This window comes from Siphonobacter curvatus (genome assembly GCF_002943425.1).
In the GTDB taxonomy this organism is placed as follows: Bacteria; Bacteroidota; Bacteroidia; order Cytophagales; family Spirosomataceae; genus Siphonobacter; species Siphonobacter curvatus.
In genome coordinates this window covers 1-115,343 of sequence record NZ_PTRA01000005.1, presented here as the reverse complement: position 1 = coordinate 115,343, position 115,343 = coordinate 1, and the positions used below count along the sequence as shown (strand labels likewise).

At 49.7% G+C, this 115,343-nt stretch carries 86 protein-coding genes and 2 riboswitches (1 of these 88 running past the window's edge); of the genes, 50 read left to right on the top strand and 36 right to left on the bottom strand.

Translation table 11 applies throughout. The features are described from left to right. Window positions 1-933: the 5' portion of a Gfo/Idh/MocA family oxidoreductase gene (locus tag C5O19_RS20605; protein ID WP_104715273.1), read on the bottom strand. 405 nt of this gene lie to the left of the window's left edge; only the first 933 of its 1,338 coding nucleotides appear in the window; it begins with the start codon at window positions 931-933; its stop codon lies beyond the left edge, outside the window. Between the two features lie 255 nt (window positions 934-1,188). Here C5O19_RS20605 and C5O19_RS20600 point away from each other — a divergent pair, with 255 nt between their 5' ends. The 4 genes from C5O19_RS20600 to C5O19_RS20580 all read left to right on the top strand — a co-directional run bounded on the left by C5O19_RS20600 (window position 1,189) and on the right by C5O19_RS20580 (window position 6,082). Further along, on the top strand, window positions 1,189-2,529 hold the full coding sequence (locus tag C5O19_RS20600; RefSeq protein ID WP_104715272.1) for an MATE family efflux transporter: 1,341 nt from the start codon (window positions 1,189-1,191) through the stop codon (window positions 2,527-2,529). 236 nt (window positions 2,530-2,765) lie between these two features. Further along, entirely contained in the window at window positions 2,766-3,665 is a 900-nt protein-coding gene (locus C5O19_RS20595; RefSeq protein ID WP_104715271.1) for a glycerophosphodiester phosphodiesterase family protein, read from the top strand. A 248-nt stretch (window positions 3,666-3,913) separates the two neighbouring features. Then, window positions 3,914-4,135 (top strand): hypothetical protein, encoded by a 222-nt coding sequence (locus C5O19_RS20590; RefSeq protein ID WP_104715270.1) that lies wholly within the window; start codon window positions 3,914-3,916, stop codon window positions 4,133-4,135. Between the two features lie 978 nt (window positions 4,136-5,113). Continuing rightward, window positions 5,114-6,082: a DUF4886 domain-containing protein gene (locus tag C5O19_RS20580; protein ID WP_104715268.1), complete on the top strand. Its 969-nt coding sequence runs from the start codon at window positions 5,114-5,116 to the stop codon at window positions 6,080-6,082. 155 nt (window positions 6,083-6,237) lie between these two features. Here the strand turns inward: C5O19_RS20580 and C5O19_RS20575 are convergent, their stop codons facing one another. Together C5O19_RS20575 and C5O19_RS20570 are read right to left on the bottom strand one after the other, a co-directional pair. Continuing rightward, window positions 6,238-7,212 carry an aldo/keto reductase gene (locus C5O19_RS20575; RefSeq protein ID WP_104715267.1) on the bottom strand — a complete coding sequence of 325 codons (975 nt, stop codon included), beginning with the start codon at window positions 7,210-7,212 and terminating at the stop codon, window positions 6,238-6,240. Between the two features lie 498 nt (window positions 7,213-7,710). Then, window positions 7,711-8,679 carry a glycoside hydrolase family 43 protein gene (locus C5O19_RS20570; protein WP_243406473.1) on the bottom strand — a complete coding sequence of 323 codons (969 nt, stop codon included), beginning with the start codon at window positions 8,677-8,679 and terminating at the stop codon, window positions 7,711-7,713. A gap of 611 nt (window positions 8,680-9,290) precedes the next feature. Between C5O19_RS20570 and C5O19_RS20565 the strand changes: the two genes are divergently transcribed. Continuing rightward, window positions 9,291-10,409 carry a DUF4932 domain-containing protein gene (locus C5O19_RS20565; protein WP_165796081.1) on the top strand — a complete coding sequence of 373 codons (1,119 nt, stop codon included), beginning with the start codon at window positions 9,291-9,293 and terminating at the stop codon, window positions 10,407-10,409. A 748-nt stretch (window positions 10,410-11,157) separates the two neighbouring features. Here C5O19_RS20565 and C5O19_RS20560 read toward each other — a convergent pair. Together C5O19_RS20560 and C5O19_RS20555 are read right to left on the bottom strand one after the other, a co-directional pair. Then, a complete protein-coding gene (locus tag C5O19_RS20560) occupies window positions 11,158-12,330 on the bottom strand; it encodes a low temperature requirement protein A (protein ID WP_104715265.1) in 1,173 nt (390 codons plus the stop codon). A 19-nt stretch (window positions 12,331-12,349) separates the two neighbouring features. After that, window positions 12,350-13,276 carry an NDR1/HIN1-like protein gene (locus tag C5O19_RS20555; RefSeq protein WP_104715264.1) on the bottom strand — a complete coding sequence of 309 codons (927 nt, stop codon included), beginning with the start codon at window positions 13,274-13,276 and terminating at the stop codon, window positions 12,350-12,352. A 352-nt stretch (window positions 13,277-13,628) separates the two neighbouring features. On the opposite strand from C5O19_RS20555, the gene C5O19_RS20550 reads away from it, so the two are divergent. Next, window positions 13,629-14,390, top strand: coding sequence for a LuxR C-terminal-related transcriptional regulator (locus C5O19_RS20550; RefSeq protein ID WP_104715263.1), 762 nt, complete (start codon window positions 13,629-13,631; stop codon window positions 14,388-14,390). 66 nt (window positions 14,391-14,456) lie between these two features. On the opposite strand, the gene pgl is transcribed toward C5O19_RS20550, so the two are convergent. From pgl to tkt, 5 genes are all read right to left on the bottom strand, one after another. Then, window positions 14,457-15,185 (bottom strand): 6-phosphogluconolactonase, encoded by a 729-nt coding sequence (gene pgl / locus C5O19_RS20545; protein ID WP_104715262.1) that lies wholly within the window; start codon window positions 15,183-15,185, stop codon window positions 14,457-14,459. A gap of 63 nt (window positions 15,186-15,248) precedes the next feature. Beyond that, entirely contained in the window at window positions 15,249-16,763 is a 1,515-nt protein-coding gene (gene zwf / locus C5O19_RS20540; protein WP_094815858.1) for a glucose-6-phosphate dehydrogenase, read from the bottom strand. A 69-nt stretch (window positions 16,764-16,832) separates the two neighbouring features. Beyond that, window positions 16,833-18,266, bottom strand: coding sequence for an NADP-dependent phosphogluconate dehydrogenase (gndA, locus tag C5O19_RS20535; RefSeq protein ID WP_104715261.1), 1,434 nt, complete (start codon window positions 18,264-18,266; stop codon window positions 16,833-16,835). Between the two features lie 104 nt (window positions 18,267-18,370). Beyond that, window positions 18,371-19,462: a transaldolase gene (tal, locus tag C5O19_RS20530; protein WP_104715260.1), complete on the bottom strand. Its 1,092-nt coding sequence runs from the start codon at window positions 19,460-19,462 to the stop codon at window positions 18,371-18,373. A gap of 197 nt (window positions 19,463-19,659) precedes the next feature. After that, window positions 19,660-21,672, bottom strand: coding sequence for a transketolase (gene tkt / locus C5O19_RS20525; RefSeq protein WP_104715259.1), 2,013 nt, complete (start codon window positions 21,670-21,672; stop codon window positions 19,660-19,662). A 251-nt stretch (window positions 21,673-21,923) separates the two neighbouring features. On the opposite strand from tkt, the gene C5O19_RS20520 reads away from it, so the two are divergent. Beyond that, window positions 21,924-22,871, top strand: a complete 948-nt coding sequence (locus C5O19_RS20520) for a cation diffusion facilitator family transporter (RefSeq protein WP_104715462.1) — start codon at window positions 21,924-21,926, stop codon at window positions 22,869-22,871. A 115-nt stretch (window positions 22,872-22,986) separates the two neighbouring features. Further along, window positions 22,987-23,856: a serine hydrolase gene (locus C5O19_RS20515; RefSeq protein ID WP_104715258.1), complete on the top strand. Its 870-nt coding sequence runs from the start codon at window positions 22,987-22,989 to the stop codon at window positions 23,854-23,856. 55 nt (window positions 23,857-23,911) lie between these two features. Here C5O19_RS20515 and C5O19_RS20510 read toward each other — a convergent pair whose 3' ends face one another. Both C5O19_RS20510 and C5O19_RS20505 read right to left on the bottom strand, forming a co-directional pair. Continuing rightward, the gene (locus tag C5O19_RS20510; protein WP_104715257.1) at window positions 23,912-24,520 is read right to left on the bottom strand and encodes an HD domain-containing protein; all 609 of its coding nucleotides are present in this window, start codon (window positions 24,518-24,520) and stop codon (window positions 23,912-23,914) included. A 75-nt stretch (window positions 24,521-24,595) separates the two neighbouring features. Further along, window positions 24,596-24,988, bottom strand: coding sequence for an NUDIX hydrolase (locus C5O19_RS20505; RefSeq protein WP_104715256.1), 393 nt, complete (start codon window positions 24,986-24,988; stop codon window positions 24,596-24,598). Window positions 24,989-25,184: 196 nt separating this feature from the next. On the opposite strand from C5O19_RS20505, the gene C5O19_RS20500 reads away from it, so the two are divergent. Further along, window positions 25,185-26,372 carry an ATP-binding protein gene (locus C5O19_RS20500; RefSeq protein WP_104715255.1) on the top strand — a complete coding sequence of 396 codons (1,188 nt, stop codon included), beginning with the start codon at window positions 25,185-25,187 and terminating at the stop codon, window positions 26,370-26,372. A 132-nt stretch (window positions 26,373-26,504) separates the two neighbouring features. Here the strand turns inward: C5O19_RS20500 and C5O19_RS20495 are convergent, their stop codons facing one another. Together C5O19_RS20495 and C5O19_RS20490 are read right to left on the bottom strand one after the other, a co-directional pair. Next, window positions 26,505-26,762 carry a hypothetical protein gene (locus C5O19_RS20495; RefSeq protein WP_104715254.1) on the bottom strand — a complete coding sequence of 86 codons (258 nt, stop codon included), beginning with the start codon at window positions 26,760-26,762 and terminating at the stop codon, window positions 26,505-26,507. A gap of 59 nt (window positions 26,763-26,821) precedes the next feature. After that, the gene (locus C5O19_RS20490) at window positions 26,822-27,115 is read right to left on the bottom strand and encodes a hypothetical protein (protein WP_104715253.1); all 294 of its coding nucleotides are present in this window, start codon (window positions 27,113-27,115) and stop codon (window positions 26,822-26,824) included. 615 nt (window positions 27,116-27,730) lie between these two features. On the opposite strand from C5O19_RS20490, the gene C5O19_RS20485 reads away from it, so the two are divergent. Beyond that, the gene (locus C5O19_RS20485; RefSeq protein WP_104715252.1) at window positions 27,731-30,136 is read left to right on the top strand and encodes an alpha-L-rhamnosidase-related protein; all 2,406 of its coding nucleotides are present in this window, start codon (window positions 27,731-27,733) and stop codon (window positions 30,134-30,136) included. A 68-nt stretch (window positions 30,137-30,204) separates the two neighbouring features. On the opposite strand, the gene C5O19_RS20480 is transcribed toward C5O19_RS20485, so the two are convergent. Then, the gene (locus tag C5O19_RS20480; protein ID WP_104715251.1) at window positions 30,205-31,059 is read right to left on the bottom strand and encodes a sugar phosphate isomerase/epimerase family protein; all 855 of its coding nucleotides are present in this window, start codon (window positions 31,057-31,059) and stop codon (window positions 30,205-30,207) included. Between the two features lie 278 nt (window positions 31,060-31,337). Then, entirely contained in the window at window positions 31,338-31,781 is a 444-nt protein-coding gene (locus C5O19_RS20475) for an Hsp20/alpha crystallin family protein (RefSeq protein WP_233207982.1), read from the bottom strand. Between the two features lie 260 nt (window positions 31,782-32,041). Next, window positions 32,042-32,310: riboswitch (cobalamin riboswitch) on the top strand. A gap of 106 nt (window positions 32,311-32,416) precedes the next feature. Here C5O19_RS20475 and C5O19_RS20470 point away from each other — a divergent pair. Both C5O19_RS20470 and cobN read left to right on the top strand, forming a co-directional pair. Beyond that, the gene (locus C5O19_RS20470) at window positions 32,417-33,751 is read left to right on the top strand and encodes a cobyrinate a,c-diamide synthase (RefSeq protein ID WP_104715250.1); all 1,335 of its coding nucleotides are present in this window, start codon (window positions 32,417-32,419) and stop codon (window positions 33,749-33,751) included. Next, a complete protein-coding gene (gene cobN, locus C5O19_RS20465) occupies window positions 33,744-38,000 on the top strand; it encodes a cobaltochelatase subunit CobN (protein WP_104715249.1) in 4,257 nt (1,418 codons plus the stop codon). Before C5O19_RS20470 ends, cobN begins: the two co-directional genes overlap by 8 nt. A 228-nt stretch (window positions 38,001-38,228) precedes the next feature. Here cobN and C5O19_RS20460 read toward each other — a convergent pair whose 3' ends face one another. Beyond that, window positions 38,229-38,615: a winged helix-turn-helix transcriptional regulator gene (locus C5O19_RS20460; protein WP_104715248.1), complete on the bottom strand. Its 387-nt coding sequence runs from the start codon at window positions 38,613-38,615 to the stop codon at window positions 38,229-38,231. Window positions 38,616-38,755: 140 nt separating this feature from the next. Here C5O19_RS20460 and C5O19_RS20455 point away from each other — a divergent pair, with 140 nt between their 5' ends. Together C5O19_RS20455 and C5O19_RS20450 are read left to right on the top strand one after the other, a co-directional pair. Then, on the top strand, window positions 38,756-39,547 hold the full coding sequence (locus C5O19_RS20455) for an SDR family oxidoreductase (protein ID WP_104715247.1): 792 nt from the start codon (window positions 38,756-38,758) through the stop codon (window positions 39,545-39,547). A gap of 12 nt (window positions 39,548-39,559) precedes the next feature. Next, on the top strand, window positions 39,560-39,883 hold the full coding sequence (locus tag C5O19_RS20450) for a nuclear transport factor 2 family protein (RefSeq protein ID WP_104715246.1): 324 nt from the start codon (window positions 39,560-39,562) through the stop codon (window positions 39,881-39,883). 167 nt (window positions 39,884-40,050) lie between these two features. Here the strand turns inward: C5O19_RS20450 and C5O19_RS20445 are convergent, their stop codons facing one another. The 6 genes from C5O19_RS20445 to C5O19_RS20420 all read right to left on the bottom strand — a co-directional run bounded on the left by C5O19_RS20445 (window position 40,051) and on the right by C5O19_RS20420 (window position 50,431). Continuing rightward, window positions 40,051-41,700 (bottom strand): FAD-dependent oxidoreductase, encoded by a 1,650-nt coding sequence (locus C5O19_RS20445; RefSeq protein WP_104715461.1) that lies wholly within the window; start codon window positions 41,698-41,700, stop codon window positions 40,051-40,053. Window positions 41,701-41,736: 36 nt separating this feature from the next. Beyond that, complete coding sequence (locus tag C5O19_RS20440; protein WP_104715460.1) at window positions 41,737-43,719, bottom strand: FAD-dependent oxidoreductase; 1,983 nt, start codon at window positions 43,717-43,719, stop codon at window positions 41,737-41,739. A 56-nt stretch (window positions 43,720-43,775) separates the two neighbouring features. Continuing rightward, a complete protein-coding gene (locus C5O19_RS20435; RefSeq protein ID WP_104715245.1) occupies window positions 43,776-45,239 on the bottom strand; it encodes a RagB/SusD family nutrient uptake outer membrane protein in 1,464 nt (487 codons plus the stop codon). Window positions 45,240-45,256: 17 nt separating this feature from the next. Then, complete coding sequence (locus C5O19_RS20430) at window positions 45,257-48,565, bottom strand: SusC/RagA family TonB-linked outer membrane protein (RefSeq protein ID WP_104715244.1); 3,309 nt, start codon at window positions 48,563-48,565, stop codon at window positions 45,257-45,259. 170 nt (window positions 48,566-48,735) lie between these two features. Next, the gene (locus tag C5O19_RS20425; protein ID WP_104715243.1) at window positions 48,736-49,707 is read right to left on the bottom strand and encodes a FecR family protein; all 972 of its coding nucleotides are present in this window, start codon (window positions 49,705-49,707) and stop codon (window positions 48,736-48,738) included. A gap of 139 nt (window positions 49,708-49,846) precedes the next feature. Further along, window positions 49,847-50,431, bottom strand: coding sequence for an RNA polymerase sigma factor (locus tag C5O19_RS20420; protein ID WP_104715242.1), 585 nt, complete (start codon window positions 50,429-50,431; stop codon window positions 49,847-49,849). A 243-nt stretch (window positions 50,432-50,674) separates the two neighbouring features. On the opposite strand from C5O19_RS20420, the gene C5O19_RS20415 reads away from it, so the two are divergent. From C5O19_RS20415 to C5O19_RS20405, 3 genes are all read left to right on the top strand, one after another. Continuing rightward, a complete protein-coding gene (locus C5O19_RS20415; protein ID WP_104715241.1) occupies window positions 50,675-52,243 on the top strand; it encodes a serine hydrolase domain-containing protein in 1,569 nt (522 codons plus the stop codon). Window positions 52,244-52,307: 64 nt separating this feature from the next. Next, window positions 52,308-53,396 (top strand): Gfo/Idh/MocA family protein, encoded by a 1,089-nt coding sequence (locus C5O19_RS20410; protein ID WP_104715240.1) that lies wholly within the window; start codon window positions 52,308-52,310, stop codon window positions 53,394-53,396. A gap of 144 nt (window positions 53,397-53,540) precedes the next feature. Continuing rightward, complete coding sequence (locus tag C5O19_RS20405) at window positions 53,541-54,887, top strand: peptide MFS transporter (RefSeq protein ID WP_104715239.1); 1,347 nt, start codon at window positions 53,541-53,543, stop codon at window positions 54,885-54,887. Between the two features lie 89 nt (window positions 54,888-54,976). On the opposite strand, the gene C5O19_RS20400 is transcribed toward C5O19_RS20405, so the two are convergent. The 3 genes from C5O19_RS20400 to C5O19_RS20390 form a co-directional block, all read right to left on the bottom strand. Continuing rightward, a complete protein-coding gene (locus C5O19_RS20400) occupies window positions 54,977-55,273 on the bottom strand; it encodes a transcriptional repressor (RefSeq protein WP_104715238.1) in 297 nt (98 codons plus the stop codon). Further along, window positions 55,242-57,689, bottom strand: a complete 2,448-nt coding sequence (locus tag C5O19_RS20395; protein WP_104715237.1) for an outer membrane beta-barrel protein — start codon at window positions 57,687-57,689, stop codon at window positions 55,242-55,244. Before C5O19_RS20395 ends, C5O19_RS20400 begins: the two co-directional genes overlap by 32 nt. Before the next feature lie 86 nt (window positions 57,690-57,775). Then, complete coding sequence (locus tag C5O19_RS20390) at window positions 57,776-59,035, bottom strand: PepSY-associated TM helix domain-containing protein (RefSeq protein ID WP_104715459.1); 1,260 nt, start codon at window positions 59,033-59,035, stop codon at window positions 57,776-57,778. Between the two features lie 435 nt (window positions 59,036-59,470). On the opposite strand from C5O19_RS20390, the gene C5O19_RS20385 reads away from it, so the two are divergent. From C5O19_RS20385 to cbiB, 6 genes are read left to right on the top strand one after another with little or no spacing between them, the layout of a single operon-like run. Next, a complete protein-coding gene (locus C5O19_RS20385; protein WP_104715236.1) occupies window positions 59,471-59,947 on the top strand; it encodes an acetyltransferase in 477 nt (158 codons plus the stop codon). Then, a complete protein-coding gene (locus C5O19_RS20380) occupies window positions 59,925-60,578 on the top strand; it encodes a class I SAM-dependent methyltransferase (RefSeq protein WP_104715235.1) in 654 nt (217 codons plus the stop codon). The genes C5O19_RS20385 and C5O19_RS20380 overlap by 23 nt, the downstream gene beginning before the upstream one ends. 9 nt (window positions 60,579-60,587) lie before the next feature. Continuing rightward, complete coding sequence (locus C5O19_RS20375; RefSeq protein WP_104715234.1) at window positions 60,588-62,426, top strand: magnesium chelatase subunit D family protein; 1,839 nt, start codon at window positions 60,588-60,590, stop codon at window positions 62,424-62,426. Between the two features lie 7 nt (window positions 62,427-62,433). Further along, window positions 62,434-63,903 (top strand): cobyric acid synthase, encoded by a 1,470-nt coding sequence (locus C5O19_RS20370; RefSeq protein ID WP_104715233.1) that lies wholly within the window; start codon window positions 62,434-62,436, stop codon window positions 63,901-63,903. Between the two features lie 3 nt (window positions 63,904-63,906). Continuing rightward, on the top strand, window positions 63,907-64,914 hold the full coding sequence (locus C5O19_RS20365; protein ID WP_104715232.1) for a threonine-phosphate decarboxylase: 1,008 nt from the start codon (window positions 63,907-63,909) through the stop codon (window positions 64,912-64,914). Continuing rightward, on the top strand, window positions 64,902-65,843 hold the full coding sequence (cbiB, locus tag C5O19_RS20360; RefSeq protein WP_104715231.1) for an adenosylcobinamide-phosphate synthase CbiB: 942 nt from the start codon (window positions 64,902-64,904) through the stop codon (window positions 65,841-65,843). The genes C5O19_RS20365 and cbiB overlap by 13 nt, the downstream gene beginning before the upstream one ends. Before the next feature lie 371 nt (window positions 65,844-66,214). Here cbiB and C5O19_RS20355 read toward each other — a convergent pair whose 3' ends face one another. Beyond that, window positions 66,215-67,279, bottom strand: coding sequence for an RICIN domain-containing protein (locus C5O19_RS20355; RefSeq protein ID WP_104715230.1), 1,065 nt, complete (start codon window positions 67,277-67,279; stop codon window positions 66,215-66,217). Between the two features lie 579 nt (window positions 67,280-67,858). On the opposite strand from C5O19_RS20355, the gene C5O19_RS20350 reads away from it, so the two are divergent. The 6 genes from C5O19_RS20350 to C5O19_RS20325 all read left to right on the top strand — a co-directional run bounded on the left by C5O19_RS20350 (window position 67,859) and on the right by C5O19_RS20325 (window position 73,082). Beyond that, window positions 67,859-68,467: an AAA family ATPase gene (locus C5O19_RS20350; protein ID WP_104715229.1), complete on the top strand. Its 609-nt coding sequence runs from the start codon at window positions 67,859-67,861 to the stop codon at window positions 68,465-68,467. Continuing rightward, window positions 68,467-68,738: riboswitch (cobalamin riboswitch) on the top strand. Its footprint overlaps the gene before it by 1 nt. A gap of 31 nt (window positions 68,739-68,769) precedes the next feature. Continuing rightward, window positions 68,770-69,981: an ABC transporter substrate-binding protein gene (locus tag C5O19_RS20345; RefSeq protein ID WP_243406463.1), complete on the top strand. Its 1,212-nt coding sequence runs from the start codon at window positions 68,770-68,772 to the stop codon at window positions 69,979-69,981. Then, complete coding sequence (locus tag C5O19_RS20340; RefSeq protein ID WP_104715228.1) at window positions 69,978-71,015, top strand: iron ABC transporter permease; 1,038 nt, start codon at window positions 69,978-69,980, stop codon at window positions 71,013-71,015. Before C5O19_RS20345 ends, C5O19_RS20340 begins: the two co-directional genes overlap by 4 nt. Next, entirely contained in the window at window positions 71,012-71,995 is a 984-nt protein-coding gene (locus tag C5O19_RS20335; RefSeq protein ID WP_104715227.1) for an ABC transporter ATP-binding protein, read from the top strand. Before C5O19_RS20340 ends, C5O19_RS20335 begins: the two co-directional genes overlap by 4 nt. An 8-nt stretch (window positions 71,996-72,003) precedes the next feature. Continuing rightward, the gene (locus C5O19_RS20330) at window positions 72,004-72,582 is read left to right on the top strand and encodes a cob(I)yrinic acid a,c-diamide adenosyltransferase (protein WP_104715226.1); all 579 of its coding nucleotides are present in this window, start codon (window positions 72,004-72,006) and stop codon (window positions 72,580-72,582) included. Beyond that, entirely contained in the window at window positions 72,579-73,082 is a 504-nt protein-coding gene (locus tag C5O19_RS20325; RefSeq protein ID WP_104715225.1) for a bifunctional adenosylcobinamide kinase/adenosylcobinamide-phosphate guanylyltransferase, read from the top strand. The genes C5O19_RS20330 and C5O19_RS20325 overlap by 4 nt, the downstream gene beginning before the upstream one ends. A gap of 40 nt (window positions 73,083-73,122) precedes the next feature. Here C5O19_RS20325 and C5O19_RS20320 read toward each other — a convergent pair whose 3' ends face one another. Then, a complete protein-coding gene (locus C5O19_RS20320; RefSeq protein WP_104715224.1) occupies window positions 73,123-74,265 on the bottom strand; it encodes a TlpA disulfide reductase family protein in 1,143 nt (380 codons plus the stop codon). Between the two features lie 53 nt (window positions 74,266-74,318). Beyond that, on the bottom strand, window positions 74,319-74,897 hold the full coding sequence (locus C5O19_RS20315) for a nitroreductase family protein (protein ID WP_104715457.1): 579 nt from the start codon (window positions 74,895-74,897) through the stop codon (window positions 74,319-74,321). Window positions 74,898-75,163: 266 nt separating this feature from the next. On the opposite strand from C5O19_RS20315, the gene C5O19_RS20310 reads away from it, so the two are divergent. After that, window positions 75,164-77,509 carry a response regulator gene (locus C5O19_RS20310; RefSeq protein ID WP_133163409.1) on the top strand — a complete coding sequence of 782 codons (2,346 nt, stop codon included), beginning with the start codon at window positions 75,164-75,166 and terminating at the stop codon, window positions 77,507-77,509. On the opposite strand, the gene C5O19_RS20305 is transcribed toward C5O19_RS20310, so the two are convergent. Then, on the bottom strand, window positions 77,475-78,722 hold the full coding sequence (locus tag C5O19_RS20305) for a TCR/Tet family MFS transporter (protein WP_104715456.1): 1,248 nt from the start codon (window positions 78,720-78,722) through the stop codon (window positions 77,475-77,477). The two genes, C5O19_RS20310 and C5O19_RS20305, sit on opposite strands and share 35 nt — an antisense overlap. Window positions 78,723-78,874: 152 nt before the next feature. On the opposite strand from C5O19_RS20305, the gene C5O19_RS20300 reads away from it, so the two are divergent. From C5O19_RS20300 to C5O19_RS20285, 4 genes are all read left to right on the top strand, one after another. Beyond that, window positions 78,875-80,314, top strand: a complete 1,440-nt coding sequence (locus C5O19_RS20300) for a PAS domain-containing sensor histidine kinase (RefSeq protein WP_104715222.1) — start codon at window positions 78,875-78,877, stop codon at window positions 80,312-80,314. Between the two features lie 23 nt (window positions 80,315-80,337). Then, entirely contained in the window at window positions 80,338-81,042 is a 705-nt protein-coding gene (locus C5O19_RS20295; RefSeq protein ID WP_104715221.1) for a DUF421 domain-containing protein, read from the top strand. A gap of 102 nt (window positions 81,043-81,144) precedes the next feature. Then, the gene (locus C5O19_RS20290) at window positions 81,145-82,470 is read left to right on the top strand and encodes a cytochrome ubiquinol oxidase subunit I (protein ID WP_104715220.1); all 1,326 of its coding nucleotides are present in this window, start codon (window positions 81,145-81,147) and stop codon (window positions 82,468-82,470) included. 14 nt (window positions 82,471-82,484) lie between these two features. Then, the gene (locus tag C5O19_RS20285; protein ID WP_104715219.1) at window positions 82,485-83,507 is read left to right on the top strand and encodes a cytochrome d ubiquinol oxidase subunit II; all 1,023 of its coding nucleotides are present in this window, start codon (window positions 82,485-82,487) and stop codon (window positions 83,505-83,507) included. 26 nt (window positions 83,508-83,533) lie between these two features. On the opposite strand, the gene C5O19_RS20280 is transcribed toward C5O19_RS20285, so the two are convergent. Next, window positions 83,534-84,418, bottom strand: a complete 885-nt coding sequence (locus tag C5O19_RS20280) for a diacylglycerol/lipid kinase family protein (protein WP_104715218.1) — start codon at window positions 84,416-84,418, stop codon at window positions 83,534-83,536. 181 nt (window positions 84,419-84,599) lie between these two features. Between C5O19_RS20280 and surE the strand changes: the two genes are divergently transcribed. The 6 genes from surE (at window position 84,600) to C5O19_RS20250 (ending at window position 93,417) form a co-directional block, all read left to right on the top strand. Further along, window positions 84,600-85,331, top strand: coding sequence for a 5'/3'-nucleotidase SurE (gene surE, locus C5O19_RS20275; protein WP_104715217.1), 732 nt, complete (start codon window positions 84,600-84,602; stop codon window positions 85,329-85,331). A gap of 143 nt (window positions 85,332-85,474) precedes the next feature. Beyond that, window positions 85,475-86,419 (top strand): ParA family protein, encoded by a 945-nt coding sequence (locus tag C5O19_RS20270; protein WP_102203024.1) that lies wholly within the window; start codon window positions 85,475-85,477, stop codon window positions 86,417-86,419. A 28-nt stretch (window positions 86,420-86,447) separates the two neighbouring features. After that, entirely contained in the window at window positions 86,448-87,278 is an 831-nt protein-coding gene (locus tag C5O19_RS20265; RefSeq protein WP_243406462.1) for a ParB N-terminal domain-containing protein, read from the top strand. 1,459 nt (window positions 87,279-88,737) lie between these two features. Then, on the top strand, window positions 88,738-90,195 hold the full coding sequence (locus C5O19_RS20260; protein WP_165796080.1) for a replication initiation protein: 1,458 nt from the start codon (window positions 88,738-88,740) through the stop codon (window positions 90,193-90,195). A 131-nt stretch (window positions 90,196-90,326) separates the two neighbouring features. Then, entirely contained in the window at window positions 90,327-91,586 is a 1,260-nt protein-coding gene (locus C5O19_RS20255; protein WP_104715214.1) for a Gfo/Idh/MocA family oxidoreductase, read from the top strand. A gap of 31 nt (window positions 91,587-91,617) precedes the next feature. Further along, window positions 91,618-93,417 (top strand): DUF1080 domain-containing protein, encoded by a 1,800-nt coding sequence (locus C5O19_RS20250; RefSeq protein WP_165796079.1) that lies wholly within the window; start codon window positions 91,618-91,620, stop codon window positions 93,415-93,417. 57 nt (window positions 93,418-93,474) lie between these two features. On the opposite strand, the gene C5O19_RS20245 is transcribed toward C5O19_RS20250, so the two are convergent. Continuing rightward, window positions 93,475-93,978, bottom strand: coding sequence for a hypothetical protein (locus tag C5O19_RS20245; protein WP_133163408.1), 504 nt, complete (start codon window positions 93,976-93,978; stop codon window positions 93,475-93,477). Between the two features lie 513 nt (window positions 93,979-94,491). Between C5O19_RS20245 and C5O19_RS20240 the strand changes: the two genes are divergently transcribed. The 9 genes from C5O19_RS20240 to C5O19_RS20200 all read left to right on the top strand — a co-directional run bounded on the left by C5O19_RS20240 (window position 94,492) and on the right by C5O19_RS20200 (window position 109,145). Next, window positions 94,492-97,569, top strand: coding sequence for a SusC/RagA family TonB-linked outer membrane protein (locus C5O19_RS20240; protein ID WP_243406461.1), 3,078 nt, complete (start codon window positions 94,492-94,494; stop codon window positions 97,567-97,569). Between the two features lie 12 nt (window positions 97,570-97,581). Beyond that, a complete protein-coding gene (locus C5O19_RS20235; protein ID WP_104715211.1) occupies window positions 97,582-98,919 on the top strand; it encodes a RagB/SusD family nutrient uptake outer membrane protein in 1,338 nt (445 codons plus the stop codon). Window positions 98,920-98,924: 5 nt separating this feature from the next. Further along, window positions 98,925-100,283 (top strand): DoxX family protein, encoded by a 1,359-nt coding sequence (locus C5O19_RS20230; protein ID WP_317046515.1) that lies wholly within the window; start codon window positions 98,925-98,927, stop codon window positions 100,281-100,283. A gap of 6 nt (window positions 100,284-100,289) precedes the next feature. Continuing rightward, window positions 100,290-101,963 carry a hypothetical protein gene (locus C5O19_RS20225; RefSeq protein WP_243406460.1) on the top strand — a complete coding sequence of 558 codons (1,674 nt, stop codon included), beginning with the start codon at window positions 100,290-100,292 and terminating at the stop codon, window positions 101,961-101,963. 4 nt (window positions 101,964-101,967) lie between these two features. Then, on the top strand, window positions 101,968-102,540 hold the full coding sequence (locus C5O19_RS20220; protein WP_104715210.1) for a c-type cytochrome: 573 nt from the start codon (window positions 101,968-101,970) through the stop codon (window positions 102,538-102,540). Window positions 102,541-102,559: 19 nt separating this feature from the next. After that, the gene (gene soxC, locus C5O19_RS20215) at window positions 102,560-103,798 is read left to right on the top strand and encodes a sulfite dehydrogenase (protein ID WP_104715209.1); all 1,239 of its coding nucleotides are present in this window, start codon (window positions 102,560-102,562) and stop codon (window positions 103,796-103,798) included. A gap of 20 nt (window positions 103,799-103,818) precedes the next feature. Then, a complete protein-coding gene (locus C5O19_RS20210) occupies window positions 103,819-105,270 on the top strand; it encodes a phytoene desaturase family protein (RefSeq protein ID WP_104715208.1) in 1,452 nt (483 codons plus the stop codon). A 92-nt stretch (window positions 105,271-105,362) separates the two neighbouring features. Further along, window positions 105,363-106,256 carry a cyanophycinase gene (locus C5O19_RS20205; RefSeq protein ID WP_104715207.1) on the top strand — a complete coding sequence of 298 codons (894 nt, stop codon included), beginning with the start codon at window positions 105,363-105,365 and terminating at the stop codon, window positions 106,254-106,256. A gap of 480 nt (window positions 106,257-106,736) precedes the next feature. Continuing rightward, on the top strand, window positions 106,737-109,145 hold the full coding sequence (locus C5O19_RS20200) for a TonB-dependent receptor domain-containing protein (RefSeq protein ID WP_104715206.1): 2,409 nt from the start codon (window positions 106,737-106,739) through the stop codon (window positions 109,143-109,145). Here C5O19_RS20200 and C5O19_RS20195 read toward each other — a convergent pair. Together C5O19_RS20195 and C5O19_RS20185 are read right to left on the bottom strand one after the other, a co-directional pair. After that, the gene (locus C5O19_RS20195) at window positions 109,092-109,514 is read right to left on the bottom strand and encodes a YegP family protein (RefSeq protein WP_104715205.1); all 423 of its coding nucleotides are present in this window, start codon (window positions 109,512-109,514) and stop codon (window positions 109,092-109,094) included. The genes C5O19_RS20200 and C5O19_RS20195 overlap by 54 nt on opposite strands. A gap of 306 nt (window positions 109,515-109,820) precedes the next feature. Next, window positions 109,821-110,420 (bottom strand): cysteine hydrolase family protein, encoded by a 600-nt coding sequence (locus tag C5O19_RS20185; protein WP_104715203.1) that lies wholly within the window; start codon window positions 110,418-110,420, stop codon window positions 109,821-109,823. Window positions 110,421-110,917: 497 nt separating this feature from the next. Between C5O19_RS20185 and C5O19_RS20180 the strand changes: the two genes are divergently transcribed. Further along, window positions 110,918-111,841 carry an SGNH/GDSL hydrolase family protein gene (locus C5O19_RS20180; RefSeq protein ID WP_104715202.1) on the top strand — a complete coding sequence of 308 codons (924 nt, stop codon included), beginning with the start codon at window positions 110,918-110,920 and terminating at the stop codon, window positions 111,839-111,841. A gap of 103 nt (window positions 111,842-111,944) precedes the next feature. Here the strand turns inward: C5O19_RS20180 and C5O19_RS20175 are convergent, their stop codons facing one another. Both C5O19_RS20175 and C5O19_RS20170 read right to left on the bottom strand, forming a co-directional pair. Next, the gene (locus C5O19_RS20175; RefSeq protein ID WP_104715201.1) at window positions 111,945-112,262 is read right to left on the bottom strand and encodes a putative quinol monooxygenase; all 318 of its coding nucleotides are present in this window, start codon (window positions 112,260-112,262) and stop codon (window positions 111,945-111,947) included. Between the two features lie 306 nt (window positions 112,263-112,568). Then, window positions 112,569-114,452, bottom strand: coding sequence for a glycosyltransferase (locus C5O19_RS20170; RefSeq protein WP_104715200.1), 1,884 nt, complete (start codon window positions 114,450-114,452; stop codon window positions 112,569-112,571). Between the last annotated feature and the right edge of the window lie 891 nt (window positions 114,453-115,343).

Here is a 115,343-nt window from a genome sequence, read left to right as displayed (position 1 = left end):
GCTTTTCCCGTCCCATTGGATGATTTTGTTGCCCGGAAAACGGAACGACGCTTCCATGGTATCGTACATCTCCCAGCCGTCGTTAGCAAAATGGCGTTTCGCCGCTTCCACGTTCACGTGTTCGGGATAATCCACCTGCAAGGCCCAACGGGCGACGTCCAGCTCGTGCGTGGCATTGTTGCCGCTTTCGGCCGTTCCGTAATTCCAGCCGTACCAGTGCCAGTTGTAATCCCAGGTATCGTGGGTGTATTCGCGACGGGGAGCAGGACCCTGAAACAAATCCCAGTCCAGCCCCGTAGGTACAGGAGCTTTTTTCGGCACTGGTACTTCTCCCCGAGTAGCCACGTAAAAAGCCACGGCTTTGTAGGGCGTACCAATGACTCCATTGTGAATCTGATGGATAATATCGATGGTTTCCGGCGACGAACGCTGTTGATTCCCCATCTGAATCACCTTGCCGTATTTCTTCTGAATGGCCACCAGAATTTCGCCTTCCCGGGGGTTGTGGCTACAGGGTTTCTCCACATACACGTGCTTGCCCGCCTGTACCGCCAGCCAGGTACCCGGAGCATGCCAATGATCGGGTGTAGCGTTGATGAGCACATCGACATCCTTATCGGCAATGACCTTCCGAATGTCATTTTCAAGCTTAGGCTGATAATCGATGTGTTTGGCAAACTGCTTGAGAGCCGACTCCCGCTGCTTCTGCATTACGTCGCAGAGGTATACTAACTCGACGTTACTGTCTTTCTTCCCAATGGGTTCAAAATAGGCTCCCAACCGCCGACCTAATCCGGCAATGGCTACCTGTAGCCGTTCGTTGGAGCCGATGATTTTAGCGTAACTTTTAGCGGACATCCCGACCCCGCCGAGGGTCAGTCCGGCCGTCGTAAGAGCCGTTTTTTTAAGAAACGATCGTCTGGATTTTTCCATAAGGAATTAGAGGCTTTGATACGCCCGTGCCCCATCCGAAGCGGACCTGAGCAGACGGGTAGTTGAATCGCTGAAATTACAGGAATTTGTTAAAAATGACATAGTCTTGCGACAAATCCGGCGATTCTGAAGGTTCAAGTGGCCTAAAATGGTCTTTCTGCGGGAATTGCGTCAGCTAGTTTCGGATTTTTTGCCGACCTGCTCGGGAAGCTTTCGTACCTTTGCGGCTTTCTTAAGTTGCGATACTATTGAGTCATGAAAACGGAAGCCTTCAAAACTATTCGATTAGCTTTACCCATCATTATTGGTGAACTCGCTCAAATGGCCCTGCACATCATTGATACAGCCATGGTGGGGTCCATTAATTACAAACAACTGGCCGCTGTTTCACTGGTATTCAATGCCATGAATATTCCCTTTGTGATCGGTATCGGCATGACCATTTCCGTTTCCCAGATGGTATCCATGGCCCACGGTCAGAACGACGCCCGTCAGGTTTCCCATTACCTGTACAATGGCTTTTGCATCTGTGCCCTAACGGCCCTGCTAATTTCATTTACACTGTTTTTCGGGAAGGACATCCTCTTTCACTTGGGTCAGGACCCGGAAGTAGCCACGCTGGCCGTACCCTTTATGCAGTTGATGGGGATTTCCATTATTCCCATGCTGCTGTTCATGACACTCAAGCAATTCACGGATGGCCTCGAACAAACCCGCACAGCCATGCTGTTTTCGCTGGCGGCCATGCCCATTAACATTTTCATTAACTGGCTGTTGATTTATGGCAACTGGGGCTTTCCGCGACTCGAACTACTGGGAGCCGCCTGGGGTACGCTCATCACCCGTACAGTGATTACCCTAGCATTGGGAGCGGTTATTCTGACCCACCATTCGTATAAAAAGTACATTCAGCTACGGAAAGAGGAATGGTACCTGCGTCGCTCGACGATTCAGGAATTGCTGCACATTGGGGTACCCAGTAGCCTGCAGGTCGGCATGGAGGCGGGAGCCTTCGCCGTTTCGGGCATCATCATCGGTACGATTGGTGCCGTCGCTCAGGCGTCCCACCAGATTGCCCTGAGTTGTGCGTCGGCTACGTTTATGGTCTCGATGGGACTGGCTCAGGCGGGTTCCATCCGGGTCAGCAATGCGTTTGGTCGTTCGGACTGGCCGTTGATAGCTACCATTGGCAAGAGTACGTTACTAACGGCCCTAGCTTACGGCGTTTGCTGTGCCCTGGGTTTTGTACTACTCAAAGACCATTTACCCCATTTCTTCAACAGCAATGCGGAAGTCGTTTCGCTGGCGAGTATGCTACTGCTGTTTGCGGCCATTTTCCAGATTTCTGACGCGACGCAAGCCATTGGAGCGGGCCTCTTACGCGGGATCAAGGACGTTCGAACGCCTACCCTGCTCATTGCCGTGGCGTACTGGGTAGTGGGTATTCCGATGGGCTACTGGTTTGCCTTTCACGGCGGCATGGGAGCTTCGGGCATGTGGCTGGGCTTCATCAGTGGTCTGACGTTTGCCTCCATTTTCCTGATTGCTCGTTTTCTGCGAATGTCCAAACGAAACGCCCCGGTACTGGTCAGCTAGTTTTTTCGGGACACCTTTTTGCACCGTTTGTTTTTTCTGTCTGGAAAAGCAAACGGTGCTTTTTTTTTAACGACGCTTGGTACATGAAGCAATCGTTACGCAAAGCCTTTTTGATTTAATCTAGCCGTAACAGGCTCCCTTGGGAAAGTCTTTACTTTTGGGCCCAATTTTAGCCGCCAACGGACCTTGCCGTTCCCAGGCTCTTTCTTCTCCATTCACTCTATTATTTCCTGACGATGAAACGTCTTTGGTACGCGTTGCTTTTCAGTGGACTGGTACTTCCGCGTGTACAAGCCCAACAAACCCTCGATGTACAGGCCCACCGGGGCGGTATGGGCCTAGTTCCGGAAAACACGGTTACATCCATGATTCATGCGGTACGGCTAGGCTGTCGGACGCTGGAGCTAGATTGCGTTATTTCGGCCGACCAGAAAGTGGTGGTTTCCCACGATCCGTATATGTCGTCTGTTTTCATGAGGAAACCTGATGGTAGCGACATCACAAAAGAAGAAGAAAAGTCCTACGCTCTCTATCAAATGAAGTATGACAGCATCCGGACCTTCGATGCCGGAAGTAAACCCCACCCGAACTTTCCGCTGCAACGGAAGATGAAAACGTATAAGCCACTGCTCTCGGAAGTGATTGATAGCGTGGAAACTTACGTTCGCAAACATCATTTGAAACCGGTTGCGTATAACATTGAAACCAAATGTTCGCCGCAAGGCGACGGAAAGTACAATCCTTCACCGGATGTATTCGTACAACTGCTCATGCAGGTCATCCAGCAAAAAGGCATCGCTACCCGCGTCACCATTCAGTCTTTCGACGTGCGTACCCTTCAGGAACTCCACAAAAAGTACCCTAATCAAAGCTTGTCGTTGCTACTTTATAACCAAGACAGCGTAGCCGATAACCTGGCAAAACTGGGATTCAAGCCACAGTACTACAGTCCGCATTACACCCTGGTCACTCCCGAAAGTGTGAAAGAAGTACACGAAAAGAAGATGCGAATGTTACCCTGGACGGTCGATGATCAAAAAGATATGCAACGTATGGCGTCCTACGGCGTCGACGGCATTATCTCAAACCATCCCGAACGGTTGATCGCGTTATATGGGAGTTATCAGAAGAAATAAGATCCTTTGTTTGGGTCCGTTTTCTGTACCGCCAACCCGGCTGACGAGTAACTCCTACCTATTTTCTTGTAAACCTTCTACACTACGAGTTTTGCTATCGATACGAAGAAGGTACGCCGTCGAATGGGAACAGGCTAGTGATCAGCCGGGCGAGTAGGACAAAAAATGGTTCTACTAATTGAATAAAATAAACCATCGAACGCTTAGCTTAGTGCTACGCCAGGGCTAGCACTAAGCTAAACTCGTTCATGCAGGAATTTATTCATTTTGCTACCATTGCAGACCTGCTCCGGTTTTTTGGGACGGGACCGCATCAGCATCTTTTGGTAGCGGTACTGGATTTTAGTCAGGTACCGCAGCAGCAAAACGTCAAACTTTCGGCTGATTTCTATTCGATAATGTTTAAAACGTACCCCAGTAACCAGATTCGGCATGGCCGCAACCCATTGATTGTCAGGACGTCTACCTGATCAGCATGGGGCCAAATCAGGTTATCGAAATGGATGCGCCGGAGGAGATGTCCGATGATTTTGGGAGGCTGGGGTTTGTACGTACTTCCCTGCATGCACGGACTCCGGTGGAGTTCAGAAATCTGAATTAGACCGCCTGGGTACGACCGGGTTGCCACAATTTTGCAATGATAAGATTGGTATTACTAGCACTATTTTTCCTTTTACACCTGAAGAGTTCCGGGCAGGATAAAGATGTAACGATTTCCTTCGAAACGCCTATTCAGGCAAGGCTTTACCCCTACGAGGGACAAAAATCGGTATCCGCCTTCATTATGAAGGGTATTTTCAGTACAGAAGAAACTTCGGCTCAGTGTGAAACGATGTATGGGGAGTTCAAATTCAGGGTAAATCAAAAGGGGCAAGTTGATAGCTTACTCGTGCTTGGCAATCTTAGGCCTTATACCATTAACAAAATCAGCAGAAATATACGCGAAACCTCAGGTCGTTGGAAGGGATGGGATCCGCATACTTTCCAGGCTTATCGATGGTTTACCTTTCCTTTCTATTCGTTTACAATAACGAGCGAAGCGGCTTGCGAAAAAGCTCGGCCCTCTCACGAAAATTTCAAACGTAGTTTAAGTTTACTTCAGCAATTACCGTATACCGATCAGGGTTTGTTAAAGATAACGGACGGCTATTTAATCCAACCGGGCTACACCTATCCATTGGATAGAAGATAAGGATCATCTATCTTCTTTGTAACCTCGGCCTGCTGCGATTACTTGATTGTTATTGGGATTCCCTTAGAAGTACAGCTAGTCTGAACAGTCTATTTTCAAACGGCGAAAAGCGTCGTGTACAAATAATCTGCTTTTTTAGAATAGTATCTATGCGGCTTAGCTGTCTTATCTTCGCAGCTGGGCATGGGTTAGGGAGTTCCTTTGGGGAATCAAAGACGCCTTAGCCATCCATTCGTAAACCTATTCTTGAAACAAAATGCGTGCACGTAAACATCCGCTTGATTACTCCTTCCCCAGAGCTAGTTATCTGGTTCTGCTATTCCTACTCGTACACATTGCTTCTGGCCAATCCAGCTCTAAAAAGGCAGATCGCCACGCCTTACGGTTGTTTATGATTGGGAACAGCTTCTCCCAGAATGCTTCTAAATACTTACCTGAACTCAGTCAGGAAGCCGGACATACGTTGATTATTGGACGAGCCGAACTCGGTGGCTGCTCACTGGAACGGCACTGGGATCACGCCCAGGCGGCCGAACGAAACCCGGAAGATCCCAAAGGTAAACCCTACCACGGCAAATCCCTGAAAATGTTACTTGCCGAAGGCACGTGGGACGTGATTACGCTGCAACAGGCCTCCATTCTCTCGGGAAACCTGGAAACGTACCAGCCCTATGCCCGGCAACTCTACGAATACGTGAAAAAGTTACAGCCCCAGGCCAAAATTGTCCTTCACCAGACCTGGGCTTACCGCGTAGATTCCAAAGACTTTACGCAGATTGGCAAGGAGCATTCCGCCCGCACTGCTCAAGAGATGTGGGAAAAATCCAGAGCCGCCTACCACGCCACAGCCAAAGAGTTAGGCATTTCCCTAATTCCCAATGGCGATGCCTTTTGGGCCATTAGCTCCGATCCGCAATGGGGATACCAGAAAGATACCGAATTCAATTTCGATCATCCCAAGCCCCCCGCCCTACCTAAACAAAATCATTCCCTGCACGTTGGCTACTTCTGGAAGCAGAACGAGTTAGGCTTTGATTCCCACCACGCCAACGCCGCGGGCTGTTATTTAGGCTCCTTAGTCTGGTACAGCTTTCTTTTTCAGGAATCACCGCTAAAGCTTTCCTTCCACCCTCAGGAGGTCGATACGGATTTTGCTGAGCAGTTAAAAAAGACGGCCTGGAAAACTGTTTCCAGCCCAAAGAAAAAGCAGCCTGTTTTGAAATAAAATCAATTTCTGCAAAACCAGTACTTGAATAAGCTGTCCTACAGACACTCCCACGAAAAAAGTCTGGTTACCTGCGTACTAATCTTACTAGGGCAAGGATTCCAGGCCTGCGACTTCACGCGATCGCGAAGCCAGGATCCTTGCCTTTTTAGTAGTTAATGACCCTTGATGGAATGGGGCTGGTAGTCTTCTTCCAACCGCTGAATTTCCTCGGCAGTCAACTGCACCGAGACCGCAGCCACCGCGTCTTCCAGATGACCCGGTTTACTGGCTCCCACAATCGGAGCGGTAATGACAGGTTTGCTAAGCATCCAGGCCAGCGCTATCTGGGCATTGGGCAGGCCCCGTTGCTGGGCTACTTCAGTAACCCGATCAGCAATGCTAAAGTCCGCTTCGGTGTAAAGGCTCTTGCCAAAGGCATCGGTACGGACTCGTTCGGTTTCGTTACGCTCCTTGCTGCGTCCGCCCGACAACAGACCGCGTGCCAGGGGAGACCAGGGAATTACGCCGATTTGCTGATCGGCACAAAAGGGTAACATTTCCCGTTCTTCTTCCCGGTACACCAGGTTGTAATGCGGCTGCATGGATACAAACCGGGTCCAGCCGTGCAGATCGGCCGTATACTGGGCTTTGGCAAATTGCCAGGCATACATCGAAGAGGCTCCGATGTATAGGGCTTTACCGGCTTTAACGACGTCGTGCAGGGCTTCCATCGTTTCTTCAATAGGGGTTTGATCATCCCAACGATGAATCTGGTACAGATCCACGTAGTCCGTGCCCAGACGCTGTAAACTGGCGTCAATGGCGGCTATGATGTGTTTACGCGACAGGCCACGCTCATTGTGTCCGGGGCCCATGGGGTTGTATACTTTGGTAGCCAAGACAATTTCTTCGCGGCGGGCCAATGCTTTCAGTGCCCGGCCCACCACTTCTTCACTTTTGCCGTTGGAGTAGACATCAGCGGTGTCAAAAAAGTTGATCCCCAGCTCCAGAGCTTTTTGGATAAAAGGGCGACTTTGCTCTTCGTTTAAGGCCCAGGGCCAGCGTTCCGTGGGCGTACCGTAGGTCATGGTTCCCAAACAGATCCGGGAAACCACCAAACCCGATTTACCTAAGCGAATGTATTCCATACGTGTGTAACGTTAGTTTGAATACGTCACTTCTCAAAAAAGAATGGCCAGTTGGGAATAAAGAAAACGGTTTCTTGGATCAATAGGGCGAACGGTTCTCAGGGCTTGCTACAAATACCCTTTAGGCTCCTGTACGCAAGGAAAAGTTAGTAGTTATGGAAGACGCTCCTGCTCTACTGCATTTCATTGCTTTTCCTAAACTGAACTACCTCCTGAAAGTAGGGCATGGTGTAAACATTAAACTCCAGGTAACTTTCATGACCAGCCCCTTACACTCATATAGAACTTGGGGTTATAGGTACGGTTGGTAAAAAGTAAAGTGGCCTTTGGGAGCTACATAGTCCCGCATTCAGCCTGAAAATGACCTGTGGTGAAAAGCGACGATTGTTCCATGCACATACTTTTGCCATTTCCGAATCCAAGTACCAACGGATAAATAGAATCGGTATAAGAGCTTTCCACTAGCGTATGTAGCTTCCAGCTCCTCAACAACACACCTTATTTTTCGGCCATTACTGGGACAATGACTGCATCTCCTTTTACGCTAAACTGGTAAATACCAGCTTTTTTATCCCATTGTTTGACGACGGGTACGATCCGCGTCCGGCGGGGGCCCACTTTCTCGGATGAGTTGTGAATGTGGTACACGTAATATAATTGCTTGTCGATTCCTTCAAACAGGTCACCATGGCCGGAGCCATTTTCGCCAACGATCGAACGATGAATGATCGGGTTGTTTTTATACTTTATCCAAGGCCCGTAAGGCGAATCGGCCACCGCATAGCCAATCGCATAGTCGATATTCTGAAAATGGTTAGCTGAATAAAACAGGTAATATTTATTGCTCAATTTTATCACCGTAGGTCCTTCCATGATGGGTGCTGATTGATAATTAGGCGTTGCCTCCCAGGGCTCGGTCTGGTTAAAACATCGTTTCAGGGTTTCGGCCTTTATGGTTCCGGTTTTCAGGTCAAACTCGGCGACATACAGATAATTGCCTTTATCAAAGCGTACACTGTAGAGGTAGTATTTCCCATCGGTATCCTTGAAAATATAGGAATCGATATTTTTCTCAGAGCCATCGATCGGCCTCACTTCTTTTTGTCGGTAAGGACCCAATAACGATTTTGACTGGGCCAATACGGTTTGTTCATCAGCGGTATAAGTCAGATAATACGTGCCCTTCTCGCTGAATATTTGGGGTGCCCAAAAGCCTTTCGTGCCGAACGTGTGGTCGCCTTTGGTCAGGATCATACCCAGCGAATCGGTTGCCATTGCTGGCACCGCCCATGTTTTCAGGTCCTTTGACTCCAAAAAAGCAAACCCCTGCGGCCCCCTACCGCCTGCTTGTGAACCCGTTAGGTAATACTTGCCTTTCTCAACATATATCGTTACATCGGCAAAAAAAATCTCCTTTCTTGCCTGTGCATAGGACTGCAGGGCGGCCAACGAAAGGATCCAATACATTAGAATTACTTTCATTTTTTGGATTACAGCTTCGTATAAATCATTGCTACTCAATTCGCTCTCGGAAAAAGTACACATTTACGTGCTTACACTGGAGTGCCGAGCTATAGCGTATCGGTAGGAAAAGGCAAATGAACTGATTATTGAGAGGATGTGCAACGACCTTATAAAGGCCGACCGTTCTCAAGAAGCTTCTCTACCTAAGCGAACCAACTGCGAGAATGGGCAGATTTCTTCAAGTTATTTTTTAAAATGTTCTATACAGACAAAATGTTTATGTGCGTAACCCGCATTGACTAATGATCTATTGATCGCTTCATTTTCAAGTTGAATGCCCTCTAAACGGACCCACCGTTAATATAAAAATAGTATTAGATTTCATTGCTCAAAACAAAAATATCAACACTATCAAGCCATGTTCATTTGATGTAATTCCATTGTTTTTGCGAGTGTTTTTTGTAAATTAGCAGGATCAAAAGGTCTTACACTATGCCTATTAAACTGAACAGTTTTTCTTCGGTTTTCATTCGTTAGCTATGCTTCTTACTGCATCCTTCGCTATCTTGGCAAAGACTTTCATACTTAAGAAAACAATAAATTTCATTAAAATAATGAAAAAAATCTTCTTATTAACAGTATTGCTATTAACTTCTATTTTTTCAAAAGCACAATACAAAGTTGATTTTACAGAAAAGTTTAAAAAAGAAAATCAGGGAAAATATAAAATCGAAATTAATGAAGTAAAGGAGCTGGTTCATATCATGATTGCCATTACCCCATCAGGTATAGAAAATGACGATATGATTGAACAGAAAGGAAAATACTATCAAGATGTTATTGCTCATTTTAAGCCTTATAAAAATGAACCGATCATCAAAACCTTTGATTCCCTTATGGTCGCTTCGGCTTACAATTATATTTTTCTTACCGGCAACGGCATTTCCTACGATTTTAAAGGAAATAAATTAGTTAAAAACAAAATTTTCGATTTCCCGGCGACTGCTGTTTCAAAGAGTAAAATCACCGAAAACCCGATCACTACTTACAAAACGTCAATTGAAGACTTCGCCAGGAAATCGAAGTTCAGAGAATTTTATAAGAGCCACAAGCCCTATTACGCAGAGATTGTTTCCAATTATGAAAAAAATGCAAATCTTGGTAAACAATGGAAGTGGTTGGAAAAAAATTTTAAAACAGTACAGAACAGTTACGCCATTTTTTGCTCACCGCTAATCAACAGCTTGAATTATACGGGTGATTTTGTAAACAACAATTTCAAGCTCATTTATATGGTTTTGCCGCCGCTCGATAAGTTGGAAAAACTTTCGGAACGTGAAAATGAATTGTTTAACACCAGAGTAATGTTTACCGAAATTGATCACAATTATGTTAAGAAACCAACGATCGCAAACCAGGAAACGATCAATCAGTATTTTAAAGACCGGAAAGCGTGGACAAATGAAGGCATAGAAGGTATTTCGGCGTATCCGAATCCTATAAAAGTCTTTGATGAATACATGACCTTTGGTGTTTTTGTATTGTATTGCAAAGACAATTACGATACTAAAGATTTTCTTTCAGCGAAAGAAAATGTTATTCTTTTGATGAAAGAAAGAGGTTTTCCTAAGATGCAGGAATTCACTGAAAAATTATTGAAAGTTCGTTCTGAAAATCCTGATAAAAAAATTGATGATATTTATCCTGAATTTTTGAAACTGTTTCAAAATTAAAACTGGATATAATATTGTACTGTTGCGTTTAAAATGAAAATTTATAACCGATACATACCTCGTCGCCAAATCAAAAAGATGGAAAAGCAGGACATCATTGAAGCTAACATTGACGTAGTTGATTAGGCTTTGGTAAGTCAGTGAGCAGATTCACTTCATTGATGCTGCGAAGAAGCCTTTTTATTCAGCCCTTGCCGTTCAGTAGTACTAGTAGGTGGATAATGGCGAAACTACTTTTATTTTAATTGTTCAGTCAGTAGCAGGAAGGGCTAAGAATGATACTTGTGCTGCAACTACTCGTTGAAACACTCTTTCATTCTTGCCATTCGGGTGCTTCGTTCTAACAACCCTCCCTCCTTTCTTTCCCGGATTGCCTCCTGCGTTCTAGTGACCCAATACTTGGTTACATTCTCTTTAGCCTCGGCCTACACTTCTTCTATAAACAACCGTAATCCTTGATTATAAGCATCAAAGGCAGCCTTGTAATCGCCATTATTTTTCTCCAGGACATCCGCCAGAGCTCCGCCGCCGATCATGGCTAGCGATCCCCCTTTTCCCGCCGCTGGCGAAGCACAATACGTCGCATTTTTGACCGTGAATCGTTCAGTAACCTCTCACAACCTAATTCATGGGCCATTGGAGTTACAGGAATAGCGGTTGATTTTCTCGGCATGGCTAAAAATTTGATCTTATTTCTTTGACAAAAAGCCGGCTCTAATCACCGGCTTTTTTGTTAAACGCTGTCTGTTTACCCAATTTGCAAGGGCTGCTTCGAATCATCTTCCGTATCACTCAGATCATCGGGTACTGGTTCGCCCTGATCTTTAATGATACGATACGCTAACAACAAATACAGACCATAAATCCCGGTTATTGCTACCAACGTTTCCCAACCCAGCTGAATCAGGTAGGCTGTACTCCACATGATGGCCACCGTAATCCCGGTCAGCCATACATACGGACGGCGACGAGCGGCGTTTATCTTTTTCAGGCTCATCCAGCTCATAGCGGCCAGATACAGCGTCATTCCCCAAACCAGCATCCACCAGGATGTATCGTTATCATCAATAGCGGCCGTCACCCCGATCGCCATCGTACCCGTACCCAAATAGAGCGGCAGATGCCCGAAAGAATACCGTAACCCATTGCCTTTAAGACGACCATTAAGAAATTCTTCCTGATGGAAGAAATACCACCACCAGAGCAAAATCACCAGTACTAATCCGCAGCCCGCCGCAATGAGTCGGTACGGATGCCAAAGTCCCTCGCTTAGTGAAGTGGATAACCCCATCACATTCTGCTCGACTACGATGAGCGTAAACATGCCCAGTCGTTGGGGGAAATGTTGTTCGGTAGGGGCAATCTTCTCCAGCGATTTCCGGGCTAACCAGGGCGTGGCCAATTCAATAGCTATACTGATCACCTGCCAGACGTGATTTTGGGTAGTCCCCCCGACAATCCAGAAAACCAGACCCAAACTATAGCCTATCAGCAAGTAACGGGCGGGCTTTCGGGCCTCTTCATCTACCCAAATGGTATATACGTACAACCCCAGCAAGAGGATACGGGCTGCCGCGTAAAACCAGGTAAATCCCGCCACGTCTCCCTCTAGCGTATCGGGAGCCTTCACGGAAAGTAAAATGATAGGAATCAGACTCAGTAAAAGCAGAGCCTGCTGGAAGCGGGCATTTCGATCAAACCGATCAAAGTACAACGAAAAACCCGTCCATAGCCACCAGGCCGGAATGAAGAGACTGCAAAAATGCAGGTACTCCTTCGCGTAGACGGCTCCCGTAAATACATCGGCCAGTTGACCAATGACGGTACCGATCACTAAGTCATAAAAAGGTTCAATCCAGCGATCAGCAATGGTTTGCCCCCGTTCGTCATTCCCTCGGGCTAAGTCGTTCTTTTGCTTCAAACGTGTGGGTCATGAAAGGTTAATCTTTCTTTGGTTTTACTTCAACCGTCTTTTTAAGGCCTTCGATATCTTCCAGATTGCCACGTATAACGGTTTTCATTTGGCTATTCTTTAACATATCGTTAGTGGATGCCATTTTACAGTCCAGGTGCAGGGCATACGGAAAATCCTTACCTTTGAACAACATTTGCACGCTGGCTTTCAACATCTTTCCTACCGTCAGTTGTACCGGAATCGTATATACTTTGTTACTTCGGGCGGGTACTATAGTAACCCCCGACGATTGCCCCCGAATCGTGTTGCCTTCCTTACCGAGATCAACGGAATAAGTCATGTCTTTGAAGCTAATGTCAAAGTCATTTTTATTGATGAATCGAATCTGAAGATCAAGATCCGTGTTTTTCAAACGAAATTTTTCCACATCATAACCCACCAACTGAATTTCCGGGAGGTGAAATAAGGGCAACCGTTTCTCGGCTTCCAGCCGCAATGTATCCTTACCTAGGAAGGGTTTAGCCAGATGAAATAGTGCAGCAATTTGATAGGTTGCACTATCCTGCCCGCGGGCTTCTCCTTTTTTGGCGATGGATGAAAACGCATCCAGCTTAATTTGTGTGGGGACGGTTACGACACTACTATCCTGAGCTTTAAGCTCAATGGGCTTGGCATAGTCACTTTCCGCGATTTTTACACCATCTACGCGTACCGTATAGGCAAAATCCTGAATGCTGAGTCCAAGCGGAAGTGGATTGTCGATTAGCACTTTCAGGTTTACATCCATTTTCGAATCCGTAATGGAATGAATTTCGGCAATACTTACCCCCACCCGGGGTTTAAGACCCGACACGGGATTTGCATTTTTTTCTGCGTACCGTTGATAGAAAAACCAACCAGCCAGTCCAACTAAGGCTAGCAACAGAATCCAGAGGAACGCTTTATTTTTCATGGCTTAAATGGGCAATTCTCCGCAGAGATAGAAGGCTATAGGCTAAATAAAACTGTGCCCGCTCTAGACAATCCATTCTTACTATCTTCTCCTGGCTCGGCTAAGCCTACCTAACCCAACCTAAGCATAAATTTTTCAAAAATTTAATTTTATGCTTAGCCGTCAGTTATCTGATTACTTCCACTCAAAAAGTACGTAATTCTTCTTGAGAAGAACTTCTTAAAAAGAACCGTTTTCTCTAAAACAATTTGCAAGAAAGGCTGGTAAGGGGCCAGAGCTTAAGCAATAAGTAATAGTTAATCCACTGATATTAATATATTTACTTAGCCTTCTCAGCTAACACCTACACCCTATGCAAACGCCAACGTACCACGAAGCCCGGAAAATCTGGGATCGTATCAATCGGAATGTACCGACCGACCGCCTGGAGGTCATGGACTCCATTGAAAACTTCAAATCCATTCTGGACTTATTCCATTTAGGCCCTTATTACTACTACCTTTTCAATTGTCGTACGGGTCAAATTGAGTACACCAGTGATTCCGTTAATGAAGTACTCGGTTGTTCATCCGAGGAATTTACCCTGCCCTACGTCCTTGATCACCTGCACCCCGATGATGTTTCTGTCTTTTTGAATCACGAGAACAGTGTGGTGGAGTTCTTTAATCAGATTGCACCGGAAAAAGTCTACAAGTACAAAGTGAGTTACGATTACCGCTTACGGAAAAAAAACGGTCAGTATGCCCGAATTTTACAACAAATTGTAGTCATTCAGTATGGTGAAAATGTACGTACGCTTGGTGTACATACTGACATTTCACATTTGAAAGCAACGGGCTCTTCGGTGCTTTCTTTCGTGGGAATCGATGGGGAGCCTTCGTATTTGAACATGCCGATTGAGCATGTATTTATCACTCGGAAAGAAATCTTGAGTCACCGGGAAAAAGAAGTACTACGAGCCATCGTATCCGGGTACGCCAGCAAACAAATCGCTGACTTACTGTGCATTACCAAGGAAACGGTAGATCGGCACCGGAAGAATATGTTGGGTAAGGCAGAGGTACGCAGCTCAGCTGAATTGGTCGCCAAAGCCGTCCGCGAAGGCTGGATTTAACAAAAAACGTTCGACCCAAGGGGCCGAACGCTAGCAGAAAACCGGAGAAAGCTCCGCCAGGCTTTCTTAGTAATGCATCGACAACTCCGCCGCCGCCGCCCGATCCAGAAACCAGTCCAGATAGCCATTAACGGGTATAATAAGTTGAGCAGGGAATTGCTCAATATCGATTGGATCTTCAATTACGTGGCGAACCGCCTCCGCCTTTCCAGCTCCATAAACCAGAAAAGCCGTACGATCTGCCTGATTAATCAGGGGAGCCGTAAACGAGATGCGGTACACGCCCTGATCATTGAGAAATACTTCTTTCACGGATTGTGAATCATCCGCCAGAATGCTGGTGTAAGGAAACAGGGAAGCCGTATGCGAATTATCTCCCAATCCGAGCAGGATGAGATCAAAGCTTAGCTTCTCACCATTAAAGAACTTTAGAATGGTCTCCGTATACGCTTCAGCCGCCTGCTTGGGTTCCAGGCTGGTATCGACCGCATATACTTGCAGAGGATTAATAAAAAGCGGATCAAACAGCGTTTGCTTCGCCATCAGGTAGTTACTGTCCGGATCCGTATGGGGTACGTACCGCTCATCACCGAAAAAGAAATGTACTTTTTTCCAGTCCAGATCATGGGCGTGATGGGCTACTAGTAACTCATACAACTTCTTGGGCGAACTTCCCCCCGACAGAGCTACTGAAAAGCGGCCTTTTTCCTGGATATTCCGCTGGGCCGTTTCTACAAAAAATACCGCTAGATTTCGCAGCGTTTCATCGACAGTATCCGCAATTGTAATTTTCATAATCGTTTCATAATCAAGTGAGCAAAGGGAGGCAGCAATCCGCCCCCCTTTTTATTGGAATGCCTAGTGCTTCACATTACTCTTTAGCGGTAATGAAAACCAGTGGAAGCCATCGCGGGCAATCAGGGCCTCGGCCGACTCCGGTCCCCAGGAATCTGCGGCGTAGTTGGGGAAGCTCAGACTGGGTTTCGCCGCCCAGGTATCCAGTACAGGCATGAGTAAATCCCAGGCTGCTTCGACCTGATCACCCCGCATGAACAGGGTCTGATCGCCCAGCATCGTATCCAGTAATAGCGTCTCGTATGCTTCGGGAGCCTGATTGGTATACGTGCCTTTGTAATCGAAAACCATATCGACCGTGTTGAGAATCATATCCAGTCCCGGACGTTTCGCCTGTACTTGCAGGCGAATGCTCATTTCGGGCTGAATACTGATAATCAGACGATTTTGGGGCAGACTGTCTTTCGTACCGGAAGGGAAAATATCGTGAGGAACCTCCCGGAACTGAATGGAGATTACCGAAGCCGACTGGTGCATCCGCTTACCCGTCCGTACGTAGAAGGGCACGCCCTGCCAACGCCAGTTGTCCACGAAAAACTTCACGGCTGCAAAAGTTTCCGTGTTGGATTGTGGGTCTACTTTGGCCTCTTCGCGGTAGCCAGGTACCTGTTTGCCTTCCATCCAGCCACTACCATACTGACCGCGTACGGCCGACAGCCGTACATCTTCGGCCGTAAAACGACGCATGGCTTTGAGGACGTCCACCTTGCGATTGCGTACTTCGTCGGCACTGAAGCTAACGGGGGGTTCCATCGCCACCAGACACAGTAATTGCAGCAGGTGGTTCTGAATCATATCTCGCAGGGCACCGGCTCCGTCGTAGTAGTCGCCGCGTTCGCCCATGCCCAGTTGTTCGGTTACCGAAATCTGCACATGTTCAATGTAGTTGCGATTCCACAGAGGTTCCAGAATAGCATTGGCAAAACGGAACGCCATGATATTCTGTACCGTTTCTTTGCCCAGGTAGTGGTCAATGCGGTAAATCTGGCGTTCGTCGAAGATATGAGCCAGCAGTGAGTTCAGCTTCTTGGCCGATTCCAGGTCGTGGCCGATCGGTTTTTCGATCACGATTCGTACGCGTTCGGTATCCGAAGCCAGTCCAGCTTTAGAAATATTTTCGGCAATAATTGGGAAGAAATTAGGGGAAACCGCCAGGTAATACACGACGTTGGCCTTCTCACCCCACTCCTGCGTGTATTGATCGATACGGTTACCAAACTCTTTGTAGGTTTCCGCATCTTTCAAATCCGAAGGTTGGTAGGCAACGTGCTTGGCAAACGTTTCCCATTTGTCGGATTCTGCCTTCCCGCGACGAGAAAACGAGTTGATTCCTTCGAGTAAACGTTCTGCAAAAACCTCGTCCGTCAGCTCCGTACGTCCCGTGCCAATGATGGCAAATTTTTCGGGCAGGTAGCCGTCCAGAAACAAATTATATAAGGCGGGTGCCAGTTTACGGGAATTCAAATCGCCCGTACCGCCGAAAATGATAAATATAGTTGGCGTTGTTGTTGAATTCATGGGGAATGTTGTTGAAGTTGATTAGTAACAAGTCCCTGTTTCTTCAGGTAAGGAAGCCGCTAAGCGGTCTTACTCTAAATCAACTTCTTCTTTGGGTACCCATTCGGTATGGAAAACGCCTTCTTTACCAATAATTTCGTACAAGTGGGCTCCGAAATAATCCCGCTGAGCCTGGATCAGGTTCAGAGCGGAACGACCCGTACGGAAGGCATCGAAGTAACTCAGAGAGGTAGCATACGCCGGAGCCGCAATACCCGATTGAACGGCACTCGTCACCACCGTACGCAGGCCCGGCAAGGCCGCAGTCAACTGCGTTTTTACTCCTTCATCCAGCAACAGGTGCTCGAGTTGAGGATTCTTCTCGTAAGCCTGGTAAATACTATTGAGGAACTTCGAACGAATGATACAGCCACCCCGCCAGATTTTAGCGATTTCGGTGAGCTGGAGTTCGTAGCCATATTCCCGCGAAGCCTTCAATAGCATGTGCATGCCTTGGGCATACGTGATAATCATGCTGGCGAAGAACGCTTCTTCCAGAGCCGTTAAGTATTCCTGTTTTACGGCATCAATTCCCCGACCTTCGCCACTGTATAATTCAGCGGCCTGTTCGCGAAGCTTTTTGTACTTGGACAAATCCCGTTGCGAAACGGCAATATCAATCGTTGGAATGGGCGTTTCCAGATCCATGGCTGCTTGTGAGGTCCACTTGCCCGTACCTTTGGCTTTCGCTTCATCTTTGATGTCGTCGAGTAACTCGTGGTCGGCTCCGGGTTCACGGTAGCGGAAAATATCTTTGGTGATGTTAATCAGGAAAGATTGCAAACGGCCCTGGTCCCACTGGTCAAATACATCACCAATGGCGGCATTGTCCATTTTCAGACCATTTTTCAACAAAGAATACGTCTCGGCAATCAATTGCATCAGACCGTATTCAATGCCATTGTGTACCATTTTCACAAAGTGCCCTGAAGCTCCGGGGCCGATGTAGGTTACACAGGGATCGCCATCTACTTTCGCCGCGATGGCTTCGAAGACGGGTTTCATTACTTCGTAGGCGTGCTTATCACCGCCGGGCATCATACTCGGTCCGCGACGAGCTCCCGCTTCACCGCCCGAAATCCCCATTCCGAAGAAGTGGATGCCTTTGCTTTGCAGTTCGGCTACGCGGCGATTGGTGTCCGTAAAGTGTGAGTTTCCAGAATCAATCAGAATATCGCCCTGATTTAACAGGGGTTCCAGATTGGCAATGACGCTATCTACTACTTTACCCGCCGGTACCAGCATGATGATGGTACGGGGACTAGTCAGGCTTTCAATGAAATCGGGTAAAGAGACAAAACCCTTTACGCGTTTGCCCTGCCCTTCCGTTTCGAGTAATTCAGCTTTGGAGGCGTCCGTATCGTACCCAGCTACGGCTACGTCGTGATCGGCCATATTCAGCAGGAGGTTTCGGCCCATGGTTCCCAGGCCGATCATTCCTATGGTGTACTGTTGAGCACTCATTAGGGATAGGATGGTTTATTTGAAGGTGGGGCGGTTGAAGCCCGTAGACCCCAACCGCCGAACCGAAGAATACAAGTAGCTAGACGTAACGTCCGCTAAAAAGATTAAAGACCTGCCGTTTTTTCGTGAATGGCTTTCAGCAGTTTTTGGTAAGGCTGGATGAATTTCTCGATCCCTTCTTCTTCGAGTTTCGTCGTTACCTCATCCAGGTTAATGCCTAATTCTTTAAGTGTCTCCAGCGTTTGGGTGGCCTCATCCATCCCTTCTTCCAGACGATTAGCAGCATTCCCGTGATCACGGAACGCTACCAGCGTTTCCATCGGAACGGTATCTACCGTATCCGGACCGATGAGTGCTTCTACGTAGTACGTATCCGCAATGGCGGGATCTTTGCTACTCGTACTGGCCCACAGTAAACGTTGGGGTTTGGCACCTTCCGCTTCCAGCTTTTTGAAACGTTCGCTGCTGAATACTCGCTTGTAGATTTCGTACGCTTTCTTTGCTGAGGCAACGGCTACCTTCGCTTTCAGGTCCGTGTTACCGGCTTTTTCCAGCAAGGGATCCACGGCCACGTCGATACGGCTCAGGAAGAAACTGGCTACGGAAGAAATCCGATTGATGGGCTGACCAGCGGCCAGACGATCTTCCAGACCCGAAAGGTATGCATCCGTTACGGCTTCGTAGCGATCCAGGCTAAACAGCAAGGTTACATTGATGTTCAGACCTTCGCTGATGGCCTTACGAATCGCGGGCAAACCTTCCGCCGTACCCGGGATTTTGATCATTACGTTTTTACGATCTACTCGCTCCCACAAATCCAGGGCCTGATCAATTGTTCCCTGCGTATCGCGGGCCAGTTCAGGAGATACTTCCAGACTTACATAGCCATCGGCTCCTTCTACTTCTTCGTTGTAGACCTTTTCGAATAAATCAGCGGCATCTTGGATGTCGGTGATTGCCAAATTATAAAATACATCCTCGTCAGACTGGCTGACCAGGTCTTTCAATTGCTCGTCGTATTCAGTACTGCCACTGATCGCTTTTTCGAAAATAGCTGGATTGGAAGTAATACCCCGAACGCCATCTTCATCGATCAGTTTTTGTAATTCGCCTGACCGAATGAATTTACGCTCGATGAAATCCAGCCAGATACTCTGACCATGCTCATGAATTGCCTTTACGCGATTGGTTGCCATAACTGAAGTAATTTGAGGTTGTTTCTACAGAGTGAACTTTTTGAAGATTAGGATAGTGCCTGTGAACCGGAGAAATTTGAAATTTCAAGTCAGGTTACCCTTAGAGGATTGACCCTATTCCGTCCATACGGCCCCCAAACTTAGTATTTATTTTGTGGAATGAGCGGATTTAGAAATGATCCGCTCGGATTAAGTCCTCATTTCTGGAGTAATGCTTTCGCCCGACTGACTACGTTTTCTACCGTAAAGCCAAATTCCTTAAATAAGTCCTTGGCCGGAGCGGATTCGCCAAAGGTGGTCATGCCAATAACATCCCCTTCGTCGGTCACGTATTTATGCCAGCCGAAAACGGAAGCAGCCTCTACGGCCAGGCGTTTTTTGATCCGTTTAGGCAGTACGCTTTCCTTGTACGCTTCATCCTGTACTTCGAAAAACTCCCAGCAGGGCATACTCACCACACGGGCCTGAATGGATTCTTCGGCAAGCTTTTGCTGAGCTTCCAAAATGAGGGGCACTTCCGAACCCGTCGCAATCAAGATAACGTCTGGCTCACCCTCACTATCGGAAAGGATATAGGCTCCCTTGTGCAAATTCGTCGCCGGGGCGTATTTTTCCTGGTCCAGAATGGGCAAATCCTGACGGGTCAGTACCAGCAATACCGGACCGGTCGTATGCTGCAAAGCCGCTTTCCAGGCCTGAGCGGTTTCGTTAGCATCCGCTGGTCGGATCACTACGATATTGGGCATGGCCCGTAAGGCCATCAATTGTTCAACGGGTTGGTGCGTAGTACCATCTTCACCCAGTCCAATGCTGTCGTGCGTGAACACCAGTACCACCCGAATTTTCATAATAGCTGCCATCCGAATCGGTGGCCGCATGTATTCGGAGAAGATCAGGAAAGTCGCACCATAAGGAATAATTCCCTTCGTCAGGGCCATGCCATTGAGGGCCGCTCCCATTGCGTGCTCGCGAATACCGAAGTGGAAGTTCCGGCCCAGGCGATCTTCCGCCGTGAATGATCCGTAATCTTTCAGCAGCGTATCCGTTGACGGAGCTAAATCCGCCGCTCCACCCATCAGACTCGGCAGTACGGAAGCTAAAGCGTTCAAAACCTTACCTGAAGCCTTCCGCGTAGCCATTTTGCCCTCTTCCGCCTTGAATACGGGCAGATTTTCCTCCCAGCCTTCGGGCAGTTTCAGGCTGCGTTCCTGTTCATACTGAGCGGCTAATTCGGGGTATTCTTTGCTATAAGCTTCGAATAATTCGTCCCACTCCTGCTCTAGTTGTGTTCCTTTTTCACCGATTCTCCGGTAATAATTCAGTACTTCTTCGGGTACGACAAAGGATTGTTCGGGATCAAATCCAAAGTTCTTTTTCACCAGTTTCACTTCTTCTTCCCCCAGGGGCGAGCCGTGTGAACCTGCCGTATTAACCTTGTTTGGACTACCGTAGGCAATTTGCGTTCGTACCTTAATCAGCGAAGGGCGAGTCGTTTCCTGCTTGGCCTTTTCCACCGCCGTCGAAATGGCTTCGATGTCGTTGCCATCTTCCACCACCTGTACGTGCCAGCCATAGGCATCAAAGCGTTTGGCCACATCTTCATCGAAGGCTAGGTTCGTGTTTCCTTCAATAGAAATGTGATTATCATCGTAGAGGTAAATCAGGTTACCCAGCTTGAGATGGCCTGCCAGAGAGGCGGCCTCGGAGGTAACCCCCTCCATCATATCGCCATCACTGCAAATGGCGTAAATCTTGTAATTGAAAAGATCAAAGCCGGGCTTGTTATAGCGGGCCGCCAGATGCTGCTGGGCAATGGCAAAACCAATGCCGTTGGCAAAGCCCTGTCCCAGTGGTCCCGTGGTAATATCTATACCGTCGAGCATACCGTATTCGGGGTGGCCCGCCGTTTTGCTGTGCAACTGACGGAATTGTTTGATATCCTCAATCGTCAGATTATAGCCCGTCAAATACAGAAAACTATACTGCAACATACTCCCATGGCCCGCCGACAGCAGGAAGCGGTCGCGGTTGGGCCATTCGGGATTTTTCGGATTATAGTGCATGTGGTGAGCCCACAGTACGTGCCCCATCGGAGCGGCCCCCATGGGCATGCCGGGGTGGCCGGAGTTTGCTTTCTGTACGGCATCAATGGACAACACCCGTACGGTGTTGATGCCTAACTGTTCAAGGTCGGAATTTGTAGAAGCCATTGGTCACGTTTGAAAAGAAAGGAAGCGATCCTTTCGGGTTTCACACTTCAGAATAAAAGGGTGTAGTTATTAGAAACTATCGTGAAGCTGGTGAGTGAGGCAAAAAAATTATTCCTTTCCGGGTGTTTTTCAGACACTTCCGATAAATACTTTCTGGCACGTACTTTTTTGCTTGCCCTCCGATTTCTTTAAACGTCCCCTTACCTTTAGTGGCCTAGACCTTATTTTTGATTCAACTGTTTCGTGTTTTTATGCCTTCTACCAAACTTGCCATCTACACGGCTTTAGGAGCTAATTTGCTGATTGCCGTGACGAAATTTGTTGCGGCCGGGATTAGCGGGAGTTCCGCGATGGTTTCCGAGGGAATCCACTCGCTGGTCGATACGCTCAATGAAGTTCTGTTGCTGGTGGGTTTACGGAAAAGTCAGCAACCCGCCGACCAGCGAAGGCCTTTTGGATACGGCAAGGAAATTTACTTCTATTCCTACCTGGTTTCCATTCTGATTTTTGCCGTGGGGGGTGGTGTATCCTTTTACGAAGGCGTCACGCACATTCTTGATCCGCACGTTATTGAAGACCCGTTTTGGAATTACATTGTACTGGGTATTGCTTTTGCTCTGGATGGCTTTTCTTTAATCACGGCAACCAAGGCCTTCAATGCCCAGCGTGGTGAGCAGGCCTTCTGGGCGGCCGTCCGTGACAGCAAAGACCCCTCTTCCTTTGTCGTGCTTTTTGAAGACGCAGCCGATGTACTGGGGCTGATGATTGCTTTTCTGGGCGTTTTTCTGGGGCACACGCTGCAAAACCCTTACTTCGATGGAGCCGCCTCGATTTTGATTGGCCTGATCCTCACGGCTGTTTCACTGGTACTGGCTCGGGAAAGCCGGAGCTTGCTGATGGGTGAAGGTGCCGGAGCCGCCATTGAGGCCCAGATTACGGAGGTTACGCAGGCTCATCCATCCGTCGAAACCGTCGTTCAAACCTTAACGTTTCAGGTAGGTCCTGAGCAGATTGTGTTGGTACAGCGGGTGCGGTTTTTGTCCCATTTAACCGCCATTCAGCTTACCCAGAGTATTGAACAGATTCATCAGCAACTACAGGCGGCCATTCCAATGCTGACGCACGTTTTCATTGAGCCGCAGTCCGGTAACAGTTTATTCCAGCAATCCCCCCCTGCTCATTCTACCGGGCACGCCTAATCAGAAATCGGCTTACGTATGATGTTGAGAGTGTTGTAAACGTTAAGGTTAGAGCTAATCTGCCGGATTTTAGCATTTTGGCTGTATCTTACCGACTCACGCTTCCTTGCTTCCTATGAAATGGTTATTCCTGCTGTTGCTTCCCGGACTGGTTCAGGCCCAGTCGACCTCCCTCAAAGAACAAATTCAGCATTATTTATCCGGTAGAAAAGGCACTTACGCCGTCGCTTACAAGAATCTGGCCACGGGCGATCATGTCTACATCAATGAAAACGATTCCTTTCATGCGGCCAGTACCATGAAAACGCCCGTTATGCTGGAAGTATACCGGCAGGCGTACAAAGGAAAATTTTCGGTTCTGGATTCGATTGTGGTAAAGAATGAATTCAAAAGTATTGTGGATGGAAGCCCGTACTCGCTGGTAGCGACGGACGATAGTGAGCCGAAACTTTACGAGAAAGTGGGCCAGAAACGGACTATCTACGATCTGATGTACGAAATGATCATTTACAGCAGTAATCTGGCGACGAACATCATCATTGATCTGGTAGATGCTCGGAATGTCACCAAAACACTCTGTAAAATGGGAGCGAAACATACGCAGGTACTCCGAGGCGTTGAAGACAAAAAAGCGTTCGCTCAGGGACTGAATAATAAAGTTTCCGCGTATGATTTAGCCCTACTGTTTGAGAAAATTGCGAAAGGAAAAGCCGTTAGTCCAGAGGCTTCGCAGGCGATGATCAGTATCCTCTTGGATCAGAAATTCAATTCTGTCATTCCGGCCAAACTACCGAAAAGCGTCAAAGTCGCTCATAAAACTGGCTCGATCGTAAGTATTATGCACGATTCGGGCATTGTGTATTTGCCCGACGGCCGGAAATACGTACTGGTTTTGCTTTCCAAAAACTGGCAAGAACCAGATCGCGAAGCGGCCGTTGAAACGATGGCTACGGTTTCAGAAATGATCTACCAGTCGATTCAATAAATCCCGGTTGCTTACGCGTCGAAAACTTCTCGACGCGTAAGCAACCGAGCCCGTGTTATTCCTGCGGAAGTTCCGGTTTCTGGATGTAACCTTTTTCCAGACTATCGTCGATCATCGTTTTGGCGAAGTCCCAGATGTGATTCGAGCCTTTGTCAATCACGCCGACTTTCTTGATGACTTTTTCGTAATCCACGTTGAATTCCTTCCAGCTTCCGCCCTGATTGGACACATTTTGCAGTACCGGCTCAAAGCGGTCGATGGCGTGAGCAAACCGGGATTCGGGCGTTTCGCGGGCTTCAAATTCTTCCCAGATCGTCAGGAATTCTTTGCTTTGTTCTTCGGGAAGCAACCCAAAAATGCGAAGAGCAGCTTTGTGTTCGGCCGTTGCATCATCGTGGTTGAGTAGAGTATCGAACAGAAACACGTCTCCGGAATCAATTTCGACGATGTCGTGAATTAAAAGCATCTTAACGACTTTCGAGACATCGACGGGTTCGTTGGCGTGCTCGGCCAGTACCATCGCCATGAGGGCCAGATGCCAGCTATGTTCGGCGTCGTTTTCGTGCCGATCGCTGTTAAACAAACGGGTTTTCCGTTTGATGTACTTGAGCTTGTCAATTTCCTGAATGAAGGAAAGTTGTTGAAGCAATTTGTCAAATGACATAGTATAGATGATTGAAGGATGGTTAAAACCGCAAAAGTACGCGGATTTTTAAACGAGGCAAAGCCTGTTCTTACCCTATCGTAACAGACCACTTTCGAAAAGAGAATCAAACAGCAACTGAGCCGCCACGGAAACTTTCGCCCGATCTGCGTAAGACAGGTACACCATTTCTTCAATTTCTGAGTCCGGCTGCAGCGTTCCTTCGTAGGCGGCGGTGTAGCAGCTTAGTCGTACCAGTACACCTTCGGCTTGCCCGTGGGCCTGAGCTTCGAAGGTTCCAATCCAAGACAGCGTTTCGAACTGAAGGGTTACGCTCAGTTCTTCCTGAATTTCTCGTAGTATAGCTTCAGCGTCCGTTTCGCCAGCTTCGCGTTTGCCACCGGGAATGTAATACAAGTCTTTGTTACGACTGCGGGCGACCAGAATCCGGTGATTTTCCAGGTGTACCCAGGCCAATTTATCGATCATAGGGAAGTAAACGATGAGATAATAGCTAAAAATGAATAGCGTTGTAAAAGTTCCTAGGTTTACGTTTGTATACCAGGCTTATACGTAAGTAGGCGTTGTTGAAAATGCCAAGTATTCATTTCGTAACGCTTCAGCTCTTCACTTAAGTATGGATTTCGTCCTTGCAAATCGAAAATAAAGTATTAGATTTACAAGGATGATTAATCGAGAAGCACAGGCTGAAATTATTCGTTTGCTGGAAGAATATCCGGCGGTAGGCGTATTAGGCCCACGGCAGGTGGGCAAAACGACGTTGGCGGAAGAAATTGCCGCCATGATCAGTCCCGACCCTATCTACCTGGATCTGGAAAGTCCGAGTGACCTGGCTAAACTTAGTCAGCCGGAAGCCTATTTTCAATTGCACGAGGGTAAACTTATCATTCTGGATGAAATACAGCGGGTTCCCGAGCTTTTCGCCATTCTTCGCGGCGTCATCGATCGGCGGCGGCGGCAAGGCTACAAAACGTCACAGTTTTTGATTCTGGGCTCGGCTTCGCTGGATTTGCTTAAACAGTCCTCCGAATCGCTGGCCGGACGAATTGCCTACGTGGAATTGTCCGGTCTGAATGCCCTCGAAATTTTGCAGGCAAGCCCTGCCCCTCAGGATCAGCTGTGGTTACGGGGCGGTTTTCCCGATAGCTATCTGGCCCGTACGGATACGGCCAGTCTGCGATGGCGAATGAATTTCATCAGTACCTATCTGGAGCGAGACGTACCGCAACTGGGCCCGCGTATTCCCGCCGTTACGCTGCGGCGGCTTTGGACCATGCTGGCTCATCAACAGGGGGCTCAGGTAAATCTGGCTCAGTTGGGGGCCAGTCTGGATTTGACGGCTCCTACCATTAAACGCTACCTAGAGCTACTCGAAGATTTACTATTGATTCGTACGCTTCGGCCCTGGTCGGGTAACGTCGGTAAACGGCTCGTCAAAACGCCCAAAGTGTATATACGTGACAGCGGTCTTACTCACGCCCTTTTACAGCTAACTACCCTGGACGACGTATTAGGACACCCTGTCGTGGGAGCCAGTTGGGAAGGTTTTGTGGTGGAAAATATTCTATCGGTACTGCCCGTGGGCTGGACACCCTGGTTTTACCGCACCTCTGCCGGGGCTGAAATTGATCTGGTGCTGGAACGAAATTCCCGCGAGATCTACGCTATTGAAATCAAGCGTTCGCTTACCCCAACGGTTTCGAAAGGGTTTTACCTGGGTTGTGAAGACGTCAGGGCTACTCGTCGCTTGGTGGTGTACGCGGGCAAGGAACGCTTTCCGCTTTCTAGTGAAGTCACCGCTCTTTCGCTAACGGACCTCATGCAGGAATTGCAGCAATTCAGGGAAGAATAAAGGGGGTAGTCTACAGGAAATAAATCCTTATTATGCCGCAGAAAAGGAGTACGGTACTGCTTCCATCAATAAATTTCTGACCTATCGTACGAAGATAACCTTCTGCCGTAACTCCATTTCTGCCAAACTGGACTAGGTGGCTTTCAACAGCGTACTTTGTTCACAAACGCCATTCATGTAATCGATAGTTAATAAGGCAATGGCTCGTCCTTGACGGCTCTTCATGCTTGGAATGGAAGCATACGAAGTCCGGCCATCTAACAAAATGGACAAAGCTTCCTGTAGTCCTTCCTGTAGGGGCGTTTCCTCCGTGTTTCGGGCTTGTAGAGAAAGTAACTTCTTATCCAGTAGCGTAATCGTACGCTGAATTTGGTTTTCGGATGGTTTCATGCGTGGATAGTAAAAATAAAAATCGTCTCTTGACGGTCAGTAAAGCAGATAGCAAGTGTTTAATCCAACACTTGTATCCAGAGAATCTTGGGATCAAACTTGGTATCGACCTCCTTGATCTCAAAAGAATGCGTTTTTAGCCACTGCATCAGGGTTTGCACGTGACGATCTTGCGTAAAAGATGAATCCTGAAATAGATACGAGCGTTTGTGCCGGATGCCCACCCCCGAGAGCGTATCACCAATTTTAGGAACCGAGCTTACGGCAGTAGTCAACATAACACCTTCTCGCAAAGGCGTCAGTACTGTTAAACGCGTGTTTTCTACGGTAAATTTAACGATCATCGTTTCCATAGGTTCAGTGATAAAATGTGAATACCCACGGACTAAGCAGGTACTATTAACAGAAAAATCATTCTTTCTTGTTAAAGAAAGTACTGGAAAGCTATAGAATGATCGGGGATTGAGAAGTTGCTACTCAGCGAACACAGGGAGGTGGGGAATTCCGAGCGTGTCTATTCCTATCAACGATAGTTCACGTTATTTGTTCAACAAGGTAGCATTATAAATTGAAAAAACCTAGTAATAAGGGGTTTTCCTGATTGAAAGTACGCAGGCGAAAACTAGTAACTTCCTACGTCTTTGCGTAAGCCGAGTAGTAGAGCTTTTAATGAGCGTACACCACGTTTTCTATCGCAGCCGTTTTTCAAATAAAGCTACCGAGGACCAATCCTCTACACTTGTCTCCGAATGAGTCGTTTTAGTTTCTTTCCACTCACGTCTAAAATGCCGTCGTGACCGTTATTGAAAAGTTGAGTTTTGAAGACTTATACCAAAACTTCCCTTTAGCAACTTGTTGAAGTAAGCGTTAGAACGTACGCTGCTTCTAAATTTAAAACATTATAGACGACGCGTTCTTTTCTAACCACTACCTTTAGTGCCTCCTCTACCCTACTTAATTCTTTGCTCATGCGTGGATTTTTTCGAAACGTTATTCTTCCGCTTTCGCTCTACTGCCTCATGATCATTTCCGTATCGGCTCAAATTCGTTTGGCGGGTTACCAGCAGGCCCGCATCAATCCGGAGTTATTCCAACATCATTGGGCCGCCCGCTGGATCTCTGTTCCCGATGCTCCCAACAATGCCTACGGGGTGTATCATTTCCGGAAAAGCTTTGATCTGGCCGCTCGCCCTGAACACTTTTACGTACACGTCTCCGCTGACAATCGTTATAAGCTTTTTGTGAATGGAAAGCTAGTCAGTCTGGGTCCAGCCCGCAGCGATCCGTACAACTGGAATTTTGAAACGGTTGACCTGGCCCAGTACCTGAAAAAAGGCAGTAATCTGCTGGCGGCCGTCGTGTGGAATTTTGCCGAGTACAAACCCGTAGCTCAAATGAGTTTTAATCGGACTGAGTTTTTGCTACAGGGTGATACGGCGGCCGAACAAGTGGTTAACACCGATGCTACCTGGCGATGCGTGAGTAATTCTTCCTACTCACCCTGGCAAAAACCCGTCTACGGCTATTACGTAGCGGGTCCGGGCGAAAGCCTCAATGCTCAGCAGTATCCTTGGGACTGGGAAAAATCCACCTTCGATGATAGCTCCTGGCCGCAAGCCCACATGGGTTTGCCCGCCGCTACGAAAGGCCGCCGCGACTATCCCGGTCGATTGCTGGTGCCGAGTCCGCTCCCACCGATGGAAATGGTACAGGAACGCCTGACGCAGATTCGACTTACTGAAGGCCTCGAAAAACCTTCCTCCGGCTTTTTGAAGGGTAAAAAAAACCTGACGATACCCGCCCATACTAAAGTTCGACTCCTACTAGACAATGAACAGCTGACAACGGGTTATCTCTCCCTTCAATTCAGCCGCGGGAAAGACGCGGAAATTCGAATTTGTTACAGCGAAGCCCTGTACAGTGATTCATTGACGCACGCCAAAGGCCATCGCGATCAGATTGAAGGAAAGTTTTTTGTTGGGTATGAAGATCGGGTTCAGGCCGACGGCGGTTCAAATCGCGACTTTACCTCACTGTGGTGGCGAACGTATCGTTACATTAATCTGCTGATCACCACGGGGGACGAACCTTTGGTCCTGAAAGATTTATTCGGAACGTCTTCGCGGTATCCGCTCCAGCAGGAAACTACTTTTTCGTTACCGGAGCGTAAAGATTTGCAGCAAATGCTCGACATCGGCTGGCGTACGGCCCGACTGTGTGCCAACGAAACGTACATGGATTGTCCCTACTACGAACAGTTGCAGTATTTTGGCGATACCCGCATCCAGGCCTTGATTACCCTCTATAACACCCGCGATCCGTGGCTGGTGAAAAATGCTTTGGAGCAGGGTCGGCAGTCGATGGTAGCCGATGGACTAACCATGAGCCGTTACCCCTCCAATCTGCACCAGTTTATTTCCTCGTTTTCGCTGCTCTGGCTTGGCATGGGTTATGATTACTACCGCTACCGGGACGATGCGGCCTATCTGAAAACGCTGCTTCCCGCTCACCGGCAGATTTTATCCTGGTACGAACAATGGCTCAAGCCCGATTACAGTTTAGGCTATGTTCCGAACTGGTTTTTTGCCGACTGGGCGGGCAGCTTTGATTACGGCGAACCGCCCCGTGAAAAAGACGGCGACTCGGCTTTTCAGGATTTGCTGTATCTGATGTCCCTGCAAATGGCCGCTGAACTCGAACAAAACCTGGGCATGCCCGCTTTGGCACAGCATTACCAAACGCTACAAACGAACCTGAAGAAAGCCATTTATCAGCATTACTGGAACCCGGAAAAAGGGCTACTGGCCGATACGAAAACACAGCGTTCGTACTCCCAGCACGTCAATGCCTTGGCGGTACTCGCGGACGTAGTCGAAGCAGATCAGGCGAAACAGGTGATGCAAACGGTACTTTCGGATCGTAGTCTGACGCAAACCACTATTTACTTTCGCTACTACGTGAATCAGGCTTTGAGTAAAGCCGGACTGGGCGATCTTCTGCTGGATCACCTGCAACTCTGGCAGGAGCAGATGAAGCTGGGCCTGACGACCTGGGCTGAAATGCCTGAACCATCCCGTTCGGACTGCCACGCCTGGGGTTCGAGTCCGAATATTGAATTTTACCGCATCGTACTCGGCATTGATTCCGAGGCGTCAGGTTTTAAGAAAATACGGATTGCTCCGGCCTTGGGTACCTTGAAACAAGCTTCGGGGAGTATGCCGCACCCCGCAGGGACGATCAAAACGCAGTATACCTTAAACGCACAAGGCAAGTTAACCGCCCGCATCACCCTTCCTTCGGCGACGAGCGGAACTCTTCACTGGAAGGGCAAAACGTATCCCCTTCAGGAAGGACCACAGGTACTTGAGTTATAAGGTATTTAGACAAAAAGCCCCCACTTAAAAGCTGATTTTTAAGCGGGGGCTTTTCTATCAAGGCATTTTTATTCTTTTAATCCTTTCAGGTACCCAATGCTTTGGGGCACCTGCTGAGCGATACTCGGACTTTCATCCTCAATAAAGTAATGCCGAATGCCCAGTCGTTTGGCTTCTTTAATAACGCCGGGAATATCGATCTGTCCTGTTCCTAACGCTACGTCGTTTTCCAGCGGGGTTGATCCCGTAAAGTCTCCTTTTACTCCTTTCTTAAGGTCTTTCAGGTGAATTAGCTCAAACCGTTTGCCGTATTTTTTGAGCAAAGCCACGGGGTCGGCCCCGCCGTGTTGGGCCCATAGAACATCCAGCTCAAAGGAAACATCCGACGGATTGGTGTTTTTGACGAGGTAATCAAACAACGTTCCCTGTTCGTAAGGGCTAAACTCGTAGCCGTGGTTGTGGTAACAGAAAGTTAAACCCGCAGCTTTCAGTACTTTGCCCGCTTTGTTAAAATCTTCGACGGCTTTTTTCGCATGATCGATGTTGAATGCTCCCTGATGCGGAATCCAGGCGACCATAACGTACCGGGAGCCCAGGGCTTTTGCCTGTTTGATAACACTCTGAGGGTCACTCACCAGCTCCTCGTACGAAGCTCCTGTGGCGGGTATGGTAAGCTTCCGCTTTTGGAGCATCTGCTTGTACGCTTCGGGAGTCAGGCCTTTCGGCGTATTTCCCTCGATTTCCGTAATACCCAGCGAGGCAATCAGATCCAGCGTTTTCTCTACGTCTTTCGCAAACTCATTGCGATAGGTATACGCCTGAACGCCAATGGGAAAAGTATATAAAGGTTTGTTACTTTGGGCAAAGGTGACTTCCAGCCCTAGCAGAGCCATCAGAAGTGTGCGGACAAAGAATACTTTCATAGAAAGGTTTAGATAAGATTTGTATTCAAAGATACACTCCTTGTTGATCGAGTGGTTTTCGTTCTAGCAGGAAAGTTCGTTGCTGGTTTGTCTGCTTCGGGAGTAATCCTTTTGTATCTAGGAACTGTCGCAAAGCTTTGCCTTGTAGAACGCATTGACAAGCGTCACAGACGCTCGTCAAACCACAATTAAAAAGGCTTCCTACCCCCTCAATAGCCCCTTATACACAAAAGGACTGCTTTAGAAGCAGTCCTTTCAAAAGTGAAGTATCGCAGTAATTACTGAATACTAATCAACCGGGGAGCTTTCTGTTTTACCTCTTCCCGTTTCGGAATCGTCAGATGCAGCAGTCCATTTTCGTAACGGGCCTGGATGCCTTCTTCATTGACCACATCTTTCGGCAGTACAAAGGTCCGCTCGAAAGACTGGTAGCTAAACTCCCGACGGGAGTAGTGTTCTTCTTTTTTGTCTTCCGTTACCGATTGCTTTTGAGAGGAAATCTTCAGCGTATTTCCGTCAAGCTGGATGTGAAAATCCTCTTTTCTCATGCCCGGAGAAGCCATTTCGACTTCAAACGCATCGGCCGTTTCGCGAATATTCACCGCCGGAACGGTCGTACCCGTCGATGAAAAATGCGATTGATTCCAATTGAAAAGGTCGCGACCTAGGAAATCATCAAAAAAGCTGGGGAAGCTGGGAAACAGCTCATCCTTTTTTCTCATGAGTGACATAGTTACCTCCTTTTTAAAAGTTGATCAAACGAATTCGATGAAGACGTTTCTTCATCACTTCCGCTCTTTTAAACGGGCGTGCCAAAATTGTTTTTCTTACCTATTGTCAGCGAAAACTGTCAAATTTTCATTAGGTAATCTTTCCTTTTGACAGTTAAATGAAAGATTACGGAGTCGCTAATCTTACTAGTATCTCAACCATTGGGGACGAATCCCAGGGTTTATACTACTGAAACGCACGCAAAGCAACGTATCTTCGTCCCCGAAAAGGTTCTGCTTAACCGCGGATGAATAGGGAATCGTGCAGACCGCCGATGCGGTTTAAATCACGAGCTGTCGTGCAACTGTATGTTTTAGATGCGTTTTGAGTTGTGAGTTTGGTGTTTTGAGTACCTGCCCTTCCACCACACTAAACTCAAAACTCTACACACTTTCCAACGATCATGCCACTGTACCTCGCGTATGGGAAGGCGTTGGAAAGGAAACGAGCCAGGAGACCTGCCTTTTTGTATCGGTTACACGCTTTCACGGACTAAGGCGGAAATCAGAAGTAGGTTTGCCGGAGGGGTGTACACGTCTCCGATTCTTCTTTTTTGTCTTTTTCAGGAAGGCCAGCTTATTCTTTCATGGCCAGTCATTTTCTCATTGCGGCTCCGCATAGTGGTTCGGGCAAGACGACGCTTACGCTGGGTCTGTTGCGGGCTTTGCGACACCGGGGGGTAACGGTTCAGCCCTTCAAGTGCGGGCCCGACTACATTGATATTCAGCACCATCGCACGGCCGCCGGACGAGCCAGTATCAACCTGGATTTGTTTATGGCCTCCCCCGAACACCTGCAGACGCTGTATCAAACGTACCGTTCCGGGGTAGATGTGGCCGTTACCGAAGGCGTGATGGGCCTGTTCGACGGAGCCGACCGGATGCAGGCCAGTACGGCCTCGCTGGCCGAATGCCTGGGTATACCCATCATCCTGGTGGTACACGCCAAGGCAATGGCGTACTCGGCAGCACCACTCCTGTACGGCTTCAGGCATTTTTACGCGGGCATACAAATCGCCGGCGTCCTTTTCAATGGGGTACAGACGACCTCGCATTTTCGTTTTCTGGAAGAAGCCTGTCAGGATGTAGGGTTGCCCTGTCTGGGCTATTTCCCTACCCATCCCGATTTTACCATTCCTTCCCGGCACCTCGGATTACGCACGTCTTCGGAGATCGACTACGAGCGAATCATCGAAGCCATCGCCCGGAAGATTCCGCAGACCATTGACCTGGATCGACTATTGGCCCTTACTAAAACCGATGAAGAAGCTTCCCTAGCTCAAGCCTTGTCCCATCGTACGGCCTGTAAGGTGACTATCGCCCGGGATGAGGCGTTTTCATTTCAGTATCACCAAAACCTAGCGGTGCTGGAAGCCCTGGCGGAAGTACAGTACGTAAGTCCACTCCGGGACACCGAGCTGCCCGAAACAGATCTCTTGTACCTACCCGGTGGCTACCCTGAATTGCACGCTCAGGCCCTGAGTGCCAATACGACATTTCGGGAAAGCGTGCGAGCGTATTGCCAGAACGGCGGATACGCCTACGCGGAGTGCGGCGGGTTGATGTACCTGGGCCAGCAGTTAACCGATGTGGATGGTCACAGCTATCCGATGGCCGGGGTGTTTCCCTTTTCAACGAGTCTGCAACACGCGAAGCTGACCCTGGGTTATCGACAAATTCACTTTCAAAATACCTTACTGAAAGGTCACGAGTTTCATTATTCTACCTTACAGGAAGCGGAAGAACTATCCTCCCTGGCTCCGGTCCGTAATGCCCGGGGTGTGGAAGTCGGGACTAAAATCTACCGCATACAAAATACCCTGGCTTCGTACGTACACTTATACTGGGGCGATGGCCCACCGTGGCTGACGGATCTGCTACGTACGCTTGCTACTTCCCTTTACACGCATCCACATGGCTGAAATCAAACGGCAACGGGTCATGCGACCCGATGGAAAAGCCATTAATCTGGTCCAGCGGCGGGGACATTTGTCCTACTGCTATAATGCCTGCTGCTGCGGGCGAACCGACCGCGGGTACGCCCCGGTGCTGGTTGACGTCTACAAAAACGAATGGCTCCGCCGAAAAATGCGGAATCAGGTTCACCTGACCAAAGGCGGCTGCCTGGGGCCCTGCACGCTGGCGAACGTGGCAACCCTGCTTTTCGACGGGCATTCGGTCTGGTTTCATTCGGTCAATAGCGAATGGCACATCAAAGCCATTTTCGATTACATCGACCGCATGCTGGCCGCCGACTGCTTCCTGAGTCCACCCGCCGAACTGGCCGAATTTGTCTTTCAGTACTATACCTGGAAAGGCTCGGAAACGGCCACCCTACGCGGGGAAACGCCCTCGCCCACCGATGGAATTGTGTTTCTGACGCACGCCGATACGGATTTGCTGACTCTCAGCCGGATCAGTCTACCCGACGATTTTCCCAAAGTACTGGGACTGAGCCTGCTGGCGATCAAGACCGAAGCCCACATGGCTCAGTTGCTGGAACGGGAGATTGGAGCGGCTCAGGTAATTATTTTGCGGATTCACGGACGGCCCAGTAGCGTACCTGGTTTTCATGAACTGGTGAAGCGGGCCCAGCAGAATCAACAACATTTGATTGTCATCAGCGGTACGGGCGAACTCAACCCGGAATTTGCGGCGGTTTCTACGGTATCTCCGGCCATTCAGCAGGATGCCTTATCCTACGTGCAGGCGGGCGGAGCGGGGAATTTTACGTCGCTGCTGTACTACCTTTCCGATCACTTGTTGCTGACGGGGTACGGAGCCGACCTGCCCCAGACGCTGCCCGAGCACGGCCTTTACCATCCCGACTTACCCGAAAATGCGGAGCTGAGCGACTGGCAAAAGCACTACGATCCCCAACAGCCGACGGTCGGGATTACCCTTTACCGTTCGCACTGGATCAGTGGGAATACGGCGTTCGTGGATGCTCTGATTCGTTCGCTGGAAGATCGCCAGATCAATGCCCTGGCAGTGTATACTTCTTCCTTGAAAGCGATCCATCCCGAAACGGGCCGCCCGCAGGCCTTTCAGTTTTTCGACCGCACGACGGGCGTAGCCATTGATACACTGATCAATACGGTTTCCTACGCCATGACGGATGCCGATCAGCAAGGTTCGTCCGGGGCTTTACGTAAGCTCAACGTACCGATTTTGCAAGCCATCACGAGTGGGATGAGTCGTGTGCCCTGGGAGTTGTCGAGTCGTGGCCTGACACCCCTCGATACTGCCATGAACGTTGCCATTCCCGAATTTGACGGGCGTATCATCACCGTTCCCATTTCTTTCAAGGAAAAAAACGGCGATACCACGGCGTATGAGCCTGTCCCCGACCGCATCGAGCGGGTAACCGGAATCGCTCAGCGACTGGCCCGCCTTCGTCATACGCCGAACGCTCAGAAACGGGTCGCTTTCATTTTTACCAATTCCAACGCCAAAGCTTCCCAGATTGGGAATGCCGTCGGACTCGATGCTCCAGCTTCCCTGCTGGCGATGTTACAGGCCATGCAGGATGAAGGATATACCCTGGAAAATCTGCCGACCACGGGTACGGAACTGATTCACCAGCTCATTGACCGCTGTTCGTACGATGAAACCTACCTGACGCCCGAGCAACTCGCACAAGCAGTGGGACGCGTATCTACTTCGCAATACACGCAGTGGTTGAAAGAGTTACCCGAACCGCTCCAGCAGAAAATGCTCAAGCAATGGGGCCCGCCACCGGGCGAAACCTACGTACACGAAGGAAAGATTTCATTAGCTGGTATCGAGCTGGGAAATGCCATCGTGCTGCTTCAGCCACCCCGGGGGTATGGCATGGACCCCGATGCCATTTATCACCAGCCGGACCTGGCTCCGACACACCATTATTACGCCGTTTACCGCTGGCTCCGGGATGTCTGGAAAGCCGATGCTCTGGTGCACGTGGGTAAGCACGGTACGTTGGAATGGCTGCCGGGTAAAGGGATGGGCTTGTCGGAAAACTGTTTTCCCGACGCGATTCTGGGTGATTTACCCCTGTTTTATCCCTTCATTATCAACGATCCCGGCGAAGGTTCGCAAGCCAAACGCCGGGGGCACGCCGTTGTTGTTGACCACCTGACGCCGCCCATGACTACCGCCGACCAGTACGGCGAACTGGCTCAACTCACGCAACTCGTGGATGAATATTATCAGGTAGAAATGCTGGATCCGTCCAAACTCCCCCTACTCCAGCGGCAGATCTGGGAGCTGATTCAGCGGACGAATCTGGATACGGATTTGTCGGCCCTGCTGAGTCGCGACCATGGCGATCACAAACATGACTGGGACGATGAACTGACGCCCGAAGGCGTACCTGTAACGCTGACGGAGATGGCAGGTAAGGACATTGCCCACTTGATTGAAGACATTGACGGCTACCTCTGCGAACTGGGAGCCGCTCAGATTCGCAATGGCTTGCACACCTTGGGGCAAGTACCCGAAGGCGACGCTCTGGTCGATTTATTACAGGCCATGACTCGCCTGCCCAATCAGGATTTCGCCAGCTTACCCGAGACGATTGCGGACTTGTTCAACCTTGATTTTTCACATTTACAGGAACACAAAGGACAGAAACTGTCGCAGGTTGACCCACATTTTCAGGAATGGGCGGGCCGTCCCATCATTACGGCGGCGGATGCTCTGGAAGTGATCGATGAGATGAGTAATCACTTGTTTCGGGTACTGCTTCAGCATCGGTTTCAGCTGTTGCAACTCGATGCAGTACTTTTTGAAACCTTCCAGCTTCCTCCGGCCCAACTCGATCGGTTGCGACCCGTCTTGCAGTACGTGTGTGAACAGCTAGTACCGAACCTGACCCGAACGGACGAGGAAATTTCTAATTTGCTGCACGGTCTTTCGGGCGGGTATGTTCCCGCCGGTCCGAGTGGGGCTCCTACCCGGGGCATGGCTCATATCCTTCCGACCGGACGCAATTTTTACGCCGTCGACCCCCGGGCTCTACCCTCGCAGGCGGCCTGGGAAGTGGGGCAGCAACTGGCCCGCGAGGTACTCGAACGACATAAGCGGGAATCTGGAACTTACCCCGAAAGCGTAGGCATCAGCATTTGGGGGACGAGTGCCATGCGAACCCACGGCGACGACGTGGCCGAAATTCTGGCTCTGCTTGGTGTACGACCCGTTTGGCAAACCGAGAGCCGCCGGATTACGGGCGTTGAAATCATTCCGCTGGCGGACTTGGGAAGACCCCGAATCGATGTCACGACCCGGATCAGTGGGTTCTTCCGCGATGCCTTTCCGCATTTAATTGATTTACTGGATGAAGCCGTACAGTTGGTCATCGCCTTGGATGAACCGGAGGATCAGAATTTTGTCCGCAAGCATTATCTAAAGGATTTAAACCAACTACAGGATTTGCCGCTGGAAGAGGCGGAAGAACGGGCGGCGTACCGCATTTTCGGAGCGGCACCAGGCAGTTACGGAGCAGGGATTTTGCCCCTGATTAACGAAAAAAACTGGCAGAATGAAGCGGATTTCGCTCAGGCTTATCTAAACTGGGGTGGTTACGCCTACGGCAAACAGGCGGCGGGGGTAGATGCCCGACAGGAATTTCAGCAGCGGCTTTCGGGCGTGGAAGTAGCCCTGCACAATCAGGATAACCGTGAACACGACATTTTCGACAGTGATGACTACCTGCAATTCCACGGCGGCATGATCGCAACCATTCGCAGCCTGACCGGCCAACAGCCCAAGCATTACTTCGGCGACTCGCAAAACCCCGCCCGACCCGTGGTGCGAGATTTGAAGGAAGAAGCCCTGCGGGTATTCCGTTCACGGGTGGTGAACCCGAAATGGCTGGAAAGTATGCAACGCCACGGCTATAAGGGCGGTCTGGAATTGACGGCCACGGTCGATTATCTCTTCGGCTACGACGCCACGGCCCAGGTTCTTGAAGACTGGATGTACGAAAACGTAGCTCAAACCTACGCCCTCGACCCGCAACTCCAGAGTTTTCTGCGGGAAAGTAATCCGTGGGCCTTGCAGGCCATTACTGAACGCCTGCTCGAAGCCGCTCAACGAAATCTGTGGGAGGAACCTTCGCCGGAAACCTTACACGCCTTGCAACAACTGTATGAATTAAGTGAGGGAATGTTGGAAGGTCGGTCAGAATAAAACGTTCCAGGGGTTACATCCATGGCTAAGTATATTGAACTCCTTCGGAATTATGCACTTTTAAAACCTGTAATCTCTACTAAAACCTTTTGCCGTCATTCAGATTCCGTATGCCTGAATTCGTGGCGGTCGTTTCAACCCCGGAGGGGTTCCATATACTTAGCCCCGTATGAAATGCGGGGTACGAACAGTTTTTATCGGGAAGAGACGTCACCGTTGATCAACAGATTAACTTATTAGAGAAACGTCCAAATCAGAACTTATAACTTGCCTCGAAATCACCTCTCGCAATCGCTCTTCGTGTTCATCGCTCCATTGTCCTAATGCAGCAATTACTGGGATTAATGTTTTCCCGAAATCAGTCAGGCTATATTCTACTTTTGGCGGTACAACGGGATAAATTTTTCTCGTAACCAATTCGTGATCTACTAATTCTTTCAACTGAATATTCAAAACCCTGCGTGACGCATCGGGGATTTTGCGTTGCAGTTCGCTTGGGCGTTGATGACCTTCGTTGATAAACCACAGTAAACGGATTTTCCATTTGCCGTAAAGTACTTCCCCGATCAGATCAAGCCCACAATTCAGGTTTGGTGTTGTCTTTCTCTCATACATATTACAAAATTAATGTACGTCTTAGCTAGTGCAATAGGGGATCAATTTATCCCTATATGAATCGTAATTCCGTACTTGTCTAAACTTCATTTACCCTCCAATTTTGTCCTATCATCAATTCTAAGAAAAGGACAAATACCATGGAACAGTCTAATTTCAACAGTGAGTTATCAGGTAAGATTGCCGTAGTAACAGGGGGTACAAAAGGAGCCGGAAGAGCCATTGCAGAACGGCTTTTACAAGCGGGTGCAACCGTTATTATTACCGCAAGAAATGCACCAGAAGACAAAAACGACAAGTTGCATTTCATTTCCGCTGATTTAAGTAAGGCAGAGGGATCACAAAAGGTGGTAAGCGAAGTACTAGCAACGTATGGCAGAGTAGACATCCTAGTCAATAACCTGGGTTCTTCCGAAACACCCGCTGGTGGTTTTGCCGTATTAAGTGATCAGGATTGGGAATCAACCCTACAAGCTAATCTGCTCGCTCCGGTTCGACTGGACAGAGGGTTTTTGCCAAAAATGATCGATCAAAAAAGTGGCGTTATCATTCACATCGCTTCGATCCAAGGCAAGCTGCCACTCTACGAATCCACGTTGCCTTACGCAGCAGCCAAAGCAGGATTAAGAAACTACAGTAAAAGTTTATCGAACGAAGTTACCCCTAAGGGTATTCGGGTGCTGACGGTTTCGCCAGGCTGGATCAACACGACCGCATCGGTAGCCTGGCTGGGTGAACTTGCAAGAAATGCGAATAGTACAGTAGCAGAAGCTCAACAAAGTGTCATGGATGCCTTGGGCGGAATACCCTTCGGAAGACCGGCAGAACCTGAAGAAGTGGCAGAATTGGTTGGTTTTTTGGTTTCACCCAGAGCAAGCTATCTCAGCGGGACAGAATTTGTCATTGACGGTGGAACGGTACCTACTATTTAACAACATAAAAAAATGAACTTACCGAAAGTAGTAGCCGATTTAGTCGAAACGCAAAACAGCTTTGATAGTGTTGCGTATACTCATTGTTTTTCTGAAACTGCCGTCGTTTTTGACGAAGGAAAAACGCACCATGGAAAAAAAGAAATAGAACAGTGGATTGCCGATTCAAATGAGCGATACAGGGCTACAATGAAACCCATCAGCTTTGAAGAAAACGAAACGGAAAGTTTTTTAAAAGCAGAAACATCCGGAAATTTTCCAGGAAGTCCTATTGTATTAACTTACCACTTCGTAATAACCAATGATTTAATACAATCGTTGAAAGTTACAGGATAAAAACGAGCGATTCATTTTAGCCGTTCCTGTGGGAATGGCTAAAATGAATCGCTCGTTTTACACTTCTAGCAACGAAAAAGTAGAAAAGCATGTCTCTACCGTTGTTGGTGTTTGACGTAGCGTTACCAACAACCAGATAATCCACGGGTTGTACCTATTGAACCTTCTTACAACGTCAACCGCTGTCCATTCTTTAGCAAAACCGCTTTCAACTCCCCATACGGTAATCGTTGCGGACTAATATTCTTATCGATCGAAAGCACCGCCGCCGTCGCCGCCGATTCACCCAAAATCATGAATACCGGTTCCATCCGGATGGAACCATAAGCAATGTGCGAACTGGATACGCAGACCGGCACCAGCAAATTCGAACATTCCTTCTCTTTGGGTAAGATCGAGCCGTAGGCAATGGAATAGGGTTGTTTCGGGTGTACCCCAATGTCGCCTTCGTTTTGTACGTACCCTTCGGGCGTGACATACCGCTGGGCGTTGTGGGCATCCAGCGAGTACGAGCCCATACCAATCGGGTTCGGTACGGTCGTTTCCCCCAATGCATCCGCCTCCTTCATCACGTATTCCCCTAACATTCGGCGGGCTTCGCGAACGTAAATCTGATGCGGCCAGTAGTTGTTATCGGTAAACTCATCTTTGGCCAGCCCCCACTGACTCATCTCCTTACGTACGTCTTCCGGCACGCGTGGATCGTTGGCCATAAAGTACAGCAGGCCCTGCTGATACCGTTGATGGTCCTGAATGATCTGTCGCCGCCGCTCGTACGTGGCCTCGGGGTAATCGTAGTTTTTACCAATATAGTCACTGCTGAACGGGCCGTGATTGTTGGTATCCGTTTTACGATTGGGAATGGGATCAAACTTCTGGAACGTCTCCCGCCAGCCGCTGTCAAATACCCGGCCCAGCAGTTCATACCGGGCGGGATCGTAACCTTCGGGTTTGGGAAAGGGTACACGGTTGTCGGGATGGTTACTCATGCACATCCGGAAGCAATACGCCTGAATTTTAGAATCCCCCTCACCCTTCTGCCCCGGCCCTTCGGCAGCAATTTCCGGTAACAAGCCACTCTTCGGATCACCGGGTACTTTGTACGGACTCACCTTCGCTTTGAAGTAATGGCCGTGCTGAAATACGTTGGGCTGCACGCCATTCCAGGTTTCACCGTAGACGCGGTTGGCTTCACGGCCCACGTGATACTTCACGCCCGCCGCCGCCATCAGGTCGCCTTCGTACGTAGCATCGATGAAGCGTTTGCCCTCGTATACCTGTCCACTGAGCGTCCGAAAAGACTGGATTGCTCCGCCTTTTTTCGTAAGACCTTTGGTCGAACGGTCCAGCCACTCTTCGCGATACACCGTAACACGATGTTCCCGAATCAGATCCTCAAAAATTTGTTCGGCGGCGTGGGGTTCGAAAATCCACATGGTCCGGGCGTTGCCATCAATGGCGGGGGTCCCCTGCCCTTTGTTGCCGTAGGCTTCGCGTTTTTGCCATTTCCAGGCGGAATCCTGCTGGTAATGCTGGTAAAGTCGCTGGTAAAACTGCCGTGACAATCCACCAATGACCTCTTTATTTCCCGTATCGGTGAAACCTAGCCCACCCGAGGATAAGCCGCCCAAATGCTTGTCGGGCGAAACGACCAGTACCGTTTTGCCCATTTTCTTTACCTGTACGGCAGCCATGACGGCCGCCGACGTTCCCCCGTAAATAATCACATCGGCCCGGCGTACCGACGATTGAGCGTGGGTTAAAAGGGCGGGCGACAGGCATAAACTGACTAAAAAAGCTCGACGCTTCAGTTGCATACTTCCCATAGTTATAGGTTTAAAAAGAACGGATACTTATCGCTTCCGTTCCGGCACGAGTAATACGTCATCGACAATGACGTTGCCCTTTCCACTGATTTCTACGTAGGCCGTTGTTCCGGCGGGTAAGGGATAGCTGCCCAGCGAGACCCATTCCCCGGATGTCTGGCCGGCCACCTGTACCTCCGCACTACGGATCATTTGCTGCTTTTTCTGCTTTCCGTCAAAGACTTCGATACTCGCTTCGGAGGAGCGGTTTTTTACTTTCGGCACGTAGGTGTAAATCGTATACGTTCCCGCTTTCGGAATCGTAGGTTTGAAGCGGACGGACTTTTCCTGATTCGTAGTATCCATCAAAAACGAAGGACCGAAACCACCGTAGGTCTGTACCATCCAGGAACCCTTACGAGTCGTCTGGGTTTCGTGATCGCTGGTGACGAGGATGTCCGGCTGACTGCCATCGGCGTAGGGATTACTGGCCAGTTGTTTCTGTAACTGCTTGACGTCTATGGCCTGAATGGGTTGTTTGGCATCAATCGCCATTCCTGCGGCCACCGCTGCCGATTGCCCGAGCACCATAAAGACGGGTTCCATCCGGATCGAACCATAAGCAATGTGCGTAGCCGACAAACAAACCGGGACCAGCAAATTGGCCGCTTCTTTTTGCTGGGGAACGATGGCTCGGTACGAAACCGGATAGGGTCCGAAGCCGCCTTCTTCCACGTTGCCTTCATTTTTCACAAACCCGTCAATAATCAAGCGGTCGCAATTGTGCGAGTCCATTGTGTAAGCGGCCATGCCTACCCCGTCCGATACCACTTCCCGCCCCTGGCAGTGGTGCTGGGTCATGACCAGTTCACCCACCATCCGGCGAGCTTCCCGAATGTAGAGCTGATGGCTCCAGTTTTCATTATCCGTGTACTCGTCTTTAGGATAACCCCACTGCTGCATTTCCTGCCGGACACTTGCGGGTACCCGAGGGTCATTTCCCACAAAATACAACAGCCCTTTGGTATAGCTCACGTGGTCATTCCAGATCTTCGTCCGAGTCGCGTAATCACCGTCCGGATAGTCCCAGTTCATCCCGATCATATCCGTCGAAAATCCGTTTCTATTGTTGATGTCGGTTTTACCATTGGGCATCCGGCTCCAGATGAACATATCGTTGAGGGCTTTCCAGGACCGCTTTTCGATGATACGAAGCAGTAATTCGTACCGTTTGGGATCGTAATCAGCGGGTTTGGTAATGGCAATCCGGTTTTCCGGTTGGTTCGTCAAACAAATGCGGAAGTTATAGGCCTGTACTTTTTTGTCCCCCGAGCCGATGGGTGCGAGTTGGGTGGAATTAATCCCCCAAAGCAATCCACTTTTCGGATCGCCGGGAACCACGTAGGGGTCCATTTTCTCGGGCATCTGATGGCCGTTCATCACCTGTACGCCGTTAAACGTTTCGTTGTACCGACTATTAGCTTCCCGTCCGACCACGTACGAAACGCCCGCCTTAGCCATCAGATCGCCTTCGTAGGAACAATCGATGAACATTTTAGCCTGAATCGTCCGGTTGGTCGCCGCCGAGGGCTGATTCGATTTTTCCAGCGTGATTTGATTAATCACGTTGTTTGTCTTTTTGACGCTGGCGAGTCGATGCTCGTATACTACCGGAACGTCGCCCCGTTTACAGTACGCTTTGAATAAATTTTCAGCCACACTGGGTTCGAAAATCCACTGTTCAAATTTTCCGTAGTGCTGACCGATGCGGCGGTAAAAGTCATTCGCCAGTCCCGTAATGGCGTACTTATTGCCAATATCCGTATAGCCCAGGCCGCCCGAGCTCATCCCCCCCAAATGGCGGCCCGGCTCAATGAGCACCACCGTTTTACCCATTTTTTTGGCCGTATACGCCGCAATGACTCCCGCGGAAGTACCCCCGTAAATACAAATGTCATAGGAAGCATTTTGGGCAAGGGCCAGTCGGCTCACCATCAGCAGGAAGAATACCCATCCAATCGTTTTTTTCATCATAGCTTCAAGCAAATTCAAAGACCCGGAGCTTATCTCCGGGTCAGAAGTCTACATTAATACCCAGGATTTTGGTCTTCGGCGTTAATCGCCCCGTTGTTGTCGAGTTCAGCTTTTGGAATGGGCCACAGCACGTGACTATCTTTCATCGTCTTGCCTTTGGCTTTCTGGACGAGGGCCTTCACCTGATCGACGCCCAGCCGTTTCATATCATTCCACCGCTTGCCTTCAATCATAAATTCGTAAGCCCGTTCCTGCAATACAGCTTCACGAAAAGCCTGAGCACTTAGTCCGGCGTAATCTACAGCCGCGTTGGCCGTTGCGATGTCCGCTCCGTAGGCCCGGCGACGTACCTGGTTGACGGCCTGATAGGCCTCGGGTGTGGGACCGCCAGCGGCCTGACTCGCCGCTTCGGCGTAAATCAGTAACGCATCGGCGTACCGGAGCAGGGGTAAATCATTGCCGCTGGCATTGGCCGCTACCGAGGCCGGATCTTTGAACTTCCGGAACTGATAGGGTTCGTTAGCAGGCAAAGTCACGATCTGACCCGTGGTTCGGTTGACGTACTGACCGTAAATATTGAACTCTTTTCGTAAATCTTTCGCGTCCCAGTTGGCAATCAGCGGAAAGGTCTGACGGGCGTAGATGGTGCGGAAGCCCGGTGGTGAGTACTGCGTATTTTCCGCGTGGATGTAGAGCAGGTACTGAAAACCCTGCCCGCCCGTGGAGGAATACTTCAACGAGAAAATATCCTCCGAACTCGTCGTTACTGTTGCTCCGTAGATCTTTTCGAAATCAGCTACCGTCGTCACCGGCACCAGCGAGTACGCCTTGCCGTCCATCACTTCCTTGGCTTTATCCCGGGCCTGCGTCCAGTTCTGACGCGTCAGGTACACATCGGCCAGCAACGTTTTCGCCGCCCAGCTCGTCGCCCGTCCCGCCACGGCGGGCGTCGCGGGCAGGTCGGTTTCAGCAGCGGTTAGATCCTCCAGAATGAGTTTATATACCTCATCGACCGACGAACGGGGTACGTCATTGGAAGCCGTGGTCGAGGTACGAATCGGTACCCCACCCCAGTTCCGAACCAGATCGTAATACACCAGTGCCCGCAGGAACCGGGCTTCGGCGAGCAGACCTTTTTTCTCGGTTTCATCCATGGCAATGGCGGGAATGCGTTCCAGAGCAATGTTGGACCGAAGAATGGCCCGGTACGCCTGCGACCACACCCCTTCTACCCGACCGATGTTAGTACCGTCCAGTCCCTGATACTCACTGATGAAGGCATACGAGCCGCGACCGTTGGCGTAGTCCGTATTGGCTTCCTGTTCTAGCAAATAGATCATTCCGTAATAACCCGTACTCCGCAAGGCATCGTAAATGGAATAGATTGCGGAACGGGCATCCGTTGGCGTTTGGTAAAAATTTTCTTCGGTCAGGCGATCGACCGGTACTTCCTGTAAGGTCTTCTGGCAGGAACTAAGGGCTGTGACCACAGCCATTATGCAAAGTATCTTTTTCATAGCACTTGGGCTTAGCATTAAAAGGCAAGGCTTACGCCGCAGGTATAGGTTTTAGCAACGGGATAACTGGTCTGGTCAATTCCGACCGTAATGGAGGCTGCTCCACCCCGGCTACTCACTTCGGGATCATACCAGGAGTACTTGGTGAAGGTCAGCAGATTTTGGCCACTCACGTAGATCTGAGCGGATTTCAACCAGTTGACGCTCCACTTCGTCAGCGGCAGGGTGTAGGCCAGACGAATGTTTTTCAACCGTAAGAACGACCCATCCTCCACAAAGCGGTTGGATTCCCGGAACGTAGAGCCAATGCTGACTTTCGGGTTTTTCGCCGCCGGATTGGAGTTTTCCGTCGTCCAGCGATCCAGCGAGCTTCGTACCTGATTTTCGCCGAAGTTGAAGGCATTCGCCTGATTTGACAGGTTGAAGTTGAAAATATCCGCTCCCTGAATGCCCTGCAAAAACACGTTCAGCGTGAAGTTTTTGTAGGAAAAATTATTGGTGAAACCGTAAATGAAATCGGGATTGGGATTGCCGATGATGGTCCGGTCCAGGTTATTGAGGGTACCGTTGCCGTCGAGATCCTTGTAGCGAATCGCTCCCGTTTCCGTCAGTCCATCTTCCACGTAGCCAAAGAAAACACCTACGGGTTCGCCCTCGCGGATCAGATTTACCGAAACGTTCAGTGGAATATCGAGTGAATTTCCGAACACATCACTACCCCCAGCCAGTTTGATTACTTTGTTACGATTAGCAGCAAAATTCAGGCTCGCATCCCACTTAAAATTACCCGTCAGGATGTTTCCACCCAGATCCAGTTCCACGCCCTGATTGCGAATGGTGCCCAGGTTTTGTATTTGATTGACGTAACCCGAAGAAGTAGGCAGGGGCACATTTGCCAACAGGTCGTTGGTGTTTTTGCGGTAGTAATCCACGGATAAGCGGAGACGTTCCTGGAAAAACCCGAAGTCCAGACCCAGGTTGGTTTGCATCGTAGTCTCCCATTTCAAATTCGGGTTTGGTTTCGTTGCCCCCGGAGCAAACCCCGTATACAGATCATTGCCGTAAATGACTTGCAGGGATTGAAGTGTATTGAGTGTCTGGTAGGGATTAATAGCCGTACTACCCGTTTGTCCCCAGCTGGCCCGTAGCTTCAGATTGGAAACAAAAGTCAGGGGTTTGATGAATTCCTCTTCACTAATCCGCCAGCCCAGGGCCGCCGAGGGGAAATAGCCCCATTTATTGGAAGCTCCAAACCGGGACGAGCCATCGGCCCGAATACTGGCCGTCAGCAGGTAGCGATCCCGGTAGGAATAGTTGGCCCGGGCTAGTCCCGAAAGCAGTTTCCAGTCTGAAATAGTAGCTCTTGGCGTGGCAATTACACTGCCGGATTGGGGGTTATTGTTCTGTAAGACATCGCTGGTAAAGCCACTCGCCCCAAGTTCATTTTCATTGATCAGTTCGCTCTGATACGTAAAGCCCCCCGTAAAGGATAGAGCGTGAGCTTCCTGAATGGTTTTGCTATAGGTAAGAATGTTTTCGTTGAGAAAGTTAGTTCGCGTATAATAGTTGGTACTACCCGATCCCGAAGGGGATGCCTTAAAAAGGCGGGGTGAGTAATAATCCCGTCGGGAGTTTGCGTAATCGACCCCGGCGGATACGCGAAGGCTTAGTCCCGGGATGAATTCGTAAGTCAAGCCTAGGTTAGTCAGAATCCCACTCCCCGCCGTTTCGTCTTTCCGTTCCAGAGCTAAAGCCACGGCATTTTCAGCGGCGTTCGGACTAAACGAATAGGGTACTACGTTCGAATAATTGCCATTGGCATCGTAGGGAGCAATCATTGGCGGGGCGGTTAACGCGGCGGATACGACTCCATTTCCCCGCGAACGGTTGTCGTTGGAAATGGCCTGCGTTCCCGTCCGGCTGAGTACGCTGGTATAGGTAAGCCGTAATTTATCGTTGATTTTCTGATTCAAATTGGCCCGAACCGAGTACCGCTTGTATCCCGAGCCGATCACAATTCCCTGCTGATCGAATAAGCTGGCTGAAACCGAGTACTGCGTTTTTTCGCTACCACCGGAAAAGGTGACCACGTGGTTTTGAATGGGAGCCGTCCGAAAGATGGCGTCCTGCCAGTCAGTACCCTGACCAAACGAAGCTACCTGATCGGAGGTGAAATACGGTTGCAAGCCATCGTTGCGGGCCCGTTCATTGGCGATTTCCGCAAATTCGCGAGCATTGAGCAGGTCAAGTTTTTTACGTACCGTCTGAAATCCGACGTAGCTATCAATGTTGACCCGGTTACTGCCGCTTTTCCCCGCCCGGGTGGTAATCAGCACCACGCCGTTGGCTCCGCGTGACCCGTAAATGGCCGTAGCCGAGGCATCTTTCAGGATTTCCATCGACTCAATATCGGCGGGGTTCAGTGTAGTCGGGCTTCCGGACAAGGCAAAACCGTCCACCACATACAGCGGTTCGTTATTACCGAGAAGCGAGTTACCACCCCGTACCCGAATGCTGATGTTGGCTCCCGGTGCTCCCGAGTTTTGTACCACCTGAACGCCCGCCGCCCGGCCCGCTAGACCCTGTACGGCATTGACCACGGGCAGTTCATTCAACTCTTTGGAACTAACCGACGCCAGGGAGCCCGTCACGTCACTCCGCTTCTGCGTACCGTAGCCAATGACCACGACTTCGGAAAGCGATTTTGTATCGGTTTCCAGTTTGACATCAATCGCACTTCGTCCGCCGATGGCCACTTCCTGCGTTACGTAACCCACATACGAGAAAACCAGCGTGGCGGCATCGTCGGGTACATTCAGGGTATACCGCCCATTGGCGTCGGTAGCCGAGCCCGTCGTGGTGCCTTTCAGGACTACGCTTACACCAGTCAAGGTTTGTCCCTGATTATCGGTAACAGTCCCTGTTACTGTTAACTTCGGGGCGGTCAGCAGCATCGTTTCCTGACTTTTGGAAAGCACAATGCGTCCCGACACGAGTCGATACTGGATGGCTAAAGGGCCTAGTAAGGCTTTCAGTACTTCTTCCAGTTTGGTATGCATGGCCTTAACCGATACCTGTTGATCAGACTGAATGACTTTGCGACTGTACACAAACTTGACGGAAGCCTGGTTCTCAATCTGACTTAAGGCCTCCTCCAGACTCACTTTCCCGGCGGGTAAAGTTACGGTACGCTCCAGCACATCCTGAACCGTATGGATGGGTTCAGCGTAACTGAAGAGCGGTACGGTTAGTAATAGCGGCAGAAAAGAACGGTGGAGCAACCAGCCCGCCAGAGCATAAGGTTTGAAGTAACGTGTTTTTTTCATAGGTCTTATTCATTTTAATAGGCACAAAACGTCCCCGCACGCCTTCCGAACGAAGGTGCGTAAGGGTTTTACTAGTGGTAGTACTGGACCACCAGAATGAGGAAATTAGATTACGTCTTTGGAGTTAATCATGGCAATCAGTTTTAGAGGAGGTAAGTAGGATAAGTCATTTATCGGCAGCCCGCACCCTGTAGCAGGATTTGAGTACCGTCGGATTGGTAGGTAGCATTCAGAGCCTGGCAAATCATACCCAGCTGCTCATAGAGGCCCAGTCCCGTGAGATCTCCGGTGAAGGGACACTGACGCAAGGCCGATTGCTTAATAAGCAGGCTAATCCCATAGCGTTTTTCGAGGCGTTCAACCACGCGAAGCAGCGGTACGTCTTTGAATCGCATCGAAACGGAGGCATCCACCACCAGGGGATTTTGAACGAGGCCCGTTTGCAGCCAGGGTTTCTCCCGCGAATACGTAACGAGCTGATTCGGTACCAGGATTACCTGATTTTGATCCTGCTGTACGGAAACTTTACCCGTAACGACCTGCACCTGTACGTAGCTTTGTTTAGGCTGATGCCTCACCCAGAAGCTCGTCCCTAACACCTTCGTCTCCAGCGAACCGGTGTGCACCAGAAAAGGCTTTTCAGGATTTTTGGTAATTTGAAAGAAGGCGGTTCCCTGTAGGTCTACTTCCCGAAGCTTTCCAGTGAAGGTTGACGAATATCGCAGGCTACTTCCTTGCAGCAGCGTTACCTGACTCTGGTCGGAAAGGGTGAGCGTTTGCGGTCCACGAGCGGTAATTAGCGGAGCCGCCGTATGAAACGCCAGTTGTCCCGAATTCACGGACGACTGCGTCCAGAACCAAAGGCCAATGGATAGTACTAGTAGTATCGATGCGGCCACCCCCACGTACCATCCGGCTTTTCGGAGGGGCCGGATCTGAATCTCCGGCTCAGGTTCATCGATACGCTCACGAATCGTCGACCACAGCTTGGCTTGCAAAGGCGGGCGTTCCGCCGCGGGAAGTTCTTCCTGCGAATCGGCTGCCAGGCGGTCGTACCAGGCGTGGATACGCTGCTGTTCTTCGGCGGTGGCTTCGTTACGCTGGTAGCGTAGCAAAAGCTCCTGAAATTCTTCCGGGGTCATACAAGCAGTAGAGAGCCTTGAGTGCCGCTCCTATCTAACAAGTCGGATGTGCGAGGATTTGACCTAAATCGTTTTAAAATTTCTACGAAAGTTTATATAAAAAGGCTTGATACCCACTGAAATTCTTGCCTTCGTTCAATTACCGGTTGGTGAGAATGAGATAAAGCAGCGTGCCCAGTAAATGATCCTGGTAGTGCGTACGGAGAAATTTGACGGCTTTAGTAAGATGATACTCTACGGCTTTTTCAGAAAGCTGAATGTGGTGGGCAATTTGGGTGACGGACCAGTTCTCAAAATAACTCAGGGTAAACACCTGGCGGGACTTTTCGGGCAGGGTTTGCAGTGAATCTTCCAGAGCCGAACGTAAATCATTCAGGATAATGGCCTCTTCCGTGGACGAATCCTCCGTTGATAAGAAGGACTGGTAATAGCTTAGATACTGTTCCCGCGTGACCCGAGCTCTGATCTGATCGATAACGGCGTACCGAACCGCCGAAAACAGGTAATAACTCAGCCGATTGATGGAGACACTCGCCTTTCGTTCCCAGAGTTTTACGAAAATATCCTGCACCATTTCTTCGGCCACTTCACGATCGTTCAGTTTACGGTACGCCACCAGAAACATCGGATACCAGTACTGGGAATAGATGGCCTCAAAAGCCATCAAACTCCCCTGCTGGAGTTCGGAAATCAACTTTTGTTCATCGATCATTCCTGTTTGCATGGCGTGAGTAGTAAATTAACCAATCGTCCGAAACCCCGATCAGAGCGTTTTGAATGGTTAAAATTATATATAATGTTCGTATGTTTATACGTAAAAAGAGTATTAAATGTATCAACCCTACACGGGTTACGGTTTCGTTTCTATTTTTAGACGGATCTGCGTACCGGCTCGTCTTTCTGCGGACGTATGCAATCCTTTGAAGTTATATCTTACCTTTAAGACCTTCTTTACCTCAAACCAACGATGACACTATCTCGACGTACCTTTTTGCAGCAGTTGGGCATGCACTCGGCTCAACTGGGTTTGCTTTCTACGCTTCCAGCCTGGCTGCCAGCCCCTGGAAACGCCCTTTCCCGTAGTACGCCCGAAGCTCAGGGCGTTGCTTCACAGGGCATCCTGGATTTCATTGCAACCGTTGAAAAGGAAAAACTCAACGTACATAGCCTGATGGTGCTGCGACACGGGCAGGTTATCGCCGAAGGCTGGTGGGCTCCGTACGCGGCTGATCTCAAGCACACGCTCTATTCGCTCAGTAAGAGCTTTACTTCTACGGCCGTTGGATTAGCAGTAGCCGAAAACCGGCTTCGGGTAGAAGATCCGGTCATCAAGTTTTTCCCCGAAGATCTTCCCGCAACGGTCAGTCCAAATCTGGCCGCCATGCGAATCAAGGATTTGCTGACCATGTCTACCGGACACGCGAAAGATACGACGGGTCCCATGGCCGAAAGTCCGAATTGGGTGAAGGGTTTTCTGGCCCAGCCCGTTGAACATCAGCCGGGTACGCACTTCGTCTACAACAGCGGAGCTACGTACATGCTTTCGGCCGTTGTGCAGAAGCTGACCGGACAAACTTTACTTGATTACCTCACACCCCGGCTCTTCAAACCCTTAGCCATTGAAGGGGCCGACTGGGAAGTAAGTCCGCAGGGCATCAACACGGGTGGCTGGGGCTTACGGGTTAAGACGGAAGACATTGCCAAATTTGGTCAGTTGTACCTGCAAAAAGGCGTCTGGAAAGGCAAGCGGCTGATTACCGAAGCCTGGATTGATGAGGCTACGCGTTTTCAGGTACAATCCTCGGGAGGTAGTCGTCCCAAAGAAACCAACGACTGGCTACAGGGTTACGGCTATCAATTCTGGCGGTGCCGCCACGAGGGGTACCGGGGAGACGGGGCCTTTGGTCAGTACTGTCTGGTATTGCCCAAGCTCGACCTCGTCATTGCCATGACCAGCGAAACCAGTAATATGCAGGGCATTATGGATGCCGCCTGGAACCACATTCTGCCATCCGTGGGCAAGTCTAGTCCGGCCTCCGCCCAATCGGCTTTAAAAAAACGGCTGGCTTCTCTACGACTACCGCTGGCTGAGGGGACGTTTAGCTCCCCCTTGAGTGAACAAATCAACGGGAAAACCTTTCAGATTCAGGAAAATTCGCTGGGTATTCAATCCGTGCGAATGGACGTGAAGAAGGATTCCGTTCAATTGACGCTCAAGGATACCCAGGGCGAAGACCGCATCGAAGCGGGTTTAAGTCGTTGGAAATTCGGTCGTACGGATTTATCCACGACTCCGCTCAAACTTACCCAAACGCCCGTTCCCGGTGAAACGGTCACGCCTATTGCCACGAGCGGAGCCTGGCGAAACGAGAATACCTTTGATTTCCTGGTTCGATTCATCGAAACCGCTCATTACGAAATCATTTCCTTGCACTTTGAAACGGGGAAGGTACAGGTCAAATTCCAGCGAAGTCTTTCCATCCTCGATGGTAAACCCGACCGCCGACCTACGTTAGAGGGAACACTCACGGCTTAATTGATCAAACCCGAGGGCAGGCTGCGAAAGCGTTTGCCCTTTTTGCTTCTGACTTCGTTACCGAATGAAAACTATATTCTTCGTTTGCTTTTTTCTGCTGGGTATGCTGAACCTTCAGGCCCAAAAACCCGTCCGACTGGCCGTAGCTGGTATCACCCACGGTCACGTCCCCTGGATTCTGGGTCGAAAACCGCTGGGCGACATCGAACTGGTGGGCATCTCCGAATCCAATATGGACCTTTCGAAACGCTACGCTGAACGATACCACCTGGATTCCAAACTTTTTTACCGCGATCTGGTACAAATGCTGGATGCCGTCAAACCCGAAGCCGTCGTGGCCTTTGGATCCATTTACGAGCACAAAGCCGTCGTGGAGGCCTGTGCTCCCCGGGGCATTCATGTCATGGTGGAAAAACCGCTGTCTACCAACTTAGCGGATGCAGAACAAATGGCCTCTTTAGCCCGGAAGCATCAAACGCTCTTACTAACCAACTACGAAACGTCCTGGTACCCCAGCATTGAAAAAGCTTATCAGCTCGTTACTGATAGCAGTACCGTGGGAACGTTTAAGAAAATGGTGGTACACACGGGACACGAGGGTCCGAAAGAGATTGGTGTCAATGCCGAATTCTTTAACTGGCTGACGGACCCCGTACAAAATGGCGGTGGTGCCCTGATTGATTTCGGCTGCTACGGAGCCAACCTAATGACGTATTTCATGAAGAATGAAACGCCGCTGTCGGTCACGGCGGTTACGCGACAGTTCAAACCCCAGATTTATCCCAAGGTGGACGATGAGGCCACGATTGTGATCGAATACTCCTCGGCTCAGTGCATTGTACAGGCTTCCTGGAACTGGCCTTTCAGCCGAAAAGATATGGAAGTCTACGGCGATGCGGGCTACGTCATTACGGAAAATACCACGGATTATACAGTCCGTTCTCGTTCGCAAAAAGAGCAGAAACGACGCATTACGAAACAGGAATTGCCCGTTTACGACGATCCGTTTGCTTATTTTGCCGATTTGATCCGGGGAAAAATCAAACCTCATCCGCTGTATTCGCTGGAAAACAACGTGCAGGTGGTACGTATTCTCGAAGCCGCCCGGGAGTCGGCCCGTACGGGAAAGACGGTGCAACTCCGAAAAAAATAAGGACGTATTTTCCTGGAAATCCAGCCTGAGGCAAGGAAGTGACTTTTCCCCGGATGGGGCAAGCCCGGTCCTGCTTCGTCGTTTACAGCCCTGCAATCAGGAGCCCTACCCTTTTTATATCGTATTATTTGTGTTTATTAGCTTATGACTTCTTCCCCCGAAAATCAGTGGTTAGGTCACCCGAAAGGCCTGTTTGTGTTGTTTATGACCGAGCTGTGGGAACGCTTTAGTTTCTACGGCATGCGGGCCATTCTGGTACTGTACCTGACGGCTTCCGTGACGGGGCTGAATCCCGGTCTGGGCTGGACCAACGCCGAAGCCCTGACCTTTTATGGCTGGTACGGCTTCAGTGTGTACATGGCCAGCTTGCCCGGTGGTTACCTCGCCGACCGCTTTCTGGGCCAGAAGAAAACCGTACTGATCGGAGCTCTGCTTCTGGCGATTGGCCATTTGATTCTGGCGATTCAGACCATGTGGGCTTTTTACCTGGGTATCTTTCTAATTGTACTCGGCGTGGGACTTTTGAAACCTAACATCTCGACGATGGTGGGGGGACTGTACGCCCAGCACGATCCTCGCCGGGATAAAGGCTTCACCATTTTTTACATCGGGATCAATCTGGGAGCGGCTTTTGCTCCCATCATGGTGGGCTGGGTTGCCTATCAGTACGGCTGGCATTATGGCTTTGCCCTGGCCGGCATCGGCATGCTGTTGAGTTTGATTCTGTACATTCAGGGCCAAAAACACCTGGCAGAAGTCGGTAATTTTCTCGGCAAAAGTTCTGATCTGGAGGATCGCACAAAACTTAACCAACCCCTCACCCGCGTGGAAAAAGACCGGGTCTGGGTACTGATGCTGTCGTTTTTGATTGTGATCACCTTCTGGGGAGCGTACGAGCAGGCCGGCGGTTTGATGAATTTATACGCCGAACAAAAAACCTACCGGCAGTTTATGGGTATGGAGATTCCGGCGTCCTGGTTTCAGTCCCTCTCCGGTATCTTTGTCATTACGCTCGGTACAGCCGTGGCCAATTTCTGGGCCCGTAATGCTCGCAAGGGTCGGGAAAGCTCTTCCCTGGCGAAAATGGCCATTGGTACCATGATCATGGGTTCGGGCTTTTTCTTCATGACGGCCGCTGCTTTGCAGGCTCAGCAAACCGGGCAGGCGGCCATGTACTGGCTGATTCTGGCGTACCTTTTCCACGTCATTGGTGAGCTGTCTTCCTCGCCGGTGGCCCTTTCATTCATTACCAAACTGGCTCCGGCTCAATACGCTTCGATCATCATGGGAGCGTACTGGGCAGCGACCGGACTAGGCGAGAAACTCGCGGGTCAACTCGGAGCCTGGTCGCAAACCTGGGGTGAACTGGAAACCTTCACTGGGATTGCAGTTTTCTGTATTTTGTTCGGAAGCCTGATCTTACTGCTCCTCAAACCGCTGAAACGACTCACGCACGGAGCGGACGATCATTTCGCCGAGACGACTCCCTAGGAAATTGATTCTAAGTTCGATCACCAAAGGAAGCGGGTGTACAATCTTGGTTAATCAAGATTGTACACCCGCTTCCTTTTTATCCCGTTTCAAAGACGTTCGAAAACGGCCTTCCGGTCTTCCCGGATTTTCTTTTGGGCGAGTTGAGCCTTTACCAGCCAGTTCAGCGAAAGGTACACAGCTCCGATACTGATGCGAACGTGTTCCTGCTTCAACTGCAACCAGACTTGCTCAGCGTCCATCGCCCGTGTGGCTTTTTCCAGGACCATCGCTACCGCGTTTCGTTTGGGCGAATGCCGAATGCCGTGCCGGCTTCCATACGCCCGAATGCGTTCGGTTATGGACAACGTATCCTTACTGTCCTTTGACTCGGTTTTGTACATCATCGGCTCCACTTTTACGGGTTGATCCGGTTTTGAGGTTCTGATTACCAAAACGATAGCTGAACGAAAGCGTAATGACGCGACTATCGAACCGGATGTTCGTGTTCAGATCCAGGTTCTCGTACCGGGCCGTTTGTACCCGGCGGCGTCCCTGAAAAATATCATTAGCCATCAGTTTCAGCGTAGCCTGCTTATTGAGAAGCTGCTTTTGTACCCCCGCTGAAATGACGTAGAAAGGCCGGGTTACGAACACGCCGTATACTGATTTGGAATTGTAGACGCCACTGAGTTCCAGGGACGCTCCCCGACCTAGCTGAAAGGAATTCTGAGCGTTGAAGGTAAAACTGGTAATGCTGTTGTCCAGATCGCCGCCCTTTTGATCGCCCTTGTACTCATTTCGAAAGACGTTGAAAAAATTGCTGGTCGTCCACCACGAGGTAGGTGACTGGGACGCCGAAAAACTGATCCCGTAGTTAATCAGACTTTTCAGGTTTTGTGGACTTTGGAAAGTGGTATTGGTCGAATCGATCTGTCCCATCATCCAGTTGATGACGTCCGAGGTGTAACTATAGTTGAGCGTCGTCGTCAGGAAATTATTGAAGGTATGCCCTAACTCCAGTGAATGCGTCAATTGCGGTTTCAGGAAGGGGTTTCCTTCGTAGTACAGAAAGGGATCCCGAAAAAACCGGAAGGGGTTCAGATCTTCATAATCCGGACGCTCGATGCGGCGGCTGTACGAAAGCTGAAGCCGGTGCTTTTCGTTCAAAGTCTGCGTCAGAAACAGGCTGGGAAAGAGTTGAAAATACTTACGAACCACCAGTGAATCGGACGTAATCTGATGCCCTTTCGTATGCGTGTATTCCCCCCGCAAACCCGCCTGTACGCTAAACGAACCAAACTCCCGGTTGAAGTTTACGTACCCCGCATGAATGGTTTCCTGATAGGTAAAATGATTAGAAGCCGAAAAATCCCTGACCCAGTTAATACCCGACAAGGTGTCGTACTTTACTTCGTTGTCGACGGTTACGTAACTGCTTTTCCAGCCCGTTTCCAGTTTCGTTTTCGTTCCCAGTGGATGCGTGTAATCGGCTTTCCCCACGTATACGTAAGTGGTGGAAGGAATATCGCCCCGACGCGTCGAACGACGACTGGTAAAGGCTCCCGTTTCATCCACATAACGCGTATCGAGCAACTGATTGGATTGAAAACCATTGGCTGAATAGTCCCAGTCGGTTGTCAGTTCCCGGCCCTGCTGTTTGAAGCGGTGGGTATAGTTGAGGTTGTAGGAAAGATTCGACCAGCGGCTGTCGTCGGTATTGGTGCTGCGGGCATCCGCCAGAGTATGACGGGTAATGGTTTGCAGGAGGTTACTGGTGTTGCCATTGTTCGCGTAGGTACCCACGTTTCCGTTGACCACCAGCCCGAGGGTATTCCGGGAATCAAGAAAATAATCTATCCCCGCTTTGAAGTTATTCGTGTACAGGGGCTCATCGGTTACGGTGTTCTGGAATGAGATGCGGCTCGGACTGCTTTCACCCGGATCGCGGAAGCGGCGGGTATAGGACAGCAACTCCTTTTCACCCCGATACGCGTGGTCGTAGCTCCCGAATACGTTCAGGCGATTGCTGCGATAATTGAGGTTCAGGCCCGTTCCGTAACGGTTCTTGCGGCTGCGGGCGACATTGGCGTACACATTGCCGTTGAAGCCGATCCTTTCATTTTTCTTCAGTTGAATGTTGATGATGCCCGAATTTCCGGCGGCATCGTACTTGGCGGAAGGGTTGGTGATGATTTCCACTTTCGAAAGAGCACTCGACGACGTTCCCCGTAACAGCGTAGCCAGTTCCTTCTGCGACAAATAAGTCAACTTTCCATTGATCATGATGGTGGCTCCCTGCTTGCCCTTGAGGGTAATGTTGCCTTCGTCGTCAACGGTAACGCCGGGAGCTTTTTCCAGTACTTCCAGAGCCGTATTGCCTTCCGAAAGAATGCTGTTTTCAATATTCATGACCGTTCGATCGATACGCTGTTCGACCAGGGGCTTTTTTGCCGTCACGGTTAAAGTCTGTAAATCCTGTTCGCCCGGTTGCAGTTTCAGCGTGGGAAGCAGCAGTTGCGGTTGCTTTTCACTCAACGTAAAGCGGGCACTTCGCTGGGGCTGGTAGCCCACGAAGCGAGCTTCTACGTAATAGGCCCCCAAGGGCATGCGGGTAAAGCCAAACTGCCCCAGGGAATCGGATACCGTTCCTTTCACCAGGGTAGAGTCGGCGGCCGAGTAGAGAGCTAGCGTGGCAAATTCAATGGCGATACCCGCAGGATCAGTCACCCGTCCCCGTAGGTCGGTCTGGGCGTAAACGGTACTCGTGATCAGCAGTAGGGCCCAGCGGATGTGTTTCAGGTAATGAGTGGGAAAAGGCATTCGATCTAAGACTTAGTAATAAAAAAAGAAAAGGCGTACTGGACCCGACCGATGGTCGGGTGAAACGGATGGGTGGCTCAAGAGCGTTAGGGTTTCGGTTTCGGCACAAACGTGGGTCGAACCCTTTTGCCGTTGATGGCGGGGGCCTCCCCTGCCGCTTGCGTCTCAGTCACTGGCGTTTTTGAGGACCTACCGGGCGTTTTGCCAGCTGGTTTCTTTTTATTCCGGCGGCCCCACCAGATCAGGAAGCCCGTAATGGGTAGACTAGCTCCGATCAGGCTGGCAAAGAAGGCCATGATTTTACCGGGTAAACCCAGAATACTGCCCACGTGAATGTCATAATTCATCCGACGAAGCTTGACGCCAAAATCCGCTTGTGAGTAAGGGCTGTCGTAAACGGTATTCCGGGGCATGGGCTTGAGCGTATGCTGATCGAACGCATAGGCCTGATGGTTATAAAACTGTCCTGCCGTGGGATAAATGGTGATGTGAATGGGCGATTTCAGATCATTCTTTTCAGGATAGTTGTAGTAAAAGCCCTGGGCTTCAGGGTGCTTGGTCAGCACCGTTGCCCAGGCTTTATCCATAGCCTGCGACTGCGTATAGAAGCGATGAGCCTGTAAGGTATCGGATTCATGGTTGGGGTACTCCGGTAAAGTTTGCCCACCCGACGTTGCCCAGTAGAGGCTCCGGCTGTACCACTCAATGCCGTATACCATGCCCGTCATGGCGATAGCTAGCAAAAAGAGTAGCGAGTAGAAGCCCAGTACATTGTGCAAATCGAGGTTGACGCGTTTGAAGGATGCTCCCCATTTGATGGTAAAGCTTTTTTCCACGGTGCTTTTGCTCCATTTTTTGGGATACCACCAAACTAGTCCGGTAATGAGTTCGAGGACAAAGATCAGTGTCGCATAATTCACGATGGGACGACCGATTTCCCAGGGCAACCACAGGAAGCGATGGCCATTTAAGATGATGCGGAAAAAATCTGCTTCGTCTTTCTGATGTACCTGCTGACGAATGATGGTTCCGGTATAGGGGTGCATTTTAAAGGTATAATGCTCGCCCTCCCAGGGCCCCACGCCGACTTCAATGGCTTTGTCCTGCTGGTAGGAAGCGTAGGTGACGTCCTTACCGGGAAGAATCGCGGCAATAACGGTCTGTACCTGCGAAGGCGTGAGAACCGGGTTTTCCTGCTGGGGGACATTGCTTTCCGGCTCCAGCAGAGACGTAATTTCTTCGTTGAACACCCAAATACAGGCCGTGATACAGACGATAAAAACGATGATTCCGGAGCCTAAGCCCAACCATAAATGCAACCAGTTATTAATTTTCCGGAAGGTCATAGCCGAATAGAATAGATTGAATGCGTTTCGGTACCGGGGGCGAGGGTAAGTACTGGGATTTACCGGATCGATAGCCATTCGCAGCAATCCCTGAAGCCTTCCCGCTACCCCATACCTTTGGTACTTTCCTGGGTAGTTGCATAAGTCGGCCTTTTCCACAGTAGAGTTGGGAAAAAAGAATGGTTGAGGTTAACAAGGGGTGGGGTATCTATAATGTATTACTTCATGTTCCGAAGATCAGGGCTGTTGGCCATCGGTTTCATACATGGCTATTCAGATGGAATCCCTCCGGGGTTAGAGATTAATTATCCCTTTTAAAGATTGTTGCAGCTAATTCAGGAAACCTGTAACATTCTTCCAGAAAAATAAAAACTTCAGGCTTCCGGGGTTTTCTATCTTTGAACGCCTGCAACCGTACAGATCAACCGCAATCCAATGGCAATCACTCTAACTACCGTTCTTCCTGCCGACTATTCCGAACTCACGGACGTTTGGGAAGCTTCCGTCCGGGCCACCCATGATTTTCTTTCCGAAGCCGACATTCAAGCATTCAGACCTTTGATTCTGAATGAATTTCTGGCGATGGTCGATCTGACCGCCGCCCGGAACGAAGTGGGCAAAATCCTGGGCTTCGTGGGCGTTGCCGAACAGAAGGTTGAAATGCTTTTTCTGCACCCAGACGCCCGCGGCAAGGGCCTAGGAAAACAATTGTTACGTCACGCGATTACCCATAAGCAGGCTACTACGGTTGACGTCAACGAACAGAATCCCCAGGCACTGGCTTTTTACGAGCACCTGGGCTTCGTCCGCATCGGTCGGTCGGAGGTAGATGGGATGGGAAAGCCTTATCCTCTGCTGCATTTAGCTTTAATAACCGATTCAATCAGCCATGAATCACCACGAGAAAGTTGAACACCTGAAAGAACTCGCCCGCCAGCTGCGTTGCCCGGAAGGGGACGAAGGCATCCAGACGGGCGAACATATGAACGTCAATAACGCTGGAATGACGGCCCGAACGCTCGAAAAGCTACAGGCCGCCGAGCGTGTCCTTGAAATCGGGCCGGGCAATGCCCAGCACGCCGCCCTGGTACTGGAAAAAGTAAAGCACTACTACGCGGTGGATATTTCGGAAACGATGGTGACCGAGGCCCGGCAACGCAACGCGGCCTGGATTGAGCAGGGCCGCATATACGTTGAGCACATCGACGGGCAGCATCTGCCCTTTCCCGATGCCTTTTTTGACGAAATTTTTACGGTAAATACTATCTACTTCTGGCCCGAACCGCTGGCGTATCTAAAAGAGATGTACCGCTGCCTCAAACCCGGTGGACGGCTACTGCTGGCCTTTGCTACTCAGGATTTTATGGAGCATTTGCCCTTTACGCAGTACGGCTTTGCGTTGTATTCCATCGATACGGCCAGCGATTTATTAACGCAGGCTCGGTTTTCCGTTTCGGATGTGCATCAGGAGGACGAAGAAATTCTAAGTAACGCGGGACACGCCGTCGTTCGTACCTTTGTGGTCGTTAGTGCCCAAAAGTAACGTAGCGTCATGTCGTACCCCTTCTCCGCCCTGGTTGGCCAGGATCAACTTACCCTCGCCCTTTTGCTTTGTGGAATCAACCCGGGTATTGGCGGCGTACTCATTCAGGGCGACAAGGGAACCGCCAAAAGTACCGCTGCCCGGGCACTGGCCGAAATTCTGCCGCCCATTCAGCGGATTGCCGGCTCCCGCTTCAATACGGAACCCGGTCAGATTCTAGACTTTGATGCGGTCAGCCAGTCTGGCGAGTACGAAATCGAAGAAGTAGCCGTACCCCTGGTAAACCTGCCTTTAGGTGCCACTGAAGATCGGCTACTGGGTCAGCTTGATCTGGAAAGCGTCCTCAACGAACGCCGCCGGGCCCTCCAGCCGGGTCTGTTGGCTCAGGTTCACCGGGGTATTCTGTACATTGATGAAGTCAATTTATTACCGGACCATTTGGTGGATGTACTGCTCGATGTAGCCGCCTCGGGCATCAATACCGTCCAGCGGGAAGGCTTGTCGGTAAGCCACCCCTCGCGGTTTGTACTCATCGGTACTATGAATCCTGAAGAAGGAGCCTTACGCCCACAGTTTCTGGACCGCTTTGGTCTGATGGTCAACGTACAGGCTCCGGATTCCATTGCCGAGCGTACCGAAGTGGTGCGTCGTCGCATGGCCTATGATCAGGCCCCGCAGGCGTTCATGCACGACTGGCAGCCCGCCCAGGTGGCCCTACGGGCTCGCATTGCTCAGGCCCGCGAGCGACTGCCGCAGGTACAGATGCCCGAGGGATTGCTCACCCTCATCAGTCAGCTCTGTACCCAATTACAGATCAGTAGCTTACGGGCCGATCTCGTTCTCTACAAAACGGCGATTACCCTGGCTGCTTTTGAGGGTCGAATAGAAGTAGAAGCCGCGGACATTAAACGAGCTGCGGAATTAGTCCTCCCCCATCGACGACGCAAAAAGCCCTTCGAATCTCCGTCCTTCCATTCGTCTGAACTGGACGATTTGATGAATACCCCACCCCCGCCGCTACCCCAGCCGGAGCCGGAAACCGAACCAGCCAAAGAAGAAGTACTGGGCGTAGCTCCCGGTGCCGAGCCCCCAGCTTTGACCGTTGAAAACCATTCGATGGAGGCGTTGAACGGACGCCGGAGTGAAATAGCCCGGACGCCCCGTGGCTTCAAAACCCAGACGGTACCGAGCACCTCTCCTACTGACCTGGCTCTGACGGCCAGCGTACAGCAGGCCCTGATCCGGGATCCGGAGACGTTTCAGCTTTCGCGGCAAGACCTTCACCAAACGATACGAACCGGAAAAACCGGACATTTCATTCTTTTCGTGGTAGATGCTTCGGGTTCCATGGCGGCTAGTCGGCGAATGGAAGCGGTGAAAGGCAGTGTACTCCGTCTGCTTACTGACGCTTACCAACGCCGTGATACGGTGGCGGTCATTGCCTTTCGGGGCGTAGAAGCTCAGTTGCTTCTGGAACCTACGCAAAGCGTCGAACGGGCGGAAGTGGCTCTGCGTACCCTGCCTACGGGTGGACGGACGCCCTTACCCCAAGCCTTACAGCTGGCTCTTGACGTATTGAAACAGCAACCCGAAAATCCCTTACTGATTATCCTAAGCGATGGCAAAGCTAACGTACCCCTGCCCGGCGGTGGCGATGCCTGGCAGCAAACGCTGGAACTGGCGACCAACCTGCGTACAATTCCCGCCCTGGTACTCGATACCGACACGGCTTACGTGCGACTGGGACGGGCGAGTGAGCTGGCACAGACCCTAGGAGCCGAATGTGTATCTTTGGAAGATTTTTCTGCCGAAACCCTTACCCGAACGGTCTCCGGACGGATGTTATAAGAGCCAAATGAATGCTTCACTTCGCCCAATTATGTTCGTGGGCACAGCCTCTGATGTGGGCAAAAGTGTGATTACCGCCGGATTCTGCCGGATTTTTAAACAGGATGGCTATTCTCCGGCTCCTTTCAAGGCTCAGAATATGTCGTTGAACAGTTACGCAACGCCCGAAGGACTGGAAATGGGCCGTGCTCAGGCCGTGCAGGCCGAAGCGGCGGGCATTCCCTGCCACACGGACATGAATCCAGTGCTGCTTAAGCCGACTACCGATCAGCGTTCGCAGGTCATTCTGAACGGGAAACCCGTTGGTACGCAGTCCGCGTATGAATATTTCCGCACGCAGGATCGGCAGGAATTATTCGCCGAAGTAACGCGGGCTTTCGACCGACTTTCGGCTCGGCACTCTCCCATCGTACTGGAAGGAGCTGGGAGCATTTCGGAGCTTAACCTGAAACACCGCGACATCACCAACCTACGCATGGCCCGGCACGCCGGAGCGGCCACTTATCTCATTGGTGACATCGACCGGGGTGGTTTGTTCGGGAGTGTCTACGGTACCATTGCTCTGCTAAGCCCCGAAGAACGGGCTTGCATGAAAGGTATCTTGGTGAACAAGTTTCGCGGCGATGCCCGACTGTTTGCCGATGGGAAACAGATGCTGGAAGAGCTGACGGGTCTGCCCGTGGTGGGTATTCTGCCCTATTTCAAAGATATTTTTATTGAAGCTGAAGACTCTCTGGCTCTGGAATACAAAAAACGAGTCGCCCAAACCCAGAAAATCAATGTAGCCGTTGTGCATTTGAATCGACTTTCAAACTTCACGGATTTCGACCGACTGGAGAATGACCCCCGCGTCCATTTGTACTATACTCGCGAAGCTGACGAACTGGCGAAGGCTGACATCGTTATTTTGCCCGGCAGTAAAAATACCATTGATGACTTGCTGATTCTGAAACAAAGTGGGCTCGATCAGAGCATTGTGCGGGCTCATCGGGCGGGCAAAACGGTCATTGGCATTTGCGGTGGCTATCAGATGCTGGGCCAGAGCGTGGAAGATCCGCAGGGCGTGGAAAGTGCTATTCCAAGTATCGCCGGACTGGGGATTTTGCCCATCCAGACGGTACTACAACCCGTCAAAACCACTGTTCAGCGGCAGTTTCGCTATCGCCAGGAATCTTCCTGGTGCACGGGCTACGAAATTCACATGGGGGAAAGTCGCCCGTTAGGACCTGAACAGCCGCTGACGGTTTTCGAAGATGGACAATCGGATGGTTACTTTCTGAATGAGCGATGCTGGGGCACGTACCTGCACGGCATTCTGGATAATGAGGTGGTAATCGAAGAGCTTTTGTCCGCATATACCACCGAGTCGGTAAGCTTCGATTACGCCGCCTACAAACAGGAACAGTATGATCGACTGGCGGATCTCATTCGTCAGCACGTAGATATGGAGCAGATTTACGCTCATTTGAAAAGCTAAGGTATGTTGCAGGGACACGGCGATGATGGGTATCAGTATGGAAAGCCCATTCTCGCGGATTTTAGTACAAACGTTTGGTACGGGGGCGAACCCGCCGGGCTAAAAGCCTATCTGTTTGACCGCTGGTCGAGCATCAATCGCTATCCGGAAGTGCTGGCTGAAAGTTTGATTGAGCGGTTATCGGTTCATCATCAGCAGGCTCCCACGCAGTTTCTGGTGAATAGTGGTACGACCGAAAGTATTTACCTCGTTGCCCAGGCTTTTGCGGGAAGTCGTACCACCATTGTGATTCCCGCATTTGCTGAATACGAAGATGCTACCCGGATGCACGGGCATACCCTGACGTTTTTGCCCTGGGAGCAAACGGAGGCCCTGCCCGAGAGCGATCTCGTTTTTATCTGCAATCCCAATAATCCCACGGGAGCCGTTTTTCAGAAGCTGGACTACTGGCTTCAAACGTACCCGCAAACGGTATTCGTCGTGGATGAGGCCTTTATTGATTTCACCCGAGCCATTGACTCCTGCGAATCGCTGATCGCGTCGTATGGGAATCTGATTATCCTGCGGTCGCTTACGAAAACTTACGCGATACCGGGCCTTCGGTTGGGTTACGTGATGGCTCAGGAAAACGGCATCGAACGATTGAAGCGGTACAAGCAGCCGTGGACCGTCAACGCCCTGGCTCTGGCCGCTGGGCATTTTATTTTCGAACACTTTGATGCCATTCAGCTTCCACTGGATCAGCTTTTAATCGATAAAGAAAAGGTGGTAACTGCCCTGCGAACCCATTCGGGACTTCGGATTCACAACAGCCATACGCACTTTTTTTTGGGGGAGACGCTCGACAATACCGCCGCTGAGTTAAAACGCTATCTGCTCGAATCGCACGGCTTACTCATTCGGGATGCCAGTAATTTTCGGGGCTTAAGTCCTCGTCACTTTCGGATCGCTACGCGTACGCCCGAAGAAAACCAGTGGCTCCTCAACGCCCTTCAGACATGGCCTTGTTAACTTTTTTTCCGCTGATTTTCGGCTACGGGCTGGATTTGGTAATCGGTGATCCGGACCACTGGCCCCACCCCATTCGGCTTTTTGGTACGACGATCTACAAGGGCGAACGTTGGTTGAATCAGGGTCGGTATCGATTCTGGAAAGGAGGTTTGTTTGCTGTAGTATTGATTATCACCGTCTTTTCCTGCTTTTGGGGACTGGAACGGTTACTCTCCGCAGGCCCCTGGTGGATTGCCGGACTGGTTCATGGCGTCTTCATCTGGTATGGGTTAGCCAATCATAACCTGATCCGCGAAGGCCAACAGGTATTTACCGTACTCGATACGCAGGGGCTGGAAGCGGGGCGTAAGCAATTATCCCGCATTGTGGGTCGTGATACGTCCCAGCTCAGTGCTCAGCAAATTCGTATTGCCGTACTGGAAACCATGTCCGAAAACCTAAGTGACGGCGTAATTGCTCCGCTTTTCTATTATGCACTGGCGGGCATTCCGGGTATGATGGCGTACAAAATGGTCAATACGCTCGATTCCATGATTGGTTACCGCAATCCGCGTTATGAGCAATTCGGCAAGGTTGCTGCTCGCATCGACGATGTAGCTAACTTCATTCCCGCCCGACTCACGGCCCTACTGATGGTACTGGTAACGACGAGCGGCCGGGGGCTCCGCTTCATTTTCCGATACGGTCATCAGCACAAAAGCCCCAACGCGGGGTATCCCGAAGCGGCTCTGGCGGGCATTCTTAACTGCCGATTCGGCGGCACTAACGTCTACCACGGCATCCGCGTAGAAAAGCCGTACCTGGGTGAACAGGAGCGAATGATTGAACCGCACGAAATCAAACGCGTAAGCTGGATCAACCACGCCTGCTGTCTGGTGATGGTGCTGGGTTGCTTGGCTTGGAACGCGTGGAAACAGGGTGCGTGGTAGAGAAGAGTAATGGGCAATGTTCACCTGTTTCCTATTTGACAACGTAATTTCTATGCTATTAAATCGTCTTTTTAGATAGTTTGGATATTAGCAATCTTATACTTCTGTAAGCACAGCTTAATATCGTTTGATTCTTCCTTATCATCCACTCGTTGACTTTTGCCGATTTCATTTATTCAGGTAATTCAATCACCGGTTTTTGGGTACTTTCAGGTCGTTCCAACAACGTTGGTGTTTCTACATACGTTTTCATAAATCCACCCTCTAGGGTAACACTCACAACCAAAAAACCTCCCAACGTAGTTTTTCAACTACATCAGGAGGTCCCTTCTATCTACGCTACTACTGGGCGGGTTTACTTTTTAATCGTATCACATCCCATCGGTCCGCATTGCATATACCAGTTTTACGTGACGATAAGCGTTAATCTCCGACCATTCATTATCGTAATTCAGTCCATACGGCCAGAAGTGACTTCCGCCGGTATTGATGACCGCATTCGGACCATCGAAGGTCTTAATAGTGGCGACGGCATTTGCTCCCGTGAAGGGTCCCGTAGACGTGTTGGAATACCAGCCCCCCGAGATGCCTACACCCCAGGTATGTCCGATTTCGTGCATGGCCGTACGCGTGTTTTGATAACTAGGATTACCCCCGAAGCGAATGTTTCCGTTGGTATTACCGTCGGCGGTCTGTACACCAGTGTTATACTCAACGGTCAGGGTTCTGGCGGGCCAATTGGCAAAACGGTTATAGCGGGCACAGGCGTCATTCATGGCACTGGTAATCCGGGCCCGTACATCATCGGGTACGTTAGACGTCGTTAAAACCCAGCCTAACTGCCCTGCTTCCTGGGCTTTAATCAAGGCCCACTGCTGGTTTTCTCCACCCCAATACCCCCATTGTTTGATCTCGGCCAGATCGTCGATCGACTGGTTGAATACATCCAGATCTTTGCCACTGTTCCGATTAATAATGCGATAATAACCATCCCCTAAGGCCAAAAATTGCCATTGTTGCTGGTTGGCTCCGGTGTAGTTGGCGATGCTAATGTCTCCACCATCGGTCGTTGAACTTTGTACCACTTCCAACGCACGTTGACTTTGCACCCCTACAATGGAATAAAATCCACCCGAAAGCTGGGTCAGCGTCCATTCCTGATTACTGGCTCCGGTTCCACCGTACTGGACAATATTAGAACCTGAAGCCGTCTGTAAACCTTCCACATCCAGCATTTTTCCGCTGCGTCGATTCACAATAAAGAACCGGCCATTCGCAGCGGTTTGCAGAGTTTCTGAGGCAGGAACGCGAGCCCCTTTAGAGCTGACTACAACGTTAGATTCAGGTTTGGGTTGGGTTAAGTTTTCTTTTTGGCAACTGGTTACCAAAGCCAGGATCGCCAGAGCGAGTCCTTTTAAACTTACTTGCGTTTTCATAGTAATAGAGTGTTATTGACATGTGGTGTACATACCCATGCTTATGTACAATGTTTGGGGTGAACAAGAGAGCATGAGAAAAGCAGTGGCTAAGCGGCTTTCTCCTGTAGCGTTATTTCCTAACGAGGAATGAAGCAGGAAGGGCGGAAGTAGTGCATCTGAAGTGATTCCATCTAGTTAGTTTTGGCGGTGAACACGATGAACAGATTTGTACTTATTGAAAACCCGCCGTACCTAAAAGCGTAAGCGGGAAGCAATCTGATGAAAAAGTTTTAGTGAAGAAATGGGGTGACTAATTTCTTCAAGGACGCTTTACAACATCAGGCATGCGTTTGATGCTCCTATGCAATTACCCTTGTTGACATACTCCATTAGTTCTAGTTTTTTATAAAAAAATACAAAAAAACATTATCGTAAGGTAAGACAAGGCCTATCCGATTGGAGTAGGAACGGCACAGATCTATAGTTTGCTGATTCGTATGACTTATCCGATTACTGCCTAGTATTGCCAAATCCACTTTTAGCATCCGGTTGGTCTGACCATCAGAATCGGTATTTTTGTGGGTCAAACTTTAGGCAATGCAGCGAATCATCATCTCAGGAGGACCCGGAGCCGGTAAGAGTACCTTACTTGAAGCATTACAGGACCGGGGGTATTCTACTTCAGCCGAAGTATCGCGACTCCTGATTCAGGAACAGGTACAGCTGGATTCCAAGCGGGTTCCCTGGAACGATCTGAGCGGTTTTGCCGGGCTGGCTTTGGAACGAATGCAAAGGGCCTATCAACAAGCTCAGGGACCGCTGACGTTTTTCGACCGGGGCATTCCTGATATTCTGGCGTATCTACGGGTGGGCAACATTCCGGTGGAACCAGAGTGGATACAGGTGGCCCGCCAATACCCTTACGCTCCCTGGGTGCTGATGGCTCCGCCCTGGAAAGAAATTTACGTCAACGACGCCGAACGCTGGCAGACCTTTGCCGAAGCCACACGGCTGTACGAAACTCTATCGGAGGTGTATCAGTCGCTGGGCTATCAGCTGATCGTACTTCCCCAGGTTTCTGTGGCTGAACGCGTGGCTTTTGTGGAAAGTATACTGGAAAAAGGATCGCTACCTGATTTTATCCCGGAGTCCGGTTTTTGTCAATCAGGCAAGCTTCGTGTTAGTGACCCGACAATTTCTTCGTAGTTTTGCGGCCCCATCCAGGTAACCGTCGTGAGGCGACGGTTTGAAAAGGGAATCCGGTGCAATTCCGGAACAGTCTCCGCTGCTGTAAGTTCTGCAAGAGTTTTGAGTGTTGCGTTTAGCGTTCTGAGTTGTTGAGAATACTCCAAACACTAAACTCAAAACCCTAAACTCCCAACATTTCCTAACAAGATACGCCACTGTACCCTCTTGGGTATGGGAAGGGGTTGGGAAGAGAACGAGTCAGAAGACCTGCCTGAGTGGTTAACCCCCGACAGCTTTCGGAAGAAAAGCTCGTACGAATCATGATGCATCCTTTGTTTACTTTTCCGCAGAAATGTATGCGGCAATGGGCTTCACTGTTGGTAGTGGCAGCCTTCACGCTGGGTTTACTGAGCCAGTGTAGTTCCACCTCTTCCGTTGCTGAACAGGGCGAAGCGGCCGTTAAACACGACTACTTTCCCGAGAAAGTCCAGATCAAACACGCCAAAGGTTTTCGGATTACCTACCGCTCGCATTATAAAGTGGTACAGATTATGAGTCCCTTTGAAAAGAGCACGGATACGGCGACCTACGTTCTCCTGCAACGCGGTACGCCCCGCCCGAAAGGGTACGAGAATAGTCAGCTCATTGAGATTCCTCTGCGTTCGCTGGTGGCAATGTCGTCCATGCATATTGGACTGGTTAGTTTTCTTGACGCCGAAGCTATTCTGGTAGGACTGGGCGATCTCAAGTACGTATCTTCCGAAAAAGTCATTGCTCGTATCAACGAAAAGAAAATTACGCAGGTGGGCAAAGATCAGACGCTCAACGAAGAAACGCTGGTCGCCATGCACCCCGATCTGGTAATGGCCGTGGGGCAACCCAATGCCCGCATGGATCGCTACCAGACGCTCAATGCCGCCGGAGTACCTGTACTGATCAACTCCGAGTGGGTCGAAACGACACCGCTGGGCCGGGCCGAATGGGTGAAGCTGCTGGCGGCGTTACTTAATCAGGAAGAACAGGTGAATCAGCGATTTGCCGCCGTAGAAAAGGAATACAATCGACTCAAATCCCTGACCCGTTCGGTCAAAACACGGCCCAGTATCATCACCGGTACCAGCTATAAAGATTCCTGGTTTGTACCCAATGGCAATAGTTACATGGCTCAGTTTTTCCGCGATGCCGGAGCTACTTACCACTGGAATGCCACCCGGGCCACGGGCAGTTTGCCGCTTAACTTCGAGGCCGTGTATCCCATTGGACTACAGGCCGATTACTGGTTGAATGTAGGCATCAGCGGACGAGATACGAAAAAAGACATCCTGGCCCGAGACGCCCGTTACGGAGATTTTAAAGCCTTCAAAACCGGCCAGTTGTATAACTACAGCAAGCGAACCAACGCCCGGGGATCAAACGATTACTGGGAATCGGGAGCTGTTCATCCGGAGCGGGTACTGGGCGATCTGATTAAAATTCTGCATCCCGAACTCCTGCCCGATTACGAACTGTATTATTACAAACAACTCCAATGACACCACGCCTGCGACTCGTGCTGGGTTTACTCCTGGCAGCAACGGTAGTTGGTTTTCTGGTGAACCTTACCCTGGGTTCCGTAGCCATTCCGCTTCGAGAAGTGGTACGTATCGTACTTCACCATGAATCCGAACAGACGGCTTGGCTATTTATCGTTGAAAAAATTCGTATTCCCAAGGCCTGTACCGCCGTGCTGGTCGGCTGGGGATTATCCGTGAGTGGGCTGCAAATGCAAACGCTTTTTCGCAATCCGCTGGCTGGCCCCTCCGAACTGGGTATTACCGCCGGGGCGGGTCTGGGCGTGGCGGCGGTGATGCTGGGTAGTGGGAGCGTTACCAGTCTATACGCCATCCGACAACTGGGGCTTTCCGGGAGCTGGCTAATTGTGGGCATGGCTTCGCTGGGTTCTGCTCTGGTACTGGGACTGGTCCTGCTCATTGCCGGACGACTCCGCGACCATGTGGTTCTGTTGCTGGTCGGGGTAATGGTCGGCACGATTACCTTTTCCGTCATTAGTATCTGGCAGTATTTCAGTCAGCCCGAACAGATTCAGGAATATTTACTCTGGACCTTTGGTTCGCTGGGTGGCGTACTCGGGTCACACCTGTACGTGCTCTCCGGCGTGGTCCTGCTGGGACTGGTTCTAGCCTTTGCCTCTTCCAAAGCACTAAATGCTTTACTGCTGGGAGAGGCCTACGCCCGTAGTATGGGGCTGACCGTTCGGCGGGCCCGCACCCTGATTATTGCCAGTACAAGTCTGCTTACGGGCAGTATCACCGCGTTTTGCGGTCCGATTGGGTTCATTGGCATTGCCGTACCGCACCTGACCCGTTCGTTGCTGGGCACCTCTAATCACCGCATTCTCATTCCGGCGAATGGCCTCATAGGTAGTCTGTTGATGTTATTATGCGACAGCATTGCCCAGCTTCCCGGTACGCAATCGATCTTACCCATCAATGTAGTGACGTCCTTACTGGGGGCTCCGGTGGTGATCTGGATGCTTGTCAGTCGTCATAAATCCGTTTTTGTATGAGCCAGCCGCTACTAACGACCCATGACCTGCGGATTGGTTACCCAACGAAATCCGTTGCTGGGCCTCTCAATCTGAGCTTGCAGCCGGGTCAGTTGGTCGGTTTGCTGGGTCCCAACGGAGCGGGCAAATCGACGTTGATGCGAACCCTTTCGGGTTTACAGGCGGCCTTAAGTGGCGAAATTCACCTGAACGGGCAGGTACTAGCCAGCCTCGCTCCTACTGATCTGGCCCGAAAACTCAGTCTGGTCCTGACCGAACGCGTCGAATCCGGACACCTACGGGTTCGCGAACTGGTAGCTCTGGGCCGCACGCCGTACACCAATTGGTTGGGCAGTCTGACTGCGGAAGATCAGCGTAAGGTGGACTGGGCCTTGGAATTGACGGGAACCACGGCCTTTGCCGATCGACGCATCTCCCAGCTTAGCGATGGCGAACGGCAGAAGGTCATGCTCGCCCGGGCACTGGCTCAGGATACCGATCTGATTTTGCTGGATGAACCCACCGCTCACCTGGATTTACCGAGTCGGGTGGAGTTGATGCGACTGCTACACGAGCTGGCCCGGCAAACGGGAAAGGCCATTCTGCTTTCCACGCACGAACTGGATCTGGCCCTGCAGGCCGCCGACCAGTTATGGCTCATGGGAACCAACGGCCGTTTTGCTCAGGGTGTCCCCGAAGATTTGGTTCTCAACGGTGCGTTTGAGAGGGCCTTTACGGCTACTGGTTTTGTGTTTGATCGTCTTACGGGGACTTTCCAGCTGTACCCCTCCCCTACGGGCCCTGCCGTACAACTGACGGGCGAAGCCGGTTCGTTGTTCTGGACCCGGCGGGCCTTGTGGCGGGAAGGCTACCGCACGGAGCCTGGGGCTGCCCTTTCCGTGGAGGTACAGTCCGATCGCTGGCTGATTGATGGAGCCGTTGCGGTCACTTCCATCCAGGCATTACTTGAAGAACTTTCCAAACGGCTCAAGGGCCGATAACTCATCTTATGAAAATTTACACCAAAAAAGGCGACAAAGGAACGACGGGTTTGTTCGGCGGTAGTCGCGTCGCCAAAGATAACGTCCGCGTGGAGTGCATCGGTACGCTGGATGAGGTTAACTCAACGATTGGACTGTTACGCGTGAAGCTCGGGACTGAGCACGAATGGCAGACCAATCTGCACAAAATTCAGAAGGATCTGATGGACATGATGTCGCACCTGGCCCGTCCTTCCGACGCGAAAAAAATCAACACGAACCCGCTTCCCGAAGACGGAGCCGAGTTTTGCGAAACCTGGATTGATGACCTGGAAGCGGCCATGACCTCCCCTTCCGACTACTTCCTCTTGCCCGGTGGAAACGAGATTTCAGCCCTCTGTCACATGATTCGTACGCAGATGCGGCGGGGTGAGCGGCGACTGGTTTCACTCATCAAAACCGATACCGTCCACGAGGCCATTCCGGCCTACATCAACCGCCTGTCCGATCTGTTTTTTACACTAGCCCGGGCTGAAATGGATAAAGCCGGAGTCGCCGAAGAAAAATGGCAACTCTTTCTGTACAAACGCTTTAAGAAACCCGAATGATCATTTACATCTCGGGTGGAGCCCGGAGCGGCAAAAGTCGCTACGCTCAGGAGCGGGCTCTCGCTCTTTCGGAGTCGCCGGTGTACGTGGCTACGGCGAAAATCTGGGACGAAGATTTCGCCGGACGGGTGAATCGGCACCGGCGGGAACGCGGTCCGGAATGGACGACGTTTGAAGCCGAAAAAGATCTGGCTACCCTTCCCTTACCCGGTCGGGTCGTCGTCATCGACTGCGTCACGCTCTGGCTCACCAACCTATTTATGGCTCACGAAAACGATCTGGACCGGACACTGGCAGCGTTTCAGGCCGAGGTGGATGCTTTGGTAGAGACTCCGGCTACGTTACTGATTATTTCCAACGAAATTGGCATGGGCCTCCACGCCGATACGCCGCTTGGACGGCAGTTCACGGATTTGCAGGGCTGGGCGAATCAATACGTGGCCCGTCAGGCGGAGGAAGCAATTTTTATGGTATCCGGCTTACCCCTGCGGCTGAAGTAATGAGCAATGACCTGACACAAATCCATTCGTTTCTGTCAGGTCATTTATTCGCAAAAATTTGACCCAATTCCCGTTGCAGATCCTCTCCCCGTAGATCCCGGGCAATGATTTTACCCGAAGGATCAATCAGAAAATTAGCGGGAATGGACCTGATCCCGTACTGCTTGGCCGCTGCGTTTTCCCAGCCCTTTAAATCCGAAACCTGGGTCCAGGTAAGCTGATCTTTCTCAATGGCTTTTAGCCAGGCTTTTTTCTGACCCGGAAAATCGAGGGATACGCCCAGGATCGCAAAGCCTTTGGCTTTGTAGGTCTGATAAGCCTTGACAATTTGCGGATTTTCCTGCCGACAGGGACCACACCAACTGGCCCAAAAATCGATTAACACGTATTGATTTTTAAAATCCGATACCTTGACGGCCTTGCCTTCGGGTGTAGGCTGCTCAAAATCGGGGGCCGTACTACCCACCTGGGTGCGTGTGGGGGCTGCCAATTGCATGGGAATATCCCTACCCAGCGGCGTTCGCCTGAGCGTTTCCGGTATTTTCTGATAGACTTTACCCGCCCGTTCCGTCATGCCCGGTTGAGCGGCCACGTGGGATAAGCTAATCAGGCTGAGGTAAGCGTCGGGATGTTTGTCGGCAAAGGCCAGATGAATTTCATAGGATTCCCGCAATAGCTCCTGCTCCCGATTCAGCAGGCTGTCGTAGATGGTTTTATCTTTCAGCTTCTCTGGCGGCAGGGCCTGAGTTTGCCGAACAAAACGCTGAAAGGTTTCATCGTTGGCTTTCAACTGACTTTGCAGCTCCTGGTGTAAGGTATTACTCGGCGAACCCTGAATACGGATATGTTTCAGGGAATCCTTTGCTTGCAATTGCATGGTAACCGGTTCCAAATAAAACCGCAGGTAATCCATTTTTTCCCCCGCTGCCAACTTACTTTGATAGGGATTCTTGTGCAGATACAGTCCTGAAAAAACGGGGTAATCAATCGTTCCTTCGAAGGTAAACCGCCCGTCCTGTACCCGACTGGAATCTACGCTTTGCTGATTCCCCTTATCGTAAATTAAAAAGACTGTATCGCCATTTTTCAACGCGTCTACTTTGCCATTTAGGCGGAACGTAGACTGTGCGTTCAGTAAGAAGGGAGGTATGGCTAGTAACGTGAATAGAAGCGATCGTAGCATAGAGGTTAAGAAAAGCCCTTTGTCCAAGCTCGTCAGACAAAGGGCGGGGTTTGTTAATCTTCAATCCAGGTCAGCTTATCCATAATCGGTTTACGGACGGCTGGTTTGCTCGGGGCGGCATGGTGGCCCAGGTAAAAGAGACCGACGCACTTCTGATTTTCCGGTAGATTCAGGAAGGTTCCCAGGGCGGCCAGATTACCCGGCGTGCTCCAATAGCCGCCTAACCCCATCGCCGTTATGGTTAACCATATATTCTGCACCGCACAGGCTACGGCGGCCAATTCTTCCCACTCGGGTACTTTTTCGGGGTGTACTTCCATCACAATGGCGATGACAGCAGCCGATTTGAGGGCTTTCGAACGCGTACCTTCGTATTTGGCTTCCGAAAAATTTTCGGGGGTTGTTTGCGAACGGTACGTTTCGCCCAGAAAATCAGCGAGTTTGGTTAAACCATTTCCCCGGAAAATCGTAAAACGCCAGGGTTCGGTTAGTCGGTGCGTGGGAGCGAAATTGGCGTTCTCCAGAATCATCTCCAGATCCTTCACCGAAATTTCCTCATCGGTATAGCTGGGCGGGAAAATACTGCGACGCGAACGGATCACTTCGTTCAATACTTCTAGGGAAAGAGTCATAGCTTCAAACGTAAAGATCTGATTTGAAAGTCCCGAAGTTAGGAGGATTCCGCTGAACCCGGACAAAAATCCGTATACACTCGCCTTATCATTTGGTTACATATTCCAGCTTATTAGCCTTTTTTATAGTATATTTACTGTTTATCCCACTCCATCTTATCTTCTACGAATCGGTACGAAAACCCTTTCCGCAGCTGTATTATGAGAAGTCGGAAAAATTCCACCGCACCATCATTGCTATTCCGCCACCCGGCAGATCTTCTGTCATGAAAAAAAAAAGTTACTTGCTGCTATGGATACTGGCCTTTTTCTTGCCTAATGTCTATGCTCAGCCGAAAGCCGTCAAAGGTATACTCGACCTTCGGCATACCCCCCTTGAACAGTCGCAAGTTGCCCTGAACGGTGAATGGAAGTGGACTTGGGCACAACTGCGGAAGCCCGGGCAAGCCGCTTCCCGTACCGAATACACGCCTTTCCCCAGTTTATTCAATCAATCTCACTGGCAGGGCAAACCTTTAACCGGCCAGGGTTACGCTACCTATGAATTGACTGTACTATTGCCTGCCGGGCATCCTCCGTTGGCCTTGTTCATGGGCGATTGTTACAGTTCATTCCGATTGTTCGTCAATGACGAGGAACTTATGAATAGCGGGCAGCCGGGCACGAGCCGGGCGACCACCGTACCGTTCTGGACTTCTCAGTGTCAGCTGCTACCCCGTCAAACCAGCGATACGCTACGACTTTTACTACAAGTAGCGAACTTTCATCATTCCAAGGGCGGAACCTATCAGGAAATTCAAATGGGTGATGCCCAGAAGCTTCTGCCAGAATACCGCCAGGTCAAAGCCATTGATTGGTTATTAACGGGATTTCTGCTCATGGGTGGCTTACTGTTTCTGGGCCTATTCAGGTTTGGTCAACACGATCGGGCCATTTTATACTTTGCTCTGTTTGCGTTTTGTTACAGTTACCGCATTGTCGGTACGGATTTGTACGAAATCCATGATTTATTTCCGAATGGATCCTGGAGCTTTATGCTTCATCTGGAGTACTTGTCGCTGTTTCTGGGTATCGCCTTTTTTACGCAGTACACCCAGGCTCTCTACCCGCTCGATACGCATCGGGTCATTATCCGGGGCATGACCGGGATTTGTTTGTTGTTTGTTCTCATTACCCTGCTGAGTTCACCCCTGATCTTCACCCAACTCATCAATCCCTTTCTGGTTTTGATGTTTCTCTACATTGCCTATGCCTTTTACGTGTATTCACAAGCGGCCCGGCATCGGCGTTTAGGAGCTTATTATGCCCTGATGAGCACTGGCGTATTGATGATCGTATTTACCGTTATCAACCTGCGGTATTTTGGGCTGACTACCCCTGAGAAACAACTGCTGTTTGTAGGCTATCTCTGTTTCTTTTTGCTGCAATCGCTCATTCTTTCCTTTCGCTTCGCCTTTACATTGAAACAAGCTCGGCTTCAGGCGGAGGAAGGCTTACGGGTGAAGAGTGATTTCCTCAGTACCATGAGTCACGAAATCCGGACGCCGCTGAATTCCATCATTGGTATGACGCACCTGCTACTGGGCGAACGTCCCCGCACCGATCAGCAGCAGCATCTGGATGTGATGCTTTTTTCGGCGAATAATCTGCTCAACATCATCAACGATATCCTGGATTTTAATAAAATTGAGGCGGGAAAAATTGTTTTCGAAGCCATCCCCTTTGATCCGGTGCAGATGGCCCGAAACATCGTAGCCAGTTATCGGCCTTATGCGGCAGAAAAGCAGCTGGAATTAAAAGTTGAAGCAGATGCAGCCCTACAAACGCTCGTTGTAGGGGATCCCACCCGTACCTCGCAGGTGCTTACCAATTTGGTGCACAATGCCCTTAAATTTACTGAAAGCGGCTGGGTAGGACTTGGCATTCGCGTACTTGAACAATCGGATACGGAAATCTGGCTGGAATTTTCGATAGAAGATACGGGGATTGGCATAGACACTGAAAAACAGCAGCTCATTTTTGAACGCTTTACCCAGGCCGACTCCTCCATGACGCGTAGCTTTGGCGGTACTGGCTTGGGGCTGGCCATTTGTAAACATCTACTCGAATTGCAGGGCGTGCCCCTGCAATTGAGCAGTACGCCAGGCCATGGCTCCCGTTTTTACTTTCGTCAACGCTTCGCTAAAGCTGACAAACCCCTCGAAACTAGTCCAGTGGCTGTCGTGGACGAACATCCCTTACGAGGGCTAAAAATCCTGCTGGTTGATGATCAGCCCATGAATATTCTTGCGGCTCGTGGCATTTTGAAACGCTGGGGAGCTGAAGTCGTGACGGCGACCCAGGGAGAAGAAGCTTTACAAAAAGTCAAAACGGAGCAACCAATGCTGATTCTCATGGACCTGCAAATGCCCATCATGGATGGTTACGAAGCCAGCCGACAGTTACGGCAAGGCGGCTATACGCTCCCCATTATTGCTCTGACGGCTAACCTGATTCCCGAGATTTCGGAAAAAGTGAAAGCTTCGGGACTGAACGACATCGTCCTGAAACCCTTCAAACCCGAAGAATTACTACGGGTTATTCTTGATCATACGGCTTCGGTGGTACGATAACATCGGTTTTCTGTAACGTTCGTATGGCAAAAATCACGCTGAACAAAGCAAAAATGGCACCCGCGATAAACGGAGCCCCCGGAAAATAGACGGGTGCCGACGCCTGCGTAAAGTACGAAAACAGACTCGTCATAAACGGAGGCCCAATAATGGAAGTGACGCTCACTAGACTTGTCAGAGCCCCTTGGAGTTCACCCTGTTCATTGGCCGGTACCTGACTTGAAATAATTCCCTGTAACGAAGGTCCGGCGATTCCGCCAAGGGCATAGGGAATGGTAAAAACGAACATCATCCATCCTCGCGAAGCAAAGGCAAAGCAGATAAAGCCGATAATGGTACAAAACAGCCCCACGTATACTGAACGGCGGGGGCCAATTCGCGGCGTGATCAGTCGGATCACACCCGCCTGTACAATACCCACGCACAGACCAATACAGGCCAGTGAAAGGCCAACCCATTTTTCCGTCCACTGGAATTTTTCCATGGTAAAGTACGTCCAGGTACTCTGGGTAGCGTGCCCGGCAATGTAGATACATACCAGTGAGGCCGTCAGGCTCAAAATGATCGGGTACCGCCGCAGGTTAAGCAGCGAACTCACCGGATTGGCCCGTTTCCAGTCAAAAACGCGTCGGTTTTCCGGAGCCAAAGATTCGGGTAAAACAAAATAACCGTACAGGCAGTTAATCAGCGACAGTGCTGCGGCGACGAAAAAGGGTACCCGCGACCCCAAACTTCCTAGCAATCCACCCAATGCCGGTCCCAGAATAAATCCGGCACCGAAGGCCGCACCGACTAGCCCAAAGTTCTGAGCCCGTTTTTCGGGCGTACTCACGTCGGCGATGTAGGCACTAGCGGTAGTGAAGCTGGCTCCGGTAACGCCGGCCAGAATACGACCCACAAACAGCCAGCCAATGGAAGGAGCAAAGCCTTGCAGGATGTAGTCAAGTCCAAAACCCAACAAGGACGCTAGTAGTACAGGCCGTCGGCCAAAGTGATCACTCAGCCCTCCGAGTACGGGAGCACAGAGAAATTGCATAATGGCATAGGCAAAGGTCAGCCAGCCACCGTACAGTGAGGCTTGACTGATATTGCCCTGAATGAGCTCTTCAATGAGTTTGGGAAATACCGGAATAATGATTCCCAGTCCGGTAACGTCAATCAAAAGGGTAATGAAGATGAACGTCAGTGCTGCCGAAGGCTTAGTCGTAGCCATGTAGGTAAGGAGTGTCAAAACTCAAAAATACGAAGGTCCATTGAGGTTTGGATGATTTCCTTAAAAAGACTTAACTAGCCGCCTACAAGTAGATTACAGGTTGAATGAGTACGATTTTTTTAGAAAATTTCGAGTAGCATTGTTTGTGACTGATGAAATCACTCCAGATTGATATAACTTCAGAAGCTAATGATTCCCTGGGAATTCCGGTTTCTTCGCCGGGAGTCGCTTTGCTTGAACCGCTATACGCGGCGGAACAGCTCATGGACCTTCGGATCGTTTTTCTTAATGAAACCGGCCGGAATCTGTTACAATCCACTGCAGAAACTTCATTCCGAGCTTACGTACCCGATCCGTTTTTCCTGAATGTTTGTCCGCAGGTCATTCATACCCGACAACCTGTTCAGCAGCGTCTACAAATTCGCCCCGAACTTTGCCTCGACGCCACCCTGGAGATGGTCGGTACGCAAATGCTCTGCACCTTCTGGGAAGTACCCGATGCCATCCAACGACTACAGTCTATTCTGGATGCTTCGCCCAATAGTATCATTTCCATGAAAGCTCTTCGGCAGCAACCAGATACTCCGGAGCTGATTACGGATTTTCTGATGGAAAATGCCAATGCAACGGTGGAACGGGATCTGTATCTGAAACCGCAGGACATCACGGGAAAAACGCTGATGAGCGTTTTTCCGGGAAATAAAGAATCGGGTTTATTCGATATGTATGCCCGGGTGGCCGAAACCGGTCAGCCGGAACATGCTATTCAGTACTACCGGGATAGCAACGGATTGGAAGCGTGGTTTGATGTATCGGCCGTGGCCCAGGGGCCTGATCAGATTACCATTACCTTTACCAACATTACCCAGAGTCAACGTAATCAGCAACAGCTTAAGCAATCGAATGAAGCCCTAGAGCAGTTTGCTTCCATCGCCAGTCATGATTTGCAGGAACCACTGCGAAAAATCAGGCACTTTGGTCATTTACTAGCTACCCAGTACCAAGCTAATTTGGGCAAAGGAACCGAATTAATTGACAAAATGCAGTCGGCTACCGACCGAATGGGTTCACTCATTAATGATCTGCTCACGTTCGCTCAGCTAAGTAACGAATCGACGACTTTCGAGGCCGTTGATTTGAACCAAATTCTGACGGAAGTCTGCTCGGATCTGGAAGTACCCATTCGCCAACAGGAGGCTCTTATCACCATCGATCCCCTGCCCCACATTCAGGCGAATGCCTGGCAAATGCGGCAATTATTTCAGAACCTGCTTTCGAATGCTCTGAAGTACATTGCCCCAGGTGTTCGCCCCGTCATCCACATTCGTTCTCAGGGTCCCCAGATTTACCTGCGGGACCGGGCCGATTCGTTTTACCGGATTGAGGTATCTGATAATGGTATTGGTTTTAATGAGCAGTATCAGGAGAAAATTTTTGAAGCCTTCCAACGCCTCCACTCCCGGAACACGTATACCGGTACGGGTTTGGGCCTGACGATTGTTCGTAACATCGTCGAAAACCACGGAGGCCGGATTCTCGCTCATAGTCAAGAAAATCAGGGATCGACTTTTCAGATTTATTTGAAAGCCTAAGCTTTATCTTTACTCAACGCAGAATGGACGACTACGATATTCAGGATTGGTCCCGCATCCTGCTCGGTGATTTGCCGGGTCAATTTCTGCTGGAGGTAACGCTGCGAACCTTGCTCATGTTTATCGTGATCGTAGTGACAATGCGGCTGACTGGTAAACGGGCCGTACAGCAGCTTTCTATCATCGAACTGGTGCTGGTGATTGGCCTAGGGTCGGCGGCGGGTGATCCCATGTTTTACCATGATATTGGTCTATTACCTCCCCTGGTCGTTTTTGTAGTCATTCTACTGGCATACCGACTCATTACCCGGATGGCGGCGAAATCACGAAAAGTAGAGGAACTCCTGGAGGGTCGACCGATTCTAATTATTGAAAGCGGCCAGTTCTCCATTCAGAATTTTGACAAAGAAGACGTTGGACAGGATGAATTTCTGATGGAATTACGCTTGCACGGTATTGAACACCTGGGCCAAATTCGCCGGGCCTACATCGAACCCAACGGACAGGTAAGCGTATTTTATTACGCCGATGATGAAGTCCGCATGGGTCTTCCCATTTTACCCGGATTGTTTCTTCAGAAAACCGAACGTATTTCTCAATCGGGTACCTACGCCTGTACGTTCTGTGGACAGGTGGAGAAACTCATACCAAAAGACTCTTATCACGTCTGCCCGGTTTGCATGCACAGCGAATGGGTACAGGCTCTGGATACGCCTCGTATCACCTGAATCCCCAAGAGGTACTCCCCATAAATTGAAAAAAAATCATTCATTTCCAGGTAATACCTAAGAGCTTTGCAGCAAGGGTTCACGCATCAACACTGACTACTCATGGATGATTTTCTAGCTGCCCGCTCTCAGATGGCCCTTTCCCTGGGGTTCCACATCGTCTTCTCCTGTATTGGCATGGTTATGCCCTTTTTTATGGCCGTTTCCCACTACCTATGGTTGAAGACGAATGCCATGGTCTACCAGAATGTAACGAAAGCCTGGAGCAAGGGCGTGGCCATTTTCTTTGCGGTTGGAGCCGTATCGGGTACGGTTCTCTCTTTCGAACTGGGCCTACTCTGGCCTACTTTCATGAAACACGCCGGGCCCATTTTCGGCATGCCCTTTTCCCTGGAAGGTACTGCTTTCTTTATCGAAGCCATTGCCCTGGGTTTTTACCTGTACGGCTGGGGTCGGTTTAATCCCTGGTTTCACTGGGTAACGGGCGTTGTGGTAGGAATCAGTGGTTTAACTTCGGGTATTCTGGTCGTAGCAGCCAATGCCTGGATGAACAGTCCGGCGGGATTTGACTTTGTTAACGGTCAATACCTGAATGTTGATCCCATTCAGGCCATGTTCAACAAAGCCTGGTTTTCGCAGGCCCTGCACATGTCTATAGCCGCCTTTGCCGCAACGGGATTTGCCGTAGCGGGCGTTCATGCCTTAATGATTCTGAAGAATAAAAATGTTGATTTTCACCGAAAAGCCTTCAAAATCGCGGCTCTATTTGCTTGCCTGGCAGCGATCCTACAGCCCCTGAGTGGCGACCATTCGGCCAAGGATGTAGCCCAGCGGCAACCCGCCAAGCTCGCTGCGATGGAAGCCCATTTTCGTACGGAGAAAAGGGCCGCACTGGTCATTGGCGGCATTCCGGACGCCGATGCGGAACGGGTGAATTACGCTATTAAAATTCCGGGCGGACTGAGCTTTCTGGCCCACGGCGATTTCGACGCCGAAGTAAAAGGCCTTGATCAGATTCCTAAAGCCTTTCATCCGCCCGTGGCTATTACGCATTATGCTTTTCAGATTATGGTGGGGCTGGGTATGGCTATGCTGTTGCTTTCGCTGCTGTACCTCTGGGCCCTGTGGAAGAAAAAAACGGACCGTTCCTGGCTCCTCAAATTATTCGTAGTAGCCATTCCGCTCGGTTTCATTGCCGTAGAGGCGGGCTGGACCGTTACAGAAGTAGGTCGCCAACCCTGGATTATTTATGGCATTATGCGTACGGCCGACGCCGTAACGCCCATGCCGGGTATTGCGTATTCGTTCTATCTGTTTACGGCGGTATACCTGTCCCTGGCTGGAGTCGTGGTCTTTATGCTGTATCGGCAAATTAAAATGGTCGATCAGCTCTACGATCGTCCTCAGGGGGTTAAGGAATACCATTAACAATTCTCAGGCCTATGCTTACCGTTGTCATCATTTTTCTCTGGGCTTCCCTCCTGCTCTATCTGCTGCTGGGCGGAGCCGATTTTGGAGCGGGGATCATTGAAGTCTTCACCTCGCGGGCCAATAAAACCCAGACCCGCAAAACGCTTTACCGAGCCATCGGTCCGATTTGGGAGGCCAACCATATGTGGCTCATCATTGCCATTGTGATTCTGTTTGTAGGCTTTCCAGCCATCTACGCGACTATGTCCGTGCATTTGCATATTCCGCTGACCATTATGCTGTTAGGCATTATTGCCCGGGGTACTGCTTTTTCGTTCCGGCATTACGACGCAGTAGTGGATGACATGCAACACCTCTACAACCGGATTTTTGGCATTTCCAGCGTCATTACTCCGCTGTTTCTCGGCATCATTGCGGGAAGTACCGTATCGCGTCACATTGATCCGCAGGCCCGAACCTTTCTCGATGCGTATATCTTTTCCTGGTTACACCCCTTTCCGATCGCCGTGGGCTTGTTTACCGTCGCCATTTGTGGCTTTCTGGCAGCCGTTTATCTGGTGGGCGAAACAGATACGCCCAGTGAGCGGCAGCAGTTTGTTGACAAAGTAAAAGGAATGAATATCCTGGCGGTCGTTTGCGGAGGACTCGTTTTCCTGGCGGCGTACTGGGAGGGTATTCCGCTCATGGATTGGGTGTTCGGTCATCCGCTGGGTCTCTTGGGCGTACTGGCAGCCTCGGCTTCATTGGTGTTGCTCTGGTATTTGCTCCTGCATGGAAAAGGAACGGTACTCCGTCTCCTGGCAGGCTTTCAGGTCATGATGATTCTGTTTGTGGCTACCTACCGACATTTTCCCAACCTGGTACTACTCAAAGGCGGTGGGTACCTTTCCCTACTCGAACACCGGGGGCAGGATAAAACCATTCAGGCTTTGGGCCTTGCTTTATTGCTGGGCAGTGTATTGATCCTGCCCGCCCTGATCTATCTGATCTACAGTTTTCAGAAAAAAGAGCCCAAACAGGCTCCTGTATACTGATTATCTTACTTCGAGTAGCCGGGCCGTTAACGTAGTACCTGTAAGCGGCCCGGCTGGATTTGTATCTGCACGGGGCCAGGTGCTTCGATGCGTTCGTCATCACAATGAGCGTTCGTCTGTGCCCATTCAATGCGAATCTCTCGGCCCATGATGCTGGGTAAAGAAAAAACGTCGTGAATGCCGTGGCTTTGGTTGAGCACATGCTGGGCTAGAACCGTTCGGTCTTCCTCTGAAACCAGTACCACTTCAAAAGCTCCGTCCCCCCAGTCTGCTTCTGGAGCCAATGCCAGATTAGGACCGATGGAGCGAATATTCATTACTTCGATGAGAAGATAACTTCCTTCGTAAACCTTTCCATCGATGGTTAGCCGAGCCTGACAGGGCTTCGCTTTTTGAATCAACTCATGAAGTACCTCCAAGGCATAGGTCAATTCATCGGAAGGATTCTCAGGTTTATCGAGCTTTTTCATAGTATCCATCAAATCAGGAAACAACCCAAAGCCGAAGGCTTCCATAAAGAACGCTTCTTCGGGCAAGCCCTCTACCCTGCCGATGTCAAAAGGCTGCGGCTGGCACTGGCTCCAGGATTGGACGATCTGACGGGTTGGAGCCGAAACCCCCAATGATTTGGCGATGTTATTAGCCGTTCCGCAGGGAATAACGGCCAAAGGTAAATGGCTGTCTGCCCATGCTCCCTGTACGAGTGCTTTGGCCACCTGCCGGATGGTACCGTCACCTCCTACCACGGCAATGAGTCCCGTATCGGCGTCGGGTAAAGGCCAGATGTCCTCACTCGCTGAAGTATAGTCGCAGGCGTAGCCTTCTTTTTGTAGTAAAGCAATTAGGTCCTGAGCTTCGTGTTCTTCGTCCCCCGCTGCCGGGTTATGCACGAGTTGTACTTTCTTTTTCATGCGTCATTTTCTACTAAAAGTATACCCGAAGGCAAACCGATGACGTATGAGTCAAATTCATTAACCTTGCTGATCAAAAGCCTTCTTTGAATTCTGTCTAACGGATACCCCAAACTTACTCAATCTCCCTCTGAACGGTTTTCTAGCGGTTATTCCCTATACGCAACCAATCGAATGTATTATGCGAATCTTAGTAACCAACGACGACGGTATTTATAGCCCCGGCATTGCTGCCTTAGCGAAAGTAGCTACTGAATTTGGAGAAGTATACGTGGTTGCTCCGGATGTCGAGCAATCTTCCATGGGCCATGCCGTTACGCACTCCCGCCCATTGAGTTTTAAAAAATCACCCATTACGTTTGGGGACCATATTCAGGCCCACCGGGTCAATGGTACGCCCGCCGACTGCGTAGCTCTGGGTACGCACCTATTTACGGACGTAGATGTAGTACTATCCGGGATTAACATGGGTCCTAATTTAGGTAATGGCATGTGGCACTCGGGTACGCTGGCAGCAGCCAAACAAGCTGTGTTATTAGGCATTAAAGGCATTGCCCTCAGTACACCCGTGGGCAAGACCGAACCCGATTTTGAAGCCCTGGAACCCTTCGTACGACGAACCCTTGAATTATTGCTGGCGGATAAGGAAGTTAATTTAACCAACGTAAACTTTCCTCCCGAACCGACTGATCTTCGCTGGACCCGGCAATCCGTACGCCAGTACGATGGTTACATTGTTCCGGGTCAAGACCCCCTGGGTCGGAAGCATTACTGGTTTACCGTTACCCCGCTGGAGCCCGCGGATGAAGGTACGGACCGCTGGGCCGTTGAAAATGGCTTTGTATCCATGACACCCCTAAGGCTGGATTTAACCGATGAAACAGCTCTGAAGAAGGCTTTACAAACGCCATAATTTTTGCAGCTTAAGAAAATCCCTCGTTCAGCTTGACCCCTGAAGAGGGATTTTTTGTGCCCTTAGGAAGAAAAATCATTTTCTTTTGGGATAAAAAAAGTTCTTTCTATTTTTGACAAAGAGAAAATTTTATCCCTGAGCTTATGCTTACGCCTGAAAAAGCGATTCGATTCCTACGTTCGAAACCTGCTCTTAACCTTTCTCAAATCGAAAAAGAAGCCGGTATTCCTTCTAAAACACTTCATAAAGCTCTTTCTGAACAGAAAGACATTCCGGTTAAACACCTGCAGGCTCTGGATGAAGCCCTGCGTAAGTACGGTTATTCGGAAACCCTGTTCGATAAAGCTCAAATCATTTCCATTGTCAACCACAAAGGTGGCGTAGGCAAAACCACGACGGTCATTAATCTGGGTAAGGCCCTGAGTCTGCTCGGAAACCGGGTGCTACTGATTGATATGGATTCTCAGGGTAATCTTTCGCAGTGTTTTGGAATTCACGAGCCCAAAGAGCAGATCATTGATGCTCTCCTGCACAACTCGCCCCTGCCCATGCTGCAAATTACCGAGACGCTGTACCTGACGCCGTCGGACATTCGGATGGCTTATAAGGAATCTGAACTGGCGAATGCCATTGGTGCTGACCGCCGCTTAGCTCTCAAGCTGGAAGAAGCCCGCGATAAGTTTGACTATATTCTCATTGACTGTCCACCGAGCCTGGGCATTTGTACGACCTGTTCGCTGGTGGCTTCCAATTCCTGCATTGTACCCATTCAACCCGAAGCCAGTGCGTACCATGGGGTAGAAAGTCTTTTCAACCGGATCGCTGAAATCCGTACCTATATCAATCCAACGCTTTCCGTGAAGGGCATTGTTTTCACGATGGTTCACAAAAACCAGAGCGTTCACAAAAGCATGATGGCTCACATTCGGGAGAACTATAAAAATTTCCCAATTTATAATTCCATCATTGAGGTCTCCACGGTTATCAAACAATCGCAGGTAGCCAAAGAAGACTTGTATAGTTACTCCCCAAAGTCGGTTTCGTGGCAGCAGTACAATCAGCTGGCTACCGAACTAATTGAACACTGATATGGCGAAAAAAGACTTCATGAACCTAATGAAGGAAAAGACGACCGATCTGAAACCTTCACTCCTGTCTTCCGAGGAACATATCAAAAGTCAGATTACCGTTCTGCCGGAATTAAAAGATCTTATTCCGCCCCTCACCGCGGACGAATCCCAGCAGCTGGAACAAAATATCACTAAACACGGGATTAAGGATCCGCTGACCATCTGGGAAACCACGGCTGCAACGGCGGGAATAAGTGACCAGCCAACGCCGGTTTTCATTCTTATCGACGGCCATAACCGATACGCCATCGCTCAGCGGTACCACCTGGATTTTCGCATCAATCTGGTACATTTTACTTCACTGGCCGAAGTAAAAGATTACATGATTGATTACCAGTTAGGCCGTCGGAACCTGAGTCCCGAGCAGGCTTCATACCTGCGGGGTTTACGCTATTTACAGCAGAAGAACGCACGGGGTGGGAATCAGTTTGCCGAAAATGAAAACGTATCCGCAGCACTGGGCAAGGAATATGGCGTAAGTAGCCGGACCATTAAACGCGACGGCGACTTTGCGGCCGGACTGGAAAAGTTAACGCCCGATTTGAAAAACGCGGTTCTGACCGGGAAGCAGAAATTACCGAAAGCTTCGATCAATGCGGTTGCTAAAGCAGCAACGACTCACTTACTAAGTACTCCCGAAGAAGTCATGGAAGTTGCGGCTCGCCCCAGTCTCCAGCAAGACGAACGACAACAGCTTCAGCAGTCCATTCGTACCCTGGCAGTAGGTCCGTTAACTAAAGAAACTTGTCAGCAGCTACTCGATCAATTGCACCACTATCAGCAACTGCTCAACCAAAGTGACAGCGTGTCACTTTGATCAGAACAAGTCTCATTGGATGAATTATTAAAAAGCAAAGTGACAGCGTGTCACTTTGCTTTTTTTGTGACACTTCGTTTCGTACCCACTAGTGGAAGCTTTTGCATCTGAATAATCGCTACAGCGTATCATTAACGACCGTAGGTAGGGCAGGGGAATGTTTATTATTCATTGCTCCAATTACGGTTGCTAACCAAAGGGACAGCATGTCCCTTTGGTTAGCAGGACAAGCATAAACTATCACAATTTGTGACACTTTTCGTAAAGAGATCATAGCCTGCACTTCTCGCAACTATCACAAACCTTTAACGTAATCATTTGAAAACCAATAGTATTCGTTCACAAATTGTGATAGTTTTATTTGCAGTTATCGTAATTCGATTACTATAGTGAATAGCTCCTGTATTCAATGAATGTCCTAATTATCAGTTAGTCAGGAACCTTTCGTTGATAAGACCAAAGTGACAGCGTGTCACTTTGGTCTTATGAGCCACCTCTATTAAAAAACTATCACAATTTGCGACACTTTCATCTTTATCATCATCTCGCCAATTAAACGGGTGTATAGACGGCATAAACCTTTTAATTATCTGTCTATCAATGATTTATACAAACAATTTGTGATAGTTATGGTATACCGTATGTATAGCTGTGTTGAAGAAATATTGACCCTTTTCTACCAGTTTGTCCCTATGAATCAAGGCTTTATAAAAACAATTTGTGATAGTTGAATACAACTATAAATCCATTTAAAATCCATGGTAAGAAGAGAAAGCAAATGCAGTAACTAGCTGTTTATCAGAACTATACCCAAACAATCTGTGATAGTTTGTGAGATTGCAAAACGTTCGGCCCATTTAGGAGTTTGATCGAAATGGGGGATTCATAGAGATCCATTTACTATTCACAAATTGTGATAGTTTTTCAAAATGACTTTTCACTAGTAGCCTCCGTGCATGTTTTTAACCTAATAATGAATACATTAACAGCAATTGTACCTCTTTTCATCGCATGAAATCCATTGAATACCGGCAAACTATCACAAAATGCACGTGCCCGCACGCCGGAACTTTTAGCTAATCACTTTAATCTCCTTTGTTTTTAGGTCTTCTCTTAAGTCCATCAGCCTTACTCACAGCTTTTTTCTTTTCATCAAAAAATTACGAAAATCATCATCAATTCCTTGTTTGATGTTTTTATATTATATTTTAATAGTATTTCCGGCAAAAAAAACACTTGTAAGTAATTGATATTCAATGAATTATTTGTGGATAACTTGAGAAACTATCACAGATTCCACGTACAACTATCACAGATTTCACACCAAACTATCACAAAATGCACGTAAAACTATCACAGAAATCACGTTTGTTTCGTACCTTGGAAGCGTGGAATTTGTGATAGTTGGTTAGTGTATGCACAAAATCGTTCAGAAAGCTGCCTTTAAATCGAATGCCTAGTGGAGAAAAAGCTTAATCCTCGTAAGAATACCCGTAAAAAGAAGCGAAATAATACCGTAGTTCTGATCCGGAAGTCAAACGCTCTGGTAGAAGCCCATTATAAATTCACCATTTGGGAAACGCGGGTATTTGCCAAGATGATTTCCATGATTGACTGGGAAGACCGCGACTTCAAAGAGTATAAGATTTTTTTCCGGGATGTCATTCAGGATTTTGGCTTACGCAAGGACGGTCGTACCTACGAAGATCTCAAAGAAGGAGCCCGCGGCCTGATGAGTAAAATCATCAAGCTAAAGGTCAAAACTGATGGCGTCTACGAAACGCTGGAAACGCCCATTATTGGTGGTATTAAAACGCCAGATGACGTACAGCGTAAAATCATTCAGTCGAAACGTCTGGACGACGATCGGGTGTACCTGAAGGTTTCCTTTCATCCCGATCTAAAGCCCTTTCTGATTGAACTCAAGGAGCGGTATCTGGTATACGAGATGGCGAATATTCTCGACCTGTCGAGTCCCTATACCGTACGGATTTACGAATTGCTCAAGCAGTACGAAAAACTGGGGGAGCGGACGATTGAATTACAGGAACTCAAAGCGATGCTCGGCATGGAGGAGGAGTACAAGCTTTATGGGCACTTTCGCGACCGGGTTCTGGAGAAGGCCAAGGAGGATTTGCAGAAGTATACCGACATCCGGTTTGATTACGAAGGCGTACAGGCCAAGAACTATCCCTACGAACTCCCATTCAAGTTAAAGTCAAACGCGGTAGTGGCCATTCGCTTTTACAACATTAGCAAAAACGATACGAGTCAGGGAGCGGTACCGCCGGTATTAAAATTAAAACGGGCTCCGGTTCAGGAACCCGTACCGGAAGAAGAGGGTTCGGCCGTGGAAGTATCACACTTTGATGAAATTTTCCCACTGGTCAGTGCTTACGTTTCCGAGCAAACCGTCTGGCAGTGGCTGGAGAAAGCTCCCATTGAACACATCCGGACCAGTATTCAAACGACTCTAAAACAGGCTCGCAAGAAAAACTCACCCATTCAGAATATTGGGGGGTATCTCAATACGCTGATTCTGTCGCCTTCCCTATTTGCTACGGGCCAACCCGCGGCCCCTGCACCGAAACCGCAGGCTCCAAAAGAAGAAAAGAACTGGCAGGACGAATACAATCAGTGGAAAAATCGCTGGTACGAACGGCAGTACGAAGTCATTCAAGCATTCCTAGCCATACGTCCCGGTTTGCGGATGGAACTCTTTGAGCAGGCCAAGAAAACCGTACCCTTTTCGTTCGATCCCAAGCTGAGCGACGAGCAGAATTACAAAGACAAAATGCTTTTTGCTACGGCCGTCTGGGAGTTAGCCCGCCAGTACTGTCAGGAAGAACTTCACGTTATCGAAAAGCAGTATCTGCCGCAGTTGCAGGAACTCGAACGCCGCATGGGGCGTGCTTAGGTGTTCATAGGGGAGAAAGCAATCCGGAGTTTTGGGTAAACAGGTCAATTTCCGTACCTTACCCAACGCATGATGGCCTGCCTGTTCGCAAGCCGTTACGCAGTCCGCATCACGCATTCCTCTATTCCCGTATGACGCATTCCCGCAGAAAATTTCTTAAGCAAACGGCCGCTGCCGTAGCGGCCTTCAGTATAGTGCCCCGGCACGTACTCGGCAAGGGGTATCTGGCCCCCAGTGATCAGTTGACCAAAGGAATCATTGGTCTAGGAGGGATGGGCCGTGGGCACATTCCTTACGCGGGTACCCGCGTGGTCGCTTTGTGCGACGTGGATCAAACCCATTTACAGAAAGGGCTGGAATTGGCTGGTGGCTCAGGCATCAAAACGTTTAAGGACTACCGCGAACTGCTTCTGTTACCCGAAGTCGATATTGTACACATTGCCACACCGCCCCACTGGCACGGACTCATGGCGGTAGACGCCGCCCGGGCTGGTAAAGACATCTGGTGCGAAAAACCCATGACGCGGACCATCGGCGAGGGAAAACGCGTGAAAGAAGCCGTTGCTCAATACGGACGCATGTTTCGGCTGAATACCTGGTTCCGGTTTCAGGATACCTTTTACGGCATGAAAACGACGGTGCGGCCCATTAAGAAGCTTGTGGAAAGCGGATTGCTGGGCTGGCCCCTGACGGTTACGGTAAGTAAGCATACGGGCTTTGACTGGAAATTTTACTGGGTAGGCAAGACCCACCTAGAAGAAGCCCCCGTACCTACCGAACTGGATTACGAAAGCTGGTTAGGACCGGCTCCGTACAAGCCCTACAACGCCCATCGCGTTCATGGAACGTTTCGGGGGTACTGGGATTACGATGGCGGCGGACTGGGCGACATGGGCCAGCATTACCTCGATCCAATCCAGTACTTTCTGGGCAAAGACAACGAAAGCCCGATTAGCGTAGAAATTGACGCTCCCCAGCAGCATCCAGATGCGGTGGGTACCTGGCGACGCATTACCTACACGTACGCCGATGGTTGTAAAATCGTACTCGACGGTGAAGGTCGTGATGAAGGCGTACCCTACATTCAGGGGCCCAAAGGAAAACTGTATCCCGAATTCCGCTCGGATATTCCTGATTTAGCCCGCAAACTGGCGTCCTTTCCAGATCCGAAACCCCAGGTGACTAACTTTCTGGAATCTGTACGGGAGCGGAAACCCTTTGCCCTGAACGAACAGAACGGCTACCGTTCCTGTACCCTGGTCAACATGGGAATCATTGCTCTGCGACTGGGCCGTTCGCTTCGCTTCGATCCAAAAAATCAAGTCTTCATTGATGATGAAGGAGCCAATCGCCTCATCGATCAACCCATGCGTGCTCCCTGGGTTATGTAATTTGTTTTCAATTGCCTTATTCCTCTATTCTATGAAACCAAGCATACTTCTATTGGGGATTCTCTTCCAGCAGGCCGCATGGGCTCAGTCTGACCGCGTCGCGGGCGTATTAGCTCAATTACCGGCGGGCAATCAAACCCAGCTACAAACGGCAATGGGCGAAGTGGGCAAACTCAACGAAGAAGGACTTCTAGCTCTGGCGGCGGGCCTGAATACACCGGGCGATCATACCCAGACGGAGTACGCCCTGGGAGGGTATACAGCCTACGCCAGCAATCGTTCTGCCGACCGCATGAAAAGTTCAATGGCGTATCAGAAGGCCCTGAAACAGGCCACTACACCCGAAGCCAAAGCCTTTCTGATCGCCCAATTGCAGATGGTGGGAAAAGAAGAAGCAGTGGCTACGCTGGCCTCTTTCCTGGCAGATAATCGACTGGCTGATCCGGCTGCCCGGGCTCTGGTGAAAATCAATACGCCTTCCGCCCGGCAAGCACTGCTCAAAGCGTTGAAAACGGCTCAGGAACCTGCTCAGTTATACCTGATCGAAGCCATTGGTAAAACTCGTACTGGGGAGGCCGTACCCGTTCTGACCCAACTCGCTCAAAACGGTTCTGATCATGCGAAGAAATTAGCTTTATACGCTCTCGCGAATATCGGCAATCCAGGTTCCGGAGCTTTACTGGCTCGTGCAGCGGCAGATCGGCAGTATAGGTTCGAAGCCTCCAACGCTACAGCCTCCTATCTGCTCTGGATAAAGCGGGTAGGGGAGGCGGGGCATACTGCTACGGCCGAAAAGGCAGCTCGGGCCTTGGTCGAGGCGGCCAGTCAGTCTTCCCAACAGGCTACCCGACTAGCCGCCGAGCAACTCATCATCCCGCTTACGAAGGATCTGACGGCCAATCTCCAGCGATTGAACCATCCTTCGTATACGGAAGCCCAGCGACTTGTGTTGCTACAAAAGAGCATGGCCGTAGCCCGTACCCCGCAACAGAGACAAGAAATTCTAAGAGAAGTAGGGAGCCTTCGTCAATACGCGGCTCTTTCGTACGCCGCGAGTTTTCTAAACCATCCCGTATTGCGAAAACCAGCCGCTGAAGCGGTTGCTCAGATTGCGTTAGCCGAACCTCATTTTAATAATTTGGAAGTTCGCGAATGGTTGCAGAAGAGTTTGCCGTATCTCAGTCAGCCCGCTACCTTGGAAAAGCATCTGGCAGGCTTACCCCAGTTGTTTACCCTAACCGAAGCAGAAAAGCAGGAAGGTTTCAAGGTCCTCTTCGATGGTTCCGATCTGGAGCAATGGACGGGTAACAAAGAAGACTACGTAATCAAAGACCAGAATCTGGTGATTGAGCCCACCGGCAAGGGACAGGGAAACTTGTATACCAAAGACGAGTACGCCGATTTTATATTCCGGTTCGATTTCCAGCTTACGCCGGGAGCAAATAACGGACTGGGTATTCGGGCTCCGCTCGAAGGCGATGCCGCTTACACCGGTATGGAATTACAGATTCTGGATAATACGGCAGACCAGTACAAGAACCTGCAACCCTACCAGTATCACGGATCCGTCTATGGCATTATTCCGGCGAAGCGGGAAGGTATGAAACCCGTTGGGGAATGGAATACGGAGGAAGTAACGGTCCGTGGTACACGTGTGAAAGTGGTACTGAATGGCGTAACGATTCTGGACGGTGACGTAGCCGAAGCAAGCCAAAATGGTACCCCCGACCACAAAGAACATCCCGGTTTGAAACGTACCTCCGGGCACATTGGTTTTCTGGGGCACGGTTCGGTGGTTCGCTTCCGAAATATTCGTGTGAAAGCCCTGTAAAAGGTTAGTACTCCAGGAATGATAATCCCGTGGGGCATTCCTGGAGTACTAAGCTAATTATTTTGAAAAGATACACTGGGCCATACTTTGCACGTATAACGTGTCATCTTCATTGATTTCTTTACTAACTTCATGATTGATGATTATTTGCTCAATCAGCTTATTTTCAAGTAGTTCACGTTCCTCAGGAGTCAGATAAACCACGGCCGAATGTTTATATCCCCTTCCATGAGATAACTCACTTTGGGACGTTACCCGTTTGAAAACGTGTCTGGATTGGTCCTTGAAAAGGACTTCAGCATGATTCCGTTCTTCTCCGGCCGTTTGATTGTAGAACGTCAGATTGAGTAAATAGGAGGCGGGTTGTTTCTGCTTCTTTTCCTTTCGGATTTCAATCCATTTCCATCTCCCTAGGGCATCTTTTTGCTGCGGATTGATACTGGAAATTTTTTCTTCAAGTGTGTAGCCATTTTTAACGGAAAAAGCAGACTCACATGGATACGTTTGGGCCAAACTAGGAATAGATGGCGACAGAAAAAGCACGTATAAAAGTAGTTTCACGGTAGGGCGGTGATAGTAATTAGAAACGTGAAAATATGATTTTTTGAATGAAATCGGACTTAACCATCAGAATTATAGCTCATTTTAAAACTAAATGATAAGTATTACTTAACACATGACGTTACTAATACTCAATCTTTTCAGAGGGATCATTTTAAAAGATGGGTGATCGTAGCAAATTGAAATTGTAAAGATGGTAAGCCATTCGTTGAAGATCGGAGATCTTACTTTCAGCCCCGTAAATGTGACATATAATATATCTTTTGTGACAGAACCAAGAATATAATTTATTAGTCTATAAATTCTGTAGATTATATTTGCTAAATACGGAAGCCTCTCTAGTTTTGTCGAGCTTTTCCGTCAGAGAGGACCTCCGCCCCGCCCTCCATCGGTCGCCAAGCATCTCAAACCTTCAATTGAGTGAACCCATTGTGAATCTACGTTTTTAGTTTGTATAGTTAATCTATATGAATTATAGAAAATGTTTTAGTACTCAACCATTACAGTTATTGAATGAAAAATTACGTACACATGCACGGGAATTATTGGAAGGCCTGGATGCTGCCTCTGCTCCTAAGCGTATCATCGGGGCATGCCGCCATTCCTGCTAAAGAGGTTCGATCCTACTGGCGAGCGACGGAAGGACCCATCAAAGGGCAGGTACTTGATGAAACGGGGAAAGGCATTCCGGGGGTGAATATTCAGATTAAGGGTACTATTCAGGGGGTATCCACCAATGCCAATGGTGAGTTTGAAATCAGTCAGGCCCCCGACCGGGCTCGATTGGTGGTTTCCTTCATCGGTTACAAAACGCAGGAGGTAAGCGTTGGTAATCAAACCCAGCTAACGATTCAGCTAGTACCCGATCAGAACCAACTGAGTGAAGTAGTCGTGGTGGGCTATGGCACACAGGAACGCAAAAACCTGATCGGTTCCATTACCAAAATTGACCCTTCCGATACCAAAAATATTCCTACAGGTAGTTTCGACGCTCAGCTTCAGGGTAAAATTCCTGGTGTACAGATTTCCAGCAACACGGGCGTACCGGGCGAAGCCGTAAACATTCGCGTTCGCGGAGCCACATCCATCAATGCCGATAATGATCCGCTGTACGTAGTAGACGGCGTTTTCATCAATAACAATAGTTTGCAATCGGTGAGTACGGGTGGAAAAGCGACCTCACCCATTGCCGACATCAACCCTTCCGACATCGAAAGTATCGAAATTCTGAAGGATGCCGAAGCCACGGCTTTATACGGATCGCGAGGGGCCAATGGCGTTATTCTCATCACGACCAAACGCGGTAACTTCGAACAGAAACCCAAGGTAAGCCTCAATGCTTCCACGGGCTGGTCGAAAGCGGCCCGGCTCTGGGATTTGACGACGGGTCCCGAACACGCCCAACTGGTCAATGAATGGTGGATCAATACGGGCAAGGATACGCCTTCGTTGAATCGTACGGAAGCTAACCGACCCTTCCGCCCCGTATCCGAAGGGGGTAGGGGACTACCGGAAGAACAGCAAACCTACGACCGCCTCGGCGAATTGTTCCGTACCGCCCGCCTGCAGAACTACGACTTGTCACTAGCCGGAGGAACCACCAACACCAAGTATTACATCGGCGGTAGCTATACGCAACAGGAAGCCATCATCAAGCCCATCAACTTCGAACGGGCCAGCTTCAAAATCAATCTCGATCAAAAAGTCAACGACAAGGTCCAAGTAGGGGTGAGTAATATCCTCAGCCGAACCTTCCGTAATCAGGCACGGGCCGGGGACGGTCCACAGGGCGGTTTGTTACAGGCCGCTTTGCACACGCCTACGTATCTTTCGCCCTACGAAAACGGTGTACTGGTCGGCCGGGCGGGTTTTGATAACCTGACGTTACTGCTCAATAATTACGACGTTCACTCCATCAGCCTGCGTTACATCGGGAACGTATATGGGGAAGCGGAAATCGTACCCGGACTGAAATTCCGTACTAGCTTCGGGCTGGATTACAACGGCTACGACGAATCCGAATACTGGAATAATCTACTCATTGCGGGCAGTCCGTCGGGACTGGCGACTTCCAGTCAAACGCAGTTTTCCAGCGTTCTCAACGAACAGACGCTGGCGTACCGCAAGACGTTAGGCAATAAACACACCTTCGGATTGCTGGTGGGAAATACCCTGCAAAGTGATGTACTAAAGCGTACGTATGCCGAAGGCCGTGGTTTTGCCAATAACAACTTTACGCAGATTTCGTCGGCTTCGACAACGGCCGCTTCCCAGAACTGGAGTAAGAGTACGCTGGCCTCGTTTTTCGCCAAAGCCGATTACAACTTTGCGGGTCGGTACCTGATCAATGCCAGTATCCGGGCTGACGGCTCGTCCCGCTTCGGGAATGAACGTAAATGGGGCTACTTTCCGGCGGTCGGGGCAGCCTGGCGAATCAAGCAGGAAGAATTCCTGAAAGACATAACGGTACTGAGTGATTTGAAACTGCGGGCCAGTTACGGCATTACGGGAAACCAGAACGGCATCGGCAATTTCGCCGCCCAGGGTTTGTGGACCGGAGGAGCTTCGTACCAGGGTAGTCCCGGCATTGCTCCCCAGCAACTGGGCAACCCGGATTTGCAGTGGGAAAAAACCCGTCAGCTGAACGTAGGTCTGGACTTGGCGTTCTTCAGCGGACGCCTATCCGCCGAATTCAACGTCTACAAAAAATACACAACCAATGGCCTGCTGCAACTGACCTTACCCGCCACAACGGGATTTAGCACCTACTGGAGCAACGCGGCAGAAATCAGCAACAAAGGCTTTGAATTAGGTATTCAATCGGTCAACCTTCAAACGTCTCAACTCAAATGGACGACGAGCCTGAATCTGGCCCGTAACGTCAACACCATTGAAAAACTTGAAACGCCCTTACGCTACGGCAGCCGCGATCTGATTTTGCAGCAGCAGGGTCATCCGCTGTATTCGTTCTGGGTGTACAAGCAATTGTCCGTTGATCCGCAGACGGGAAACGTGGTGTACGAAGACGTCAACAAAGACGGAAAAATTACTACGGACGACCGGCAGATTCTGGGTAGCATCTGGCCCAAACTCTTCGGCGGTTTGACCAATAACCTGACTTACGGCGGTTTCGATCTGAATGTGTTCTTTTCCTTTTCGTACGGAAACAAAATTTACAATCACAACAAATTCTTCGGAGAGGGTGGCGGAGCCCGCGACGCTGCCCGGATCATCTTCGCCAGCAACCTGGCCCGCTGGCAGAAACCCGGCGACATCACCGACGTACCCCGTCCCGATGGTGTCAACGTCAACAACTATCGCGATGGCGGTAGCCGCTGGCTGGAAGACGGCTCATTCCTCCGCCTTCGTTCCCTGACCCTGGGCTATACCTTACCGAAAACCTGGTCCAAGAAAGTGGGACTGGATAACCTCCGCCTCTACGCCGTGGGTACCAACCTCTGGCTGCTGACCAAATACACGGGTCTGGACCCCGAATCGAGTGCCAGCAGTGACCAGAATCAGCAGGGCATTGACCTGGGTACGCCACCGCAGCCGGTGGGTTTGCAGTTGGGTTTAAACGTGACTTTGTAAGAACAGACCGTAATGAAAGCAACTTTTTCAATTGTATTGAGTATTCTGTTCCTGACTTCCTGCCAGTCGTTTCTGGATGTGAAGCCGAAGGAATCTATTTCGGATGCCGTTACCATTACCGATAAAACTTCCGCTGAAACGGCCGTTCGCGGTGTGTACAGTGCTCTGGCGAGTGGTAATTATTACGGTACTAACTTTCAGGCCATCGGTTACCTGTCGGGTGATAACGTGGAATGGACTGGCTCGCAGTCCATCGTTCAGGAATTCATCAACCACAAAGTCAATGCCGATAATGGCATGGTCAGCGGCGTCTGGATCGCCATTTATCAGACCATCAACCGGGCCAACAACGTGCTGGCGAAGGTCAACGACGTAGCCGACCCAGCTCTGACTACTGCTTTGAAGAACCAGTACCTCGGCGAAGCGTATTTCGTACGAGCATTGGCCTATTTTGATCTAGCCCGCGTCTGGGGCGGAGTACCACTGATTACCAAACCGACTGTGACACCCGCCGACAACCGGGGCATTGCCCGCAGTTCCACCGCTGAGACCTATGCTCAGGTACTTAAAGATCTGGATGCTGCCGAGTCTCTACTACCCGCTACCACCGACCGCTACCGGGCCACGCAAAAGACTGTCTGGGCTTTGAAAGCCCGCTATTACCTCTATCAGAAAGATTGGGTCAAAGCGGAAGAATACGCCAGCAAGCTCATCGGCGATGCGACAAACTATACCCTGCTAAAGCCGTACCGGAACTTCTTTGCCGATAACGCCCGGGGTACGCAGGAATCCATTTTCGAGATTTTCTACAACGGTACCACTGAAATCAACGCTCATCGTGGGCAGTGGCAGCCGCAAACCAACGGCGGTACGCGTCAGTGGGCACCCAATACCGCTCTGGTCACGCTGCTCAACGACGCCAGCGTGGGTGGGAATCGGAGCGTACTCGTCGCCAAAGACAACCAAAACCGCTGGTACGGCAACCTCTACTACCGCAACCCTGGCTCAGACCCTTCGTACGTGCTTCGCATTGCCGAACAATACCTGATTCGCTCCGAAGCCCGGACTCAACAGAACAAATTGACGGCTGCTCTGAGCGATCTGAATGCCGTGCGTGATCGGGCTGGGCTGCCCGCCGTTACGGCGGCTACGTCCGAGGCTGTTTTACTGGCGATTGAAAACGAACGCCGCGTGGAATTTGCCCTGGAACCGCACCGCTGGTTTGACCTCGTACGGACGGGACGGGCGGCTACTGTACTGGGCGTTACGGATCCGAAACGTTACGTATTACCCCTACCCGTAGATCAGCTGCTGGTGGATAAAGCACTGGTTCAAAACGAAGGCTACTAACCTCTATGCAAACGATGGATCAACCAACGCATCTCCCGGAACCGGCCGCGTGGAGTACGGCCGAAAAAGCCATCTTCCGCTTTTTCTTTCTGTACTTTTTCATTCAGGTCGTACCGCTCGATTACAAGTATTACCAGTATCTGTTTTCCATCGACTGGCTACAGTTGAGTTACCGCGAAATTTTTTACCTGTCGCGGTACAGTCCCAAATTCATTGATGGAGCGGACACGTTTCTCAATTGGGCCATCGTGGCGGGTATCGCTTTGGTGGGTTCGGTAGTGTGGAGTGTATTCGATCGCCAGAAGCGGGAATACAACCTGTTGTATTATTGGCTGCGGGTGCTGGTTCGGTATCGGCTGGCCGTGGGTGTGCTGGCGTATGGATTCATCAAGTTCTTTCCCGAACAATCGCCGCTGCCTTCGCTAAGTCATCTGAATACCAACTATGGCGATTTTTCGGCCTGGAAACTCTTCTCCCTAAGTTTAGGTGTCGTACCAACCTACGAATCCTTCCTGGGTCTGATTGAAATTATCGGTGGCTTACTACTCCTGCATCGGAAAACGGCTACGATTGCCACGCTCATCATTCTGCCGTTTACGGGAAATGTTTTTGTTTCGAACCTGGCCTACGAGGGTGGTGAATACGTGTATAGTCTCTACCTGATCAGTCTGGCTTTGTTTCTGTTTTCCTTCGATGCTATTCGACTTTTTACGTTACTATCGCTGGAAAAAGCTACCAAGCCTAATCGCTTTCAGCCCGTGTTCTCCGAGCAGTGGCTGAAAAACGCTAGGCTGGTAGGCAAACTGGCCTTTATCGTTTTCTTCGTCTTTTTCTACGGCTATCAAACCTACGCTGGTCACCGCAAAGGATCGTATCAGTATCCCCAGCAAAAGGGACTTTCGCAGGCGGCGGGGCTGTATAATGTCAGTGAATTCAGCATTAATGGCAAGGACATTCCCTACTCGAAAACCGACCCCGTTCGCTGGAAAGATGTGGTGTTCGAAACCTGGGCTACCCTGAGTATTCGCTCCAACCGTCCGGTGCAAATCGATTCGCTCAATACGGAAGAAATTTTCGCCGCTGATTCCCTGCGAAACTATGAATCAACCGGTTCGATTAGTCGTCACTATTATTCTTACACGATTGATTCGCTGACTCATACGCTGCTGCTGAAAAACAAAAACCGCCATTACAAAGGCGAGCAACTGGTATTGCATTACGAGCGTCCCGAAGCTGGAACCATCCTGCTGAAGGGCCTCAACGAAAACCGCGATTCCATCCGCGTCGTACTCAACCAGGTGGACAAAAAGTATCTGATTTACGAAGCTAAAAAAGTAGGTCGCCGTAAAGGTCTTAAACTCTAAACCGCTATGTCAACGCTCCCTGTCGATACCTTACGTCCGGAAACGGCGGCTTCAGAAACGCAGCTTCGGCCTCCATTCTGGACGGCCTGGCAGAAGATTCTCTTCCGCATTGCTTTCGTGTTTTTTGTGAGTCTTGCTCTGCCCAATGATCCGGGCTGGTACAAAGATCTGTTTTCGTTTGACTGGACGCGACTGCATTACCGCGATTTGTACGACATTGCCCGGTTTGGTTCCGGTCTGAATATTTTCGGAAACAAGATTTTCGGTAGCTCGCTCAATGGCTACGCCACCTGGGTAATCACCTTGATTTTTGCCATCGGGGTAGGGTTGGTCTGGACCTTTATCGATAGTCGCCGCAAACCTCAGCCCCGCGAGTACAACCGACTGTATTACTGGCTTCGGGTGGTAGTACGCTACCGGGCGGGGATTGGTATTATCGGTTTCGGGTATACCAAACTATTCCCTACGCAACTGCCGTATCCTTCGCTGGGCGTTCTCAATACCGATTTTGGTGATTTGACGCTACAAAAAATCTACTGGCTTTCCATTGGCATTGTCCCCTGGTACGAAGTGTTCGCGGGTGTGGTAGAAGTACTGGCTGGAGCCTTACTGTTTTTCCGAGCCACGACCTTCTGGGGTTCCGTATTATTATTTGGAGCTTTGGCTGACATTGTCTTTGTTAACTTCGAGTACGATGGAGGCGTCCACGTATATAGTTCGTACTTCGTGCTTTTATCCGGTTTCTTGCTCATTTACGATATACCAAAAGTATACAATCTGCTCGTTCGCGAACAGTTGACCATTCCCGTTCATTACTATCCTTCGTTTCATAAACCCTGGCAACAATGGAGCCGGGTTTTCCTAAAAACCGGAGTAATTGGGGTGTTTGTGGTGTGGTTTTTCTACCTGCAGGGCGTGAACTTCCTGTATGATCCGTACAAACAGCCCGCCCTTAAAGGCGTGTCGGAATTGCGGGGAAATTATAACGTGACGGAATTTAAAATCAACAACCAGGTCATTCCCTATTCGCCGCTGGATTCCGTACGCTGGCAACAAGCCACCTTCGAAAACTGGACGACGCTCACGTTTAAAGTCAACCGACCCGTGGATCTGGATTTGTCCAATGGCGGAGGTTCGCCCATGCGGGACATTAACCGAACCTTCGAGCTGACGGGCGTCGCGGGCGGGCAACGGGTGTTTTACTACGAGGCCGATACTCTGCATCAGGTATTGTATTTGCAGGATAAAAATCGGGGACGTCAGAACCGCGAAACGCGGGAGATTGAGGGAAAAGCGGCTCGTACAGAAGCCAAAGCAAAACCCGTCGTGGCCAGCTGGATACCCAAGGAAGCTTTGGCGATTATCGGTTCGGAAGATGAAAAAATTCATCCGCTGGCCCGATCTACCCGCCGCACCCGTGGGATGATCAGCGAAGCCGAAAACCCCGGCGGCGAAAGTTCGCAGGTCGTAGGCTGGGATCGTAGCAACAACGGTACCGTGAAAGCACCCACGCCGCTACGCAACCGGATGATTCTGAATTACCAAGCCATTAACGGAGGAAACCGGGTCATCCTGTCAGGGATTAATGAAAACAGAGATTCGATTCACGTAGTACTCGATCGGGTACCCCGCAAATACGCCCTTTCCGAAAGTACCCTGAAAGCGGGTAAATACGATTAGAAGGATGAGTTTAATTGTAAAAAAAGGACTACTCTGGGCCGGATTGGGGCTGGGAGCCTGGGCCAGTCTGAGCTTTTCCCAGCCCCGAACCCCTACGGTCGGAAGGATGTCTGCTGATACCATTTATGGCTTGGGCCGTCCGGCTACGGCTGAGCGAATCAAAGCCTGGGATAGTGCCATTCGTCCCGATGGAAAAGGCTTACCACCGGGTTCGGGGACGGCCGTGAAAGGAGCCGTGCTGTATGCGGAACGTTGTTCGGCCTGTCACGGCAAAACGGGCGTAGAAGGTCCCAATGACCGACTAGTGGTTTCGGATACCAGCAAAACCAAAGGTATTGGTAACTACTGGCCCTACGCTACGACGCTGTTTGATTACATCCGGCGGGCTATGCCGTTTAACGCTCCAGGCAGTCTGACCGACGCTGAAGTGTACAGTCTGACGGCTTTTTTGCTGGAAAAAAACCAGCGGATCCAGCCTGGATTTGTGCTCGATGCTCAGACCTTACCCCGCGTGGCAATGCCCGCTAAAGCCAAATATATTCTGGACGACCGCAGCGGAGGTCCCATAATCCGGTAAAGCCGTTTTGAAAGAACCAATGAAAGTATTACCCGGAGAAAAACCCGTTGTACTCGAACAAAAAGTCAGTCGGCGAAGTCTATTAGGCGGAGCGGCTACCGCCGCGATCGTGCTGGCTCAGGCTCCGTTCGGCAAAGCTGTACAGGCGGCTCTGTCGGAAAAAGAGTGGAAGACCGACCCGACCAAAGTTCCTGGTGTACCACCCGGCACAGTCGGCACGCGGTCGCCGTTTGAGAAGCCCGTCAAGAAACCGTCGGACATTTCTTCCCGAACGCCCTTGCAGAATCTATACGGCACGATTACGCCCTCGGATTTGCATTTTGAACGGAATCACAACGGTGTTCCCGCCATCGATCCGGCTCAGCACGAGCTGTTGATTCATGGCTTGGTGGAAAAACCGCTGGTATTGACGCTAGCTGATCTGAAGCGGTATCCGTCCGTCACGCGGATTTGCTTTCTGGAATGTTCGGGCAACTTTCGTTCGGGTAATCCAAAGCTGAGTCCACAGGATATTTGCGGCCTAACCAGCCAGAGCGAATGGACGGGAGTCATGCTCTCTACCTTATTTCGGGAAGTGGGAGTGAAGCCCCAAGCCCAGTGGTTTCTAGCTGAAGGATCGGATGCGGCGAAGATGACCCGCAGTATTCCATTGGCGAAAGGCTGGTCGGATGCCATGATCGTGTACGCCCAAAACGGCGAGGCCATTCGCCCCGAGCAGGGATATCCGTTTCGGTTGTTTCTGCCGGGTTACGAGGGAAACATGAGTGTCAAATGGCTTCGGCGACTGGAACTTTCCGACGAACCCTTTATGACCCGCGAGGAAACGTCCAAGTATACCGAACCCGTGAAGGACGGCAAAATACGTTATTTCAGTTTCGACATCGACGCCCGTTCCATCATCACTTTCCCGGCGTATCCGGCTCAAGTACAAAAGGGCTGGATCGAAATTCGGGGGATTGCCTGGAGTGGTCGTGGTAAGGTGGATCGGGTGGAAGTGAGTACGGATGGCGGCAGAAGCTGGCAACTGGCCCAGATCCAAGGCCCCATTTTAGATAAGGCCCATACGGGTTTTCGTTACCTTTGGCACTGGGACGGCAATGAAACGGAAATCCAGAGCCGGGTGACCGACGAAACTGGTTATGTCCAACCCACCTATCAGCAGTTAGTAGCCGCCCGTGGTTCCAAAGGCGGCTATCATTTCAATCCCATTACGGGCTGGGTGCTCCAACGCGACGGGCAGGTTTTGCTCCGAACGTAACGGTTCCGGTCGATGAAGGTATGACAAAAAAAGAGTACGATGCCGTAGTGGTAGGTTCCGGTCCGAACGGACTGGCTGCCGCCATCACGCTACAACAAGCGGGACTTTCAGTGCTGGTTGTGGAAGGGAAATCGACCATTGGTGGTGGACTCCGTACCCAGGAAGTCACTCTGCCAGGTTTCAAGCATGATATTTGTTCGGCCATTCATCCCCTGGCGGCAGGCTCGCCCTTCTTTAATACGCTTCCGCTGGCGGATTTTGGTCTGGAATTCATCTATCCCGAGGTCGCGGCGGCCCATCCCTTCGATACAGGGCCAGCAGCGGTACTGTTTCAATCCATTCAAAAAACCGCTCAAACGCTGGGCGTGGATCAGCAGGTCTACGAAAAACTCGCCGGATTTCTAACCAAAACCTGGCCCAACGTGGCGGTCGATACGCTCGGTCCGCTGACGTTTCCTTCACATCCTCTGGATTTCGCGGCCTTCGGCTTGCGGGCCTTACCCCCGGCCAGCTGGTTCAAACACGTTTTCAAAGGAACGCAGGCTCAGGGACTGTTGGGCGGTATGGCCGCCCATGCCATCCAGCCTTTGAGTAACCTCACCACCTCCGCGATTGGACTGGTACTCTTAACGGCTGGCCATTTACGGGGCTGGCCCATACCCAAAGGCGGCTCGGGACAAATTGCTCAAGCATTAGCGATGTACTTTCAGTCGCTGGGCGGAAAAATCGAAACGAACTTCTACGTCGAATCCCTGCAGCAACTGCCTTCCTCGCACGCGGTGCTGTTCGACATTACGCCCCGACAATTGCTTAAAATTGCTGGACATACCTTTTCCCCCCTGTATCGCTGGCAACTGGAACGTTACCGCTACGGGATGGGTATCTTCAAAATTGACTGGGCTCTCGACGCTCCGATTCCGTTTACCGACGAAAATTGCCGGAACGCCGGAACCCTGCATTTAGGGAACACTCTTCAGGAAATCACGGACACCGAAAAGCTTAGTTCACAGGGCGGCTACCCGGAGAAGCCTTTCGTTTTGCTGGCCCAGCAAAGTCAGTACGATCCTTCGCGGGCTCCCGAAGGCAAGCATACGGCCTGGGCGTACTGCCACGTGCCCAACGGCTCCACGCGGGACCGTACCGAAGCCATCGAAAACCAGGTGGAACGCTTTGCTCCGGGTTTCAAAGACCGGATTCTGGCTCGCCACGTCATGAATACGGCTCAGGTACAGGAGCACAACCCCAACTACATCGGTGGCGATATTAACGGCGGAATTCTTGATATTACCCAACTGTTCACCCGACCTGCCTTACGCTTTTCGCCGTACCGGACGTCTACGAAAGGCCTGTACATCTGCTCGTCATCCACGCCTCCGGGCGGGGGCGTGCATGGCATGTGCGGCTATCATGCGGCCCGCAAGGCCTTAGAGGACGTATTCCAGATTCGGGAAAACCGGACGCTAATTCCTTAAGCGTAAGCATTGGTCGCGGTTCTGTTCCGGAAAATCGCTGTTTAAGTCTTTTGTAGCGGAGGGTTTCTACCTTCCGGTTTTCTTCCTGACGTATGCAAAAATTCATTCTACTTTTCTTCTTAATCGTCTGGACGCTTGACCTTTCAGCCCAGACACCGATTGTCATCAATGAAAAAAGTACCACTCGCCACGGCCCCGAAAAGGGTTCGCTACTCATCATTGGTGGTGGTACCGTGGGACCGGAAATCTGGGCCCGGTTTGTGGAACTGGCTGGAGGCAAAGAGAAAGCCCGCATTGTCGTCGTTACCGCCGCAGCGGGTGATTCGGCGGCGTTGAGTCCGACGCATCTGGAGAGTATCCGGAAACAGTCGGGCGTGAGCCGGGTTACGCTTCTCCACACCAAAAACCTGACGGAAGCCAATAGTGACGCGTTTATTGCTCCGCTCAGGGAAGCGACGGGCGTGTACTTCATCGGCGGTCGGCAGTGGCGAATTGCGGATTCCTACCTTAATACCCGTACGCATCAGGCTTTTTTTGAGGTACTGAACCGGGGCGGGGTCATCGCCGGAAGTTCGGCGGGAGCGAGTATTCAGGGTTCGTTTTTGTGGCGGGGCGATACGAAGGGGGCTGACATCCTCGTCGGCGATCATACACAGGGACTGGGTTTTCTGAAAAATTCCGCAATTGATCAGCATTTACTCAAACGCAATCGGCAGTTTGATCTCATTGATTTCATCCGCCAGTCTCCGCAACTGATTGGGATCGGGCTGGACGAATCGACGGCCATTGTTGTACAACAAGATCAGTTGGAAGTGTTGGGCAAATCGTACGTGGCGGTGTATGACTACCAAACCATTGTAGGGAAAAGGGAGCCTCATGTGCAGGGTCAACAAGAGCAGTTTACTGCGTCCAACGGCGGGTTTATTTTGTTGAGTCAGGGGCAGCGGTATGATTTGAGGGAGAGGAAAGTAATGAGAGGTCGTTAGTTTTTTTGATGAATTAGTTTTTTGTGTCGGTGAGACGGCTGGTCTTTTGGTTCGTATGCATTTCCTACTAAAAGCTACTGATGGTAATGTTATTACAAGACTATTTTCGTCCCGCTGACGGAGCTGGTCTTTTAGTCCGTATGCATTCCATGGGGGCCATCCCATGGTGGCCGCCATGGAATGGAAAGCGGCTTGAGCCCCAGAATGCGATTCCCGGAATGGAATTCCGCCATGGAATGTGATAGGACGGGCCTTGGGCTTATGTCGTCCATGAAGAAATTTGCTTGTTCCAAGTAGCTGTTAACAATCAATCAACAACTATTAACTGACAACAACCAACCCATCCGCCCGCCCATAGTACTCCAAATCTTCATCTTTCGCGTTCTTGTCGTATTTATACTCGAATAAATCCAATGTTTGGAATAATTCTGGGAAATAGCTTGTACTTTGAAGGCTTACGACCTCGCTATTTCCTCAGGAATGACCTCTAAACCTCTACTATTCTATTGCTTCTTTTGTTTGCTTAGTTGTGTATCTGTTTTTTCGAATCCGGTCTGGGCTCAGTCGGGCATTCGCGGGCGGGTTCAGGAAAAGCAGACGCCCATGGCTTCGGCTACCGTGCGATTGTTCCGACTGCCGGATAGTTCGTTCGTGGCCGGTACGCTTACCGACGAATCCGGTGCCTTCAGCCTCGCCAGTACGCCGGGAAATTATTTTGCCCGAATCGAATTCATTGGGTATCAGCCCGTAAAAACGGCGGCTTTGCAGGTACGCTCGCAGGCCCTGGATCTGGGCGTTATTCAACTGAGCCCTACCAGCAATTCCCTGAAAGAGGTGGTGGTACAGGCCGAAAAAAGTTCGATGGAGTTGACGCTCGACAAGCGAGTATTTAACGTCGGAAAAGACCTAGCCAACGCGGGCGGTACGGCCTCGGATATTTTGAGTAATGTACCTTCCGTGGCCGTGGATGTGGAAGGAAACGTAAGCTTACGGGGCAGTAGCAACGTCCGGATTCTTATTGATGGCAGACCTTCGGGACTGGTCAGTATCAAGGGTGGGAGTGGACTGCAACAGCTACAGGGCAGTGCCATCGAAAAGATTGAAGTCATTACCAATCCTTCCGCCCGTTACGAAGCCGAGGGGATGGGAGGAGTCATTAATATCATTCTCAAGAAAGAACGGCAGGAAGGGATCAATGGCTCGTTCGATGTAATTACGGGACATCCGACCAATTATGGACTAGCTGCCAACGTCAATTACCGTCGTCGGAATCTGAATTTTTTCGTCAATTATACGCTGGCTTATCGGAATACCCCCGGTCGAAATAACCTGTATCAGGAAGTCTACCGGAATGATTCCACCTTTGTTTCCCGGCAAAACTCCCGAAGCCAGCTTAAGGGTATGAACAATAACGCCCGGGCCGGACTGGATTATTATTTCAGTGAAAAAAGCATCCTAACGGCGGCGTATACCTGGCGGACCAGCAAGGGCAAACGTTTCACTAACCTGGAATACCTCGATTACCAGTATCAAAGTCCCGAATTACTGGCGACCACCAAACGGACGCAGGACGAAACGGAAACCGAGCCGAATTCCGAATACGTGCTTACCTACAAAAAAACCTTCGCCCGTGCGGGCCACGAACTGACGGCGGACATCCGATACCTGGATAACTGGGAAAATTCCGATCAGTACTTCACCCAGCAAACGTTTTACCCAGGTGGCGGAAGTACTCCTTCCATCTTACAGCGGGCCTTGAATGATGAAACCGAAAAGCAGTGGCTCCTGCAGGCTGATTACGTACGGCCCTTTGCCAAGGAAGGAAAGCTGGAAGCAGGAATTCGCAGCAGTTTTCGCGATATGACCAATAATTATTCGGTGACTCAGCGGGCCGAAACGGGCTGGCAACCCCTAGAAGGCCTTACCAATAACTTCCTCTACGAAGAACGCATTCACGCAGCCTACGCCATTCTGGGAAATAAGGCCCACAAGTTCTCGTATCAGCTGGGCTTACGCGGTGAAATTACCGATGTGACGACTACGTTGAAACAAACCAATCAGGTCAATCCCCGGCAGTATGCCAATCTGTTTCCCAGCGTACACGCCACTTACGACCTGCCGCGTCAGCACGCTATCCAAGCCAGTTACAGTCGCCGGGTGCGACGGCCGCAGTACAACGATCTGAGTCCGTTTATGACGTTTAGTGATAGTCGGAATTTCTACAGCGGCAATCCGGATCTGAATCCGGAATTTACGCACGCTTTTGAAGTCGGGCATATCAAGTACGTCGAGAAAGGATCGTTTACTTCCTCGCTGTACTATCGACATACGGACGGAAAAATCATTCGGATTCGCCGGGTGGATGACGGCGGAAATTCAACCACCCGGCCCGAAAACCTGGCAACCGAACATGCGTACGGGGCGGAATTTACCAGTTCTTTTTCACCAAAAACCTGGTGGAAGCTTGACGGTAGCCTTAACTTTTTCCGGGCCATCACCGACGGTGCCAATCTCGACGCCACCTATCAAAGTGATACCTACAGTTGGTTTGCCCGGATGACCAACCGATTTACGTTCTGGAAAAATCTGGATATACAGGCCCGGGCCAATTACGAAGCTCCCCAGCAAACGCCGCAGGGAACGCGTAAAGCACTGGCGACACTAGATTTATCGATGAGTAAGGATATTTTGCGAGGAAATGGAACACTGACGCTGAACGTACTCGACGTCTTCAATTCGCGACGTTTTCGCTCCATTACCGAAGGCAGTAATTTTTATACGGAATCCAACAGTCAGGGGCGGTTGCGACAGATTAACCTGACTTTGAACTATCGCCTACGTCAGGCTAAAAAGAAAACTAAAGGCTTGGATGAAGAGCAAGGCGGCTAATCCTTTCGGCAGTGTCGATAAAATCTGATAACCTTGGGGAGTGTATTCGTAAACCGGAGCTTCCGGAGCTTCTGTTTTCAATGTGTCAATGGCGGTTTCAAGGCCCTGTAACGTTGCATACGAAGCACTACTGCTAGCAATGACCTGTAAGTTATCCGAAAGCATGTCAAAACGGAAGTAACCGTTATTTTCAATACGCTGATACGCATTCCGGAATGAAGCCCGGGCTTTGACCGCCGTGATGGCCTGCAAACAGCCGTTCGGACTCAGAAAACCTTCGCTGGAAAGAATCTGCTGACCCAGATCGGTAACAAGACTGAAATAATATAAAGAGTTAATGTTGCTGCGGAAAATCTCAAACTTTGCCATGGGACGGTAGTATTAAAAGTGATTGGCGGGAAACGTCCAACTGTGTTTTCTGATGTAAATTTTGTACTTATTTAAGCCATATGGCGAAACTTTCGACGTATAGCATTTAACGTAACTTTTCAGGTACCTTTTTCGGGTTTTTCGGGGAGTACTCATTTTTTTGCTACTGATTAAAGGTAGAAAACCACTGAAATAGGCCATAAAGAAACCCCGTCTGGTTTGCCAGACGGGGTTTCTTTATGGTAGGAAGGTATTACCAGGAGTTTGTCTATCAATACGTTCGTTTTAAACGTATAGGGACATACATTACTGACGCAGCTTTCCCAAGTCCAATTCCGTAGAGGGTGTAGTATCCGCATGAACACTACGTCCGAGAAAATCCAGCGTAGTTTTCGTGAATTCTTCATTGCGAGCCGTCGTACAATCCGAAGGAACGTACACTTCATAATCCCGCATATACGCATCCGAAGCAGTAAAGGCAATGCAGGAATCGGTTGAGATACCGGTTAAGATTAAACGTTTGACCTGAAAATATTGCAAAAGCGTAGAAAGCGTAGTGGCGTAAAAAGCGGAATGTTTGGGCTTTAGTACAAAATAATCGTCCTGATCTGGACGCAATAGCTCGGCTAGTCGCTGCCCCCGTACCTGATCGTGGAGCACGTGCTCAATGACCTCGTTAAAGTCTGACCGCCAACGTCCGAAGTTATCATTGGCGTAAATAACGGGAATCCGATGTTGCCGGGCCTGTTCCTTTAATCTTAAAATATTCTGGGCTGCCTGCTCGGATGATTCAACGAATTCTTCTCCTTCGGGAAATTCCAGGTCGTTAATCATATCAATAACCAGCAAGGCAACGGGAGACTGTTCGAGGACATTGCCATGTAAATCGGCATTCTTTTCACTCATAAGGTTGGATGGATTGGTGGTAGAAATTACTCAAAGCCTAAATCAGGCGACTTGCGTGGTGTAAAACCATTTGCTAACACTTTTTTGAACAAAAAGAATACCAGCCTGATTCATTTTCGTAGGTATCGCCGGAAGCATCGAAAAGGGGCTTGGCGGAAGCTGTAACCCATTTTAAGGAGCAGGAGCAGATTGACGCTGGGGAAAATAATCCCTGCTCTTAAATCGGTTATACGCCAGCGAAGCCTTCGGTGAATCCCGATTACGGTTATCTGTATACGACTCTGACTGTGTGCGTTTTGTGTTTAGCCCGGAAAGGCGGATGATAAGCGTACACTGGCGGCTTTAGAAAACAGGTATAGTTTTTTAAAAAATATCATAAATCAAACCTTCTTCAAATCAATCATCCAGTGTCTATACATAATCAACCAGTAAGCGATCAAGCATTACTGAATCGTCGATCCTTTTTACAAAGGGCTAGCCTTTTAGGTTTAGGAAGTATGCTTCTGGATTCATGCCAGGTACTCGATGACGTATTTCCTACCAAATCCTCTACTACGCCCCCGCCACCCCGAATTGCCTGTTGGGGAGATTCGCTGACGTTTGGGAAAGGCGGTACGCCTTATCCAACGGTGCTGGCCAACGAACTGCCTAATTACACGATCAAGAATTTTGGTATCGATGGACAGGTAAGCCGGGCTATTGTAGCTCGCCAGGGCGGGATTCCATTAACACTAAGCGTGGAAGGAAACGCCTTTAATGGAGCAGGAGCTGTAAAGGTAACCAAGCTATCAACACAACTGCTGTCAACGGTTGCTAACAATCTGACCATGACGTTGAAGGGTCGGGTAAACGAAGTGCCCTGTACATTGACCCGTACCGCAAAGGGTGGGGGAGAGGCTCAAGTGGAAAGCTACACCTTAACGCCCACCGAGTCCAGCACTGTAGCCGTTCCGACCGATTCGGTCTTTATTTCGGATGATGCAGTCGCGTATCAGTCGTCTATTCAGGTCCTCTGGTTGGGACGAAACGATGTACCCGATTTTGATGGGATTGTCAATCTGATCGACAACTGCATTAACTATCTGCCGAATCCTAAATTTTATCTGGTATTAGGCATTCTGATGAGTAATCTGGAAACGAAAGGTACAGCAGGTTACAAACAGATTTCGGATTTTAATGCCTTACTCCAGCGACGTTACGGCAGCAACTTTGTGCCCATGACTCCTCCCACGGCCGACGAACTCAAAGCCGTAGGGTATACGCCAACTGCCCAAGATCAGGCTCAACTGGCTCAGGATATATTTCCAGCGGGCGTACGCTCGGATTACCTGCACCTGAACTCACTGGGCTATCAGATCATCGCCCGCCGAATCAAGGACAAGCTAGTAGCTAAAAACTGGTACGTTCAGCAAGCTAAATAGCGGAGCTTTCAAAAGAAGGTTTTGACACGAGCCTCTTCACAAGATCGTAAGGGGCTCGTGATTGTATGGTTATAAGAAGCCAGAAAAAGCATCCGTCCAAGAATTACGCAAGTCCTTTTCCACCTAGTACGTTTACGGTCATGCCGGGTTCGGGGCGTTCGGCCAGCAAAGGCATGGCCCGACCAATGAGTTCTCGTATGGCGGGTGCCTGTAGAGAACGATCATGATCCTCCTGCGTATCCCAGACTTCCGTTACCCAGATCGTATCGGCATCTGTAACATCCGTACTGACCAGATATAACTGACAACCGGAGGCTGTATCCAGCAGCCGAGCCGCTTCTAGTAAAAAATCGGCTAGGGCTTGTCCCTGACCAGGCAGGGCTTTTAACTTTCCAAAAAGACCGTATTTCGTGATTGACATGTATAGTGTAGATAAGTCAGCGGCGTGTGTAGCTCACTTTTGAATGTAAGTCTCTGGAAACAGTTTTTTAATATAGAGGAAGTGCAGAAAAACCGTTTGGAATTGTCCGTGGTATTAGGCTTTTAATTATTAAGATGAAGTGTACTAAACTGGCAGAAATTGAAGGCAATCCAGGCGATCAGTTTAGTACACTTTTCTTTCGAAAGGTAGAAGTGGACGACGAAACTGTTGCATTTGAAAATGTAAAGGGTACTGCTTTTAACGAACAGTAATTACGTCATAATTACTTTTTTGGAATACTATCACTTAGTGAAAGATTTCCCTGTAAAGATCAGGTTTAAATAACTTGTAAAATAGTTTTCGGTACCAGACGGAATAATACTTTCGTTTGTATCGAAGAAAAGCGTGGTGATTTTGTCGATTCGCCCGATATGAATCTAGCAGGCGGGGCAAATCAAGGTGCATTTCACGGTATAAATCAATGTGCTTTTCATAGATATAGTGATAATAAATAATGGATTTAGCGTGAAAATCGATGTTATCCGTTAACGAATTTTTCTCAATACGTTTACGGTAATAATAAAGGGACTTATCAATTTTATAAACGTTTTTATTCTTTGCTAACACCCGAATCCACAGTTCCCAATCTTCAAGGCAAGGTAAATTTTCATCAAATTTCCCCGCCTTTTCGAAGGTTTCTGCACTAATCATGGCAAAAATAGGAATGGAATTCGAGATGAGTAAGTCATCCTTGTTATAATCAATAATATGCCAGGGACCAGTTTTTCCTTCGAAATATTCGGCATTTGAATACACTAAATTAACATTCGGATGCTGAATAAAGGCGTTGAAATATTCTTCAACGAATTCTTCGTGTAACTTATCATCGCCGTCCAGAAAAACAATAAACTGTCCCTTTGACTGATCAAACCCATAGTTGCGGGTAGCGGCTGGTCCGGAATTGGTTTTTGTATAAAGTTTGACGTTTTTGTTTGTACCCTGTATGTATTCAGAAACGGTAGCAAAGGTTTGGTCAGTAGAACCATCGTCTACTACAATGATTTCAACGTTTTTGTAGGTCTGTTTTTCAGCCGATTGGATGGCTTCTATGATGACCCGTTCGTTATTATAACAAGGAATGATGATACTAATCAGGGGTTTGGTTGCCGCGTGGAACTGCCCGTGCGTATAATCGGTAATCGTGGCCAGCCAGTTCGTAAAGGAATATTTCGACCGGATTTTCTCATCAATTTTTACGTAGGGACGAGCCAGAAAATCATCCAGCTCCTCCTTATTCTCTTCCGTTAAAATGAAGAAGTTGTTCGGATGATAAAAATCTTCGTCGACAACTGTAGCATTCGTCGTAATTACTTTTTTCTGCAACTTCAATCCATCAAAAATCCGGAAAGATAAGCCTTGGTGCTCATCAATGCGGAAATCCAAAATGATCTCCGTATTTTTTATCTGGACTAACTGGTCTTCGTATGGATTAACTTTATGTAGACAATGAAAATTTTCTTTAACGTATAAAGGGACTTTATCTTCGTCGTATAAATTATAAACAAAATCGAATTGTACCGGACTTATTTTCTTAATAATGAATTTATGGAAATCAATAATTGCCTGGAGGCGAGAAGGATGAAATGAACTGATATAATAAATTTTATTTTTGGTTTCAATATCCGGCAAATCATCGGGATAATCGAAATAAAAGTTGGGTACGTATTGTACACCGTATTTCTGATATTTAACAACATCAGTTTTGTCAAAGGCGTAAAAACGATCGAACAAATGAACTTTAGGAAGCACTTCTGGATTTCTTGAAATGCCGTCGTAATGAAATGAAACAAACTTGTCGCTTCTTTTTCTGGCTTCCAGTAGTAATTCTAAAGGAAAGAAATCCGCTCTGATTACCAACGTCACATCATAGTGATCGTACGTTTTTACGAGCGACAAACGCGTTTGTTGATTAAAATTATGTCGTAAGAAATTCTTGTAATCTCTATCTTTTAGAAAAGTCTTTCTAAAAAAATTAGTCGTACGTTGACTAATATTTTTGTAAGTAAAAGGGTAAGAATTATTATGAACTACTACAACATCGTACCCTAAGCTGATAAGATTTTTTTCAATCACCGCGTATAATTGATAATCCCACGGTGCTATTAGTAAAAATCTTTTTTTTATGTTCATTTGAATGGGTGATAGTAATCAATGAGGATTTGTATTTTAAATAATACCAGCGTATTATTTAAAAAATGGGTCTAACTCTAAGAAAAGAACTAGTGAATAAAAATATATTACTACACAGAAAAAACGGAGTGGCAAGAGAAGGGATCTATTACGGGATAGGTCTGTTAGTAATGAAATCATTTGTCTGTATAAAGTAAGAAATACTTGCTTAAAATGAATTTTTCCTAAGCGTTCCTCTGACGACACCTCTGCAAAAATGTATAATTTTATTTTTAGCCGCAAAACATTTGCCTAAATAAGGCTTGCTCCCTCAGAGCCCAAGAATAGGTAGAAGAGAGCCGACTTCCGCGTTCCCGCCCCTTAGAGAAGACTAGAAACGGTACTGTTTTTAGCGGTGGTATCCTATTATATATATACAAACCATCCTATCGGGTAAGGCTAATTCAATGCCCACTTGCCATCCGATTACTCGGGTTGGCCAACCCAGACTTGTACATTCCCGCTCATCCTGTTTAACCTGCCATTCATCCCTGAAATCTTAAAAAAACAGCCCTGACTGCAACGCAGCCCTGCTTCTCTGCATCCTTGGTGTGTAAATAAGGTCAGCCGTTTTGGAAAGCAAACCCCATCAATCACCGCTCATCCAGCAACCAAGCCTTACATACTACTTTGCATTGCATAGTACCTGTTTTCAACCCAACTTTGAATCATCAATCAGGCCAGTCGCCTTTGATGAATGTACCCAAGCCATGAATTTTTAACACAACCGATCATCTTTTTTTTGCCTGTCAATCTCAATCGATAAAAGCCATGAAAACTTCCATTCAATCTCTGTTCGCTCTTGCTTTCGCCTTCGTTACCCTGACTAGCTTTGCCGCTCCCACGGAAGAT

Coding starts and splice junctions, on each gene's coding strand:
- C5O19_RS20340 (WP_104715228.1), top strand. CDS start 69,978: ATGACACCACGCCTGCGACTCGTGCTGGGTTTACTCCTGGCAGCAACG.
- C5O19_RS20490 (WP_104715253.1), bottom strand. CDS start 27,115: ATGGAAACGATGATCGTTAAATTTACCGTAGAAAACACGCGTTTAACA.
- C5O19_RS20435 (WP_104715245.1), bottom strand. CDS start 45,239: ATGAAAAAGATACTTTGCATAATGGCTGTGGTCACAGCCCTTAGTTCC.
- C5O19_RS20480 (WP_104715251.1), bottom strand. CDS start 31,059: ATGAAAGTATTCTTTGTCCGCACACTTCTGATGGCTCTGCTAGGGCTG.
- C5O19_RS20425 (WP_104715243.1), bottom strand. CDS start 49,707: ATGACCCCGGAAGAATTTCAGGAGCTTTTGCTACGCTACCAGCGTAAC.
- C5O19_RS20225 (WP_243406460.1), top strand. CDS start 100,290: ATGTCAACGCTCCCTGTCGATACCTTACGTCCGGAAACGGCGGCTTCA.
- gndA (WP_104715261.1), bottom strand. CDS start 18,266: ATGAGTGCTCAACAGTACACCATAGGAATGATCGGCCTGGGAACCATG.
- C5O19_RS20565 (WP_165796081.1), top strand. CDS start 9,291: ATGAAAAAAATCTTCTTATTAACAGTATTGCTATTAACTTCTATTTTT.
- C5O19_RS20290 (WP_104715220.1), top strand. CDS start 81,145: ATGGATGATTTTCTAGCTGCCCGCTCTCAGATGGCCCTTTCCCTGGGG.
- C5O19_RS20550 (WP_104715263.1), top strand. CDS start 13,629: ATGCAAACGCCAACGTACCACGAAGCCCGGAAAATCTGGGATCGTATC.
- C5O19_RS20390 (WP_104715459.1), bottom strand. CDS start 59,035: ATGACCTTCCGGAAAATTAATAACTGGTTGCATTTATGGTTGGGCTTA.
- C5O19_RS20455 (WP_104715247.1), top strand. CDS start 38,756: ATGGAACAGTCTAATTTCAACAGTGAGTTATCAGGTAAGATTGCCGTA.
- C5O19_RS20305 (WP_104715456.1), bottom strand. CDS start 78,722: ATGGCTACGACTAAGCCTTCGGCAGCACTGACGTTCATCTTCATTACC.
- C5O19_RS20575 (WP_104715267.1), bottom strand. CDS start 7,212: ATGGAATACATTCGCTTAGGTAAATCGGGTTTGGTGGTTTCCCGGATC.
- C5O19_RS20600 (WP_104715272.1), top strand. CDS start 1,189: ATGAAAACGGAAGCCTTCAAAACTATTCGATTAGCTTTACCCATCATT.
- C5O19_RS20410 (WP_104715240.1), top strand. CDS start 52,308: ATGAAAACTATATTCTTCGTTTGCTTTTTTCTGCTGGGTATGCTGAAC.
- C5O19_RS20200 (WP_104715206.1), top strand. CDS start 106,737: ATGACCTCTAAACCTCTACTATTCTATTGCTTCTTTTGTTTGCTTAGT.
- zwf (WP_094815858.1), bottom strand. CDS start 16,763: ATGAATTCAACAACAACGCCAACTATATTTATCATTTTCGGCGGTACG.
- C5O19_RS20335 (WP_104715227.1), top strand. CDS start 71,012: ATGAGCCAGCCGCTACTAACGACCCATGACCTGCGGATTGGTTACCCA.
- C5O19_RS20495 (WP_104715254.1), bottom strand. CDS start 26,762: ATGAAACCATCCGAAAACCAAATTCAGCGTACGATTACGCTACTGGAT.
- C5O19_RS20350 (WP_104715229.1), top strand. CDS start 67,859: ATGCAGCGAATCATCATCTCAGGAGGACCCGGAGCCGGTAAGAGTACC.
- C5O19_RS20375 (WP_104715234.1), top strand. CDS start 60,588: ATGTCGTACCCCTTCTCCGCCCTGGTTGGCCAGGATCAACTTACCCTC.
- C5O19_RS20240 (WP_243406461.1), top strand. CDS start 94,492: ATGAAAAATTACGTACACATGCACGGGAATTATTGGAAGGCCTGGATG.
- C5O19_RS20505 (WP_104715256.1), bottom strand. CDS start 24,988: ATGATCGATAAATTGGCCTGGGTACACCTGGAAAATCACCGGATTCTG.
- C5O19_RS20270 (WP_102203024.1), top strand. CDS start 85,475: ATGCTTACGCCTGAAAAAGCGATTCGATTCCTACGTTCGAAACCTGCT.
- C5O19_RS20320 (WP_104715224.1), bottom strand. CDS start 74,265: ATGCTACGATCGCTTCTATTCACGTTACTAGCCATACCTCCCTTCTTA.
- C5O19_RS20370 (WP_104715233.1), top strand. CDS start 62,434: ATGAATGCTTCACTTCGCCCAATTATGTTCGTGGGCACAGCCTCTGAT.
- C5O19_RS20210 (WP_104715208.1), top strand. CDS start 103,819: ATGACAAAAAAAGAGTACGATGCCGTAGTGGTAGGTTCCGGTCCGAAC.
- tal (WP_104715260.1), bottom strand. CDS start 19,462: ATGGCAACCAATCGCGTAAAGGCAATTCATGAGCATGGTCAGAGTATC.
- C5O19_RS20460 (WP_104715248.1), bottom strand. CDS start 38,615: ATGTATGAGAGAAAGACAACACCAAACCTGAATTGTGGGCTTGATCTG.
- C5O19_RS20230 (WP_317046515.1), top strand. CDS start 98,925: ATGCAAACGATGGATCAACCAACGCATCTCCCGGAACCGGCCGCGTGG.
- C5O19_RS20500 (WP_104715255.1), top strand. CDS start 25,185: ATGATTAATCGAGAAGCACAGGCTGAAATTATTCGTTTGCTGGAAGAA.
- C5O19_RS20220 (WP_104715210.1), top strand. CDS start 101,968: ATGAGTTTAATTGTAAAAAAAGGACTACTCTGGGCCGGATTGGGGCTG.
- C5O19_RS20250 (WP_165796079.1), top strand. CDS start 91,618: ATGAAACCAAGCATACTTCTATTGGGGATTCTCTTCCAGCAGGCCGCA.
- C5O19_RS20415 (WP_104715241.1), top strand. CDS start 50,675: ATGACACTATCTCGACGTACCTTTTTGCAGCAGTTGGGCATGCACTCG.
- C5O19_RS20430 (WP_104715244.1), bottom strand. CDS start 48,565: ATGAAAAAAACACGTTACTTCAAACCTTATGCTCTGGCGGGCTGGTTG.
- C5O19_RS20235 (WP_104715211.1), top strand. CDS start 97,582: ATGAAAGCAACTTTTTCAATTGTATTGAGTATTCTGTTCCTGACTTCC.
- C5O19_RS20175 (WP_104715201.1), bottom strand. CDS start 112,262: ATGTCAATCACGAAATACGGTCTTTTTGGAAAGTTAAAAGCCCTGCCT.
- C5O19_RS20205 (WP_104715207.1), top strand. CDS start 105,363: ATGCAAAAATTCATTCTACTTTTCTTCTTAATCGTCTGGACGCTTGAC.
- C5O19_RS20385 (WP_104715236.1), top strand. CDS start 59,471: ATGGCAATCACTCTAACTACCGTTCTTCCTGCCGACTATTCCGAACTC.
- C5O19_RS20395 (WP_104715237.1), bottom strand. CDS start 57,689: ATGCCTTTTCCCACTCATTACCTGAAACACATCCGCTGGGCCCTACTG.
- C5O19_RS20420 (WP_104715242.1), bottom strand. CDS start 50,431: ATGCAAACAGGAATGATCGATGAACAAAAGTTGATTTCCGAACTCCAG.
- C5O19_RS20555 (WP_104715264.1), bottom strand. CDS start 13,276: ATGAAAAATAAAGCGTTCCTCTGGATTCTGTTGCTAGCCTTAGTTGGA.
- C5O19_RS20315 (WP_104715457.1), bottom strand. CDS start 74,897: ATGACTCTTTCCCTAGAAGTATTGAACGAAGTGATCCGTTCGCGTCGC.
- C5O19_RS20255 (WP_104715214.1), top strand. CDS start 90,327: ATGACGCATTCCCGCAGAAAATTTCTTAAGCAAACGGCCGCTGCCGTA.
- C5O19_RS20440 (WP_104715460.1), bottom strand. CDS start 43,719: ATGAAAAAAACGATTGGATGGGTATTCTTCCTGCTGATGGTGAGCCGA.
- tkt (WP_104715259.1), bottom strand. CDS start 21,672: ATGGCTTCTACAAATTCCGACCTTGAACAGTTAGGCATCAACACCGTA.
- C5O19_RS20280 (WP_104715218.1), bottom strand. CDS start 84,418: ATGAAAAAGAAAGTACAACTCGTGCATAACCCGGCAGCGGGGGACGAA.
- surE (WP_104715217.1), top strand. CDS start 84,600: ATGCGAATCTTAGTAACCAACGACGACGGTATTTATAGCCCCGGCATT.
- C5O19_RS20265 (WP_243406462.1), top strand. CDS start 86,448: ATGAAGGAAAAGACGACCGATCTGAAACCTTCACTCCTGTCTTCCGAG.
- C5O19_RS20330 (WP_104715226.1), top strand. CDS start 72,004: ATGAAAATTTACACCAAAAAAGGCGACAAAGGAACGACGGGTTTGTTC.
- C5O19_RS20180 (WP_104715202.1), top strand. CDS start 110,918: ATGCTTCTGGATTCATGCCAGGTACTCGATGACGTATTTCCTACCAAA.
- C5O19_RS20185 (WP_104715203.1), bottom strand. CDS start 110,420: ATGAGTGAAAAGAATGCCGATTTACATGGCAATGTCCTCGAACAGTCT.
- C5O19_RS20570 (WP_243406473.1), bottom strand. CDS start 8,679: ATGTATTGGATCCTTTCGTTGGCCGCCCTGCAGTCCTATGCACAGGCA.
- C5O19_RS20195 (WP_104715205.1), bottom strand. CDS start 109,514: ATGGCAAAGTTTGAGATTTTCCGCAGCAACATTAACTCTTTATATTAT.
- C5O19_RS20380 (WP_104715235.1), top strand. CDS start 59,925: ATGAATCACCACGAGAAAGTTGAACACCTGAAAGAACTCGCCCGCCAG.
- C5O19_RS20445 (WP_104715461.1), bottom strand. CDS start 41,700: ATGCAACTGAAGCGTCGAGCTTTTTTAGTCAGTTTATGCCTGTCGCCC.
- C5O19_RS20520 (WP_104715462.1), top strand. CDS start 21,924: ATGCCTTCTACCAAACTTGCCATCTACACGGCTTTAGGAGCTAATTTG.
- cbiB (WP_104715231.1), top strand. CDS start 64,902: ATGGCCTTGTTAACTTTTTTTCCGCTGATTTTCGGCTACGGGCTGGAT.
- C5O19_RS20515 (WP_104715258.1), top strand. CDS start 22,987: ATGAAATGGTTATTCCTGCTGTTGCTTCCCGGACTGGTTCAGGCCCAG.
- C5O19_RS20580 (WP_104715268.1), top strand. CDS start 5,114: ATGCGTGCACGTAAACATCCGCTTGATTACTCCTTCCCCAGAGCTAGT.
- C5O19_RS20485 (WP_104715252.1), top strand. CDS start 27,731: ATGCGTGGATTTTTTCGAAACGTTATTCTTCCGCTTTCGCTCTACTGC.
- C5O19_RS20310 (WP_133163409.1), top strand. CDS start 75,164: ATGAAAAAAAAAAGTTACTTGCTGCTATGGATACTGGCCTTTTTCTTG.
- C5O19_RS20450 (WP_104715246.1), top strand. CDS start 39,560: ATGAACTTACCGAAAGTAGTAGCCGATTTAGTCGAAACGCAAAACAGC.
- C5O19_RS20400 (WP_104715238.1), bottom strand. CDS start 55,273: ATGATGTACAAAACCGAGTCAAAGGACAGTAAGGATACGTTGTCCATA.
- C5O19_RS20295 (WP_104715221.1), top strand. CDS start 80,338: ATGGACGACTACGATATTCAGGATTGGTCCCGCATCCTGCTCGGTGAT.
- pgl (WP_104715262.1), bottom strand. CDS start 15,185: ATGAAAATTACAATTGCGGATACTGTCGATGAAACGCTGCGAAATCTA.
- C5O19_RS20170 (WP_104715200.1), bottom strand. CDS start 114,452: ATGAACATAAAAAAAAGATTTTTACTAATAGCACCGTGGGATTATCAA.
- C5O19_RS20285 (WP_104715219.1), top strand. CDS start 82,485: ATGCTTACCGTTGTCATCATTTTTCTCTGGGCTTCCCTCCTGCTCTAT.
- C5O19_RS20325 (WP_104715225.1), top strand. CDS start 72,579: ATGATCATTTACATCTCGGGTGGAGCCCGGAGCGGCAAAAGTCGCTAC.
- C5O19_RS20355 (WP_104715230.1), bottom strand. CDS start 67,279: ATGAAAACGCAAGTAAGTTTAAAAGGACTCGCTCTGGCGATCCTGGCT.
- C5O19_RS20595 (WP_104715271.1), top strand. CDS start 2,766: ATGAAACGTCTTTGGTACGCGTTGCTTTTCAGTGGACTGGTACTTCCG.
- C5O19_RS20510 (WP_104715257.1), bottom strand. CDS start 24,520: ATGTCATTTGACAAATTGCTTCAACAACTTTCCTTCATTCAGGAAATT.
- C5O19_RS20345 (WP_243406463.1), top strand. CDS start 68,770: ATGATGCATCCTTTGTTTACTTTTCCGCAGAAATGTATGCGGCAATGG.
- C5O19_RS20475 (WP_233207982.1), bottom strand. CDS start 31,781: ATGAGAAAAAAGGATGAGCTGTTTCCCAGCTTCCCCAGCTTTTTTGAT.
- C5O19_RS20365 (WP_104715232.1), top strand. CDS start 63,907: ATGTTGCAGGGACACGGCGATGATGGGTATCAGTATGGAAAGCCCATT.
- C5O19_RS20405 (WP_104715239.1), top strand. CDS start 53,541: ATGACTTCTTCCCCCGAAAATCAGTGGTTAGGTCACCCGAAAGGCCTG.
- cobN (WP_104715249.1), top strand. CDS start 33,744: ATGGCTGAAATCAAACGGCAACGGGTCATGCGACCCGATGGAAAAGCC.
- C5O19_RS20590 (WP_104715270.1), top strand. CDS start 3,914: ATGCAGGAATTTATTCATTTTGCTACCATTGCAGACCTGCTCCGGTTT.
- C5O19_RS20470 (WP_104715250.1), top strand. CDS start 32,417: ATGGCCAGTCATTTTCTCATTGCGGCTCCGCATAGTGGTTCGGGCAAG.
- C5O19_RS20300 (WP_104715222.1), top strand. CDS start 78,875: ATGAAATCACTCCAGATTGATATAACTTCAGAAGCTAATGATTCCCTG.
- soxC (WP_104715209.1), top strand. CDS start 102,560: ATGAAAGTATTACCCGGAGAAAAACCCGTTGTACTCGAACAAAAAGTC.